Genomic DNA, 115343 nt, shown 5'->3' on the forward strand with positions numbered 1-115343 from the left:
TGCCCCCGCGCTGCGCGCCGTCGCCCGGCGGCTCGGCCGCCAGATGATGCGCGCAGCCCGTGCCACCTTCCCGTCCGAGCGCCTTGAGCGTCTGGCCGCCGAGCGTCCCCAGGGCGCCCACCAGCCGCTCGTACTGGGCCTGGCCGCCCGCGCCGCCGGGCTCACCCCGCTGGACGCGGCCCGTGCCGCCGCGTACGAGAGCGTCGGCGGCCCGGCCACCGCGGCGGTGCGACTGCTCAGCCTCGACCCGCTCGACGCCTCCGGACTGCTGGCGCGCCTCGGTAGCGACATCGACGCCGTCGCCGAAGCGGCCGCCCGGGCCGCGGACCGCGTCGCGGTCGAGGGCCCGGACGCCCTGCCGTCGGCGTCCTCACCGCTGCTGGACATCACCGGTGAACAACACGCCACCTGGGCCGTCCGGCTCTTCGCCTCCTGACACCCTCCCCTGCCCACCCGGAGTTCCTCGTGCACCTCGACCACCCCGAGACCATGCCGCAGCGCCACACTCACAGCGCCGGTCCGCTCCGCACCGACGGCGGCCGCCGGGCCCTCCGCGTCGGCCTGGGCGGCCCCGTCGGCTCCGGCAAGACCGCCAGCGTGGCCGCGCTCTGCCGCACCCTTCGCGAGACCTGGTCCATCGCCGTCGTCACCAACGACATCTACACCCGCGAGGACGCCGAGTACCTGCTGCGCGAAGCGGTGCTGCCGCCGGAGCGGATCACCGCGGTGGAGACCGGCGCCTGCCCGCACACCGCGATCCGCGACGACATCTCCGCCAACCTCGAAGCCGTCGAACACCTGGAGGAAACCCTCGACCCGCTCGACCTCGTGCTCGTCGAGTCCGGTGGCGACAACCTGACCGCGACCTTCTCCAAGGGCCTCGTCGACGTGCAGATCTTCGTCATCGACGTGTCCAGCGGCGATGACATTCCCCGCAAGGGCGGCCCCGGCATCACCACCGCCGATCTCCTCCTGGTCAACAAGACCGACCTCGCCCCGTATGTGGGGGCCGACCTCGCCGCCATGGCCGCCGACGCCGAGCGGCAGCGCGGCGGACTCCCCGTCGTCTTCACCAGCCTCACCCGCGACGACGGCATCAACGAGGTCGCCGACTGGGTCACCGCCCACCTCACCGGGTGGCACACCAAGGCCGCCGTGTGAGCCCCGCCGTACGACCCGGCCCGGACCGGGCGGCAGTGGCCGAAGCCCCCGCAGGCCCCGAGCAGCCTGCCGGGCACCCGCACGGGGTCCGGGCGGCGGCCCGCGTCCACGCCGCGTACAACGGACGCACCACCGTCCTTCCGCAACTCCGCAGCGACGGCCCGTTCCACCTCCGGCGCATGCGCACCGACGGTAGGTCCGCCAAGGTCGGGATCATCGGCGCGATGAGCGCTCCCCTGGGCGGCGACCGGCTCGCCATCGACGTCACCGTCGGGGACCGGGCCGCCCTGACGGTCACCACGGCAGCCGCCACACTCGCCCTGCGCGGCCCCACCTCCGCACCAGCCCACTACGACGTACGGATCACCGCCGGCGAGCACTCCGGCTTGCGCTGGCTCCCCCAGCCGCTGATCAGCTCGGCCGGCAGCAACCTCCGGCAGACCTACACCGTCGAACTCGCCGCGACCTCGCGGCTGTTGCTGAGGGAGGAGCAGCTCCTGGGCCGGGCCGACGAGGAACCGGGCCACCTCGTCAGCCGGCTCCTGGTCCACCGCGCCGGAAGACCGCTGCTCGACCAGCAGACGGCGTACGGGGACCCGGAGCCCGGCTGGGACGGCCCAGCGGTGCTGCACGAGCACCGCGCCGTCGGCCAACTCCTGCTCGTCAGGCCGAATACGGACCCCCACCGCGGCCCCGTCCTCCTCCGCGGAGGCTCCCGACGCGGGCATGCCGTCCTCGCACCGCTGGCCAACGGCCCGGCGCTGCTCGCCACCGCCGTCGCCCCGACCTCCTCGGCCCTGCGGGAGCTACTCGACGAAGCCCTCGCACACGCCCTCCGGACGTAGCGCCGGCGCCCGCCGCCCCTCGCGGACGGCGGGCCGTCTCGTCCTCACCGCGGCGCCGGCCCCGCCCGCGGCCTGCGCCGCGGCCCTTCGCACGGTGCACCGGACTGTGTGAGGGGAAGCGGCCGGGGGACGGAAACGCCGTGTCCCTCGAACGCGAGGGGCGGATCCGGGGCACCACCTCGGATGCGGACATTCCGATTCCGGTCCCGCGGACGCGGTCCGGCGGACGCGGCACACGCGAACCGGCGGACGCACCTCGCCGTGCCGCGGACGCGGCACACGCGGACCGGCGGGCGGACCGCCGGCGGAAGTCCCGCCCGGCCGGCACCCGGCCCGGCACCCGGTCGGCCAAGACCTCGCCCACCCCCGGGGACCGCGTCGGCTACGCCCCGTAGAACAGCCGCTCCACCACCGCGCGGGCCCGCCGCGTCGCCCGGCGGTACCCGTCCACCATCTCGCCCACATGCCCCTGCCCGTACCCCAGATAGCGGCCCACCGCGGCCAGTTCCTTCGCATCGGAGGGGAAGGTGTCGCCCGCGCGGCCCCGCACCAGCATGACGCCGTTGCGGACCCGCGTCGCCAGCACCCAGGCGTCGTCCAGGATCTCGGCGTCCTCCGCCGACAGCAGGCCCGCGTCCCGGGCGGCGGCGAGCGCCGTACGGGTGCGTGTGGTGCGCAGCGCCGGCTCGGCCCGGCCGTGGCGCATCTGAAGCAACTGCACCGTCCACTCCACGTCGCTGAGGCCGCCGCGCCCCAACTTGGCGTGCAGGGTCGGGTCGGCGCCGCGCGGCAGCCGCTCCGTCTCCATCCGCGCCTTGAGACGGCGGATCTCCCGGACCTCCTCCTCGCCCAGGCCGTCGGCGGGGTAGCGCAGTGGGTCGACCAGTTCGACGAAGCGGGCGCCCAGCTCCTCGTCTCCCGCCATCGGCTCGGCGCGCAGCAGGGCCTGGCTCTCCCAGACCAGCGACCAGCGGCGGTAGTAGGCCGCGTAGGAGGCGAGGGTGCGCACCAGCGGCCCGTTGCGGCCCTCGGGGCGCAGATCGGCGTCGATGAGCAGCGGCGGGTCGGAGCTCGGGAGCTGGAGCAGGCGCCGCGTCTCCGCCACGACGGCGCCGGCCGCCCGGGTGGCCTCGTGCTCGTCGACGCCCTCGCGGGGCTCGTGGACGAACAGCACATCGGCGTCGGAACCGTACGACAGCTCGTGTCCGCCGAAGCGCCCCATGCCGATGACCGCGAAGCGGGTGGGGAGTTCGTCCCCCCAGCGCTCGCGGACGACGGCCCGCAGCGCACCGGCGATGGTGGCCGCGTTGAGGTCGGTGACGGCTTCGCCCACCCGGTCGACGAGCGTGCCCGGGTCGTGCTCGGCCGGGTTCTCCTCGGTGCCGTACGAGCCGATCAGATCCGCCGCCGCGGTACGGAACAGCTCCCGCCGCCGCACGGCGCGGGCCGAGGCGACCCCCGCCTCCGCGCCGTCCGCGCGCCCCGCCGCCGCGAGCACCTCCTGCTCCAGATGGTCGCGGCCGCGCGGCCTCAGCCCCCCGGGGTCGCCGAGCAGCGCCACCGCCTCGGGGGCTCGCAGCAGCAGGTCGGGGGCGAGCCGGCCGGCCGACAGCACCCGGGCGAGGTTCTCCGCGGCCGCGCCCTCGTCCCGCAGCAGCCGCAGGTACCAGGGCGTCTTGCCCAGCGCGTCCGACACCTGGCGGAAGCCCAGCAGGCCCGCGTCCGGGTCGGCGGAGTCCGCGAACCAGCCCAGCAGCACCGGCAGCAGCGTCCGCTGGATCGCCGCCTTGCGCGAGACCCCGGACGACAGCGCCTCCAGATGCCGCAGGGCGGCGGCCGGATCGGCGTAGCCGAGCGCCTCCAGGCGCTGCCGGGCGGCCTGGGCGCTGAGCCGGGTCTCCCCCGGCGCGAGCTGGGCGACCGCGTCCAGCAGGGGCCGGTAGAAGAGCTTCTCGTGCAGCCGGCGCACGACGGAGCCGTGCCGCCGCCACTCCTTGTCGAGTTCGGCCACCGGGTCGGCGCGCAGCCCCAGGGACCGCCCGAGGCGCCGCAGGTCCTCCTCGCCCTCCGGCACCAGGTGCGTACGGCGCAGCCGGTACAGCTGGATCCGGTGCTCCATCGAGCGCAGGAAGCGATACGCCTCTTCGAGCTGTGCCGCGTCCGCCCGGCCCACGTAACCGCCGGCCGCGAGCTGTCCGAGCGCCTCCAGGGTGGAGCCGCTGCGCAGTGCGGGGTCGGTGCGGCCGTGCACCAACTGGAGCAGCTGTACGGCGAACTCGACGTCCCGCAGTCCGCCCGGCCCCAGCTTCAGCTCGCGGTCTATGTGCGCGGCGGGGATGTTGTCGACGACGCGGCGGCGCATCTTCTGCACGTCCGGCACGAAGTTCTCCCGCTCGGCCGCCTGCCAGACCAGCGGCGACACCGCGTCGACGTAGTCGGCACCGAGTTCCGGGTCGCCTGCCACCGGCCGCGCCTTGAGCAGTGCCTGGAACTCCCAGGTCTTCGCCCAGCGCTGGTAGTAGGCGAGATGGCTGGCGAGGGTGCGTACCAGCGGCCCGTTGCGGCCCTCCGGCCGCAGATTGGCGTCGACGGGCCAGATGGCGCCCTCGACGGTGGTCTCCGAGCAGATCCGCATCAGGTGCGAGGCGAGCCGGGTCGCGGCCTTCAGCGCGGTGGCCTCGTCCACGGCATCGGCCCCGGCATCGGCCCCGGGCACGGACGCGGCATCGGACCCGGACCCGGACGCGGGCCCGGACGCGGGCCCGGACGCGGGCCCGGACGCGGGCTCCCCGACGAATATCACGTCGACGTCGGAGACGTAGTTCAGCTCATGGCCGCCGCACTTGCCCATGGCGATGACCGCGAGCCGGCAGGCGGCGGCGTCCTCGGGGGCGTCGGCACGGGCGATGGCGAGGGCCGCGCGCAGCGTCGCCGTCGCCAGGTCGGCCAGTTCGGCGGCGGTCTGCGCCACGTCGGTGGTGCCGCACACGTCGCGGGCGGCGATCGACAGCAGACAGCGGCGGTAGGCGACGCGCAGCGACACCGGGTCGGTCGCCTCGGCGAGTCCCCGTTCGAAGTCGTCCACCCCGGGGTGCAGATCGGACGCCTCGTACATCACCAGCGCCTGCCAGTCGTGCGGGTGCCGGGCCAGATGGTCGCCGAGCGCGTCGGACGCGCCGAGCACCCCGAGCAGCCGGTCGCGCAGCGGCTTCGCGGAGATCAGCGTGTCGAGCAGCATCTGCCGCTCGTCCGGCTGCTGTGCCTCGACCAGGCGCACGAGTCCGCGCAGGGCCAGGTCGGGGTCGGCGGTGGCGCCGAGGGCGTCGAGGAGGACGGAGTCGGTGCGCACGGGCGCCATCTCGGGCAGGTCCAGGAGCCGCTCGGCCGCGGCGGGGTGGGTGAAGCCGTGTCGCAGCAGACGGGTGAAGGTGCTGCTTCTGCGCCCCGGCACCGATGTCATCCCGCCGCCTCCGATCAAGGTCCGGATCCGGGTCCGAGCGTAGTCGCAGCGGTACGGGGGACGCCCCCCGGAGGGCGTCCGGGCGAGGCGGCGCCCCTCGTAGGACGCGAACGAGCGTGGCCGGCACCATCGCCGGCACGCGCCTACAGCACCGGCAGGTTCTTCCGCAGCTCGAACGCGGTGACCTCGCTGCGGTACTCCTCCCACTCGCTCTTCTTGTTGCGGAGGAAGAAGTCGAAGACATGCTCACCGAGTGTCTCCGCGACCAGTTCGCTGCGCTCCATCAGCGTGATCGCCTCGCCGAGGTTCTGCGGGAGGGGCTCGATGCCCATCGCGCGGCGCTCGGCGTCCGACAGGGCCCAGACGTCGTCGTCGGCACCGGCGGGGAGTTCGTAGCCCTCCTCGATGCCCCTGAGGCCGGCGGCGAGCAGGACCGCGTAGGCGAGATAGGGGTTGGCGCCGGCGTCGAGGGAGCGGACCTCGATGCGGGAGGAGCCGGTCTTGCCCGGCTTGTACATCGGGACGCGGATGAGGGCCGAGCGGTTGTTGTGGCCCCAGCAGATGTACGAGGGGGCCTCGCCGCCGGACCCCGCGGTGCGGGCCGAGCCGCCCCAGATGCGCTTGTAGGAGTTGACCCACTGGTTGGTGACGGCCGAGATCTCGGCGGCGTGCCTGAGCAGGCCGGCGATGAAGGAGCGTCCCACCTTGGAGAGCTGGTACTCGGCACCCGACTCGTAGAACGCGTTCCGGTCGCCCTCGAAGAGGGAGAGGTGCGTGTGCATGCCGGAGCCGGGGTACTCGGAGAAGGGCTTCGGCATGAACGTCGCCTGCACCCCCTGCTCCAGCGCGACCTGCTTCATGACCAGGCGGAACGTCATGATGTTGTCCGCGGTGGACAGCGCGTCCGCGTACCGCAGGTCGATCTCCTGCTGGCCCGGCGCACCCTCGTGGTGGCTGAACTCCACCGAGATGCCCATGGACTCGAGCATGGTGATGGCCTGGCGGCGGAAGTCCATCCCCACGTTCTGCGGGGTGTGGTCGAAGTACCCCGAGTTGTCGGCGGGCGTCGGGCGGGAGCCGTCCAGCGGCCGGTCCCTCAGCAGGAAGAACTCGATCTCGGGGTGGGTGTAGAACGTGAAGCCCAGGTCCGAGGTCTTGGCCAGGATCCGCTTGAGGACGAAGCGCGGGTCGGCGAAGGACGGCGAGCCGTCGGGCATGAGGATGTCGCAGAACATCCGGGCCGTACCGGGGGCCTCCGCACGCCACGGCAGGATCTGGAAGGTGCCCGGGTCCGGCTTCGCGATCATGTCCGACTCGTAGACACGCGCGAAGCCCTCGATCGCGGAGCCGTCGAAGCCGATGCCCTCGTCGAAGGCCTGCTCCAGCTCCGCGGGCGCCACCGCGACCGACTTCAGGAAGCCGAGCACATCGGTGAACCACAGGCGTACGAACCGGATGTCGCGCTCCTCGAGCGTGCGGAGCACGAATTCCTGCTGCTTGTCCATAGCCACATCCTTGCAGTTCAGACGGCCTGTGCACCACCGCCAGGGCGTAGAGGGGAGCTTCAGTATCACGACCCGGGGTTTCGCCCAGATTACGCACCCCGTATGACGTGGAGCACGTACCCGCCGTTACCATCTGCCCCCATGGGGGGCATGCGGAGCGCCCGCACCGCGCGCACGGCGCGTCCCACGGCTCTGCTGAGTGCCGTGGCGACGCTCCTCGCCGCGCTCTTCTTCTGTCTGGGACAGGCCGGCCCGGGCTCCGGAGCGGCACTCGAGCACACCGCCCACCGGGCGGAGGGCGGGTTCGCGGCCTCCTCGTCTCCGGCCGCCGGGACCACCCGGACGGACGCGCCGGCCGTCGGGCTCGCCGCCGGGACCACCCGGACGGACGCGCCGGCCGTCGGGCTCGCCGCCGGGACCGCCCGGACGGACGCGCCGGCCGACCCGGCCACCGCGTACAGCTGCCCGTACGACCGCGGCGACTGCGGGATCTACCCGCATCTCGGGCCCGCCGTCCTCACCGCCCAGCCCCAGGACGCGCCGCCGGCCGCGGCCGGGCTCCCGCGGGGTTCCGCGGCGGACCGCCTCGCGGGCGGACCGCCGCACACCGGTGCGCTCCCACGGGCCCCGGACCTGCACGCCCTTCAGGTGCAGCGGACCTAGGCGTGCGCCGAGAGTCCCTCCCGGCCCCGCGGGCCGAGGGGGCCGCTTCTGGATCCCACCCCCCGGGAGGACCGTTCCGGCGCCGTCCGTGACGTCACACGTCGCCCGGCGCCCGGCGCCCGGCGCGGTGAAGCACGTGCACACCCCGCACCCCCGACTCAGAAGAAGGACGAAGCAGAGTGTCGAGCAAAACGAACAAGACGAACGACCGCCGCGCCCGTATAGAGGAGATGCGCCGCGCCGAACAGGCCCGTGAACGCCGCAACCGGATCATCACCATCTCGGTCAGCACCGTCCTGGTGGCAGGGCTCGTCGGCTTCGGCGCGTACGTACTGAACGAGAAGTCCGAGGAGAAGGCGCAGGCCGAGGCCGCCGCCAAGGCCCCGATCAAGGACGAGAAGTCCTGGGACGCCAAGGAACTCGGGCGCAACCACGTCACGACGGCCGTGAAGTACCCCATGAAGCCGCCGGTCGGCGGTGACCACCACCAGGCGTGGATGAACTGCGACCGCGACGTCTACGACAAGCCGATCCCCGAGGTGAACGCCGTGCACTCACTGGAGCACGGCGCCGTGTGGGTCACGTACAGCGACCAGGCCCCGGCCGCGGAGGTGCAGAAGCTCGAGGACAAGGTCGGCAGCACCTCGTACTCGATGATGAGCCCGGTGAAGGACCAGGCCGGGGCCATCATGCTCAGCGCCTGGGGCAAGCAGGTCACCGTCGACAGCGCGGACGACCCGCGGGTGGACCAGTTCTTCACCAAGTACGTGCAGGGACCGCAGACGCCCGAGCCGGGTGCCGCGTGCACGGGCGGGCTGGGCGCGTGACGCTCACTCTGACGCGTACGCACTGGTTCTCGATCGCGGCGGTGGTGCCGGCGCTGGTGTTCGCGGGTGCGGCGACGGTCGCGTCCGCCGGCGGCGACGGGCATACCGGCGGGCACGGGGGTGGCGCGGGGACGCCGGCCGCCCCCGCGGCGGACTCGGCCGACGCGGGGTTCGCCCGCGACATGGCCGTCCACCACCAGCAGGCGGTGGAGATGTCCTTCATCGTCCGGGACCGCACCGGGGACGAGGAGGTGCGGCGGCTCGCCTACGACATCGCCAACACCCAGGCCAACCAGCGGGGCATGCTGCTGGGCTGGCTGGATCTGTGGGAGCTGCCGAAGGTGGACTCCGCGGCCGCGCCGATGGACTGGATGGAGCGGGGCCACGGGAAGGACGGTCACGGAGACGGCGGGCACGGCGGCGACGCGCCGGGGAACGGGGGCGGGGGCGACGCGCCCGGGAACGGCGACGGCGACGGCGACGGCGACGGCAACGGCGACGGCAACGGCGACGGCGACGGCGACGGCAACGGCGACGGCAACGGCGACGGCAACGGCGACGGCAACGGCGACGGCGACGGCGACAAGCAGGATGCCGGCGGCGCGGCGGCGAGCCCGTCCGCGCAGCGGCCCGGCACCGGGGCGTTGATGCCGGGTATGGCCACCCGGGCGGAGCTGGACCTGCTGGCGAAGGCGGACGGCAGGGCGGCGGAGGTGCTGTTCCTTCAGCTGATGACCGACCACCACAAGGGCGGCGTCACCATGGCCGAGGGCTGCGCTGATCTGTGCACCGTGCCTCAGGAGAAGGCCCTGGCCCAGGGCATGGTCGACGCCCAGCAGTCCGAGATCGGCCTGATGGCCGACCTCCTGGAGAAGCGGGGGGCAGCGCCCCGGGCCTGAAACCGCCTCGCGGGCCGGACAGAGCGGGTAGAGCAGGCCGCGCGGGCCGGGTGGACCGGGTGGACCGGGTGGAGAGCCCGTCCCGCGCGGCGGGTCACGCTCCCCACGCGGAGGTTCACCCCGGGAACGGGAGTGCCCGAACCGCGGCACGGGCCGCTCCCGCATCCCCTGTCCCGGTTTCCTCCCGGTCTCCTCCCGGTCTCCTCCCGCCGTCCCCGACCGCCGCTTCCCGATCCGTGCCGCACCGCCCGAGGCGGGAGGAGCCGCGCGCGAACGGGAGGCGGCGGCCATGGCGGTAGGCGGCGGCCGCCGGTCCGGGCCACGGCGGTCCGGCACTCCCCGGCCCCGGCCCTGCGGTGGCCCGCCGGACGGCAGGGCACCGGGGGCGAGCCCGGTACGGTGACGCGCGAGCGTGCCACCCGCCGTCGGTCCGCCCCGGCGCCAGGGGGTTCGGAGGGGCCAGGGGGTTCGGAGGGGCCGGAGGGCTGCTGTGGCCTGTGCCCGGCGAGGGTGCGGCGCCCTCCCCGGAGCCGGTCGCCCCGTCGGGCGCTGCCACGGCGTCGGCGGTAAGGTCGAAGACGGCTTCCTCGGCGTCCGCCGGGACCGCCGGCCGGGCTCGCCGCCGCGCTGCGCGCCCACGTCGCGCCGAAGAAGCCCCCGCAGTCCCGGCCGGGGCGATCCCGGCCCGTGGTGCGCGGCGCCGGCTGGACCGCCGGCCGGTCCTCCTCCACCCGCGCGGGACGGCGGGCGCGAGATCGGGTGACAACGGATGTGGGCCACGCCCAGGAGGTAGAGACCCCATGACCACCGCCAAGGACATCATGCATTCCGGGGCCCAGTGGATCCCGGCACACGAAACTCTGGACCGCGCCGCGCAGTTGATGCGCGAGCTGAACGTGGGCGCGCTGCCCATCGCCGACACCGACGAACGGCTGTGCGGCATTTTGACCGACCGCGACATCGTGGTCGGCTGCGTGGCCATGGGCCACGACCCGTCGAGGATCACGGCGGGCGACATGGCCCGCGGAACCCCGCGCTGGATCGACTCCGGCGCTGACGTGGGCGACGTCCTGCACGAGATGCAGGAGCACCAGATCCGCCGGCTTCCCGTCATCGAGAACAAGCGCCTCGTGGGCATGATCAGCGAAGCCGATCTGGCGCAGCACCTGTCGGAGGACCAACTCGCCCAGTGGGTCGAGCAGGTGTACGCACGTAGCTGATCGGGCGTCAGCCCCCTCCCGTCGCGCGCCCAGCGGCCGGCGCCCGACGTGCCCGCACGACATGTGCCGCCACGACATGCACCCGCACGAAGTGTTGACACATGTCGTGGCGGCATACGGGAGCGTGGCACACGTCGTGCGGGCCATCACGACATGCGTCGCAACGGCGTTGGGCGCGGGCCCCTCCGACTCCCCCTGCCCGAGCGCCAGCCGTACGCCGGTGGACCGCCGGTGGTACGCCGGGAGAGGCACCGATGGTACGCAGGTGGACCGGCGGGAGGTTGCGGGGAGGCCGCCGGTCGTGGAACCGGCGCGCGGCCCCACGACCGGCCGTCCCGGGACCGGCGACCGCGTAACCGGAGGCCCCGGGACCGGCTCCCCGGACTGGCGCCGTCCGTCGGCCGAGTGCCCCACGGACCGGCCGTCGCACTCCCGTCAGTGCCTCATGACCGCCCGTGCCACCGCGTCCGGGCGGTCCTTCCCGCCCGTCCCCCGCCCGGGCGGGCCGGCACTCCCCCGCGCCACGGACAGCGCGAGTACGGCGAGCCACCCTGTCGCGGTCAGCACCTGGAGCCGCTGCCCTGCGCCGAGCCACCAGACGCCGCGGCCGGCCTCGAAGGCGGCGACGGCGGTCAGCGTCCAGACGGTGGCGGCGAGTTGTACCGCGAGGAGCACCGGCCCGCCCCGGCCAAGTGCGGGCCACCGGTGGTAGCGGCGCGCGGCGACCGTGAGCGCGGCCGGGCCGGCCGGCGCGCCGGCCATGGCGAGGGTGGAGCTGTAGGCGTGCGCGGTGTGCGTGGCCGGGACGAGGCCCGCGGTCTCCGGGGCCGCGCACTCCGGGTCGCCGGTGGGCGCGCAGCTGAGCGGCAGTCGCGAGTCGACCGCGGTCGCCGGGCCGAAGGCCGCGAGGGCTGCCCGGTCGGCGACGCACCACGGCCGCCTCGGGAGCGTCGGCAGTGCGGTGGCCGACCCGGCGAGGACGAGCAGTCCGGCGGCGAGGTCCGTGGACCGGAAGAGGCGGCCGAAGGGCCGGTCCGCTGCCGAGAGTTCACTTGCGTACGCCCGGACCGGGTCGAGGCCGGTGGCCAGGAGCAGTTCGAGTACCCGGGCGGTGTACAGCAGGGCGCCGAGCGCGATGAGCATCGCGACAGCTCTGGATGTACCGGATGTTTCGGGCATCGTGCCCCATGCTAGGTCGTGCTGCGTTCAGCCCCGCCCGGGGCCCGTCCCCAGCGGGGGCGGTGCGCGCATGTTCGACCAACCGGAGGGCCATGTCCAGTCAGGAGCACACCCGTCAGACCTCCCCCACCCGCCGCGCCGTGCTCGGCGCCGGGATCGCCGCCGCCGGGTCGGGGCTGCTCGCCGCCTGCTCCGGCGGAGGGTCGGACGACCGCGGCCGCGGCGCCGCGGGCGCTCCCGCCCGGGCTTCCTCCCCCGCCGACGGCCGGAAGGTCGGCGGCCCGGCGGCGGAGGGCAGTGTGGGGCCGCTCCGCACGAGTACGTTCACCGCCACGCCCGGCACGATCGACATCGGCCGCGGGCGCACGTTCAGGACCTGGACGTACGACGGCCGGCTACCGGGCAAGGAGGTGCGGATCAACGAGGGGGACACCCTCGCACTCACCCTGTCCAACCATCTGCCGGCGCCCACCACCGTGCACTGGCACGGCATCGCCATCGAGAACAGGATGGACGGCGTACCGGGCGTGACGCAGACGGCGATCAAGCCGGGTGGGACGTTCGCCTACCGCTTCACCGTGCCGCACGCCGGAACCCACTGGTTCCACCCCCACTACGGCGTGCAGATCGACCGCGGCATGTACGCGCCGCTGATCGTGGAAGACCCGAAGGAGCCGCTGGTCTACGACCATGAGTGGATCATCGTCCTGGACGACTGGGTCGACGGCGTGGACGGCTCCACTCCCGACGACGTGCTGGCGCAGCTCCTCAAGGGCAAACCCGCCATGGGACACGGCAACGCGCACGACCGCGGCCACGGCCACGGCGGCGGGGACGAGGTGCGGGACCGGAACCCCGGCGACGGCGACGGCGACGGCGACAGCAGTGACGGCGACGACGGCGAGCGCGGCGGAAGTCCGCGGCCCCGCCCCTCCGGCGGGGTCGACGCCGGGTACGGTCCGGCCCGTGATCACGAGCCGGACGCGGGCCGTGGATCGCCCGGACAGCCCGGCGGCAGGGGACCGCGGCGGCTGACGACCGACGCCACGAGCAAACTGCTGGGCGGTCACGCGGGCGATGTCGCCTACCCGTACTACCTGATCAACGGCCGTACGGCGGACCATCCGACGGAGTTCAAGGCGAAGCCGGGCGACCGGATCCGGGTGCGCATCATCAACGCCGGGGCCGAGACGGCGTTCCGGGTGGCGCTGGGCGGCCACGAGATGACCGTCGTCCACTCGGACGGCTTCCCCGTACACCCGTACAAGACCGACGCGCTGCTGCTGGGCATGGCCGAGCGGTACGACGTGCTGGTCACCGCCAAGGACGGGGTGTTCCCGTTCACGGCACTCGCGGAGGGCAAGAGGGGCTCGGCGATGGCCGTGCTGCGCACGGGTGGCGGGCCGACGCCCAAGCCGTCCACCCGCCCGTCGGAGCTGGACCGCCGAGTGCTGCAGTCGTCCGCGCACCTGCGCCCGGTGGAGTCGGTGGCCCTGGACCGGCGCCGCCCGGACCGTCTGATCCGGTTCACGCTGACCGGCGGCATGAAGCGCTACGACTGGGCGTTCGACCGGCGGCCGTACGACCCGGAGACGCTCCACCGGATCGAGTACGGCGAGCGGGTGCGGCTGGTGGTCGTCAACGCCACGGACATGTGGCACCCCATGCACCTGCACGGCCACACCTTCGCCCTGGCCGGCATCGACTCCCTCGGCGCCCGCAAGGACACGGCGATCCTGCTGCCGCACCGCAAGCTGGTGGCGGACTTCGACGCGGACAATCCGGGCCTGTGGATGTTCCACTGCCACAACATCTACCACTCGGAGACCGGGATGATGACGACGCTGGCCTACAAGGACTGACCCTCCGGACCCACCCGGGGCGGGGGTGCGGGGGTTCTCCCACCGAGGGGGCGGGCCGGGCGAGGAAGCGGGCGGCGGACCGGGAGCGCGGGGTTGCCGGTGCTCACGACCAACCGGGCGAGCAGCCGGGGCAGGGTTCTCCCACCGAGGGGCAGGCCGGGCGAGGAACCGGGCGGCGGACCGGGAGCGCGAGGTTGCCGGTGCTCACGACCAACCGGGCGAGCAGCCGGGGCAGGGTTCTCCCACCGAGGGGGCAGGCCGGGCGAGGAACCGGGCGACGGACCGGGGCTGGGGTCTTCCACCGAGGGCACGGACCGGGCGACGGACCGGGCCCGGTGCCGCGGCCCGGTGCCGCGGCCCCCGGGAGTGGCGCGGCCGCACCGCCAGGACATCGCGTCAGAGAGACGATTACACTGGGCACGTGCCTCAACTTCGCCTCGCCATGAATCAGATCGACTCGACCGTCGGCGATCTCGCCGGCAACGCCGAGTCGATCCTGCGCTGGACCCGGCACGCCGCCGCACAGGGCGCGCACCTCGTCGCGTTCCCCGAGATGGCGCTGACCGGCTACCCCGTCGAGGACCTGGCCCTGCGGCAGTCCTTCGTCGAGGCGTCGCGGGCCGCCCTGCGGGCGCTCGCCACCCGTCTCGCCGACGAGGGCTTCGGGGAGATCCCGGTGGTCGTCGGCTATCTCGACCGCTCCGAGAAGGCCCAGCCCCGCTACGGCCAGCCGGCCGGCGCCCCGCAGAACGCGGGTGCCGTGCTGCACGGCGGCCGGGTGGCGCTGACGTTCGCCAAGCACCACCTGCCCAACTACGGCGTCTTCGACGAGTTCCGGTACTTCGTGCCGGGCGGCACCATGCCCGTGGTCCGCGTGCACGGCGTCGACGTCGCGCTGGCCATCTGCGAGGACCTCTGGCAGGACGGCGGCCGCGTCCCCGCCGCGCGCTCCGCGGGGGCCGGGCTGCTGCTCTCGATCAACGCCTCGCCGTACGAGCAGGACAAGGACGACACCCGCCTGGAGCTGGTCCGCAAGCGCGCCCAGGAGGCGGGCTGCACCACCGCGTACCTCGCGATGATCGGCGGCCAGGACGAACTCGTCTTCGACGGCGACTCGATCGTCGTCGACCGCGACGGCGAGGTCGTGGCGCGCGCACCGCAGTTCGCCGAGGGCAGCGTGATCCTGGACCTGGACCTCCCGGCCGCTTCCGCCGACGCCCCGACGGGCCTGGTGGACGACGGGTTGGCCATCGACCGGGTCGTCCTCTGCGCGGAGCCGCTCCCGGCGTACGAGCGGCAGCTGACGGGCGGCTGCGCACAGCGGCTCGACGACGCGGAGGAGGTGTACTCGGCGCTGGTCGTGGGCCTGCGCGCGTACGTCGCCAAGAACGGCTTCCGCTCGGTCGTCATCGGCCTCTCCGGGGGGATCGATTCCGCGCTGGTCGCCGCGATCGCCTGCGACGCGCTGGGCGCGGAGAACGTCTACGGCATCTCCATGCCGTCCAGGTACTCCTCGGAACACTCCCGGGAGGACGCCGCCGAACTCGCCCGCCGCACCGGGCTGAACCTCCGCACCGTGCCGATCGAGCCGATGTTCGACGCCTTCCTGGGGTCGCTCTCGCTGACCGGCCTGGCGGAGGAGAACCTCCAGTCGCGGCTGCGCGGCACCACCCTGATGGCCGTCTCCAACCAGGAGGGGCACCTCGTACTCGCGCCGGGCAACAAGAGCGAGCTGGCGGTCGGCTACTCGACGCTGTACGGCGACTCCGTCGGGGCCTACGGACCGATCAAGGACGTCTACAAGTCCGCGGTCTTCCGGCTGGCGAGGTGGCGCAACCGGGCCGCCGAGGAGCGCGGCCGGATCGCGCCGATCCCGGAGAACTCGATCGCCAAGCCGCCGAGCGCCGAGCTGCGGCCGGGTCAGGTGGACACCGACTCCCTCCCCGACTACGACGTGCTCGACCGGATCCTTGCGCTGTACGTCGACCGCGACCAGGGCAAGGACGCGATCGTGGCGGCGGGCCACGACGAGGAACTGGTGGCGAGGGTGCTGCGGCTCGTCGACACCGCCGAGTACAAGCGGCGCCAGTACCCGCCGGGTACGAAGATCTCCGCCAAGGGCTTCGGCAAGGACCGGCGGCTGCCGATCACTAACCGCTGGCGCGAGACGACGACCCGCTGACGCCTGGCTGTGCCGCCCGACTGCGCCGCCTGACCGTGCCGCCTGACCGTGCCGCCTGACCGTGCCGCCTGACCGTGCCGCCCGGCAGGATTACCCGATGCCTGTTGCTTCCCGTCGAGCGCACTCGGCAGGTATGCCGGTGTCGCTCGGGCGGCGCCCGGCAAGCGCTCGCCGGTCGGCCGGCCCCGCTCCGGAGGCCGTCGCGAACGACGGAGGCGGGCGGGGACGACGGGGCGGGCGGGGGCGACGGGGGCGGGTCGCCCGGCCCGACGGGCCGCTTCGATGCGGTATCCCTCAACGCCGTGCCCGCGTGGGCAGGGTGAGGATTTCGGCTCCGTCGTCGGTGATGGCGATGGTGTGCTCGCTGTGCGCGGTCCGGCAGCCCGTGGCGCTGCGCAGTGTCCACCCGTCGGCGTCGGTGACGAGTGTGGCGGTGTCGGCCATGACCCAGGGTTCCAGGGCGAGCAGCAGTCCGGGCCGCAGTGTGTATCCGCGGCCTGGCCGCCCGGTGTTCGCGATGTGGGGGTCCTGGTGCATGGTCGAGCCGATGCCGTGGCCTCCGAACTCGGTGCTGATCGGGTAGCCCGCCTCATCGAGGACCGTGCCGATGGCGTGGGAGAGGTCACCGATGCGCGCCCCGGGCCTGGCGGCGGCGATGCCGGCGGCGAGTGCCCGTTCGGTCGCCTCGATCATCGCGACGCTCTCCGCAGGCCTGGCTTCGCCCACCAGAAAGCTGACCGCGGCGTCCGAGGCCACCCCGCCCTTGGCGACGGCGAGGTCGAGAGTCAGCAGATCCCCGTCTGCCAGCGGGTAGTTGTGGGGCAGCCCGTGAAGCACCGCGTCGTTGACGGCCGTGCAGACGTAGTGCCCGAACGGGCCGCGTCCGAAGGAGGGTGCGTAGTCGACGTAGCAGGACTGCGCTCCCGCCTCGCTGATCATCTCTTTGGCCCACTGGTCGATGTCCAGCAGGTTCGTCCCGACCGTGCTGCGCTGCTTCAGAGTGTGCAGGATGTCTCCGACCAGAGCGCCGGTGCCCCTCGCCCGCTCGAGCCGGGCGGAGTTCAGGATCTCGATCATGGGTAGGCCTCTCACGCGCTTCCAATAACTATCCCGGTATAACTGTACCGGGATTAGAATCGGGTCATGGTCAGGCTGCCGCTCACCCCCGCCGAGGTAGAACGCGGAGAGCGCCTCGGCGCCCTGCTCCGCCAGGCCCGGGGCTGCCGCTCGATGCTCGATGTGGCGCTCGCCTCGCGTATCTCGCCGGAAACCCTGCGCAAGATCGAATCCGGCCGTGTGGCCACCCCCGCCTTCCCGACCATCGCGGCGATCGCCGACACCCTCGGCCTGTCCCTGGACGCCGTCTGGACCGAGATCAACCGGGCGGAGCGAACCGTCGACGATCAGCCGGCCCCGTCTGCCGCGCGGCATGCATCACTGGCTTCCTGACGCTCTCCCCCCGTGAACGGGGCGGGGATTCCCACCGTGCCGCCGCTGTTTCCGGCAGGTGCGTGGTGGTTTCGCCTGCAAGCACTTCCCCGGGCCCCACTGCACGGAACTGAGGTGGCTCCGGGCGACAGCAGTCGATCCGGCTCCGCCCTGCGCTCATGGCGCCGCGGATGTCGGCGTCTTCTACCGGGTTCGTCAGCCCGGCGACGGCAGGAGCGGGCGTCGACCACGGTCATGCCGGAGGCCGCGTCGGTTGACCACGGCCCGGTCGGAGGCCACGTCGGTTGACCACGGCCCGGTCGGAGGCCACGTCGGTTGACCACGGCCCGATCGGAGGGGCCTGGACGGGCCTGTCGCGGCGAGAGCCGTTCGCCGCCGCCCGGAGGGAGGAGCGTCCCGATCCGGGATGGTGACAGCTCGATCCGGGATGGTGACAGCGGGCGCTGGCGGCGGAGTACGGGAAGGCCGGTCAGAGGCGGACGCTTGCCGCTATGGGCAGATGGTCGCTGGCCGTGCGCGGCAGCGTCCAGGACGAGACCGGCTCGACCCCCTTCACCATGATCTGGTCGATTCTGGCCATCGGGAACGACGCCGGCCAGCTGAAGCCGAAGCCGTCGCCCACGGCGCCCTGCGTGGAGCGCATCTGCGAGGTGACCGAGTTCAGGGAGCGGTCGTTCATCGTGCCGTTGAGGTCGCCGAGGAGCACGACCTTCCCCACCGGATCGCGGACGATCGCCTCGCCCAGCGCGTCGGCGCTGGTGTCCCGCTGGCTCGCGGTGAAGCCCGCGTTCAACTTGACCCGCACCGAGGGCAGGTGTGCCACGTACACCGCGACGTCGCCGGACGGCGTGGCGACGGTGGAGCGCATGGCGCGGACCCAACCGAGCCGGATGTCGACGGGCCGGGTGTCGCTCATCGGGTACTTGCTCCACAGGCCGACCGTGCCCTGGACGGAGTGGTAGCGGTACTCGGGCGCGAGCGCCTTCTCGTACGCCGGGACCGCGTCGCCGGTCAGCTCCTGCAGGGCGACGATCGCGGCACCCGAGGACGCGACTTCGCGGGCGGTGCCCTCGGGGTCGGTGTTCTCGGCGTTCACGTTGTGCGTGGCGACGGTGAGGTTCCCGCCGCCGGCCGCCTTGTCCGAGAGCAGCCCGCCGAAGAGGTTCAGCCAGACGACCGCCGGGACGAGCAGCGCGAGCAGCGCCGTCGCGGACCGGCGCAGGAGGGCGAGGACCAGGAGCACCGGCACCAGAAGCCCCAGCCAGGGCAGGAACGTCTCGGTGAGGCTGCCCACGTTGCCGATCCGGTTGGGGATCTGCGCGTGCAGGATCATCAGCAGGCCGGTGGCGACCGCGACGGCGGCGACGACGACGCCGCGCCGCCAGATGCCGGGATCGCCCCGCCAGGTACCGAGCAGGGCCCGGATCCGGGAACCGGAGCGGGGGGCCTCCGCGCTGCCGTGTTCCGTCTCCGTCTCCGTCTCGTACGCCTGCCGCATCTGCGTAGTCCTCACTGCCTTGCCGTGCACACCCTGCCCGCCACGACCCTAGGCGATGCGGGGCGAGCGTTTCCGCCGTTCGAGTGCGAGGACGACCGGACTCCGCGACGAGTTCCGATCAAGACCCGTGGCGGCGCGGCTGTGACAGAACGCGCACATTGGCCGCCGGTGCGGACGGCGCGCCGCAGGCGGCACGGGACGGCACCGGCGCAGCCGGGAGGCCCGGCGCCGACGGGCGGGCGGCGGGCGGGCGAGGGCGGCTGGCGGGCGGGCGGCGGACAAGCGGGCGAGGGTGGCACCCGGGACTGCGGGCGGGAAGGCGGGACTGCGGGCGGGAAGGCCGGTGGGAAGGTCTGAGGGCGGCCCTCAGGGTGACGGTCAGGACGGCGCTCCGGGCGAGGGCGGTCCCAGGCCCTCCAGCACGGCCGTGACCATGCGCTCCGCGAGATCGCCGGGCAGCGGGGCGTCCGGCCGCATCACCGCGCGTACCAGCATCGGGCCGACGAGCAGGTCGTTGAGCAGGTCGATGTCCAGGTCGCCGCGGATCTCCCCGAGGGCGACACCGCGGCGCAGGATCTCCAGTACGGTCGCCCGGCGCGGGTCGATCACGGTCGCCACGTACGCGTCCCACAGTCTGGGGTGGCTCTTCATCTGCGCGCGGACGTTGTACAGCAGCGCCGACGAGCGCTGGGCGAGGCCGCGGAGGCGGACCGACTCCAGCATCACGACGAGGTCGTCACGGGCGGAGGTGCCGGGCAGGTCGGGGTCCGGCGGCTCGATGTCCCGCAGGACGTCGACGAAGAGCTCCTCCTTGTCGGCCCAGCGCCGGTAGATGGTGGCCTTGCCGACCCCCGCGGTGCGGGCGATGCGCTCGATGGAGATGTCGCCCAGCGGCACCCCCTGCTCGAGCAGGACCGCCACCGCCCCGCGGATTGCCCTCTCCGCCGCCTCGCTCCGGGGCCTGCCGCGACGCGCGGCACCGCCACCACCGCCACCGGCACCGCCACCACCACCGGCACCGGCACCGGGGACGGCCACGGCCTCCGGTTGCCCTTGTCGTCCCGCGCCTCGTGATCCCGCGCCTCGTGGTCCCGCGCCTCGTGATCCCGCCCCTTGTGATCCCGCCCCTTGTGATCCGGTACTCCCTGTCACTCCGGCCCCGCTCGTCACAGCCGCCTCCACTCCGCCCCGCACTCCGTCCCGAACTCCCCCCGTGTCCCCCGTTTCCCCTGGGTCAACTGGGTTTCCAGTGTCCCCAAGGTCACCTGGGTCCCTTGCCTGCCGCACGACCTGCGTACCCCCTGGGTCCCGGGTGCCCCGCAAGTCCCGGGTGTCATGCAAGTCCCGGGTGCCCCGCAAGTCCCGGGTGTCATGCAAGTCCCGGGTGCCCTGCAAGTCCCGGGTGTCCCGTGCGTCCCGCACGTCCCGGTTGCCCGCCCGACGGACCCCGGGCCCGGCGGGCGCCCGGCCGCCCGGCGGGTCTCCCGCGCCGGCCCCCGGCGGGTGCCCCGATTCTCGCGGACCCCGGTCATCCGCGGGTCACCCCCGCCGCCGGGCGTTCGTCCGGCACCGGCGGCGATCCCGTACCGGGCTTGCGGCGGCCGGGAAGGTACGTCGCCACCACCACGGCGCCGACCAGCGTCACCGTCGCGGCGCACAGCGCGGCCAGGTGCATGGCGACGAGGAACGCCTCGTGGGCGGGTGCGATCAGGACCTGTCCGGCCGGGCCGAGGCGTTCGGCGACGGCCAACGTCGCCTCCAGCGACTCGCCCGCCGCGTGCCTGGCCTCGTCCGGGACGCCGGGGGCGCGCTCAAGGGTGCTCTCGATCCCGCCCCGGTAGGCGGCGGACAGCAGCGAGCCGAGCACGGCCACGCCCAGCGCGCCGCCGATCTGGCGGAAGGTGTTGTTGATCGCGGAGGCCACGCCCGCCTTCTCCCTCGGCAGGGCCTGCATGACGGTGACCGTGACGGGCGACATGACGTGCCCCATCCCGGCGCCCTGGACGAAGAAGGCGAGTTCCAGCGCCCACAACGGGGTCGAGGCGTCGAAGAAGGCGAAGCAGGCGAGCCCGGTCGCGATCATCACCATTCCGGCCGTACAGGTCGCCTTGGCCCCGAACCGGGCCACGGCCAGCCGGGCACGGGGTGCGAACAGCGACTGGGCGACCGCGAGCGGCAGCACCAGCAGACCCGCCTGGAGCGGGCTGTGGCCGAGCACGCTCTGGAGGTAGAACACCGAGAAGAACGCCACGCCCATCATCGAGAGGAAGGCGAGCGCGGTCGCGGTGATGGCCGCGGAGAACGCGGGGTTCCTGAAGTACGAGAAGTCCAGTGCGGGATGGTCGACGCGGTGCTCGTAGACCACGAACACCGCCAGCACCGCCAGTCCGCCGACCAGGGGCAGCAGCACGGACCGGTCGGAGAGCGAGGCGAGCTCACCTCCGTGGATGATCCCGTAGACCAGGAGGACGAGGCCGACGACGGACAGCAGCACGCCGACGGGGTCGATCCGGCCGGGGTCGGGGTCCCGGGAGTCGGGGATCAGCAGGGCCATCGCGGCAAAGCCCACGATGACCACCGGCACGTTGACCAGGAAGATCGAGCCCCACCAGAAGTGCTCGAGCAGCAGCCCGCCCGTGAGCGGCCCGAGGGCGATGGCGATACCCACCCCACCCGCCCAGATGCCGATGGCCTTGGGCTGCTCGTCCCGTTCGAAGACGTTCATCAGCACGGCGAGGGTCGCCGGCATCACGAACGCCGCTCCCAGGCCCATCACCGCGCGGTAGGCGATCAGCTCGGTGGACGAGCCGGAGAACGCGGCGAGCGCCGAGCCGGCGCCGAACACCGCCATGCCGAAGAGCAGGGTCTTCCGGCGGCCCGCGCGGTCACCGATCAGCCCGGCCGTGAAGAGCAGGGCGGCGAAGACCAGGGTGTAGGAGTTGATGGCCCACTCCAGCTCCCCCTGCGTGGCACCGATACCCACGGGTGCGGGGGAGGCGATGGTCTTGACGGCGACGTTGAGGACCGAGTGGTCCAGCACCATGATGAGCACGGTGAACATCAGCACGGCCAGAATGAGCCAGCGGCGCCGGTGAACGGCTTCCGGAACCCGGGGTGGGGCGGCGGGTGCGCCAGGAGGTGTGGACATGATCGCAGCGTATTTCTATACGGCACCGTCTCGTATAGAAAAGCTGGGCCGTTGGTGTCGGACCGGCCAACCTTGCGGGAGTGTGCACGGGGCCACTTCACGCGGCGGGGGCGGGGATGTCACCATGGACGCGGTCCGGGGACGCCGTGAGGGCGCCTCGAGATGACGAAGGAGCCGATCCACCATGACGCTTCAGGCTGCCCAGACACAGCCGGCCGACAGCGGCGGCAAGGCGCTGTACGGCGGCAAGGGCACGCGCCGCATCTCCGTCCACGACATCGCCGCCGCCAAGGAGCGCGGCGAGAAGTGGCCCATGCTCACCGCCTACGACGCCATGACGGCGTCCGTCTTCGACGAGGCCGGCATCCCGGTGATGCTGGTAGGCGACTCGATGGGCAACTGCCACCTCGGCTACGACACCACCGTTCCCGTCACCCTGGACGAGATGGCGATCCTGTCCGCGGCCGTCGTACGGGGCACCAGGCGCGCCCTGATCGTCGGCGACCTCCCCTTCGGCTCGTACCAGGAAGGGCCCGTCCAGGCGCTGCGGTCGGCGACCCGGCTGGTGAAGGAGGCCGGGGTCGGGGCGGTCAAGCTGGAGGGCGGGGAGCGCTCCCTGCCGCAGACCGGGATGCTGGCGCAGGCGGGCATCCCGGTCATGTCCCACCTGGGCCTGACCCCGCAGTCGGTCAACACGATGGGCTACCGGGTGCAGGGCCGCGGCGACGAGGCGGCACACCGGCTGGTGCGCGACGCCAAGGCGGCACAGGACGCGGGCGCCTTCGCCGTGGTCCTCGAACTCGTACCGGCGGAGCTGGCGGCCGAGGTCACCCGTTCGCTGCACATCCCGACCATCGGTATCGGCGCCGGCCCCGCCACGGACGCCCAGGTCCTCGTCTGGACCGACATGGCAGGTCTGACGGGCGGCAAGGTCCCCCGCTTCACCAGGCAGTACGCGAATCTGCGGCAGACGCTCGGCGACGCGGCGAAGGCGTTCGCCACGGATGTCGCCGGCGGCGCTTTCCCGGCCGAGGAGCACACCTTCCACTGACCACGCCAGGCGCCGGCACCCGCGCACCGCGCACCGCGCACCCGCACGATGCGGGCGCCGGCCCCGTACCAGGCACCACACGCGCCCCATGAGCCACTGCGGCACCACGGCAGCCCGCCGATCTTCCCCCGTCGGCGGGCTGCCGCCTTTCCGGGCCCGGGCGCGCGTCCGGGAGGCCGGCCCCGGGGCGGCTGCCGACCGTGCCGGACGGTCCTCGGGGCGTCGCCGGCCGACACATCGACCCCTGGACGACCCCTGGACGACCCCTGGACGACCCCTGGACGACCCCTGGACGACCCCTGGGCCCGCGAGGCCCGCGCCGGCCTTCGGAGGAGGTAGGCCGCCGGTGGCCTGCCTCCTCCGAAGTAGGCCAGAGGTAGGCCGCCGGTGGCCGACCGGCACAGCCGAGGCCGGACCGTCCGGCAACGGAACAGGCCGGGAGAACTCACACGGAGGTTGACTCCGCTTCGCCGCGCACCCGTGCACCTCTGCACCCCTGCACCCCCGCACCGCACACCCGCACACCCTGCCGGACCCCGGAACGGCGGGGCCGCAGAGAGGTCGGCGGGGCCGTGGCAGGGGCAGCGGGGCCGCCGTGAGAGGTGCGGAGGGGCCGCCGTCGTTCGGGAGGGCCCGGGAGGGGGCCGGGAGGGGGCCGTACGCGCATGGCGCAGCCGTCCGCGTACCCCTGTGCCGGCTGCGTCCTCCCGCCGGGGTCCGGCCGCGTGGTGGGACTCCCGCCCCGCCCGGTACGTTCCGGCCGCACCGGCTGTACGGTCGGCAGCGGATCCCGGCGGTCGCGGACGGCCGGTCCCGAACCAGCCATGGGGTACCTGAAGCGCCTGAAGTGCCTGAAGTGCCCATCGACCCCGCCCAGGGAGCACCCTCGATGACCTCGGCCACCACCCGTACCGGCGAGCGGAGGATCTCGCCCGTCTTCCTCGGTATCGCCGCGATCACCGCGGTGACGGGCTGGGCGGTCTGGACGGGCTTCGCGAACAGCCCCGGCATCGCGGTGTTCCTGTTCGTGACGGCGGCATGGATCGTGTCGCTCTGCCTCCACGAGTACGCGCACGCGCGCACCGCGCTGCACGGCGGCGACCTCACGGTGGGCGCGAAGGGCTATCTGACCCTCAACCCGCTGAAGTACACGCACGCGGTGCTGAGCATCGTGCTGCCCGTCCTCTTCGTGATCATGGGTGGTATCGGCCTGCCCGGCGGCGCGGTCTTCATCGAGCGGCACCGGATCAGGGGCCGCTGGAAGCACAGCCTGATCTCCGCTGCCGGCCCGCTGACGAACGTCCTGTTCGCGGTCGTCTGCACGGCACCGTTCTGGCTCGGCGCACTCGAGGGCGTCCCCTTCGGGTTCCGCTTCGCCCTGGCCTTCCTGGCACTGCTCCAGGTCACGGCCGCGATCCTGAACTTCCTGCCCGTGCCCGGCCTGGACGGGTACGGGGTCATCGAGCCCTGGCTGTCGAACGGCGTCCGCCGCCAGGTGGAGCCGTTCGCGCCGTTCGGGCTGCTGGCGGTCTTCGCCGTTCTCTGGATTCCCGGGGTGAACCACGCGTTCTTCGACACGGTCTTCATGCTGATGGACGGGCTCGGGGTGTCGCGGGCGGAGATCGCCTGCGGCCAGGACCTCTACCGTTTCTGGACCGAGCAGTACCCGGAGTGCACGGCGATGCTCGACCGGTGACCGGTGACCGGTGACCGGTGACCGGTGACCGGTGTCTGTTCACCCGGTGGCCGGCAGCCGCTGCCGCGGCCCGGCGGCCGGTACCGGGCAACCGCCCCGCCTCCCGCACACCCGACGGGGCGGTCCCGGGGGCTCAGGAGGTCGGTGTCGTCCGCGCCCTGCCGCGGCGGAAGTAGTAGATCGCCATGTTCGACGACACGCCGGCCATCAGCACCCAGACGATCCCCAGCCAGCTGCCTTCGACGAACGAGACGACCGCCGCGGCGACGGCGAGCACACAGATGATCACGGCGTAGAGGGCGAGGCGGGGCATGGGGGTCGGCTCCTGTCCGGTCACGGATGTCGCGGACCAGTGTCCCCCATACCGGAACGGCGCCGGATACCCGGCACCCGCCCCGGCCCCACGAGGACGGCGCGGTGGTCGGTCCGCCCCGCCGCGCCGCGGCCGCGGGGCCCCTCTCACCCCACCACGCGAACGGCCCCGCACCCCACCGCGCGGACGGTTCCCGCACTTCCCGCCCGCCACCGCATGCCAGTCTCCCACCACCGCATGCCCGTCTCCCGCCACCGCATGCCAGTCTCCCGCCGCCGCATGCGCGTCCCCCGGGGGCGCGTGCCCGTCCCCCTGGGGCGCCACGTCCCCGCGGGGGCCGGCGGGGCCGTGACACCCCTCAGACGTCGGTGACGCGCAGTCCGGCGTGCGCCTTGTAGCGGCGGTTCGTCGAGATCAGGTTGGCGACCAGCGACTCGACCTGGTGGGCGTTGCGCAGCCGGCCGGAGAAGACCCCGCGCATACCCGGGATACGGGCCGCGAGAGCCTGCACCAGATCCGTGTCGGCCCGGTCCTCGCCCAGCACCATCACATCCGTGTCGATCTCCTCGATCGACTCGTCCTGGAGCAGCACCGCGGACAGGTGGTGGAACGCGGCGGTGACCCGGGACTCCGGCAGCAGGGCGGCGGCCTGCTCGGCGGCGCTGCCCTCGGCCGGCTTCAGCGCGTAGGCGCCCTTCCTGTCGAAGCCGAGCGGGTTCACGCAGTCGACGACCAGCTTCCCGGCGAGTTCGGAGCGCAGCGCCTCCAGGGTCCTGGCGTGCCCGTCCCAGGGCACGGCCACGATCACGACATCGCTGCGCCGCGCGCACTCGGCGTTCTCGGCGCCCTCGATGCCGAGGCCCAGCTCGGCGGCGGCACTCTCGGCGCGCTCGGCGGCCCGGGAACCGATGACCACCTTCTGCCCCGCGCGGGCGAGCCGGTAGGCGAGGCCGCGCCCCTGGTCCCCCGTACCGCCGAGGACGCCGACGACCAGCCCGGAGACGTCGGGGAGGTCCCATGGGTCCCTGGCGGCGGGCTTCGGGGCGCTGGCGTTGTCTTGAGAAGTCATGATCCGACCTTACTCGCAGGTAGGAGGGCCGACGGCCCCGTTCGGGTGAACCGCGGCGGAACCGCTGCCCACGGCCGCGCACCAGGAGACAGGATGCCCGGCCATGGATGCCGTACGCGTCGCACTGCTCCGAGAGGTCCTCGCCGGCACCGAGTGGCCCGCGGCGGCCCGCGGGTTCGCGGGGACGCTGCGCTCCTCCGTCGTCCCGCACGGCGGCGGACTGCTGCTGGTCGGAACGGCCGAGTACGAGCCGTGGCACCTCGCCGCGCACCTGGTGGACGAGGCTGCCTGGTCCGGGAAGCCCGAGCTGGCCCCCACCCTCGTACGGCACCGGGTGCGGTCCGGGGACCCGGCGCACCTCTCCGTGGGCCTCGGCCGGGTGGCGGCCGCCGGGCGGGGGGAGACGCTGCTCGTGGTGGCGCCGCGGCGGCCGGACACCGCGCTGCTGGAGCGCGTCCACCAGGCCCGGCGCGCCGGGGCGACGGTGCTCTCGCTGGACGCCGGCGACCCGGAGGTGCTGGGCCTCGCGCACGAGACGCTGACGGTGCCGGGGACGGCGGAGGTCGACCTGGACACGGTGCAGCACCTGGTGAGCGCGGCCGCGGGCGAGAACGTCCCGCCGCCACCCGGCTCCCGCGGCCGCAGGCGCTTCCGCGACCGCCTCCACCGGCTGGCCGACCGGCTGACGGCACCGCCGCCCGCGCGGTGGTGAAATTCGCTTGCCGCGCCGCGCCCCGCCCGCCGACCATGGCCGGTCGTGGCATCACGACTGCGCGGGGCGCTGCTCCCCGACCTCTCCCCCTGGCGCTCCTCGCGGGACTTCCGCCTGCTGTGGGTGCAGGGGCTGATCACGTTCTTCAGCAGCTTCATGGCGATGGTGGCCCTGCCGCTGCAGATCAAGGACCTGACGGGCTCGCCGCTCGCGGTCGGGGTCATGGGCGCCGTGGAACTCGTGCCGCTGGTCGTGTTCGGGCTGTACGGAGGGGCCCTGGCCGACGCGGTGGACCGGCGCGGGATGCTGGTGGTCACCGAGGTCGGCATGGCCGTGATGGCCGTGATCCTGCTGCTCAACGCCTTGCGGCCGACGCCGGCACTGTGGCCGCTGTATGTCGTCGCGGCCGGCGTCTCCGCCCTCGCGGGACTCCAGCGGCCCGCTCTCGACTCGCTGATGGCCCGGATCGTGCCGCACGACCAGCAGACCGCGGCGGCCGCGCTCAACGCGCTGCGCTGGCAGCTCGGAGCCATCGCGGGTCCGGCGCTGGCCGGGCTGGTGGTGGCGTACGCGGGACACGCGACGGCGTACGCCACGACGGCCGCCGGTTTCCTGGTCTCGGTGCTGCTGTGCTCCCGGCTGTCCCCGGCCCCGCCCGCGCACGACGCGGAGAAGCCGTCGCTGCGGGGGATCGCGGAGGGCGCCCGGTACGCGTGGAGCCGGCCGGTGCTGCTCGGCACCTACGCCGTGGACCTGGCCGCGATGTTCTTCGCCTTCCCCAACACGATCTTCCCGTTCCTCGCCGACGAGCTCGACGCCGAGTGGTCGCTGGGGCTGATGTACGCGGCGGGCTCGGTCGGCTCACTGCTGCTCAGCCTGACCAGCGGGTGGACCTCGCGGGTGCGCCGGCACGGTCTGTTCGTGGTGTTCGGCGCCGCCGGGTGGGGTCTCGCGATCGCCGCGGCCGGCTGGTTCTCCGACATCTGGCTGGTACTGCTCTGCCTCGCCTTCGCGGGCGCCGGCGACATGCTCAGCGGACTCGGCCGCGCCACCATCTGGAACCAGACGATCCCGGAGTCCCTGCGCGGCCGCCTCGCGGGCATCGAGGTGCTGTCCTACAGCGTGGGTCCGCAACTGGGCCAGGTGCGGGCGGGCGCGGTGGCCGGCTGGACCGGGACCCGGGCGGCGTTCTGGAGCGGCGGGCTGCTGTGCGTGGCGTCGGTGGGTCTGCTGACCGCCGTGCTGCCGAAGCTCGCCACCTACGACGCGGCGACGGACGAGGACGCCCTGCGCCGCCGTGCCCAGAAGGAGGGGGCGGCGGTGACGGAGACGGAGACGGCGCCCTGACGGGGGCGGGCCCGGGTGCGGAGGCGCCCAGAGGGGGGCGGGCCCGGGTGCGGAGGCGCCCTGACGGGGGCGGGCCCGGGTGCGGAGGCGCCCTGACGGGGGCGGGCCCGGGTGCGGAGGCACCCTGACGGGGGCGGGCCCGGGTGCGGAGGCGCCCAGAGGGGGGCGGGCCCGGGTGCGGAGGCGCCCTGACGGGGGCGGGCCCGGGTGCGGCGCGGGGGACGACGGCTCGGGTTTCGGCCGCGTCTCGGCCGCGTGCGGCGCGGGGGACACCCGGGGCCGTGCGGCCCGCGGCCCCGGGACCGCCGTCCGGGCAGCGGCCCGCGGGCCCGGGACCGGCTGACGGCCCGCTCGCGGTCAGCCGGTGCCGTCCCCTGCGGCGGTGGTCCGCCGCACGGTCGGCCCGTGAGCCGGACCCCGCGGAGAAGCCACCACACGTCCTCCCCGTGAGCCCGCTCCGTCCGCGCCGCCGGACCGTCAGCCCGCCGCCGGACCGTCAGCCCGCCGCCGGACGGTCAGCTCGCGCCGTCCCCACCACGCGGCGCGTCGTGCCACCGCGGATCGTTCTCCCACTCCAGGTTCCGCTCCCGCGCGAGTTCCATGGCGTGCGTGGCCTCCTCGCGGGTGGCGTACGGGCCGAACCGGTCCTTCGCGGGGCACTCCGGCCCCTCCTCGACCTTCTTGTGCTCCAGGCAGTAGTACCACTCGCCCGGCTTGCCCACCGTGCGCTTCTTGAACAGGGCCATCGTCGGCTCCTTCCTGTGACCCATGCTGCCCCTGGGCCTTCCCCTCCGCCCGGGGACGACTCCCTTCCCGGTGCCCGGGCGGCTCGCTGCGCCCGGGGGCCCCTCCAACCCCCGGTTAGACTCGCTGGCATGTCTGGCCAGTCGCTGCTCGTACCGGGGAAGCTCTCTCCCACCCGTTCCGTACCCGGAAACATCCGGCGTCCCGAGTACGTCGGGAGGCCCGCGCCCAAGCCCTACGACGGGCCGGAGGTCCAGGACGCCGAGACGATCGAGAGGATGCGCGCCGCGGGCCGTATCGCCGCGCAGGCGATGGCGGAGGCGGCGAAGCTGATCGCCCCCGGGGTGACCACGGACGAACTCGACCGGGTCGCGCACGAGTTCATGTGCGACCACGGGGCCTACCCCTCGACGCTCGGCTACCGGGGCTACCCGAAGTCGTTGTGCTCCTCGGTCAACGAGGTGATCTGCCACGGCATCCCCGACTCCACGGTCCTGCGGGACGGCGACATCGTGAACCTCGACGTCACCGCGTACGTCGGCGGTGTCCACGGCGACAACAACGCCACCTATCCGTGCGGCGACGTGGACGAGGAGTCGCGGCTGCTGGTCGAGCGGACGCGGGAGTCGCTCAACCGCGCGATCAAGGCGGTCCGGCCCGGCCGCCAGATCAACGTCATCGGGCGGGTCATCGAGTCGTACGCGAAGCGGTTCGGCTACGGCGTCGTGCGGGACTTCACCGGCCACGGCATCAACTCCTCGTTCCACTCCGGGCTGATCATCCCGCACTACGACAGCCCGCACGCGACGACGGTGATGCAGCCCGGCATGACCTTCACCATCGAGCCGATGCTCACGCTGGGCACACACGAGTACGACATGTGGGACGACGGCTGGACCGTGGTGACGAAGGACCGGAAGCGGACCGCGCAGTTCGAGCACACGCTGGTGGTGACGGACACCGGGGCGGACATCCTGACGTTGCCCTGAGCGGATTCCGGGGTAGCGTTCTTACCGACAGACCGTCGGGAACCAGTTGACTTAGGCAAGCCTAAGTAAGAGGATCCCAGTGGTTCCCGTACCCAACGGTCCCCGGAGGCCCGCCTTGGACACGCTGGACACACTGGACACGCCCTTCTCGACCATGATCCGTGTCGCGTCGCACGAACAGCACACCGAGGCGGAGACCTCCACCTTCATGAGCGATCTGCTCGGCGGCCGGCTGACGGTCGAGGCCTACGCGCGCTATACGGAGCAGTTGTGGTTCGTGTACCGGGCGCTGGAGGGCTCGGCGGGCGCACTCCGGGGCGACCCGGTAGCCGGGCCCTTCATCCGGCCGGAGCTGTTCCGCACCGCCGAGCTGGAGCGGGACCTCGCGCACCTGCGCGGTCCGCGGTGGCGCGACGACCTCCGCCCGCTGCCCGCCACCGCCGGGTACGCGGCACGGGTCGAGGAGTGCGCACACACCTGGCCCGCGGGCTATGTGGCCCACCACTACACCCGCTACCTCGGGGACCTCTCCGGCGGCCAGATCATCCGCGACAAGGCCGAACGCAACTGGGGCTTCGCGCGCAAGGGCGACGGCGTCCGCTTCTACGTCTTCGAGCAGATCACCAACCCGGCGGCATTCAAACGGGGCTACCGGGAACTGCTGGACGCGGTGAACGCGGACGACCTCGAACGGCAGCGCATCATCGGGGAGTGCAGGCGCGCCTTCGACTTCAACGGTGCGGTGTTCCGCGAGCTGGGCCGGGAGTTCCCGCTCAGCGCGGTGTGACCCGTGCGACGACACGGGACGGCACGCGAGGTGACGACAGGACGAGGTGACGGCAGGGCGGGGAGACGGCAGGGCGGGGAGACGGCAGGACGGGGAGACGGCAGGACGGCACGCGCCGCAGGGCCGGCGAGCGGCACCGGACGGGCGGGCTGCGCCGGGCGACGCGGGAAGGGCGGGCGGCGTGACCCGTGCGACGACGCGGGAGGGGCGGGCGGCCAGGCGGGCCGCGGTCCGTCAGCGGCCCTCGAGCAGTACCCGGCCACCGAGTTCGATCAGGCCGTCGGGGCCTGGAGCCGTCAGGAGCTGGGAGCCGCGGCCCTGGATGATGTTCAGCGCGCGGCCGAGTCGTTCGGTGAGCAGCAGTGCCGCCGCGCCGGTGGCCTCGTCCTCGTCGATGCCGTCGCCCCTGCCCGGGAAGGCGCGGGCCCGGACACGGCCGGCGGCCTCGTCCTCCCAGGCCCACGCGTACGTCCACTCGCCGGGCGGCGGGACCTCGAGCGCCTCGACCTCGGCGGCCGAGCCGTACCGCCGCAGGGTGCGCGGCGGCGCCCACTCGGCGCGGGCGGTGATCCAGGTGAACTCGCCGTCCGAGCGCACCCACACCTCTCCCGCGGGTGGGTTGACCGTTTCGAGGTCGAGCAGCCAGGCCACTCCGACGAGCGGGTGCCCGGCGAACGGCAGACGCACCCCGGGGGTGTGGATGTCGACGACACCGCGCTCCGGATCGTCCACGAACACGGTCTCGCTGAAGCCCAGTCGGGCCGCCAGCTCCCGGCGGGACCGCTGGTCGGGGTAGGGCCTGCCGTCGCGCACGACTCCGAGGGGGTTGCCGTGACGGCCGTCGCCGGAACAGAAGACGCGCAGTACGTCGACGCCGTGCAGTACGTCGAGGCCGCGGGGTCGTTCGTGTGTCACCCGGGCATTCAAGCATCCCGGTACGACACGGACCGGCGGGGCCGCTTCCACTCTCGTAACGGGTCCCGGCACTCGCGGTGTTCCCGCCCCGGTAGGGTTCTGACGGTCAGTGCGGGGCGGCGAGGAACAGAAGGCAACCCATGGGCAGGCTGGGTCGGACGGCGGCGGCGCTCGCGGCGGTGGCGGTGCTGTCGCCGACAGCGGGCGGGTGTGTGACGGTGCACGGCGAGCTTGAGGTCGTACCCTCCGCGACGAGGGCGGAGGCCGAGCAGGCCCTCCGGGACTTCACCGACGCCTACAACGCCGCCGACAAGGCCTACGACCCGGCCCTCGACGCCGGGCGGGTCACCGGCGCCCTGGGAGCGATCAACCAGGCCGGGCTGAAGGCCCGCAGCATCACCGTGCCCGGAGGCAATCCCCGGCATCGTCCGCTGGAACTCAGCGACACCACCTACCACATCCCCAGGAAGGCGGGCTGGCCGCGCTTCTTCATGGTCGACGCCGACAGCAACCGGGACGTCGACTCGGGCGACCGGGACAGCCGGTGGCTGATGGTGTTCGTCAAGAACGGCAGCAAGCAGCTGTGGGAGGCCGCCTATCTGGCGATCCTCTCGCCGTCGGAGGTTCCGAAGCTCCGCACCGACCGGGAGGGTTGGGCGGAACCGGTGGCCCCGGACTCCGGCAGGACGGCGGTCGCCCCGCAGGATCTCAGCGAGGAGTACGCCTCGTATCTGCGGACCGGCAGGCCGCAGCACTTCGCCGACGGCGCGCACACGAGCGGATGGCGGCAGACGCGCGAGGAGAACGGCAGACGGGCGGGACTCAGCACTCAGTACGTCGACCAGGCCCTGGACACCGGGGACTTCGCGCCCCTCGGACTGGCCACGGAGGACGGCGGGGCGCTGGTGTTCTTCGCGCTGCGCTACTTCGACCGGCAGACGGCCGCGGCGGGCTACCGGCCCAAGGTGAGCCAGGACGTGAAGGCGCTCATGACCGGTGAGGTGAGGAACACGCTCACCAAGGAGTGGATCTCCAGCCAGACGGTCTCGGTGGCCCCGAAGGGGGCGGCCGGGCCACCGGTGCGGATCCTGAGCCGGCTGCAGGGCGTGACGGCGGCGCGCGGGTCGTAGCCGGGGCGGCGGACGCGGCAGCGTGCCGTCCCGGCCGTGAACTCGGCGGCGCTCAGCGGCCGAAGGACCGCGGTACACGGCTCGGCGGGTCCACGGCCCAGAGGATCCGGGGCTCAGCGGCCAGGGGTTCGGGGACTCACCGGACCGACTGCCCGACGGCCGAGGGCCCCGACGCCGCCACGACCCGCGCACCAACGGTGCCCCGGGTCAACAGGTCAACCGGCCAACCGGCCAGGTGTGCTGGGGCGCAGGGGGGCTCAACTCGGTTCACCCGTTCACCCGTTCACCCGTTCACCGATTCACCGATTCACCGATTCACCGGCCAGGACACCGAGTGGTGGTCCGCGTCGTGCGTACCGGTCTCCTCGGCGTACCTGGTGCAGGCGTCCGCCAGTACCTCCAGCAGGGTCAGCGGGTCCGGCAGCGGATGCTCGGGCCCCCGTACCCAGAAGACTCCCAGATCACCGGGGAGCCGCGAGGGCGGTACGAGGACGTAGCTGCCACGACTGTGCCAGCGCAGGCCGGGGTGTTCGTCCATCGTGCCGGGGTGGCAGTCGAGTTCGCAGGGCCACCACTCGTCCTCGTCCTCGGGGGTGCCCCGGGTGGCGGTGAAGAACAGCATCCGCCCCTCTTCGGACTCGGCCAGCGGGCCGACCTCGACGCCGTCCGCGAGCAACCGCTCCAGCGCGGCCCGGCCGGCGCCCAGCGGCACGTCGAGAACGTCGTGGACCATGCCGGTGGCGGTGATGAAGTTCGCCTCGGGGTGGTCGTCCGCCCAACGCTCCACGGCGGCGGGGTCGTGTGTGGACTGGGTCTGCCACGCGAACGAGACGGGATGCCGGGCGGGAGTCGGGCAGCCGATGCGCTCACAGGAGCAGCTGAAGCCCGAGGGATGCGCGGCGGGAGCGAGGGGCAGTCCCGCGGCGGCGGTGGCCAGGAGCTGGTCGATGCGGTCCCGGGCCCGGCCGGACTCGGCGCCGTCCTCCCGGGAGCGGCGGCGCAGCCACTGCGGCAACCGGTTCTCCCAGGACAGCCTGCTCTCCGTGCCGCGGTAGCGGCCGTTACCGTCGCCCATCTATCCCCTCACATCTCCCTGCTCGCCCCGGCTCGCGCGGGTGCGGCCGCGCGTCGGCACTCCCGCCATCGTCCCACCATCGGACGTGCCGGGTGGCCGCACCCCCCGATCGGGTAGCCGAATCGACGGTCGGGGGCGGGGAGAGAAACCGGTTGGGGGACGGGGAGTCGGCCGGTCAGGTGGGGCGAGACAGCCCGGGACGCGGCCGGGGGAGGGACGGCGAGGCGGCCCGGGAGGGCGGTGGCTCCTGTTCGCGCTCGGCGGCCTCACGGCGACGGCCAGGAGGGAGGCCGAGAGAAGAAGAGAGAAGAGAGAAGAGAGAAGGGTGAAAGGTGAAGGGTGAAGGGAGAAAGGCGAGCCGGGACGCGGCGCGCCGTCTCACATCAGGCGTACGTCAGATGAATCACCCGAACGGATCACTGCGCGAACGCGCTGAAGGCCGCACCATGGCCTCACGCACAACCGTGCGCCCCGTCGTCCGTGAGGAGCCCGCATTGCCTCGTGACGCCAGACCCCGCCGCTACCTCATGTGCCCACCCACGCACTTCGAGGTGACGTACTCCATCAACCCGTGGATGGACCCGGGGAAGCCCGTCGACCTGTCGCTGGTGATGACCCAGTGGGAGGTCCTGCGCGACCGCTACCGCGCGCTCGGCCACACCGTCGAAGTGCTGGAACCCCGCGAGGACCTGCCGGACATGGTCTTCGCCGCGAACGGCGCCACCGTCGTCGACGGCCGGGTGCTCGGCGCGCGCTTCGCCTTCACCGAGCGGGCCGCGGAGGCGGACGCCCACCTCGAGTGGTTCCGCGCCCACGGCTTCACCGAGATCCACGAACCCGCCCACATCAACGAGGGCGAGGGCGACTTCGCGGTGACCTCGACGTATCTCCTGGCGGGACGGGGCTTCCGTTCGAGCCCGCTGTCGCACGACGAGGCGCAGGAGTTCTTCGGGCGGCCGGTGATCGGGCTCGATCTGGTGGATCCGCGGTACTACCACCTGGACACCGCTCTTTCGGTCCTCGACGACGAGGCGGACGAGATCATGTACTACCCCGGCGCGTTCTCCCCCGGCAGCCGCGCCGTCCTCGCCCGCCTCTTCCCCGACGCCCTCATCGCCCGCGAGGCGGACGCGGCGGCCTTCGGTCTCAACGCGGTCAGCGACGGCCGCCACGTCCTGCTGCCGCAAGCGGCCCTGGGCCTCTTCGAGCCCCTGCGGGCCCGGGGCTTCGAACCGATCGCGATGGACACGGGAGAACTGCTGAAGGGAGGCGGCAGCGTGAAGTGCTGCACCCAGGAGCTGCGCGCCTGACTCCCGGCCGCGGGGGCGGCACCGTTCGCCGCCCTCACCGCCCGTGCCATGCCCTGGTGCGCTCTGACGGGTGGCCGGGGACGGCGGTGAGGGCGGTGAGGGGCGGCGTTCGGTGAGGGGCCGGGGCCGGGGCGAGTTCGGTGCGGGGCGGGGGCCGCGGCGTTCGGTGAGCGGCGGGGCGGGGCGGGCGTCGTGCACGGCACGAGGCACGGGCCAGGTGGTGCGGAGACACGGGATGCCCGGACTGCGCGTCACGGGCTGCGGGAGGGCCTCCAGGCCGAGGGGCACCGGACGCAGCACGCGGGGCACCGGACGCGGGACACCGGACGCACCCCGAGGGCGGGACACCGGACGCACCCCCGAGGGCGGGACGCCGGGCCGGGCCAGCGGCCCGGCGTCAGGCGTCGTCGCCGTCTGACGGAGGCCAGGCCGCGCCCCAGGACGTGTCACGGGCCGCCCGGTAGAGGGGGCCTTGGCGCTTGGTGACCGTTGCCCGGTGGAGGGTGCCGTCGGAGGAGCACAGGTCCAGCAGGACCTGGCCCTTGCGGATCTGCGGCTTGCGCGTCACCCGCGAGGACGCCGGGGACACGGGTGCCCGGGTCGCGGCGACATAGCTGAACTTCTCGTCCTCGTAGGGCAGCGACCCGCCCTTCACCCGCCGGTGGAGAGACGACCGGCTGACCCGCGCGGCGAAATGGCACCAGTCCGCGCCGGGCGCGATGGGGCACGTTCCGCTGTGCGGGCACGGCGCCGCCACCCGCAGCCCCGCGCCCACCAGCAGGTCCCGCGCCGCGATGACCCGTTCGTAGCCGTCCGGCGTACCCGGCTCCACGACGAGGACCGTCTGCCCTGCCGCCGCGGCCTGGCGCACCACCGCCGCCCGGGTCCGCTCGTCCAGCTCCTTCAGCACGTACGAGACCGTGACCAGGTCCGCCGCTTCCAGCCCCATCGACTCGCCGATCCGCGCCCGCCGCCATCGCGCGCCCCTCAGCGCGGGCGAGTCCGCGGACGCCGCCAGCTCACGGCCGAGTCCCAGCGCCGGCTCCGCCCAGTCCAGGACCGTGGTCCGATGCTCCCCCTGCGGCCAGGCATCGGCGACCGCCCAGCTCGCCGCGCCGGTACCGCCGCCGATGTCGGTGTGCGTGGCGGGCGTCCACCCGGGCGCGGCCGCCCGGAACGCGCCGAGCGCGGACCGCACCGCCTCGAAGGTCGCGGGCATCCGGTACGCGGCGTACGCGGCCACGTCCGCGCGGTCGCGCAGGACCGGCGCGTCGGTCGGAGTGTCCCCTCGGTAGCTGGCGATCAGGCGTTCCACCGCCTGGGCTGCGCGGCCCTGCGGCAGTCCGTCGAGGAGACCGGCGAGGGCGTCGGGGAGGGTCGTGTTCACCGGGGAATTCTAGGGCGTGTCGCGAAGGCGGCTCCGTACGCCGGCAGGGCGGGGCCCGCGGCGCCCGGGGCGTGCGACGGCAAGGCGGAGGTCCCCGACCGGCGGCCGTCACAGCCCGTGCCTACGACGACGGCCGCTCCGCCTCGGCCCGCCCGCGCCGTTGCCGTCGAGTGGTGCGCCGCCTACGACGAGGGGCCCCCGTGGCGCTCTATGACGCCGACCCCGAGGGGGCCGACGGGTGAGCCGTGCCGATACCGAGCGGCTGCTACGCCCGGATGGGTCGGTGATCGTGCCCGCCACCGTCGCGGGTGACGTGCTGCGCGCCCTGGTACGCGATCTCACGGCCCGTGTGCGCGCCGACGGGGGCGAGGGGCCCCGCGGGCCGTCCGACGGCTGCTGTACGCGCTGCACACGGCCGCACAGCACGCAGACGCGTTCGATTCCGTCACCGCGCCGTACTCATCCGCGCCCACCCGCTCCGCTACCGGAACCGCGCCCGCACGGTCGGGCACCGTGTGCGTAGCCGAGGCCGCCGCCCTCATGGGCTGCACACCCCGCCACATCCGCGCCCTGATCGCCGACGGCCGCCTGTCCGCCGAGCGCGTCGGGGCGCGCGTGTGGGCCATCGCCCCGACCGCCCTCGACCACTACCGCCGCCACCGAGGAGAGACCGCGGCATGACCACCGCCACGACCACAACGACCGACCGGCCCGGGACCGCGCCCGCCGTCGCGCAGGCCGAGCAGGAAGCGAACGAGGCCGAGCAGTTGCTCGCCGCACTGGAAGAACGCGTACGCGACGGAGACGAACACGTCACCGCGCAGCAGCTCGCCGACGCGCGCGAACTCGGCCGGTTCGCCAAGCTGCGCGCCGAGGCCGCCCGCCGCAAGGCCGACCGCGCCGCCGCCAGGGAAGCCGAGCGGCAGCGTGCCGACCGGCTCGCCCAGGCCGCCGCCACGGCCGCGCCCGGCGGACCGCTCGACGCCGACACCCTCGCCGCCGACACCCTCGCCGCCGCCTACGCGACCGCGCGCGACGCGGTGCGCGCGTTCGTCACCGCATCCGAGGCGTACAACGCCGCCATCGGGGAGGCCGCGCGGCTGCTCGCCGCCGCCGACGTGCCCGACAGCAGCGGGGGCGAGCACCCCGCCCCGGGCACCATGGCCCGTTGGGGTACGCGCACGCTCCGCCTCGCCGACGGAACCGCGCTCACCGCCACCGGGACCGGTCTGCGCCTCGCCGTCCTGCTCGACGACCTCGACCGCGAATCCGGCGGCATCCCGACCGGCGACTTTCAACCGCCGTTCGCCCGTACACCGCTCACCGAGCAGGCCGCCCGCGGACGCAACGCGAGCCCGAACCTTCCCGCCCTCGCCGAGCAGCGGGCAGGGGCCGCCAAGTGACCGGACGCGAGCACATCACCGACGACAACCACCACCAGGCCGCCCCGCGCCCGCGCGCCGAGCCGAGCGGCTACGTGTCGCCCGCCTACCGCCGATGGGCCGAGCAGGTCGAGCAGGCCGCCCGCCCGCCGGCCGACACGTTCACCCTGCCGACCACCCCGGCGGAGCCGGACGCCATGAGCTACGCCGACCGCGTACGCGTCTACACCACCGACCGCGCCCTGTACGACCGCCTCACCGACCGCACCCCGGCATGACGACGCCCGCACACCGTCACCGCGCCCCGACCACCGAGGAGACACCCGAGGATGACGACCGCCACCGTTCACCATGACCAGTGGGACGACGACACTCCCGCCGCCGTCCGTATCCCGTGGCGCAAGGTCACCGCGCCCGACACCCGATCCGGCCCGCTCAGCACACACCCCGTACTCGGCGAGCGCGGCATCGTGCACACCGCCCCGTGGTGGGTCGACGGAACCCTGTACACCGACAACGCCCGATGGCTCGCCCACATCCGAGACACGGCCCGCAAGACCGGCGTCCGGTTCGCCGAGGAGGACGCTCCCGACGGGCCGCCCGCCGACCACCTCGCCGAGGTCGACGCCATGCGCCGCTACGCAGAGACACACGGGATGCGCCCCGCCACCATCCCCGCCCCAGACACCAGCGGCACCGCGCCCCGCGTCCGCCCTTACTGAACTCCCCCCGCCCCGAAGGAACTTGACCGCGCATGTTCACCCTCACCGGCCCGAACCACATCGACGCCAACACGGCCGTTCACCGGCTCACCGAGACCCGCAAGACCGATCTTGCCGCGCTGCGCCGCCGCCTGTCCGACGCCCTCGCCGCCGCCCACACCTTCCGTGACCCCGACCTGACCGACGAGGCCAACAACCGGCGCCGCGCCGACATGGCCCGCGCCGCCCGCGAGCAGGCCGCCGCCGACCTCGACCGCATCGAGGCACAGGCCAGCCAGGCCGCCTCCCTGGTGCGCACCGTCGCAAACAAGGCCACCGCCCCGGCCGGGGGCACGGCCGAGCAGCTGCTCGCCGAGACCAGGCAGGGCCGCGCATGGGACCGCGCCCGCGCCCTGCTCGACGCCGGCCGCACCGCTCAGGACGTGATCGAGGGCGCCGACCTCGACACCCTGTCCGCGCTGCGCACGGAACTGCCGTCCTACCTCGCCGCCCGGCACACCAAGCCGCAGGGCCTCGCGGGCGCTGAGTTCACCGAGCCCGACCCGGCGCGCGTCGTGCACACGGTCGAGCGCGCCCTCGCCGACCGCCTGCCCGCCGAGCAGGGCGCCGCACTGCGCGCCCGCCTCAACCTCGACGCCCTCGAACCCGGCCTACGCGAAACCCTCGCCGGACTCCGACGCGAGGTCGACGGCACCGGCGACGCAGGCAACGCCCTGCGCTCCGCCGTCGCCGCCCGCCTCGCCGACCGGCAGGCCGCCCCGCTCCCCACCGAGTAGGCACCGACCATGCCCGCCGCGCCCTGGGGACGACGAAGCCCCGCCCGGAACGTGTCCGGACGGGGCAAAGGGTCGGCAGAGAGTCAGCCGCGCCGTGGCGAGGCGACCTCCGCGGGCAGGGGACCGGGGCGATGCGGGGCGCGCAGTCGGGGCAGGCGTAGAGCGTCCACCCGGGGCCGCTCGCCCGTCGACGTAGCGCACCGCGACGGGGGCGAGGGTCAGCCGCTCGCAGCGGCAGCAGACAGCAGCGCTCACGCTCCCACCGCCACCCGCACCGTGCGGCGGCCAGGGACGTACCGCCCATGGATCACACTCGGCCCAACGTCGATACCGCGTTCCGCCATCTCCAGAGCCCAACGCCGTTCCGCCTGCGCCCGCCGCTCGGGATCGTCCGGCCGCCTGCGAGGTTCGGCGAGCACGTACGGGCGCACGGGACTGATCGTGTCCACGAAGGGGCGCCGTTCGGCCGCCTCGCGGGCGTACGGGCTCTTGTGCTCTGGCAGCGACCGCCGGGAACGCGAAGACGCCGCGGGCGCCGCCGGTTCCGGCGTAGGGGCAGGGGTGGCGCGGTGCTTCCCCTGAGAGGGCAACAGCAGCGAACACAGGCACGCGAGGACGCGCGCGATAAGGTCGGCCACGTTCGTCAGCTCCTTACAGCTGATGGGCTCCGCCCCGGTGACGACCTAGCCCGTCGTTGCCGGGGCTTTCTTGTGGGCCGACCCTGGACAAAGGGCTGCATGAGCCTGTCAGGAGGTGTCAGGGGGCGGTCGGCCGGATACCGTCGGCCCATGGAGTACGGGCCGGATGACCAGGTGGAGCGCGACGCGCCAGAGGCGCCGTTTCAGCAGCTCGCGGGGATCTTGCGCGCACGCGTGAAGCGAGGCGACTGGAAACCCAACCGCGCCATGCCAAGCGAGAACGCCCTCGCCGACGGGTACGGCCTATCCCGCCCGACCGTCCGCCGGGCGATTGCCGTGCTCACCGAGGAAGGTCTCGTATACGCGGTGTCGGGGCGCGGTACGTACGTGGCCGAACAGAAGCCGGACGGGGCCACCCCGAGCGCGTAAGGAAGCCCCGCCCGTCCGCCACGGGGGAACGACGGACGGACGGGGCGGTATGGAGGCTGTCAGCCCGCGGTTAAGCCCAGGTGAGGCGTTGCCCGTCGGGGCCGACGTGCAGCCGCATACGGTCGGCAGGCGGGCGCCCGTCCGCCTGCCACTGCGTGACACGCTCGGTGATCTCGTCCCACAGACGCGCCGTGCCGCCCTGCCGGACCATCCACCGGCCGCCGTCTTGGAAGACGACCGCCCACGCCTCGGCGTCCACGTCGATCACGACGTGTTCGGTCCGGCCGTCGCGTTCCAGCGTGAGCCGCTGCGCGCGCGGCGCGGCGAACTGCGCGACGAACCGGGCGGTCCAGTCGTCGAGCACATCCGCGCCCAGCTCCACGGGCACCGCGTCGCCCTCGCTGAGGTTCGGCAGGATGCCCAGCGGGGGCGGAAGGTGGGGACGGGCCAGCATGAACGAGACCTGTCCGCCGAGAACCGGGCCGCTGGCCGTGCCGTCGTCAGCGACCATGAGCCGTACGAGTTCGGATGCGTGCATCCATCCGCCGACCGTGACCAGGACCTCACCGCCGGGCCTGGTCTGCGCGAGCCAGTCAGCCGGCACGGTGTGCACGCCGCACGTGGCGATCACGCGGTCATACGGGCTGCCCTCCTTGTAGCCCGCCAGTCCGTCACCGACCACGCGGGCAGGCCAGTACCCGGCGCCCGCGAGCGCGATCCCTGCGCGGGCGGACACCTCGGCGTCGACCTCGGCCGTGGTCACGTTGTCCTCGCCGACGACATGGCACACCAGCGCGGTTGAGTAGCCCGTGCCCGTGCCGATCTCCAGAACGCGCGTCCCCTCGGTCGCCCGCAGGTCTTCGAGCATCCGCACGACCAGACTCGGCAGGGTGGACGACGACGAGGGGGCCGCCGCGATGCGCCCCTCGACCTGGTCGGGGAAGACGCCCCCGGCCACCTGCGTCACGAGGGTGTCGTCTTCGTAGATCCGCGCGAGTCCTTCCGCGGAGTCTCCGGCCGCGGGTCGGTACCAGCCGCCGTCTTCGTACTCGAACCAACCGCGCGAGAGGAACGCCTCGCGGGGCACCGACATGACGGCCGCTTCCCATTCCGGGCTGTGCAGGGCGCCAGCCTTGGACAGGCGCCGCGCGAGGTCGGACCGTAGGTGTTCCGACGGCAGGGGGTCACTCATGCTGACTCGCTCCGTTCTCCAACAGGTCTGCGATTGCGTGTGTGATCGGCAGTCCGGCCGCGTCTTCCAGCCACGCCCATTGGCCGTTGGGGTTGCATTCCAGAAACCACCATGCGCCGTCCGTGGTCACGGCGAAGTCGAAGGCGCCGAAGTTCAGCCCGAAGTCTGCGAGGAACCGCAGCAGCGCCCCGCGTATCTCCTCCGGGCAGGCGACCGGCTCATAGGTGAGGCTCTGGTACTCGGCTCTCCAGTCCACGACCCCCGGCGGCGCGGTGATCCGGGCGCTGAACACCTGCTCGCCGACGACGACCGCGCGCACGTCCGCCACCTTGGGTACCTGCGCTTGGAACAGGTGCGCACTGTGGCTCACAGCGCCGTCGACTTCGCCCGCCTCGACCGGGGCTGCCCAGATTCCGGCGGGCTCGCCCTCGACCTCGTACGCCCCCGCGTGCAACGGCTTGTAGATGGTCGGCTGTGCGGCGCAGAACGTCTTGGCCTGCCCCGGGTCGTTCGTGATCAGGGTGGCCGGGACCGTGAGCCCGGCCCGCAGCGCCGCGGACAACTGCGCGGGCTTGTACTCCGCCCGCGCGATGGCCTGCGGGTGGCTCAGGTACAGGCACCCCGGCAGCGCACCCAGCACGCCGCCCAGGCCGCGCCGGTTCTCCTGCGCGGCGAACCGGACCGCCTGCTCACCGCTGTTCGTCGGGTAGGGACTCGGCCGACGGTGGTACAGGGCGCGCACGGCGGACAGGTCGGCCGTACGCTCCCCGACCGTCAGCCGCCCGCCCCAGCCTCCCCCAGACTTCGTCCGGGAGGTGCCCCCAGCCCCGACGCGCGCGGCGAGCACCACCGGCGCCGGGAAGTCGCGCCCCGGGTCGAACCGGAGGACGGGCACCCGGCGCCGGTTCAGTTCCGCGATGACCAGATCAGCGGTTGCGTCCTCGAACTCCGTGCAGACCAGCACCGGGCGTCCGTCCATGGCGCTGCCCCCTAGTCCTGTGTCGCGTCGTGGCCGGAGTCGCTGTCCACCTTGCCGTCCTTCCCGACCTGCGTGGGCGGGTAGGTGTTCACGCTCGTACCGTGCTTGCCGAGTTCGGCCGGCGTCATCGCTCCGTCCTCCCCAACCCATCGGCCGGTCTGCGTGGCCGGGTCGATGCCCGCGTACCGCCAGGGCGAGGGGGAACCGTTGCGCAGCGGAGCCATTCGGCGCAGCCCCCACGGGGCCGGTGCGGTGGTCTCCGTGCCTGCGAGGCTCGTTTGCAAGTCTCCTCCTTGGTCGCTTCCTACGGTGGTGTCGTGCAGGACCCGCCCCGGTCGGCGCTCGACCTGTCCAAGGGTTGCGGGCGGATGATCCAACCGGGGTGAGGTGGTGCCCGCCCCCCTGCCGGGGGTGGTGTGGGAGAACCGTGAGCAGGTCATCCCCGGCAGGGGGCGGAGTCTTCACAGGTAGATCTGCCGTGCTCGGGGTGCTCACGCATGTGGTCGAACACCCACGTCTGCGGCTCGGTCGGGTCCTCGCTCGCGGGTGACGTTGCGGCACACTCGGCGTCGTCCTCGGTGAGCGCGAGGCACCGGAACGCGTAGGTGGTGGGCGGGGCGTCGTCGTCCCGATCGGGCCGTAACGTCCAGTCCACGAAGACGAATCTGCGCCGGGCTGTAGTGGTCACAGCCGTTCACCCCGGCTCCGGGCGTTCACACGGGCGGTCTCCGCGCGCAGACGCTCTTTCGGATCCGCGGGGCGCACGTGCTCGGGCTCGGCGTCCCACTCGGTTCCACCGCCAAGGGGGCGCAGTGACCAGTACGGGCCGGCGACCCCGCGGAACTCCCCGAGCTGGTCAACCCGTGTGTCTACGACCAGCGCGCCAACGGCAGGGGCCGCGCTCATCGCGCTTCCCCCGACTTGGGCTCGCACCCCTTCGGCGCCCCGTCGGGGCGGGGCTCGGGGGCGGGGTACGCGTAGCGGAAGGGCCAGAGACCTGACGCGGCGTCCAAGAGCGCGCGTCGGCGGGCACTGTCGGCGGGGGGGTCGTCGGGTCATGCGGTGACGCTAGAACCCACGGGGCAACGCTGTCTGTGGCACTTCCATTACTGACAGCGCCGAACTACCCCTTTCAGATGGCCAGTTGCAGCGTGCCGGCCATGGTTCGCATCTCGGGAGTCAACTTGCGTCGCCCGTCAACCACCGACCGGAGTACGTCCCGCGCAGGGGATTGGTTGGGGAACCACTCGGGCGACGACGCCTGTACCTCGGACAGCTTGCCGAACGCTTCGGTGTACTGCCCAAGACGGGCGTATGCATCGGCTACCGAGAGTCCATGCCGAGCCCGCACGCTCGCGGACGGAAGCACCGCGGACCGTGGTGCCGTCTTACCAAGCGTCCCCGCGAGTCGTAGTGCGTGGTCGGGCTTGTTCCGGACCAAGGCGTCTTCCACGGTCTTCATGCGGACGGAGATCGGACCGAAGGTGCGCATCTGTTCGTGAGCCGGCCGCACCTCCCTGCCGAGCGCTGTTGCAGCGCTGGAAGCGAACTTCAACGCATCTGCGGCGACCCCCGGTTGGTTGTTGCGGATAGCAGCGGCAGAGACGTTGAGCAGGAGCAAGCCCCAAGCCGACAGCTCGTCGGGGGTGGCTCGGCTGATCCGAGGCTCTAGTTCGTCTGCCCAGCGCGAGGCAGTGTGTAGCGCTTCGTCCAATCGCCCTTGCCGCATGAGCAGCCAGCACAGGGTGTTGACGGTGGCCGCCGTAACCATGCGGTCCGTTGCATCGTCCATTGCCCGACGCAACACGATCTCGGCAAGGTCGAACTGTCGCGTGTGAGTCAGCGCCCCGGCGACCAGTTGGAGCACCCGCAGCCGCTCGGCGCGTCCCTCGCACCCGAGTGCTTCGGCATCGTTGATCAGATGCGGCAGGATCGCCGCAAGTTCGGTGAAGCGGTGCGCGCGGTAGTAGGGAACGGCCGTGGCAACAGCATCGGCAACGCCGTGCGTGGTTGGGGCTTCATCGCTACTGCCGCCATGTGGCCGAACCAGGGCCGCGCGTACAGGGCTCCACAGCTCGGGTGTCCCCGGCGTGGGACCGTCCTCGGAAGGCTCGGCGACCAGGGACATGGTGGGGACGCGGAGCACCAGGGCGAGGGCCCGCAGCGTCTCCATTCGCGCCGCGTCCCGCTCCCCTTGCTCCAGCTTCCGAATGGTGGAGATAGAGACACCGGACGATTCGGCCAACTCGGTTTGCGTAAGCCCACTTAGCTTGCGGGCTTGCTTGACTTTCTTGCCCACGGCAGTCATAGAGCCAGGGTACGGCTACCGGCAGCGTGGCGTAACGGAGAGCGAAAACGGAACAAGCCCCGCCGTACCCCCGGATCGGGAAGCATGGCGGGGCTTTGGTCACGCTGCCCGGAGTCGGGGGCGCGGCGCACAGGGGTAGCGAACCGCAGACCCTCGGGCGGGTCCTGGTCGGGGGTGCGATCCGTGCCCCCACACCTGACCCTGCCTCGTGACTCCGCACGCGGCCAGAGGGTGCCGCGCGCCACGTGTCCGGCTGACCTGCGACGACTCACGCTCCGCAACGTCGGTCCTGACGAAGCCTGACAGACGCCCCGTACGGTCCTAACTCCCCTGACCTCCCGTACGCCCCGTACGGTCCTGACTCCCCTGGCCTCCCGTACGGTCCTGGCTCCCCGTACGCCACGGCCGGCACAGGGCCAGGAAGCAGCCCAGCGCGCCCAGCGCGCAGACCAGTTGGACGACGGCCATCGGCACCGCCGTCGTCTCGCCCGCGATGCCGACCAGCGGGGAGGCGATCGCCCCGATCAGGAAGGAGGATGCGCCGAGCAGCGCGGACGCCGATCCGGCGGCGTGCGGGGCACGCGTCAGGGCCTGGGCGTTGGTGTTGGGCAGGGTGACGCCCATCGCCGACATCAGGACGAAGAGTCCGGCCGCCACCGGCAGGAGCCCGGTCTCGCCGAAGACACCGGCCGTGATCAGCAGCAGCGCCAGTGCCGCCAGCGCGATCACCGCGAGGCCGGCACCCAGGACCTTGTCCAGGCTGACCCGGCCCACCAGCAGCTTTCCGTTGATCTGGCCCACCGCGACCAGGCCGATCGAGTTGACGGCGAAGAGCAGGCCGAACGTCTGGGGCGAGGCACCGAAAAGAGTCTGCACCACGAACGGGGAGGCGGCGATGTAGGCGAAGAGCGCGGCGAACGCGAGACCGCCCGCCAGCGTGTACCCGGTGAACACCCGGTCGGCGGCCAGGGCGCGCATGGTGCGCAGGGCGTGGCCGACACCGCCGCCGTGTCGCCGCTCCGGGGGCAGCGTCTCGTGCAGCCACTTCGCCACGACGAGGGTGAGGAGCAGTCCGACGACGGCGAGGACGTGGAAGATTCCGCGCCAGTCGGTGACCCGGAGGACCTGGGCGCCGATGAGTGGCGCGACGATCGGTGCCACTCCGGAGACCAGCATCAGGGTCGAGAAGAAGCGGGCCATCTCCACGCCGTCGTAGAGGTCGCGCACCACGGCCCGGGCGATGACGATCCCGGCCGCCCCGGCCAGGCCCTGAAGCAGCCGGAAGGCGATCAGCGTCTCGGCGCCGGTCGCGAAGGCGCAGGCCGCGGTGGCCGCCACGTACACCGCCATGCCCGCGAGGAGCGGCCGGCGGCGGCCCCACTTGTCGCTCATCGGGCCGACGGCGAGCTGGCCGAGGGCCATTCCGGCGAGGCAGGCGGTGAGGGTGAGCTGGATGGTGGCGGCCGGGGCGCCGAGGTCGCCGGTGACCTCCGGGAGGGCGGGGAGGTACATGTCCATCGAGAGCGGCGGGAGCGCGGTCAGGCCGCCGAGGACCAGGGTGACGAGCAGGCCGGCCCGGCGGGCGGCCGCGACGGCGGCGGCGGGCGGCGCGGCCTCCAGCGGAGCGCGGGCCGGTGCCGGGACCCCTCCGGATGCGGACGCCGGGACCTGTCCGGATGCGGAGGGGGATATGTGTTCTGGGGTGGTGGGGCCGCTCTCCGGCATCGACAGCTCCTGTCCTGGTCGTCGCCCCATATGCTCTCAGCTCGTCCGCAGACCGCGAGACCCTCCCCGGCCCCCGGCCCCCGAAGCCCGGCCCGGCCCCCGGCCCCCGGCCCCCGGCCCCCGGCACCGACATCCGACACCGACCCCGAACCGCGGCACGACCCACCGCCGGCCGCTCTGCCGTACGCTGCGGCGCCATGAACGCTGAACGGAGAAGTGCGGTGGTCACGGGCGCCGGATCGGGCATCGGGCGCAGCGTCGCGCTGGCATTCGCGGGCGCGGGCTGGTCGCTGGCCCTGGCGGGCCGGCGGGCGGAGGCACTGGAGGAGACGGCTTCGCTGACCGCCGGGGCGGACGTCCTCTGCGTCCCGACGGACATCACGTCACCGGACGCCGTCACCGACCTCTTCACCGCGGCACGGGAACGGTTCGGGCGGGTGGACCTGCTGTTCAACAACGCGGGCACGTTCGGGCCCGGCGGAGTGCACCTGGAGGACCTCTCCCACGAGGCGTGGCGCCATGTCGTGGACGTCAATCTGACGGGGTCGTTCCTTTGCGCCCAGGCCGCGTTCCGGGTGATGAAGGACCAGGACCCGCAGGGCGGCCGCATCATCAACAACGGCTCCGTCTCCGCGCACGCGCCGCGTCCGCACTCGGTGGCGTACACGGCGACGAAGCACGCCGTCACCGGTCTCACCAAGTCGCTGTCCCTGGACGGCCGCCCCTACCGCATCGCCTGCGGCCAGATCGACATCGGCAACGCGGCCACGCGGATGACGACCCGCATGGAGACGGGCGTCCTCCAGGCCGACGGCCGCACCGCCCCCGAGCCGGTGATGGACGCGGACGACGTGGCCCGGACGGTGCTCCACATGTCACAGCTGCCCCTGGAGGCGAACGTGCAGTTCGCGACGGTGATGGCCACGGCGATGCCGTACATCGGCCGGGGCTGACGAGGACTGCGCGCCCGGCCCCGTCCGGGATCCGCGGAACGGGTGGCCGGGTGACCGGGTGGCCGGCCTCCCTTCTCCGGGGTTCGCGGAACGGGGGGGCCGGGTGGCCGGCCTCCCTCCCCCGGCAGTCGTGGAGCCGGGTGGCCGGACGCGGGCAGCCGTGGTGCCATGGAGGGGCCTGGGGGCCGTGGAACCGTGGGACCTTGGAGCCGTGGAGCCGTGGAGGGACCGGGCAGCCGGGCGGGTCGGACGCGGGGAGCCCGGGACGGTGGCGTGCCGTGGAGGCCGCAAGCCCGCGGGCCGGGAGGCCGGACGCGACGCCGCCCTCCCGCACCGCTCACGGCCGGAGGCGGCGACGGCTTCCCGCGCCGGGCGGCGGCCGTCCCTCACCGACGGCGGATCAGCCCACGGCGCCCCGGAGTCCTCGACGGCTGCGGGCGGGTACCGGAAGGGGCCGGAAGAGGTCCGGGGTCCGGGGGGCCGGAAGGAGCCCGGGCCGGAAGGAGCCCGGGCCGGAAGGAGTCCGGGCCGGTGTCCTCGTCTCTCCCGGAGGCTGGAACTGACCCCTACATGTAAACGATCTGCGTCTACGCGCTTGCTTTCTACGGGAGTTGCTGAACCAATGGCAACCGTCTCTGACGGCCCATCAGTTTCCGTGAGCCGGAGCCTTCCGTGAGCCGGAGGACGGTGCCCGCGCGGGCAGCGGCGGTCGGCGACGCCATCCCGTGACCCCCACACACGAAGGCGGGACCCAGATGAAGCACCGCAGACTCGGCACAGGCACAGCCCTGCTCACCGCGGCGGCCCTCGGCTCGCTCGCCCTGGCCCCGGCGGCCACGGCGGTCGAACCCACGACGGCGACCATGTCGTTCGAATGCAGCTCGTTCGGATCCGGCACGGCCACTCTCACGGCAACGCAGGACGGCACCGCGGCCACGATCAACCTGTCCACCTCGGCCATCAAGTCGCCCTTCCCCCTCTCCGCCAACTCCATCAGCTCGACCCTCACCCTGACGAAGAACGGATCCGGCACGGCCACGTTCACCGGCAGCGCCAACCCGGCGATCCCGGCCGGCGCCACGGTCTCCACCGGACCGCTGAACGGCACGGTCGCCGCGGGCGACAGCCTTGAGGCCGAGTCCCTCACGATCGTGGTGTTCGGCATCAGCGTGACCTGTAGCGCCACCTCTCCGCAGGCCCCGGGCCCGTTCGTGTTCTGACGCACGTGCCGCCCCGCCGGGCCGGGCCGGCCTCCGGCTCACGCCACGGTGCCGCCGCCACTCCACCGACGGTGGCACCGCCCGGGGCCGGAGGCCCCGCACCGCGGCGCCCCTCCCGCCGCCCCTCCCGGCTTTCGCCGGGCCGCCAGTGCTCCCGGCGCTCCCGGCACCCCGCAGCCCCCGCCTATCCGGCTCTCTCCGGCCGACCCGGTCGACCCGGCCGACCCGGCCGACCCGGCCGTTTCCAGTCCTCTCCCCGCCCCCGACACCCCGGCGCCCCACCCCCGAGGCGGCCCGCAGCGGCCCGCAGCGGCGCATGGCGACCCGCGTGGGGCCCGTGGCCTCCGCGACCACGCGCCCCGCCCGGGCATCCGCGCTCTCCCCCGTCCCATCCACCCCACCCGGGCATCCACGCCCTCCCCTCTCCGCCCTCCCCTCTCCGCCCTCCCTCCCCGCTCTCCCCGCTCTCCCCGCTCTCCCCGCTCTCCCCGCTCTCCGGGCCCTCCTCAGCCAGGCGGCCTAGTATGAAATGCGAGGTACGGGCGCATTTGCCGAGAGGCAGGGAGGACGACCCGTGGCTGCTGATTCTCCGACGCACCAAGCCGCCGGTGGAGCGAGCGCTCCCGGAGGCGCCGGCACCCCCCGGTACCTGCCGATCTCCGAACACGGGCTGATCGGCGACCTGCGCAGCGCCGCCCTCGTCGGGACGAACGGAACCATCGACTGGTACTGCTGCGGCCGATTCGACGCGCCCAGCGTCTTCGCGTCGATCCTCGACACCGAGAAGGGCGGCCGCTTCGAGCTGGCGCCGGACGTCCCGGCCCGGACGAAGCAGTTCTACTTCCCCGACACCAATGTGCTGATCACACGCTTCTTCGCGGAGGACGGCGTCGGCGAGATCCAGGACTTCATGCCGATCACCGACGACTCGCGCGAGGCCGACCGGCACCGGCTGATCCGCCGCGTGGTCTGCGTCCGCGGCTCGCTGCCCTTCCGGGCCCTGGTCGCGCCGCGCTTCGACTACGGGGCCGAGCCGCACACCATCCGGTGGGAGGGCGGGTACCCGGTCTTCGAGTCGACCGCGGCGAGTCTCTCGCTCACCTCCAGCGTGCCGGTCGAGACCGACGGCCGCGACGTGTGGTCGCTGTTCAAGCTGCACGAGGGGGAGACCGCCGTCTTCGCGCTCGACCGGCTCGGCGGCGGCGTGGTTCCGCAGGCGTGTCCCACCGCCACGGCCGAGGAGTTGTTCGCGGCGACGGTGGACTACTGGCGGCGCTGGCTGTCCAGGTCGCGCTACCGCGGGCGCTGGCGCGAGATGGTGCACCGCTCCGCACTGACCCTGAAACTGCTCACCTACGCCCCCACCGGCGCGATCGTGGCCGCGCCCACCACCAGCCTGCCCGAGCAGATCGGCGGCGAGCGCAACTGGGACTACCGCTACGTCTGGGTGCGCGACGCGGCCTTCTGCGTCTACGCCCTGCTCCGGCTCGGCTTCACCGGCGAGGCGCAGGCGTTCATGCGGTTCCTCACCGAGTACGTCTGCGTCTCGGACGGCGACGGGGGCCCCCTTCAGATCATGTACGGCATCGACGGCCGACGTGAACTGGCCGAGCGCGAACTGAGCCACCTCGAGGGATACCTGGGCTCCAGCCCCGTCCGGGTCGGAAACGACGCGGTGGACCAGCTCCAGCTGGACATCTACGGCGCGCTCATCGACTCGGTCTACCTCTACGACAAGTGGGGCGAACCGATCTCCAGCGACCAATGGGACCGCGTCTGCGGCATCGTCGAGTGGGTCTGCGCGCACTGGGACCAGCCCGACGAGGGCATCTGGGAGACGCGCGGCGGACGCAAGAACTTCCTGTACTCCCGGCTGATGTGCTGGGTGGCGATCGAACGCGCCATGCGTATCGCCCGGCGCCGCGGACTGCCCGCCGACATGGTGCGCTGGGGCGGCGTGCGCGACGGCATCTACCGGCGGATCATGGATCGCGGCTGGTCGGCGGAGCGCCACGCCTTCGTGCAGCACGAGGACGACAGCGTCCTCGACGCCGCCGTGCTGATGATGCCGCTGGCGAAGTTCATCTCCCCGACCGACCCGAAGTGGCTCGCGACCCTGGACGCCCTCGGCGAGGAACTGGTCTCGGACTCCCTGGTCTACCGCTACGACCCGCAGGCCAGCCCGGACGGCGTACGCGGCGCCGAGGGCACGTTCTCCATCTGCTCCTTCTGGTACGTCGAGGCCCTGGTCCGCGCCGGACGCCCGGACGAGGCGCGGCTGGCGTTCGAGAAGATGCTCACCTACGCCAACCACCTCGGCCTGTACGCGGAGGAGATCGGCCGCACGGGCGAGCAGAACGGCAACTTCCCGCAGGCGTTCACCCATCTCTCGCTGATCAGCGCGGCGTTCAACCTCGACCGGGCGCTGGGCTGAGCCCGCACTCCCCCGGGCTGGAACCGTCCGCAGCGGCCGTTCCCGCCCGGCGCGCGAGCGGCAACCGGACCGGGGCGCGAGCGGCAACCGGGCACGACGCTCCGCGATCCGTGCGGCGCTCCGCGATCCGTGCGCCGTGCGCCGTGCTCCGTGCTCCGTGCTCCGCACGGTCCGCCGGGGAAGGCTCCGGCGCACGGTGCGCGATCCGTCCGATGCGCGATCCGTCCGATGCGCGACCAGTCCGGTGCGCGATCCGTCCGGTGCCCGACCAGGCCGGTGCGCCTTCCCGTGCGCGCGATCAGCCGTCGTACTGAAAGCGCACCCGCTCGCCGAGCACCGAGCGGGCGCCGTCGAAGTCGGCCAGGCGGGCCGCCACCGTGGCCACGGCGAGGCGTTCGGGGAGGGCGGCGGAGAACTTCAGGCCGCGTACCGCCCGGCGGTCCACGTCGGGCAGGACGAGGTTCCCGCCGACGTTCCCACGGGCCGCCCGCCATTCGGCCGGGGTGAGGTCCTCGCGCAGGCGCAGCCAGCCGTCGGCGGGCCGCTGCAGGGGGTCGGCGACCGGCCGGAGGGTGGCCGCCAGGGTGGCGTTGGCGCGGTAGCCGGCCCAGGTCCACCAGCGGACGTCGGAGCCCACGCGCGTGATCAACGTGCCGTCCGGGTGGACGGTGCCGGGTGCGTCGAGGTCGCGCTGTCCGGCCAGGCAGGCCTGCGCACGCCGGGTGAGGGAGACCGGCGGGTCGGCGCCCAGCAGCACCTCCCGCATGGCGCGCGTCAGGGTGTACGAGAGCCCCGCCACGCCGCCGCTCATCCACTTGGCGATGCCGCCGCCGTCGGCCGGTTCGACGAAGACGCGTTTGCGCAGCCAGTCGATGTAGGTGACCTGCCAGCTGCGTCCGCCGAGCAGAAGTCGCCTGGGACCGGGGCGTTCCTCCGTGAGCACGCTCGGGTCGGTGCGGCCGATCTCCGTGCGTCCGGACAGGACGGTGAACTGCGGAGGTGCGGTGAAGGAGGCGGTGAGTGCGATGAAGTGCCGTTTGCCGAAGCGGCGTTCCGCCTCGGGGCCGACGAACAGCAGCCCGCCGTCGCTGTCGAGGAAGCCCTCCTCGGTGAGGAAGCGCAGGATGGGGGCGGCTGTCGTGTCGAAGGGGGCGAGGCCGTTCCACTGCCGGTCCCACAACCGGTCGCCGAGCTTGTGCTGTTGCAGGGTGACGGCGAGCAGTTGCTGGGCCACCAGGTGGCGCGGCTCGGGCGGGGGGACGACGGGTTCCACCCAGCCCCGCGACCACAGCAGCAGCAGTCCCGCCGCCTGAAGCAGTGTCTCCTTGCGGGTGGCGAGGATAAGGCAGTTCCGCACGGTGCCGGGCCGCCGTCCGGTGCGGCCGACGCGCTGCAGGAACGAGGCGACGGAGGCCGGCGAGTCGATCTGGATCACGCGGTCCAGGTCACCGACGTCGATGCCGAGTTCGAGGGTGGACGTGGAGACGATGACGCAGTCGCGGGCGTCGGCGAACGCCTGCTCGGAACGGGTGCGTTCATCGACGGAGAGTGAGGCGTGGGACAGGAAGACGGTCACCTCGCGCGCGCGGAGCGCAGCGCCCAGCTCCTCGACCCGGCGGCGCGAGTCGCAGAAGACGAGCCGTTTCTCTCCCCGGTGCAGTGCCGCGACGAGTCTGGCCGCGTTGTCGAGGGAGCCGACGTAGTCGAGTTCCACATCGACCGGGGGTCCTCCGGCCGGCCCGGGACTCGCCGTGCCACCGTGTCCGCTGCCGTCGGTGGCCGGCAGCCGCACGCCGGGGGCGACCACCTGCCCGGCGCGGCTGCCCGCGGAGGCGCCTTGCAGCCAGTGCAGCAACTCGGCCGGGTTGCCGACGGTGGCCGAGAGTCCGACGCGCTGGACGGGCCGCCCGGTGACCCGTTCCAGCCGTTCGAGCACGGCGAGCAGATGCCACCCCCGGTCGTCCCCGGCGAACGCGTGCACTTCGTCGACGACGACGGCCCGGACGCTTCCCAGCAGGCGGGCGTGGTCGGTCCTGACGCCGATGAGCATCGCTTCGAGCGACTCGGGCGTGGTCAGCAGGATGTCCGGCGCCTCGGCCCGGATGCGCTGCCGGGTCGACTCCCTGGTGTCGCCGTGCCAGAGCGCCGCTCGCCGCCCCAGCCACCGGGCGTAGGTGTCGACGCGACCGGCCAGGTTGTTGAGGAGTGCCTTGAGCGGGCACAGGTACAGCACGGAAGTGCCGGTCCACTTACGCTCGGTCATGGCCGACAGCAGGGGGAAGCAGGCCGCCTCCGTCTTGCCGCCCGCCGTCGGGGCCAGGAGTACCGCGTCCCGCCCCTCCATGAGCGGCGTGATCGCGGCCCGTTGCAGCGGACGCAGATCGGGCCATCCGAGGGTGTTGACGATGTGGTGCAGGACGACGGGGTCGAGCCGGTCCAGTACGTCGGCCTGCCCGTCACCCGGCCCCTTCCCGGCCGGGAGTCCCGCCGCCGCCATCACAGCTCCAGGTCGATGTCATCGGCCGACGAGGAACGCGCGGGGACCGCGGCGGCCAGGTTCCTCTCGACGTCGGTGAGTTCGCTGCCGGCGACGGTGAGCCGGTAGTGCCGGCGGGGGTCGAAGTCGTCGAACTGGTCCACGCGGTCGAGCACGTCCCCGACGAGCTTCTTCAGGAACAGCCGGGGAGCCACTCCGGCCTTCCCGCCCAGCGCCCCTCCGACGGCTGCCGCGAGGTCGGCCACATAGGCGTCGTCGACGACCTTCCGTGTGCGCTCGGGCATGTCCGCGGCGTCGGCGTACAGGTCGCGGATGGTGAGGCCGAGTCCGACGAGGGACCGCTGGTCGAAGCCGGGAAGCCTGATCTGCACGGCGCGAGGGTTGTCGAAGCGCGGGTCGGTGGTGAAGTCGGTGGCCAGCCGCTGGGCGAGCGGCGCCAGCCGCTGCACCCCCTGCTGACCGTCGTAGAAGGCCGGAGTGCCCGTGATGACCAGGTAGAGGCCGGGGAAGCGGCCCGAGTGCACCTCGTCGATGAGCTGCCGCAGCGCGTTGAGGGCCTTGTCGCGGGCGTCCGAGCGGACCCGCTGCAGCGTCTCGACCTCGTCGAGGACGACGAACAGCCCGGTGTGCCCGGAGTCGCGCAGGACGGTGAGGAGCCCTTGCAGGAACCCGAGCGCGCCGAAGTGGTCGAGGTCTCCGCGCACCCCGGCGGACCGGCGGGCGGAGGCGGCGACGTGCGGCTGGCCGCCGAGCCAGGCCAGGACCGCCGCGGCGGTCGCCTCGTCGCCGCCGGCGAGGGCGGTCCGGTAGCCGCGCAGGGCGGTGGCGAACGACGGGGCGTGCCGGGAGACTTCGGCGAGCCGTGCGAGGAGCAGCTTCTCCACCTCGTCGGCAAGCTCCTCCTCGGTGGCGCCGGCCGCGAGGGCGTCCTCCTCCAGGGCGTAGAACCAGGCGTCGACGACGGGCCGCAGTGCGCTCGGCGGGAAACTGGAGGTGGTGAGCCGTTCGGTGAGCCGCCGGTAGACCGTCTCGAGCCGGTGCAGCGGGGTCTCGTTCTCCGAGACCTGGATCTCGGCGACGGCGAAGTTGCGGCGCCTGGCCCGCTCCCCCAGCCAGCGGGTGAAGAACGTCTTGCCGGACCCGTACTCGCCCCGCACGGCCTTGAACACGGAGCCGCCGGACGCCACGGCGCTCAGTTCGGCGTCCAGGGCCGCCTCGAACCGGTCGAGTCCGGTGGCCAGCAGGTCGAGTCCGCTGTCGGGTACGGCACCGCGCCGCAGCGCGTCGATGACGGTTCGGCGGCGGGCGGCGCTCACCCGTGCGGGGCGCTGGGATCCGGTGGTGCTCACGGGCAGCAGTCTTCCATCTGCCCGGGGGCGCCCGTCCACGGGCGGGAGGACTGCGGTCGGCCGGTCGGTCGGCCGGTCGGGCGGTCAGCCGGGCGAAGTGGCGGTACGGCGAAGGGGCGAAATGGCGGTGCGGCGAGGGGGCCCCGCCTCGTGGGTCGGACCGAGGCGCGGCGCCGACTCCGCCCCGAACCGGCGAGATCACCCGGGGACGCCCGCTCGGGGGCACTGCCGGTGCCGTCCTCCTCCGGCCCGGGACGGCGGGAGCGGAGGTGGGGCACCGGCGGCGCCCCGGCTGCCGTCAGCCCGCCCCGAGGGCGAACTGCTCGCGCAGCAGCGCCTCGTGGAGCCGTAGCGTGCGCCCGTCCGGGAGGGTCTCCAGCACCTGAACGCCGTCGAAGTCGAGGAGCTGTCTGAGGACCGCGGCGAAGCCGTCGCCCCGGGTGGTGGGCATGCCCGCTCGCTGGGCGAGCGCGGTCACGGGCAGGGTGCCGCCCGCGTCGAGCAGGGCGGCGAGTGCCCTGTGGACCTGCTCCCGCTGCGGCTTGCGCGCCAGACCGTCGAGTTGCACCCGGTACGTCTCCGAGTCGAGCAGCGCCGTGACGAGCACCTCGGTCCGGGAGACGACGGTCGGGGTGAGGAGGGCGTCGTCTCCCCCGGCCGTCAGCGCCACGTCGAACAGCGCGTCGTGCAGCGATTCGGGGTCGGGCTGCTTCTTGCGGGGTCTCGCCGTCCCCTTCTTCGGATTCTTCGGATTCTGCGGACTCTGCGGACTCTGCGGACTCTGCGGATTCCTCGGATTCCTCGGATTCCTCGGATTGTTCGGAACCACGCCGGCCGACTGAGCCGAGCGCTCGTCCGGCACCGGCTTCCCCGCCTCCTCCGGAGTCCACCAGGGCGGCCGCTGATCCCCCAGCTCCCGCCACCCCGCCGGTGGTTCCGCCCCGAACGGCAGAAAGGCGAGCACCGGGACGGTGAACTCGGCGAGGGAGGCACCGCCGTGGTAGCCGGCCTTGAGGGCGGTGTAGCGGGAGTCCGCGTCCCAGAGCGCGACGATGGACGCGCCGGGCTCCGGCCAGACCACGCGAGGGCCGGTGAGGGCGATCTCCCGTTCGCCGAGCCGGCCGCCGGGCAGGCGGTGCCGCGCGGACGCGGGTTCGGTGGCCGCGTCGGCCTTCGTGCCGTGCCGGTCGACGACATGGCCGTGGTCGCTGGTGACGATGACCGCCATGCCCTGGGCCGCCGCCACCCGGAGCGTTTCGCGTAGGCCGGGTACGTCATCGACCCGCCAGGTGCCGTCGCCGAGCTTCTGTTCCCCGGCGAGGCGGTCGTCGATGGCGTTGAGGACGACGGCGACGTGCGTCCTGCCGTCGCAGAGCGCTTCGGTGAGGGCCGGGCCGAAGGTGCCGCCCGCGGTCTCGGTGCGCAGGTCGTCCTTGTGGAAGACGGCGGCCGGGGCCCCGCCCCACAGCTTCAGCGCGGGGAAGAGCCGCTTCTCGTCGGCCTGGGTGCCCTTGCTCAGGGTGCCGGCGAAGAGCGAGGTCCGGGACACGGCCGTCACGGTGGGGAGGGCGGCGGCCATCGCCCGCCGACGGGGTGTGTCCTGCGCCAGCGGGTCGAACTCCGCCCAGGAGCGGCGCAGTTCCTCGCCTAGTTCGTTGGCGATGGCCGCGCTCATGCCGTCGAGCACGAGCAGCAGCACCCGCCGCCCGTCCCCGTGCCGCACCACGGGCCCGACCACCCGGTCGAGGAAGGTCTCGACGGTGAGCATGCGGCCCGGGTGGGTGCCGTCCTGTGTCCAGCCGGCCAGTGTGCGCGCGAAGGACGCGTCGATCCGCCGCCGCCGGTCCCTGACGCGGGTGCCCAGGGTGTCGTACGCGACCTTGAGCACGGGGTCCGGGTCGCCGCCGGCCTCGATGTGCTCCAGGGCGAGGTCGGCCCAGCCGGTCTCGGTGACGTGCCGCTGTACGGCGTGGCCGACGCTGGGTGCGTCGGTGGACGGGTCGGTGGCCAGCCAGTGGGCGAGGCGCTGCCCCATGCGGGCGCGTTCCACACGGGCGGACTCGTCCGGGCCGGCGGCGAGCCGGTGGTCCGCGAGCCGTCGCAGGGCCTCGGCGGCCGCGGCCGTGTCGGCCGCCGCGAGGGCCCGGCCGACGGCGGTGAACCGGGCTTCCAGTCCTGCGCGCAGCACGGGGCTCGCGGCGGCGGCCGCCTCCGCGCCGAACCGGCGGGCCAGCACGGCGGCCCGGTCGAGCACGATGCCGCCGGTGCGGCGGGCCGCGCGGGCCTGGTCGGCGTCGGTGCCGCCGCCCCGGTGCCCGGCCGCCAGCAGCGTGCTCAGGTACTCCTCGGCGGACCGCCCGAAACCCCGCAGCAGGGCGTCGAGTTGTTCGCCGGCGGCAGGGGGCTGGTCGCCCAGGTAGCGTTCGGCACGCCCCCGGGCCTGATACGTCTCGGGGGCGGGTTCGGCGTGCTGCCACAGGGCCGCGCACACGAGGCCGTAGGCGGCGGCGTCCGCGCCTCGCTCGGCGTCGACGAGAGCGAGCAGGGCGCGTCCGGCGGGACCGGCCTGGTCCTCCTCGCCGAGGAAGCCGGTCAGCCCGGCGCGCTCGGGACCGCGCAGGCCGGGCAGCCGCTCGGGGGCTCCGGGCCGGGTCGACCAGTGCAGCAGGGTCTGGGCGTCGAGCCGGTCCTCACCACCGCGTCGCGGGCCGCTCTCGGTGTCGTGGCGGCCGAGGCGCAGCCGGCGCTGGGCGAGCGCGGTGAGGGCGTACTGCCGGGACAGCCAGCCGCCGGGCACCGGGGGCCAGCCGCCGGGGGGCGTGGCGTCGAGCAGGGCTTCGGCGGCCCAGTCGGCGTCCTTCAGGCGCGGGTCGATCTGCCGGGCGCCGAACGCCTCCCGCACGACGTCCCAGCCGTCGACCGTGCCGATGCGCTGCTTGTGGACGCGGGCGGTGATCGCCGGGTCGAGTTCGTTCTGCTCGCGGTCGGTGAGGACCACGAGGACGGCGGGGCCGGGGCGGCGGCCCGAGAGATGGTCGAGGACGAGTTCGTGGACGGCCAGCGGTGAGGGCGCCGGCGCGACCGCGGCCGTCCGGCCCTCGCCCCAGGCCGGTTCGGCGGGCCCGTCCCACTGCGGGGCGGACCGCAGCAGCACGACCCGGCGCCTGCCCGCGCCGTCCGCGGTCAGGGCGGGGGCGAGGGAGGTCTGCGAGGACAGGTACTGGGTGACGGTGGCGGTGTTCAGCCGGACGGCGCCCGGGGCCGCCGCGGCGGTGTCCGGGGCGGCCCCGGCGGCGCCCGGTGCTGCGGCGGCGCCCGTCATTCGACGACCTTCCAGGTGATCTCGATGGTCGCGTCGGGGTGGCGGGCGGCCAGTTCGGACAGTTCCGCCCGGAGGTCGGCGGCGGCGCGTGCCGCGGTCGTCCGGCGGCCGCCGGCCTTCCGCGCGGTGCCGCCGCCGGAGGAGGCCGGCACGGCGGGCTCCTGGCGGGTGCAGGCGATGCGCGGGTCGCTGGTCGCCGTGTTCAGGGACAGGTCGTCGGCCGTGGGCTGGGGCGCTGCGGGCACGGGCGGCGGGGTGGCGGCGGCCTGGCTGCGCTTCACCAGGGCGACGACCTCGCGCTGGGTGCGGGCCAGGGCGTCGCACAGGTCCGCGGTGCGCTGGTCGTCGCGGGCGACGTTGCGCAGCGAGTCGAGCAGCGCCGCGCCCTCGGGGCCGAGTCCGGCGGCGAGTTCGAGGGTGCTCCAGGGCGCGGAGGCGACGGCCTCGGCGACGCCGCGGGCCTGTTTGACGGAGGTGCCGTACCGGTCGGCGCCGGTCTCGCCCAGGTCGAAGGAGGCGAGGGCCTCCACGGTCTTCTTCGCCCCGGCCGCGCCCTTGCCCGCCTCCGCCGTGAGCGCGTCCAGCAGTTGCAGGGAGCGGCGGGCGAGGGCGAGCCGTCCGGTGTCGGCGGTCTGGTCGAGGCCGAGGAAGGAGGCGTGGGCCTCCAGTTGGTGGACCAGGTCGGCCGCGTGGTCCCGGTGGGCGCGGGCGGCCTCGGCGAGCTGCCGTGCGAACTGGTTGACCATCCGGCCGCGCCGGAGGGCGGGAGCCTTCTGCCCGAAGATCGTCTCGAAGCGCTGCCGTGCGGTGTCCCAGTCGGGCTCGGGGGGCAGCGGCTGGCTGCGCAGCGCGTCATGGTCCTTGACCGCGGGCAGTTCGGGCGCGGGGTCGAGTACGGTGCCGCCGCGCACCCACACCCGGTCGTCCATCTCGGCGAAGGACGCGACCACGAGCCGGGCGAGGAAGTCGGGCAGGCCGCGCGGGTCGGGCTTGTCCGTCCAGTCGGTCAGGGTGATCAGCGACAGGTCGCCGGTGACGCCCTGGGCGCTGGCGAGCTGCCGGAAGTGGTCGGCCCAGTAGCGGGACAGCTCGAAGTAGGCCTCCTTCTGCTGCCCGAGGCGCAGGGGCCCGGCGATCCGCTGCATGAGCCTGCGGTCGGCGGCGGGGACCTCCACCCGCCCGTCCCGCGCCTCGGCGGCGGCCCGTACGTGGGTGAACACCTTGCGGCTGTCGGCGGACTTGACGGCGATGCCGGTGCCGTCGGGGTCGAGGTCGGGGTGCGCCGGGTACTGGTGGGCGAGCAGCCTGCCCGCGATGTGCCGGATGCCGTCGTGCAGGCTCTGCCCGAAGGACAGGGTGAGGCCGTCCACGTCGGGCAGCGGGACGAGGTGGTCGTCGAAGTCGGGCACGACGTCGGCGGCCTGCTTCCGGGCGAGCCCGTACGCCTGCTTGAAGGCGCCCTTGACCTGCCTGAGCAGAGCCTCGCGCTGGGTTTCGAGGAGGCCCTTGGCGCGGGTGCGGTTGTCGGCGTTGAGGTGGCCGGCGTACTGGGTGTCGAAGCGGTGCTCGTCGGCGAGGGCCTTGTCGATGACGACGAGCCGCCGGAAGTCGGCGAAGCGCTGCGCGGACAGGTGGGCGGGCAGCCAGGCGACGATACGGGACCGCTCGCCCTGCTGGCGCTCACGCAGGCGCCGGACGCGGTTGACGTCCTCGACGGGGCCCCACTCGCCCTCGTCGAAGGGGAGGTCGATCGCGATCCGCCAGCGGCCGTCCTCCTGCGGCATCAGGTCGTGGTCGGGCAGCTCGTCCTCGTCGGCGACGTTGCCGAACACGATCTCGGCGGTGCGGGCGGTCCCGCGCCACACGAAGCCGAGCTGGTCGCTCAACCGGCCGTGTTCGACGCCCAGTTCCCGGGACAGCAGGCGCCGGGCGAGGGCGACCCGGTTGCCCGGGTTGTCGTTGACCTGGGCGTTGGCGATGACGGAGTCCACGTCGACGCCGGACAGCTCCAGCCGCACACCGGGGTTGGCGTCGGTGCCGGTCTCCTTGATCTCGGGGAACCGGGCCGCCCACTCGGCGATCTTGTTCTTGATGATGCCGACCTCGGCGCCCGGGATGGGCGCGAGGACCGACCCGTGGTTGAGGGCGCCGAGCCGCCGGACGGTCAGCTCGGCCAGTGCGGGCACGCTGGGCGCGAGCGCCGACAGCAGCAGGGTGCACACGAGCCGGTTGTCACCGGCGAACATGCGGCAGCGGTTGGCGCGCTGCGGGTCGGTGACGGCCTCGGGACGGTTGCGGTACTGCTCGACGTCGTCCTCGGTGATGTCGTGCGAGGTGAGGAGGTAGGGCCGCAGCTTGGTCCTGTAGAGCTTGTCGGCGGCCTCGAAGACGACCTTCAGACTGTCGGTGAACGGCTTGTCGCCGCCCTCCGCGATCACCGGGTAGAGGTCGCCGACCGGGACGAGCTGCCCGAGCCGGATCTCGCCCCGGTGGTCGGCGAGCAGCTGGCCCATCAGCTTCAGACCGGTACGGGAGCGCTGCAGCGCGGACGAGATGTGGACGAGGGTGTCCATGAACGCCGGCGAGAACGGGTACGTCAGCCGGAACGAGTCCGCGTCCGCGCCGGTCGTGCCCTTCTCCGAGCCGAGGAGGGTGTCCCAGACCTGGTGGCCGAGCCGCCTGGTCTGCTCGAAGGCCGCGTCGACGAGGCGTTCCGCCTCGGCGTCCCTCGGCCTGAGGAGGCGGGCGTGGGCGATCTGCGGGAGGTTGCGGTCCTCCAGCGTGATCTTGTCGAACCTGCCCGAGGCGAGGTTCAGGGTGTCCTGGATGGACGACTCGGCGGCACCGGAGACCTCTTCGCCGACGAGTTCCCTCAGGTCGCGCTGGCGGGCGATGAAGGACACGACGGGGATGGCGCGGCGGGCGTCGCCGCCCTCCACGAAGTTCGTGATCTTGCTGGCCTCGCGGGCGACGAACTTCTGGTCGTGGATCAGGGTCGCGAGCCAGAGGATCAGCTCGTCCATGAACAGGATGAGGCCGTCGTAACCGAGCGACTCGGCGTGCTCGGCGATGACGGAGAGACCGGCGTCCAGGGAGACGAAGCCGTGCTCGTCCTCGGCGGCGCTCCTGGCGAAGCCGGGGAAGAGGTTGGTGCCGGCGTCGTTGACCAGCTTGGCGCGCAGCTCGGCCGGGGTGGAGGGGTTGCGGAGGTCGAGCGGGGTGCCCGCCTCGTGGTTCTCCTCGGCGGCGAGCGCTGTGTCCAGGAGTTTCGGGGTCCAGGCGAAGCCCTCGCCCCACTCGTCCTCCTCGCCGTCGTCCGCGTCACTCCCGCCGCCCAGGCCGCGGATGACCGCCTCGTCGCCGTAGGTGGCGCGGTTGGCCCGGATGTCGTCGAAGAGGCCGTCGGTCCGGTACACCTGCGGGGTCGGGGCGTCCGGGTGCAGCTTCCTGACGTGCGTGACGTACCCGCCGAGCACCCGCTGTTCGAGGGCCTTGGCGCCGAGCATGTGGTACGGCACGAGCAGGAACCTCCTGCCGTCCGTGGTCAGCCATTCGTGCCTGTTCAGCACCGGGTCGAACTCGGTACGGGCGCGGGCGGCGGGGTCGCCGCCGAGCAGCGCGTACAGCACGGCCATGAAGTGCGACTTGCCGGAACCGAAGGAGCCGTGCAGATAGGCCGCCTTGGAGCGGTGCCCGTCGAGCGCGGACCTGATCAAAGCCAGCGCCTCGTCGAAGTTCTCCAGCAGCCGCTCGGTGACGACGTAGTCCTTGAGCGCGTTCCGCGCGCCCTCGGGGGTCGTCGCCTCGGCGAGGGACAGCACGAAGTCCGAGGTGGATATGGACTCCTTGATGTCGATGACGTCGCGGAGGAGGGGCGGATGGGCCATGGCGGGTCTCGCTCTCCCTGACGGTGGTCGGCGGTGCTGCCGGCACGCGGACGGGCGGAGCCCACCGCCGGGCCCGAGGCCGGTCCGACTCGTCCTGAACCCCCCGCACGGCCTGCGCACAGCACCCTACATCCGTACTCCCCTCGCCCACCGGCCAGTTGGGGCCATGCATCTGACAGTTGACCGTGTCCGCCGGCCAGTTGACGCCGTTCATCCGACAGTTGCCCGCGTACGCCTGCCAGTTGGCGCCATCCATTCAACAGTTGCCCGCGTGCGCCTGCCAGTTGGCTCCATCCATGCGACAGTTCACCGCGTAGGCCTGCCAGTCGGGGCCGCGTGCGGGGAAGTGGTCCTCGCCCACCGTCCGTGCTGCCGTCCCGCCCCGTCGCAAGCGCCCCGGACGCCATTCACCCCGGACGCCATCACCCCGGCCGGTAGGAGTCCAGCAGCCGGCGGCTCGCGACGGTGAAGGGGTGGCCGGGACCCAGGCCGCGCTCCCTCCGTTCGACGACATCGGTCATCAGCGCGGTCGCCTCGGCCATGTGCCCGAGGGCGGCCCGGGTCCGGGAGAGGAGCTGCCTGGCGGCGAGCACGACGGGGTACTCGGGCCCGAACCGCCGCACATACGCTTCGGCGACCTGCCGGATCCCACGGTCCGCCTCCTCGAAGCGGCCCAGGAGGTACAGCGCCCACGCGTGGTTGTGCCGGGCGCCCAGGGTCACCGTGTGGTCGGGGCCGAGGAGGCGCTCGCACTCGGACGGCAGCGCGAGCAGCGCCCCGCCTTCCTCCGTGACCACGTCGGCGGCGGGCAGCATCTCCAGCAGCCCGGCGCGGGCGCGCAGGGTCAGCGGGTGCGCAGGGCCGAGCGCGGAGCGCCGTCCGGCGACGGTGTCACGGAGCAGCGCGACGGCTTCCTCGCGTCTCCCGAGGTTAGCCAGCACCAGTTGGAGCCCGTAGCAGCTGTCGGCGGTGTCGGGGTCGCCGGCGCCGAACAGACGCTCCTGGATGTCCCGGACCGCGCGTAGCTCCGCTTCGGCCTCGGCGTACCTGCCCAGCCGGAACAGTGCCCGCCCGGCCCTGGAGCGCGCGGCGAGGACCATGCGGTGGTCCGCGCCGAGGTGCCGCCGGGCGAGGTCCGCCGCGGTGCGGGCGGTCTCCCGGGCGGAGAGGTAGTCACCGGTCCGGTGCAGCGCGACCGCCAGCCGCGTCGCGACGGCCAGTGCCTCGGCGGCGGACGCCATGCCGATGTGCCGCAGCACGGCCGGCGCGTGAGGGACCAGCAGGCGCAGCCGCGGATCGTGCGGCCCCGCGTCGGGTGCGGCGGGCACGGCCGCGTCGAGCAGCCGGACGGCTGTGGTGTCGAGGGCGGGCACCAGATCCGCAGGGGTGGCCGCCGAGACGCTGTCGAGCAGGATGCCGTGACTCTGCACGCAGCGCGTGCCCTCGGCGTCGACCAGCTCGGACAGCGACTGGTCGAGGAGAGCCCTCAGGGCCGTCTCGGTGCGGGCACGGGGCAGCACGGCCCCGATACCCGCGTGGTTGAGCACGGCCAGCGGCAACGGCTCGGCGGCGAACCGGGCCAGCAGCCGGAGCAGGGCCGCCGCTTCGGGCAGCCCCCGCTCCTCGAACGCGTCGAGGGTGAGCTGCCAGGTCAGGCCGACCAGATGGCGGGGATCGGCTTGGGACAGCGCCTCGGCTCCCCGGTCGATCAGCCGGACCCCTTCGTCTCCGTCGAGCTGGTCCCCGTAGGCGTCCATCGTCCAGGGGTCGATGACCTGGTGGGAGAGGAAGCCGCCAGCCAGCGTGAGGGCGAGGGGCAGCCGCCCGAGCCGGTCCGCGACCCTTGCCGCCTGTTCCGGAGTCCCGCTGTGCGGTGCGAGATCGCGCAGGACGAGCGCGGCGTCCTCACGGGGCAGGACGCCGATGTGCTGCAACTCGGCGCCGGGCCACCACCGGGCCGCAGCGCGCCGTGTGGTCACCAGGACGGTGCCGCGCGGGCTGGTGCGCAGCCAGTTGCCGTCCCGCAGGATCTCCGGTTCGTCGGTGTTGTCGAGGACCAGCAGCCATGGTTCGGCGGAACGGTCGAGGTATCGCCAGACGAGATCGGCGGCAGGTCTGAGGCCGTTGCGCGCGGCGAGCAGTTCGCCGTCGGCCGCACCTCGGTCGGCGGCGACGGCGAGCATGCCGGCGCGCAGGCTCGCGCGGTCGGCTGCGTTGACCCACAGGCCCACCCGGCCCTGATCCCCGGTGACCTCGTCGAACAGTGCGCAGGCGACCGCCGTCTTGCCCGAGCCGCCCATGCCGTACAGCACGTAGACCCGGCCGCCGCGCTCCGCCCCGACGCTCTCCCGCAGGCGTTCCATCACCTCACCGCGGTCGCGCAGCGCGACGGGGCACCGGCCGACCGCCGGGCGTCGCACCGAGTCCGGTCCGCCGTGCTCCGCACCCTCGCTGCGGTAGTGGTGGTGCTCGGTGATGTGCTGGTCGCCCCGCGACTGGTAGACCCGCCCGTGGTCCTCAGCGTGGCCGTCCGTGCCACCCGTCATCGCTCGGTGATGTGCTGGTCACGTCCCGCCTGGTAGACCCTGCCCTGGCCGGACGCGGTGGCGCGCTGGGTGATCTGCCGGGCGGCCGAGCCGTCGGGGTCGAGTCGGTCCAGGAGCGCGCGCAGCTCCTCGACGGCGGCGGGCCGGGCGACGAGCAGCCGCCGGACCGAGCCCCGCCATTGGAGGCGCAGCTCGTCCAGGGTTTCCCGGTCGTCCGTCGCGATGGCGGCCAGGACGTCCTCGCGTCCGGCCTCCAACTCGGCGGCGACGGTGTCGGCGCGCTCGGGTTGCGTCCGGCGCCAGAGCCGTGTGATCCCGTCACGCATGTGCTGCCAGGCGTCGGTCGCCATCAACGCGACCAGGGTGGTCGCCGCGCTTTGCGCGAGCAAGGCCACTTCCGCGTCCACAGCCGCCCCTCCGTTCACCCGATTCCCCGACAGCGGAACTGAAAGGTGTCACTCGTCAGACGGTGACGTGATCGTCATTGCGGTCGATATCATTCCCGCCCTGAGCGCCATGGAACAAGGAGGAATCAGTCCTCGACAACACCCCTGGGGGCAGGTCATGACACCTGGCCAGGTCGTCGCGCTGCAGGCTACAGTGATGCATCCCGACCGATCGAGGGGGCGATGGGGATGTCCAGGCCGTGGGAAGCGGATCCGGCCACGCGTTTCAAGCGACGGCTGGGAAAATCGCCCCAGGAGCTCGGAAACACCACCGGAACTCCCGACTGCCCTGACATCTGGGAGCTCGCCAACGGCGACATCGCCGTCATCGGCCGGGACCTCACGCAGTCACTCGGCAAGAACCTGCCCGACGGGGTCTCGATCGGATCGGACGAACGACTGGTGGTCATCCCGAGGAACATGCTCATCGCGGCGAAGCCGGACATCCCCGGTGTTTGACTCCTTCCCCGGCGGCGCCTCCGAACGCCTGGACCGCCCCACGTACCACGCCGACCTCGGCCGGATCTACTCCGGCGCCGGGATCGGCTTCCTCAACAAGCTGGAGCGCGGCCAGCACTTCCGGGAGCGTGGCTTCCCGAGTTGGGAGGCCTTCGCCTCAGGCGACTGGGAGAGAGCGCTGACACTGGCCGACGAGAGGCGTGAGGACTACGCGCAGGAGCTGCACAAGGCGTCGCGATCGGGCGTCAGGCACCGTCGGCTCCGCGTCGTGGAATTCCCGGTCACGCCGTATGTGCAGTGGGAATTGCACGTCCTGAGGGTACGTGTGGACGTGGGCGACGACATCAAGGTTCTCGATGCCCGCGATATCGCGGGCATCGAGCGGATTCGGCCCGTTCCGGAGGTCGTCGTTCTCGGTGATGCGGTGATGTACGAGGTCGTGTACGACGATGAGGGAAACGCGGACGGGGCGAATCGCTACACCGATCGGTCACTGATCCGGGAGACGAACGCCGGATTCGACGCGCTGTACGAGCGCGGCGAGGAATTCCGCGAATTCTTCGACCGGGAGATCGCCCCTTTGGAACCGCCGCAGGTGACCGGGATGCCGGGAAGGTCTCGCGGCTCGCGGTGACCAACGGGGCGGGAAGGCGGGCGAGTCCTCCCGCCGGGAGATCACCGCGCCCGGCGATGACGAGACCACCCGCCGTCTCGGGCCGCCACTTCGGCCCTCAGCCGGCCACGCGGGATGCCTCGGCCGCCGACGGGACGTCTCAGCACGGCGAGCGCGTGCGGGACCAGCAGGCGCAGCCGCGGATCGTGCGGCCCCGCGTCGGGTGCGACGGGCACGGCCGCGTCGAGCAGCCGGACGGCGGTCGTGTCGAGGGCGGGTACCAGATCCGCGGCGGTGGCCGCCGAGACGCTGTCGAGAAGGAAGGCCGAGCGGGTCCGTCACGGAGCGACCGCGCGTACCAGGAGCGTCCCGATGTGCCCGGGGTGAGGCGCGTCGAGGACCCGCGCTTCGGCCGTGGCGAACCCGGCCCGGGTGAGCAGGCGCTCCCAGACGGCCGGGCGGTAGCTGTAGCGGTAGGTGAACATCGCCCTCCCGGCGAAGCCCCCCTTGTACATGCCCTGCGGCCCGTACGCGCCGGGGATGGCCGGCGGCTGCGAGAACGCGAAGACGCCGCCGGACCCGAGCCGCCGGCAGACGAGGGGAAACAGGCGGCTCGGGTCGGTGAACCAGGCGGCACCGAAGACCGAGTAGACCGCGTCGTACACCTGCTCGTGCTCGCTCAGGTACTCCAGCACCTCGGAGCACACGAACTCCGCGCCGGTGCCGCCCCAGTGCGCGGTGGTCTTCTCGACCATGACGGGAGACAGGTCGACACCCCGGGCATCGATGCCTCGCCCGGCGAGGTAGGCGAGAGCACGGCCGGTGCCACAGCCGATCTCCAGCACCGAGCGCGGGCCGCCCAGTAGCTCCGGGCCGGGTCCGTGACCGGCGTACTGGGTCCAGCAGAAGCCCGGCTCCGCGTCTTCCTTGAAGGCGGAAGCAGCGAAGGCGTCCCACAGCTCCGTCTCGGCTGCGATGTCGTGGTGTACGGGCAAGGCGATTCCTCTTCGCAGGGGCCGGCCCCTGTCCTTTGGGGGCCGAGGACGGGGGCCGGCGCAGGACCGATCAGTGGCTGTCTGGGACCTTGTTGTCACATGGCGAGCAGTCCGTGCCGTCGATCGCCCACAGCTCCTCGTCGATGTCGAAGCCGATGGACTTCAGGAAGTCCGCCGTGCGCAGGCACAGCCCGTCGCGGCGGCGCTCGATGAACGGGGCGTGGTGCTTGTAGCGGCCCTGGTTGTACGCGTCGCAGAGCGCCCACCATACGGGCGTGTCAAGGATGAGCTGGTGAACGCCGATGTCGACGAGCTTGCCGACACCCAGGTGGACCTCCGGATGCTCCATGCAGCCGACGGTGTACATGACGGCGTTGCCGAGGATGCGTTCGGCCATGTCGCGGACCATCGTGTGGTCGCGCAGCAGCAGGGCCACCTCGCGGTCCCAGAGGGTCATGCCGCCGTCCAGCACGTTGATCGTGAGGTGCTGGATACGGGGCTGGACGGCGTTGAGGAGTTCCTTCGGGTCCCGCGTGCGGGTGGTCACGGGGCGGTCGAGTGTGGTGGTCATGGACTGCTCCTTCGGGGAATGGTCGTGACGTTCGGGTTCGAGCCCGTACCGCCCGCCGGCCTGTCCGGGGCGGGACGGGCGGCACGGGCACCTTGTGGACCCCGCCCTGGCCAGGGCGGCCGGGTGCCCTGGCGGTCGTATCCGTGGCACAGGCAGGTGCAGCGGTGAACGAGCAGGAGTCCGGTGGCGTAGGGCAGGGGAACATCCCCCGTCTGACGGCACTGTCCGTGCACGTCCTGGTATCCGGGACGTGAGGCGACGGCGCACTCCGGGGACAGGGCGGGTGAGGCGGTGCCGGGGCCCGGCGACGGGATCACGACGCCTGCAGGGGAGAGTGGCGCCGTGAGGCCCCTGCGGCTGCGAAGGGAGCGTCGTCCTGCATCTGTTGTACTGCAACCATGAACGGAACGGTAGGGAAGGAGAGCGGCCGATGGACAGGGAAGTTCCCCGAAGTTGCTTGACTTCCGGGGAGAGTTCCCCGAAGTTCCTCATATGGCTCGGCTGAACAGCGCGCACAGACCACCATCCATGGGGAGGCTTGCTGCATCGACCCCCGGCGAAGGGAACAACTCATGGTGCGACGCCTGCGCTTCAACGGGACGGGCAGCGGCGACGACGGATGCCCCTCGGTGCACGAGGACCTCGATTCGGGCGAGGTCATCGTGCACGGCCCGCCCCTCACCGACCCCGAGGACGTCGCCCGGCTCCGACACCTGGGCGAGGGGGAAGTGCCGATCGTGGTGCCGCGAGCACTCCTCGTGGACTGGGGGCCCAAGGACATGACTCGCGAGGCGAAGATCATCGATTTGGACGGCTTCGGTCGGCTCTTTACGCAGTTCGAGCACACAGCCTGGCGGCTGGAGACCCGACGGCGCTACGCATCCGACGAAACCACTGAAACATACGCCCAGTTCACGCGCGGCGAGTCCGTCGACTGGAACGAAAGGGACTCGGAGTGGTGTGCCAACCGTCGCGAGCAGGCTGCACTCGGCAAGCGCATCGAGCGTGTCCGAATCGTCGACAGCCCGCCTACGAACGGTCAGTTGTACCTGCTCGACAACGCACGTCGTAACAGCGCCGTGGGCGAGCGGATCATGAACCTCCGGCGCGCGGAAGCCGACCAGCTCAACCTGCCCTCCGAGGACTTCTGGCTTTTCGATTCGCGCATGGTCGCGCTGCTCATGTTCGACGACGCCGACAACCTGACAGGCGTCGAACTGATCACGGAGCCCGCAGAGGTGGTGCGGTACTCCATGGTGCGCGACGCGGCCATGCATCACGCCGTCCCGTACGAGGAGTTCGCGGCCGGCCTGGCCGTGAAGGAGTAGCAGAGCAGGCGTGTACCGGTGAGCACGGACTACCAGAAGGCGCGCGAAGCCCTCGGCATGCGTCTGCGGGAGCTTCGGCTGTCAGCCCCTGGCGGCAGACTCACCGGTACCGAACTCGCCGACAGGTGCGGATGGCACAAGTCGAAGGTCAGCAAGCTGGAGAACGGCCGGACGACGCCCACGCCAGAGGACCTGCTGAAGTGGGCCGAAAGCACTGGTCGGCCAGAAACGCACGAAGAACTGCTGGCCAGGCTCCGAGGCTTCGAGTCGCACATCCGATCATGGCGTCGGCAACTCGCCGGCGGGCACACGCCCGTACAAGACGCGCGCAACGCCGAGCATGCAAGGACACGCACCTTTCACGCCTGGCAGGGCTCCATGATCGTCGGCGTTCTTCAGACACCGGACTACGCCCGGTCGATCTTCACGCACTTCACGGAGTTGCATCAGGCGCCGAGCGACATCGAAGAGGCAGTCGCGTCGCGTATAAGACGGCAAGAAGCCCTATACGACTCGACGAAGCGGTACCACGTCCTCATGTGGGAAGCCGCCCTCCACGCCAGGATCTGCCCTCCGTCGGTGCTCGCCGCCCAGCTCGACCGCCTCACGGGAGTCATCGGCCTCACCACGGTCGAACTGGGCATCGTTCCGCTTTCCGCCCCCCTCAAGATCCCTCCGGCGACCGCCTTCTGGATCTACGACGACCGCCAGGTGATCGTCGAGAACTGGCACGCGGAGTTGTGGATCGACGACGCGGCAAGCGTCGACACCTACGCGCGGACCTGGAGAACACTCCGCGAGTCCGCCGTGTACGGCGCGGACGCGCGCAACCTCATCAGCGCGGCACGACGGGCGTTGCGCTGACCGCTCGGGCCGGGGAATCACGCTTCGACGGAAGCGTGCGCGGGGATTGCTCTCCGCTTCTCATCCTGGGCGGCCTACGAGGGCTGAGGGCGGTCCGCCGTGGCGGCGGTGCCGTCGGAGGCGGAGCCCTCGGCGGGTTTCGGGACGAAGGTCTCGCGGACCTCCCCACCCTCCACGACCACGACGCGGTGCGCCGGCTTCGCCAAGACCGACTCGGAGAGGTGCTTCTTCAGCCGCCTGGCCATGGGCCGGTAGGTCGTGTAGGTGAGGGTGCCGGACACAGCGGCCCCGAGGACCGGGATGGCCTTCGAGACGCTCTTGGCGAAGGTCTGCTTCGTCATCTGCACACCGATGTAGGCCGCGACCTTCTTCACCACGGGGTAGACGACACCCTGGGTGAGCGCCCTCTGCGGCAGCTTCTTGGCGACCTGCTCCGCCATCATCCCCGCGACCTTCCCCACGGCGGCGTTCGCCGACTGGGTACCGAACATCACGCCGAAGAACAGCGTGAGCATCCCCATGGTGGCGTCGTCGACGTCATCGCCGTCGTCGGAGAACAGGTCGGGCCAGCTGTAGAGGTAGGCGAGCTTCTGCGAGATGCGCAGCATGTGGCCGAAGTACTGGGCCAGGTCGGCCGGCACGGTGGCGGGGAGGGCGAACAGGCCCGGAAGCCCGGCAGCGGCCGAGAGAGCGCTGACCTTGGCGGTCTCGTAGCGGATGGAATCGTCGGCCGCCCGGTTCAGAACGTCGGCGGCGATACCCGCCGCCGCGGGGCTCTCCTCGACCGCCCTGCGGATCTCCTCCTCGGAGCAGTAGCGCGCCAGCGCCTTCCGGAGGTACGCCTCCCGGTGGATCCGCACGCCCGGAAGCCTGGCCGAACCCACCAGCACCGCGGAGAAGCGCGACTCGGGGTTCTCGCTCACCTTGCCCTGATTCATGGCAGGAACCTACAGTAACTCCGCCTTAGAATGGGCTGGTTCGACTCATCTGGTCCGGACCGCCGGGTAGGCGCGGCGGCGGGCCGGTGGGAATGGCCGACGGGGCGGGCCGGTCGCAGCGCGCGGCCCGTGCGGCGCGGTCAGGCGGTCGGCGTTGCCCTGCCCACCGTGGCTGCGGACCGGTCACCGGGCGCACCAGCGGCACCGAAGGTGCGGCGCAAGACAGGAACGCTCACGGGCCTCGGCAGGCGCGTGCCCGCCGAGGCCCCTGCGACGGCCGCCTCTCCCGTCAGACTGCCGCGAAGTGGACGAACGCGGTCCACGCCGCGGGTGCCACGGTCAGTGCGGCTCGGGCCGTGTCCTTCGAGTCGCGGACGTGGACGGCGCCTGGTCCTGAGGCGACCTCGACGCACTCCCCGCCTTCCTCGCTGCTGTAGCTGCTCGTGCGCCATACCAACTGGTCTATGTGCGTCTGACTTACGTGCACGCTCATGGCTCTCCCAGCAACTTCTCTACATACGTTGATGATTCCCGGGGTGTCAGGGCCTGCGCGCTGATGATCCCGTACTTGGCCTCCAGCGCACGGACGCGGTCCCGCTCCGTCTGCAGGCGGCTCACGTTCTGTACCTCAACGTACGCGATCCTCCGCCCTTCCCTCGTCTCGATCAAGGTGAAGGGACCAGCCATGCCGGCGTTCTCCTCACGGTCGAGCGGCATCACCTGGACCTCGATGTTCCGCCGCTCCCTCATCAGGAGGATGTGCTCAAGCTGGCCACGCAGGATGCCTCGGCCGCCGACGGGACGTCTCAGCACGGCTTCATCGATGACAAAGCCGGCAAGCGGGGCATCACTGCCGGACAAGATCTCCTGCCGAGCCAGGCGGGCTCCCACGCGTTGCTCGATCAGTTCGTCGTCCATGGGTGGCCGCATCATCATGAAGACGGCTCGCGCGTACTCCTCGGTCTGCAGGAGTCCTGGCACAGCCTGGTTTGCGTAGACGTGCAGCTCGACGGCCTCGGACTCCAGCTTCGCCGCGTCCCGGAAGAACGTCGGGTACTGGGACCGAGCCACCTCCTCCTTGCCTGCGAGCAGCACCCCGCCCGCCCCGAGCAGGTCATCCGCCTGGTCGATGAACCTCGACGGCGGGATGCGTCTCCCCTGCTCGAACGCCGCGATGGTCGAAGCCGAGTACCCGGTCAGCGACCCGAAACCCACCCGATCCAGTTCCGCCCGTTCCCGAAACAGCTTCAACTGCCGCCCGAACACCGACAGGATGCCCGCCCCGACCTCGCTCTCCGGCTGACGAACCTCGTCGTTCACGCCGCAGCTCCTCCCGTACGACCACCACAGCCACCGATCCTGAGACCAACGCGCCGTCACGGACCCCGGTCACGCCACACCCCGCACACAAGCACACCGCCCACACACACAACCCGTACCCGTCAGCGCATCAACCCTGGTCAACGCTACGCAGACTCCGCCACCGTCGACCCCATGGAGTCGCGCTGGGACGTGCGCAGGCCCCCGGCAGGCATGTGTCTGCCGGGGGCCCACCTGGATGCCACCCCTGTCAGCGCGCCGCGAAGTGCACGAACGCGGTCCACGCCGCGGGTGCAACATCCAGTGCGGCTCGGGCTGTGTCCTTCGAGTCGCGGACGTGGACGGCGCCTGGCCCTGAGGCGACCTCGACGCACTCCCCGCCGTCACCAGCGCTGTAGGTGCTCTTGAGCCATACCAGTCCGTCCCGGCCAGGGCCGACCGTTACTCCGCTCATCTCTCTCCCAACAGCTTCTCGATCAACGCGCGGGACTCTTCCGGAGTGTGAGCCTGTGCGCGCAGGGACCCGTACGTACGCTCAAGCTCCCGGACCCTCTGGCGCTCCGTGTGGACACGGCTGTCGCCCTGCACTTCCATGTAAGCGATCCTGCGCCCATCATGTGTCTCCATCAAGGTGAACGGGCCAGCAAGGTCGGCATGTTCCTGACGAGACAATGGCATCGCCTGGATCACCACATTGCGCTTCTCCGCAATCAGCAGGAGCTGCTCCAACTGCCCCCGCCATAACGCCTCACCACCGAGTGGCCGAAGCAGGACAGCCTCCTCGATCACAAAACTCAGATGCGGCACCGGGCGTCGGGAGAAGACCTCCTGCCGTGCCAGGCGTGCTGCTACTCGCTGTTCCATGAGCGCTTCGTCCAGCAGTGGTTGCCACATGGCGAACACCGCTCGCGAGACCAACGCGCCGTCACGGACCCCGGTCACGCCACGCCCCGCACACAAGCACACCGCCCACACACAGCCCAGATCCGAGAGGGCATCAACCCTGGCCACCGCTACACAGAGTTCGCCACCGTCGACCCCATGGAGTCGCGCTGGGACGTGCGCAGGCCCCCGGCAGGCATGTGTCTGCCGGGGGCCTGCCTGGGTGCCACCCCTGTCAGCGCGCCGCGAAGTGCACGAACGCGGTCCACGCCGCGGGGTCTACCGTCAGCGCGGCTCGGGCCGTGTCCTTCGAGTCACGGACGTGGACCGTGGCGGGGCGGACGGAGACCTCGACGCATTCGCCGCCCGCGCCACTGCTGTAGGTGCTCTTGAACCAAGCCGACTCGGGTACAGGCTGTTCGACGTTCATCTCTCTCCAAGCAACTTCTCGACGAAGGCCAGCGACTCGCGCGGAGTGAGCGCTTGAGCCCGAAGGAGTCCGTACTGCTCCTCAATCTCCCGAACTGGCTTCCGCGCCGTGTAGAGGCGGCTGTCCTGCTGAGCCTCCACGTACGCGATCCTCCGCCCTTCCTTCGTCTCGATCAAGGTGAACGGACCAGCCAGTCCGGCGTGCTCGTCCCGCTCGGTCGGCAGCACCTGGATCTCCACGTTACGCCGGTGGCCGTGGAGCAGAAACTGCTCCAACTGGCCACGCATGATGCCCCACCCGCCCAGTGGCCGACGCAGGACCGACTCCTCGATGACGAAGCTGATGGTGGGCAACTGCGTGCGGCAGAAGATCTCCTGCCGGGCCAGACGTGCCGTCACCCTCTGCTCGACCACGTCCTCGTGCAGGAGAGGCCGCCAGTTGATGAACACCGACCGCGCATACTCTTCGGTCTGCAGGAGTCCTGGCACAGCCTGGTTTGCGTAGACGTGCAGCTCGACGGCCTCGGACTCCAGCTTCGCCGCGTCCCGGAAGAACGTCGGGTACTGGGACCGAGCCACCTCCTCCCTGCCTGCGAGCAGCACCCCGCCCGCCCCGAGCAGGTCATCCGCCTGGTCGATGAACCTCGACGGCGGGATGCGTCTCCCCTGCTCGAACGCGGCAATGGTCGAGGCCGAGTACCCGGTCAGCGACCCGAAGCCCACCCGATCCAGTTCCGCCCGTTCCCGAAACAGCTTCAACTGCTTCCCGAACACGGACAGGATGCCCGCCCCGACCTCGTTCTCCGGCTGACGAACCTCGTCGTTCACGCCGCAGCTCCTCCCGTACGACCACCACAGCCACCGATCCTGAGACCAACGCGCCGTCACGGACCCCGGTCACGCCACACCCCGCACACAAGCACACCGCCCACACACACAGCGCGTACCCGTCAGCGCATCACCCCTGGCCAACGCTCCGCAGACTCCGCCACCGTCAACCCCATGGAGTCTCGCTGGGACGTGCGCAGGCCCCCGGCAGGCATGTGTCTGCCGGGGGCCCACCTGGATGCCACCCCTGTCAGCGCGCCGCGAAGTGCACGAACGCGGTCCACGCCGCGGGTGCAACATCCAGTGCGGCTCGGGCTGTGTCCTTCGAGTCGCGGACGTGGACGGCGCCTGGCCCTGAGGCGACCTCGACGCACTGGCCCCCGTCACCTGCGCTGTAACTGCTCGTGAACCACACCGGGCCAGTGGTGTCCGGCCTGCCCTTGTCCCCGCTCATCTCTCTCCCAACAGCCTCTCGATCAAAGCCAGCGATTCTGCCGGCGTGTGGGCCTGCGCGCGAAGGATTCCGTACGTACGCTCAAGTTCGCGCACCTTGCGACGTTCCGTGTGGACACGGCTGTCGCCCTGCACTTCCGTGTAAGCGATCCTGCGCCCATCACGTGTCTCCATCAAGGTGAACGGGCCAGCAAGGCCAGCATGTTCCTGACGGGACAATGGCATCGCCTGGATCACCACATTGCGCTTCTCCGAAATCAGCATGAGGTGCTCCAGCTGGCCACGCCAGACAGCCTCCCCACCGAGTGGCCGAAGCAGGACAGCCTCCTCGATCACAAAACTCAGATGCGGCACCGGGCGTCGGGAGAAGACCTCCTGCCGTGCCAGGCGTGCTGCTACTCGCTGTTCCATGAGCGCTTCGTCCAGCAGTGGTTGCCACATGGCGAATACCGCTCGCGCGTACTCCTCGGTCTGCAACAGGCCGTTGACCAGCTGAGTGTCATAAACATGCAGTTCAACGGCCTCAGCCTCCAGCTTGGCCGCGTCCCGGAAGAACGTCGGGTACTGGGACCGAGCCACCTCCTCCTTGCCTGCGAGCAGCACCCCGCCCGCCCCGAGCAGGTCATCCGCCTGGTCGATGAACCTCGACGGCGGGATGCGTCTCCCCTACTCGAACGCCGCGATGGTCGAGGCCGAGTACCCGGTCAGCGACCCGAAGCCCACCCGATCCAGTTCCGCCCGTTCCCGAAACAGCTTCAACTGCCGCCCGAACACCGACAGGATGCCCGCCCCGACCTCGTTCTCCGGCTGACGAACCTCGTCGTTCACGCCGCAGCTCCTCCCGTACGACCACCACAACCACCGATCCTGAGACCAACGCGCCGTCACGGACCCCGGTCACGCCACACCCCGCACACAAGCACACCGCCCACGCACACAGCCCGGATCCGAGTGGGCATCAACCCTGGTCAACACTCCGCAGACTCCGCCACCGTCGACCCCATGAAGTCAGCAACTCCCCCGAACGGGCACAACCCGCAGCGCCCACCGTCTGAACGCGAGTTCACCATGCGCTTCACCTCGACGCCTCGCGGTGCCCGCCTCGCCCGCCGGCTCGTCTCACACCGCATGGACGACTGGGGGCACCCCTACACGACCCCGGTCAACGAGACACTCACTCTCATCACGGCAGAACTCACCGCCAACGCCGTGCGGCACGGCCACGTCCCCGGGCGGGACTTCCGCGTTCGACTCACCCTGGCTGAGGGCACCTTCCGCATCGAGGTGACCGACACCCGAGCCGAGAAGCAGCCCCCGTCGACTCCCCCGACCCCCGACCCATCATCCGAGTCCGGCCGGGGCCTCCACCTCGTCGCCGCTCTCGCGGACGACTGGGGTGTCAGCCCGCGTCTGGCGGCCCCGGGGAAGACCGTGTGGGCGGAGCTGCGCGCACGGCAACACGGCCACCCGGTCACGCAGCGGGTGGCCCCTGATCCGACGGACGTCGATCTCCTGCTGGCTACTGCTTCACTGCTGCGCGACGGCCCCGGGGCGCGGCCGGAGGACGCCAGCCACGGAGATCGTTGTCGGTGAGTCCGTGCTCGCCCTGCTTCTGGTGGCGGTAACCGGCGAAGAAGTCCGCCGGGGAACCGCTGTAGAGCATGTCGAACTCGTCGTGCCACTGGCCCAGCCACGGCTGGAGTTCCAGCAGGCCGGCGAGGAACGGCGTGATCTCCTCGGTGGACAGCACGGTGTTGGTGAAGTACGTGGCGAGCGCCTGCGCCTGCTCCCGGTGGTCCCAGCCGGCCCACCCGCACAGCTCGGGGGTGGCGGCGTTGGTCTGCCCGTAGGAGATGAACCGCTCCTTGGGCACGTCGAGCTTGCCGCGCGCCTTCCAGTAGGAGGGGCGGAGGAAGTCGGCCGAGGTGTACTTGGGCGGCACGGGGATGGAGTCCCGGATCTTCTGCTTGGAAGACTCGTCGGGGGCGGCGTCCTCCTTGCGCTGGAGGTCCCACACCTCTTCCCAGTCAGCGCGCTTCTTGAGGCCGGAGGGCTTGTAGCGCAGGGCGGAGAGGAACGGCACATGCTCGTCGGTGATCAGCTCGGCGACGACCTTCGCGAGTTCCTTGCGGGGCGCGTAGAGCTTGGCGACGGAGACGAAGTCCTCGTCACGGGAGAGGGCGTCGGTGAGCCTGGCCAGGGTGAGGATGCTGGGCTGACCGTTCTCGTCGAACCAGTAGTCGCGGTTCTCCATCCGGTCGAGCAGCCAGGACCGCAGGGCCTTCTCCTGGAGCGCGTCCCAACCCTCGGTAGCCCAACGGCGCTTGTACTCGGGGCGCTCGACCATGCCGATGGCTCGGTTCGACTCGATGGCGTCGATCCGCTTCTGGACGACTTCGCGGTAGGAAGCGGGCCAGTGGGCCGGGATTTCGGTGATGGGCTCAAACTTGTGGTTGTGATGCCCAAACCATGAGGTACTGACCTCACCACGTTCCCATTTGCGGGCAAGCACGATCGCGAATGCTCGTTCGGCAGGGGAAACCAAAGGAACATCCTCGGCGGACGCAATGATCTCCTGCTCAAGAAGACCGTAGAGAGCGTAGACCTGCCAATCCAGTTCCTCTTGTGTTGCAATCATGCGGCCGCGGATAGTCTCCCACTTCTCGCGCCCCTCGCGTAGCGAACTCGCAGTAGGCGCATTCTTGCGGGAAGCGACAGAGGAGGGGCTAGTCATGACTAGCTCCTGTGCAAGACCGTCAAGAGCAGTTCCTAGCCTCGACGGAAACTCGGAAGGAATCGGGAATTCCTCCAGCTTGGTTCCCGTGAACTCGAAGCGGTGCTCCCACGGTTCATCGGCTCCTGCCCCGTCCGCACCAGGCCGCCCCTTATCATGGCTGACCTGCCGGAGCCAGAACCCAGCCGTAGAGCTGTTGAGCAGCCCAAGCAATTGCAGATGCTCCTCCTCGCTCGCCCCCTCCCGTAACTTGATCACTGGCGCGGATTGCTTGAACACCTTCCCACCTCGGTCCAGCACGAAGTGGTTATGCGTGGCGACAAACGAAAAGGTGATTGTCCAAGGATGGGCGCCGGGGCTTGGAGTGGTCTGATGCCATTCGTACCATCGGCGACCATCTGTGAAATATGTTCCCTTAGAGAAGGTGGCGCGATTCCCCATAGCAGTTCGTCCCGGCCACAACCACATGTATGCCCGCGACCCCTGGGGCAGCTCGCGAAGTATCAAGTTGTCGGTGTATGGAAAGAAGCTGTACGTATCGCCATCCCGCCTCCAGTCCCGTAATTCGTCACCAAGCACCAAGTCCTTACCGAAGTCTTCCTCTCCCCCACGCCGCACCCAGGCTGCCCGAGTTGTCAACATGATGTCGTCAGCATTTGTCATGCCGAAGACTCCAAGTCGACTGGCCAAGGACGAAAGCTCGGCTATGCAAGCTACGTTGAGCCGCTCGACCATCTCGAGTCCGCCATCAGCCAGAATCCACGGCTGACGCCCGAAGTGCTTAACCCTCTCGAGGTCATCCACTGATACCCACTGACTCACCGAACCGGGCCTGTCAATCTGCTCGACGATCGCCCGCCAGACCAGCCCCTCCTCTGCGTTGTCCGGCGCGGACGGCTCACCCTGCACACTGCGAACAGTTCGGATTACCGGCGTTCGCCCGTCGCCGCCTCGCTGCCTGCCCACGAGAATGACGGTCGGAGTCCCGTGCCCTGGAATGTAGGCTCCCGAGGTGTCTATGACCTCAGTCAGTTCAACGGCATGCCCGAAGTACCCCTCGATGAGCTTCGTCCCGAACTCCCTTTTCATGAAGGAGTTCGCGGTGATCTGCCCGACCAAGCCGTAGCCGCGCCCCTCAGCATCTCCACGCTGGGCCAGCTCAAAGAACCGCTGCGCGAAGGGCACCGACAGCGCGTACTTACCCGCACACGCCGGATACAGCTCTCGGTACAGCTCGTTGAGCTTCTTGTCCTTCACCGTGATGTAGGGCGGGTTACCCACCACCACGTGATACCGCCCCGGACGCAAGATCTCCGGATACTCGTGCACGTCCTCTGTGGCGTATTTGAACTCGGTCAACTCGTCAGCCAAGTCCTCTTCCGCCTCACCGAAGAGGTTGCCCTGCTGCGAGCCCCGAGCCTTGATGAGCGAGTCCCCCACCGCCAGATGAACCGGCCACTCGTACCTCGCCGCCTCCCCCAGCGTCCGCACCCCACTCGCCGCCATAGCCGCCACCAACAACCGGAACCGCGCAATAGCCACCGCGAACGGGTTGATATCCACCCCGTGCACCGAGTCCAGCGCAGCCGCTACCCGCTCATGCACGTCCTTCCCCGGCTGCCCCTCCCCCCACAGCCGCACCAGCCGCCGGAACGCCCCCAGCACGAAGTGCCCCGACCCACACGTAGGGTCGATCATCTTCAGTTCCTCGTACCCGAACTCCCGCACCGCCGGGTTCATCGTCCGGTCGAGGATGAACTCCTCCACGAACTCCGGCGTCTGGAGCAGCGCATACGTCTTCCGGGCGGCCTCGCTCAGGTCCTGGTACAGGTCCCCCAGGAACCGCGTGTCCCAGCCCTCCGTACCGTCCTCGTTCAGCGGGTCGGTGAAGTCGTGGACGAGGACGCCCGTCTCGTCCCTCCCCCGCCAGAACTCGACCAGGTCCCGTGCGCCGTCGTGCGAGAGCGGCACCTGGTACAGCGGGTTGTGCCGCTTGTCGAAGAGCAGCCGGCCCGCCTGCCCCTGCCCCAGTTCCTCGAACGCCTGCTCCAGCCAGCCCCGGTACGTCGGGTCCTCGTCGGTCTCCACATACGCGTCGTACCGGGACTCCGCCAGCTCCCGCCGGTCGCCGTCCGGGCCCGTCAGGTACGGCTCCGGGATGAGCCGGTTGTCCTCGCAGAACCGCACGAAGACGCTTCCCAGCACCCACGCCACCGCGACCTGTGTGACCCGCTCGTCCAGCCACGAGGTCCATGTCGCCGCCGTGCGACCCAGCTTGCGCGCCCGGTCGTACTCGGCGCGCAGCCTCGCGCCGACATCGGACAGTGCCCCCACCTGGCGCCCGAGGTCTGCCTCAACCGTCTTGACCTGCTGCTTCAGGTCGCCTAACAGAGCCTTGCGGTCGATCACTCGACGTCTCCCCCGCCCACACCGGCACCAGCACCAGCACCAGCACCAGCACTCGTCACAACCTCGCCGGATCCGCGATGGGCGTTGCCCACCCAGGTGTCCGGAAGCTGAATCCACTCCCCCAGGCCGGCCTGGTACGGCACGGCCACCTGCCCGAGGCGGGGCTCGCGCGCGGGGTCGGGCTGGGGGACGAGGAGCCACAGGCCCCGCCCGCCGCGCCGGGCCGCCGACGCCAGGCGGTGCAGGACGCCCATCGCGTCGTAGCGGGCGAACACCCCGGCCTCCGTCAGCAGTACGGGGCCCACGGGGCCCGTCCCGGGACCGGTCCCGCGCCCACCGCCGTCGCCCAGCAGCTCCGCGATCCGGGGCTCCACCGCGCCCCATGCCGTGCGCGCGTACTCCGCGAACCGCACCGCGCCCTTGGAGCCCGGCTCGGCGGCGTCCGCCCTGAGCAGGGTCTCCCAGGTGGGCTTGGTGCCCGGCGTGATCTGCGCGTGCAGGGCCTGAAGGAACAGGGCGGTGACCGAGACCGCTTCCGCGCCCAGCCGTTCGCCGGCCAGCCCGGCCACCGCCTCCCGCACCGAGCGCTGCCCGACCGTCAGCACCCGGTAGCCGTCCCGCCGGGCCGAGGCGAGGAGCCGTTCCTCCGCGCGGACCGCGCCCGCGAGTTGCGGGTCGTCGGCGTACCGCGTCACCGCGCCCGTACGCGTCGACTGCCGCCACGCACCCGTCGTCAGACAGCTGGACGCGTCGTCCACCCGCGTCGGGAGATAGCGCAGCACGCCCTCGCGTTCGTGCATGCTGAGCGACAGTTCGAAGCCGGCGTCGCGTAACGCCTTGGTGAGCGGGCCGCCCGTCGGCAGGTCCTGGGTCGTGCCGCCGCGCCCGTCGGGGACGATCATCTCCGGGAAGCGGGCGCGGACCCGCTCGTGGACGGCCTCGGCGGTCAGGCCCGGTTGCAGGCCCTCAGGCATGCCCGGGATCCAGCGGACGAGCCCCGCCTGGGTGAGGCGCAGGGCCCGTACCAGCGGCAGGTCGCGCGGGTATATCTCCAGTCGGGGTGTGGCGGCGGCGTTCACGGAGGCGGCGGCCGCCAGCTCCACCATGCGCCGCTCGTCCCAGTCGACCGCGCCCGGGGGCACCGTCAGCGCGCCCAGCTCGGCGAGGACGGTCGCCGCCGTCGGCAGGGTGTCCAGCCTGGCGAGCCGGTCGGCGGTCCTGCCGAGGCGGGTCGCGTACTCCAGCAGGCCCGGCGCGGTGGGGGTGTCCGGGCCGTCGTTCTCGCGGACGTCGAGGGCGAGCAGGCCGGCGCCGAGGGACTCGTCGGTCGCCCTGCGGTTGGGCTGGTGCTGGAACTCGGCTTCCTGCGGCAGCAGTTGCTCGACCTCGACCACGGCGCGTACGGCCGCCAGCGCCATCGCGCGCCGCTGCTCGCGCCCCGCGAGGTGGGTGCCGCGCCGGACCGCCAGGGCGTCCGCGATCTCCACCGCGGAGGCGACCCGGCCCATGCCCAGCAGCAGGTCGACTATCTCCTCGCGCAGTGCCCGGACGGCGGGCTCCGCCTTCCAGCGCTTGCGCTCGTCCTTGAGCAGCTGCGGGATACGGCCGTGGCTCAGCCCGAGGCCCTCAGCGACGTCCTTCTGCTTCGGCCAGACCCCGATGCCGGGCAGCGCGCCGTGCTCGTCGGGCAGGCGCAGCAGCAGCCGCACCATCTCCGCCTTGTTGCGGTTGGAACCGTTGTTGTTGACGGCGGGTACGAAGACGGTGGCGAGGGTGTCGAGGCTGACGGAGCGGAGCATGCGGGGCGACAGCGCGCCCGCCGAGGCGCCAGAGGCGAGTTCCCCGACGAGGGCCGACTCTGCCGCGGTGAGCTGCTCCAGCTCCTCCCTGGCCTCCGCCCGGCCTTTCGGTGTCAGCGGCGAGACGGGGATCCCGCGCAGCCGCTCGCCCCACTCGCGCTGCCGCTGCTGGACCTCGTTGCGGGTCCTGGCGCCCAGCCCGGGGGCGTTGACGAGCTTGCGGCGGCTGTAGTCGAGCAGCTCGCCGACCGTGGTGATGCCCAGTGCGTAGAGGAAGGACTGGGCGGCGGGCGTCAGACCGGAGACGCTCAGCGGGGTGTCACGGGTGACCTCGGCGGCGAGGCGGTCGCGCTGCTGCTCGGCGGTCTCCGGCTCGGCGTCGGCGATCGCGGCGGCGGCGCCCTCGGCCGGTGTCCCCTCCTCCGCGGCCGTAGCGGCCGGGGGGCGGGAACGGTGGCTGGACGGGACGGTCCGCGAGGCGTCGAGGAAGACCTTGCGCCAGGCGTCCCGCATCGGCTTCAGCTCGGGGAACCGCCTGCCGGCGTCGCGGTGCAGGGCCTTCTGGAAGAAGGCGACCAGCCCGTCCCGTACGGCCGGGTCGAAGGCCTCGGCCGCGATGGTCGGGTACGGCCACTCCTTCGCGTCGGTCATGCGCGGCGGGACACTGCCGTCGCCCCACCTGGGCAGCTCGCCGGAGGCCATCTGGTGCAGGGTCACGGCGACGGCGTACCGCTCGGCGTGCGAGTCGTACGAGCCGCGGGTGATGACGTCCACGAAGGGGTCGAGGTAGCCGTCGGTACCCGCGCTGGTGCTCCTCGCCGGGTAGCCGGCGAGGGAGAAGTCGATGAGGACGAGTTCGCGGGTGCGGTTGGGGCGGATGCGGATGGCGATGTTGTCGGGCTTGATGTCGCGGTGCCAGACGCCCTCGCCCTCCAGGAAGTCGACGGCTCCGAAGAGGTAGTCGCCGTACGCCTCCAGCTGGTCCACCTGGAGGCGGCCGTTCTCGCGGAGCTGGCGGGCGACGGTCTCCTCGCGGCGGCGCGGACGTCCGCCGCCCTCGGTGCCCTCTCCGGGCCGGCCGTCGTCGTCGCGCTCGTCGCCGACGTACTCCAGCGCCAGGACGGTACGGCCGCCGATGTGCAGCGGCTCGGGTTCGACGAGGCGGATGATGCCGGAGTGGGGGCGCAGGCGCCCCATGGCCTCGGCCTCGCGAGCCAGGATCTCGCTGCGGCTGTCGGAGAGGGCGACCTTCAGCACGGCCAGCGGGCGGGTCCTGCGGGTCTCGGCCCGCAGGTCGCGGACGAGGAAGGCGCGGCTGGTGGAGCCGGTGCCGAGGCGGCGGCGGATCTCCCACCGGTCGGCGAGCACATCACCGGCGACGGCCTCCAGCGGGTCCCTGCCGGCGGCGGTGTCGTCGTCCTCGTCGCCCGGCCCTTCCGTACCGGTGGCCGCCGGGGCCGGGGCGGTGAGGGAGTCCTCGACGACTTCCAGCAGCTCCAGGAACTCGTCGACACTCGACAGCCGCTGGCCGGGGCGGTAGGCGGTGGCGGCCTGCACCAGGAAGTCCACATCCTCCGACAGGCCGTCCACCAGGGAGCTGGGGCGCAGGCCCTCTCCCGCCTCGAGCCGCGCCAGCAGCTCGGCCTGGCCGGCGGCCGGCGCCTTGCCGGTGACCAGCAGATAGGTGAGGACGCCGAGCCCGTACACGTCGAGGTGGACCGGGTCGGGCCTGACGGCGGTCAGTTCCGGGGCGAGGTAGGCGTCGGCGTCGTCGGCCAGGTGCTGGGCCGACAGCGCGGTCGGCGCCAAGCGGGTCATGCCCTGGCCCTGGCTGAGGCCCTGGGAGGAGTCGCCGCCGCGCCGGGTGGCGATCTGCCAGTCGGAGATCTGGAGCTGCGGGGTGAGCCAGGCGGCCTCCTCCCCCACCGCCCTGCCCTTCCGGCCTCGCGGCCGGGGGACGACGAGCACGGAGCGGGCGGCGAGCGCCCGGTGGTGGATACGGCTGGAGTGGGCGGAACGCATGGTCTCGGCGAGCTGGCGGACCAGCGCCATCCGGCCGAGGATGTCCAGCTTCCCGCCGTACTGGACCAGGTACTCGTCAAGCTTCAGGGTGTCCGGGTGGTAGTCGAAGATCAGCGCGGGGCCGGCGGCGTGCCCGGAGGGGAAGTACTGCTTGAGCTCGACCACGCCCGGGTGCTTGAACCGGCCCAGCACCGCGGCTTCGCGCCGGGCGGCGTTCTCGACGGACTGGCGCAGGGAGGCGTCGGAGCCGCGCTCGCTGAGGTAGATGCGGACGCGGGCGGCCTCGGGTAGGTCGCTGTGGCGGGCGAGGTAGTCCGCCCAGGTGGGCCCGGAGTCGAAGGACTTCCGCTCCAGCTCGTACGGGCCGACCTTGTACTGCGCGTCGCTCTTGCGGATGCCGATGCTCTTGAGGGCCGCCTCGATCTCGCGCGAGCCGATCGCGGTGATGCGGCGCCGCTCGTCACGCGGAGGCTGCCCCAGCATCTCGACCAGCTGGTGGACGGTGTGGACGCCGTTCCGGTCGTGGGCGGGCAGCCGTATCCGGAGGCCGCTGTCCGTGAAGCAGACGGCCTCGGCGACCCAGACCCGCTTGCCGCCGGGCAGCGCGAGCAGGCCGGCCAGCTCCTTGGCCTTGCGGTTGACCAGGTGCAGCGGGTTGCCGTGCGTACGGCGGCGGCCACCGGGAGTCGTCTGCACCCAGGTGCCGTTCTCGGACGTGACCGAGCCGTGCCAGTCCTTCAGTTCGACCATGCAGACGCCGCCGGGAGCGACGACCAGCAGGTCCACCTCACGCACATGACCGGTGTTGGCGGTGAAGGTGAAGTTCGACCAGGCCCGCCAGGGGTCGGAGTCCGGCAGCTTCTCCCGGATCGCGTCCAGGCCACGGCGTTCGTGATCGAACTCGGATTCGGTGACCGTGACCCACCGGCCTTCCCGCATGCCTGTCCCCGCTCCTCGCGCCCCGCAAGGGCCGCCGTTCCCCATGGCCGGACCCAGAGTTCAGATCCTAGTCAGTGTCCGCGGGCGGAGAGGGGGTTATCGAGAGGGACGGATCGGCTCCGGACGGCACACGACCGCGTGGAACCGCCCCGTCGGACCGGGACGGCCTCCCGTGCCGGTCCGCCCGCCGGCTCTCGCAGCGATGGCGTCCCGCCGAGTGGTGTAGCCGATCAAGCTGGCGGAATCCGCAGGTCGCGGCCCGAATCGCCGTCGCCGGCGGCCCTGTTGGGGCTCGCCGAGCCGGGACCAGCGGTGATCGCACGACGGACCGCAGCGGCACGTACCGGACGGCTCCGAAGCGGAGCCGACGGACCGTGATCGGCTACACCACGACGCGGGACACGACCCTCGCAGCCTCTCGCAGCCTCTCCCGCGTCTCCTGGCCCGTCGGGTAGACGACCGCGCCCACCCTGCCCCGGTTCGCGGCACCTTGGAGGTGTCGCGGATCAGGCGGTCCCCGTCCGCGTCGGCAGTGGAGCGCTCGAAGACCGGGCCGGTACGGTGCTCGGCGCGCGTACGGCGGTCGGCCCGGGTCTCCCGGATGCGTTACGCCTCGTCGCGGATCAGGGCGCCCGGGCTGCCCTTCTCGGCTGCCGTGAAGCTGCTGAAGTACGCGAACCGGTCCTGGACTTGCCGCTTGTGGGCTCCGTGCGGCGGGGCTTCGGCGGGCCGCTGCGCCGCTCGCGGAGTTCGCGGAGTTCGCGGAGTTCGCGGAGTTCGCGGAGTTCGCGGAGTTCGCGGAGTTCGCGGAGTTCGGCACGGCACGGTGCGGCGCGGCCGGTGTGCCACCGCCGGTGCGGCGGGACAGCCGGCCGGCGCCGCACCGGACCCGCGTCCCCGGCGCTCCGGCCCCGGCCGGACCCGCGTCCCCGGTGAGGGGCCCGGCGAGAGGCGCGGTCAGCGCAGGGCGTCGTTGGTGCGGGCGGTCCAGATCGCCAGGGCGGCGAGCAGGGCGCAGGCGCCGCCGAGCCACAGCACGCCCTGGAGGGTGAGCGTGTCGACGATGACGCCGCCGACCAGCGCGCCGAGGCCGATGGAGAGGTTGAACACCGCCACCCACAGCGAGGAGGCCGCTTCCACCGCCTTCGGGGCGGACTTGATCATCCAGGTCTGGAGGCCCACGGAGGCACCGCCGTAGGCCAGGCCCCAGACGATCAGCAGGACGACGCCGCCGACCACGGTCCGGCCCAGCAGCAGGAACAGCGGCATCGCGACCGCGAGAGCGATGGAGATGGTCAGCACGCTGCGGTGCACCCGGCGGGAGAGCGCGGCGCCGGCGACGAAGTTGCCGATCATGCCGGCCACACCGAACCCGAACAGCAGCGGACCGACGTAGCGCTCGTCGATCCCCGACAGCCTCTGCAGTGCGGGGCTCACGAACGTGTAGGCGGCGAAGTGGCCGAACACGATGAGCACCGTCGCGATGATGCCGATGCGCACACCCGGGTTGCGGAGCTGCTCCATCAGCAGCTTCGGCCGGATGGCCTGCGAGGCGGCCAGGCCCGGCAGCACGGCGAGCAGGGCGATGAGCGTGACCAGCGCCAGGGCGCTCAGCGAGGAGAAGGCGACGCGCCAGCCGGTGAGGTCGCCGACCAGGGTGCCGATCGGGACGCCGAAGACGTTCGCGGCTCCGACGCCGCCGAAGATGACCGCGGTGGCTCGCGGCACGTCCGCGGGGGCGACGAGCCGGACGGCCAGGCCGCTGGCGACGGCCCAGAAGCCGCCGATCGCGATACCGACCAGGACCCGGGAGCCCACCAGGACGGCGAAGTTCGGTGCCATGGCCGTGGCCAGGTTGGAGATGGTCATCAGGGCCATCAGCAGGAGCAGCAGGATGCGCCGGTCCATCGCTCCGACGAGCATCGGAACCAGGGGTGCCGCGAACGCGGCGACGATGCTGGGCACCGTCACCATCAGCCCCGCCGTCCCCTCGGAGACCGACAGCGCGGAACCCACCGAGGTCAGCAGACCGATCGGCAGCTGCTCGGCGGTCACCAGCAGGAAGGTTCCCAGGGCCACCGCGGAGACCGCCATCCAGCGGCTTCTCTCCGGGACCTCTGGTTCCAGTGCCTGGGCGGGGTTCTGTTCTGCGGTCGTCAAGGGAGCCTCCCCAATAATTTGGGAGCGATCGCTCCCATACGGTCGACACTAGTATGGGAGCGATCGCTCCGCAAGTCGGGTAAGGTGAACTCATGGCACGCCCTCGACAGTTCGACGAAACGGAAGCGGTCACGTCGGCGACCGAGCTGTTCTGGCGACGCGGTTACCACGCCACCTCGGTGCGCGACCTGGGAGACGAGCTGAAGCTCACGCCCAGCAGCCTCTACCGGACGTTCACGGACAAGCACACGCTGTTCCTGCGCGCCCTCGACCACTACCGGGCCACCGAGTCGGCCGAGGCCCGGCAGCATCTGAACGCGGCGGACCGCCCCGTGCGGGAGGCACTGCGGGAATGGATGCTGTGGCTGGTCGGCTGCCCGGCCGGCGGCAAGCCCGGCAGCGGGTGCTTCGTGGTCAACACCGCCACCGAACTCGGCACCGCCGACGAGAAGGTCAGCCGGCGGACCGAGGCCGCCTTCGAGGTCACCCGGCAGGACCTGCGCTCCGCACTGGCCGGGGGCCGCGACCGCGGCGAGCTGTCCGCCGACCTCGACATCGACGCCGCGGTGGAGCTGCTGTTCACCACGGTCCTCGGCCTGCGGGTGAGGGAGCGCGCCGGCCACGACATCGAGCGTCTGACCGCCGCGATCGACGCCGCGATCCGCGCCCTGGGGCCCGCACCCGCGGAGCCCGCCTGACGGCACCGGGCAGGCGGGCGGCGGACGGCGCTGCGCACCCCGTCGCAGCCGACCACCCACCGTGCGGTGACGTGGCTGCGGGTCCCGTCCGCGCTCCGGAGGTCCACGCGGACGCGCTCGTCGTGGACGGCGGTGCACTCCTGGCCGCGCAGGATCCTCGCGCCCAGTCCGCCGGCCCGCTCGGCGAAGACGTGCTCGGCGTAGGCCTGGGGGCTGCCGGCGATGACGGGGCCCTCCGCGCTCACCTCGGCGAGGTCGAGGTCGAACATCCCCGCGAAGTGGAAGGGGACGCTGGTCCGTCCCCCGCGCGCCGGTCGCGGCTGCACCGCCTCGCGCAGCCCGCGGCGGTGCACAGGCTGCCGTCGTCCTCGCGCAGGCCGATGCACGCGAGGTCCGCGTTGACGATCCGTTTGACCCGCCGGGTGATGACGTACAGCAGCTCGTCCGGGCCGTACGGGCGGATCATGTCGCTGGCGGTGTCCACGAGTTCGGCGAGCGCGTCCTCGCGCTGGCGGTGCCGGTCCTGGGAGGCGTGTATGACGTAGGCCAGTCTGACGGCCTGTTCGAGGCGGAGCCGCTCGGCGGCGGAGCATTCCTGGCCGGCGCGCAGCAGGAGTTCCTCGTAGCTCTCCAGCGGCGCCTCCTCGGCGAGGAGTCTGAGCACGGTGAGCAGGTCGAGGCGATGTGTGTCCGCTCCGTCCACCATGCCCTGCCCCCCGTCGGCTGCGCGGCTCCGTCGAAACTAGGCAGAGCCGGATTCGCCAGTCAAACCCCTCTTCCGGGCGTGCGCCGAGCGCCCGTTCGGCCGCCGCGGGCCCGGCGTGCGGCGGTGCCCGGGACCGTGCCGTCACCGCTTCCGCAGGCGGCACCGGCCGGTCCGTCACGTCGCGCGGGCGGGGCCGGCGCGGAGGGCCCACCCGCCGGTCAGATCCTCTGGAGTCGCGGGAGTCCGGGTGGGGGCGCGGCGCTGCGGGCCAGGTCGCCGCCGCGCGGGGTCCGCGGTGCCACCCTGTCCGGCACGCCCCGGCGGGCGGTGAGCGCCGGGGAGCCGCGGCGTCGACGCAGATACCGCCTGATCACCTCGGGGTCCTGGCCGTCGTGGTCCAGATCCGCCTTCAGCTGGGTGTAGAGCGGCGCCGGTGAGTGGAACCGGGCGAGCACCCCGGCGAGGTCCGCGCAGAGTTCGCGCCGGCGTCCGAGCCGGAAGTCCGCCTCGATCCACCGGTCGACGGCGCGCTGCCAGGAGTGGGGGAGCAGCACCGCGTGGGAGCGCAGGTGCGGTCCCTTGGCGACTCCGTGAACGGGGCCGCCGTCCACAGGTCCACCGCCTCACGCAGCCGGCGGCCCGCCAGGTGCAGGTCTCCTGCCTCCAGCGCCCGGTAGCCCGCTCCGGCCGTCCGCTCGAACGCCCTGGCGTCGCTGGAGCCGCCGCCGGTGTCCAGCCGGTACGCACCGGGCACCCGGACCAGCACGTCCTCGGCCGACCGGTCGCTGCCGGCCGCCTGCAACGCCGCGCCGATGTCGGCACGCAGCTGACGGGTATGGGATTCCATCGCCTGTTCGGCGTGCGCGGGCGCCCCCTGCGGCCACAGTTCCTCGGCGATGGCGCACGTGGGTACGACGCGGTCGGCGGATGCCGCCAGCAGGGCGAGCACCTGCCTGGGCAGGACCGCGGACGGCGAGATCGGCACTCCCCCCTCGTGCGCCGCCAGTCCTCCGAGCACCCTCAGGTCCATGTCGCCGTCCCCCCCCTCAGCCGGCTCGACGATTGCCGACCCGACTAACAATAACATGGTAATTTTTTTGTTTTGGAACCCTCCGGAGTTCACGAACAGGGCTAATCTGGCGGGGCGGTCACCACCAGCGGCATTGCGTCTGCGAAGCTCCGGGGAGAGGGGACGATGAGGCAGGAGAGAGCCAGTCGCACCCGTCGCGCCCTGCTGAGGGCTGCCGCGGAGGAGTTCGACCGCCTCGGTTACGCGGGAGCGTCACTCGCCGGCATCGCGCGGGCCGCGGGAATCTCCCTCGGGGCGCTGACTTTCCACTTCTCCTCCAAGCAGGAGTTGTCGACGGCCGTCAGCGAACAGGGGTGCGCCGCGACCCGCGCCCTCGTGGCCCGCACCGGTGCGCGCGGGGAACCTCCGGTGCAGTGCGCCGTGTCGCTCACGCTCGGCCTGGTGGAACTCCTGGAGAAGGACGCATCGGTGCGGGCCGCGGCGCGGTTGGACCGCGAGGCCGCCGATGCCGGGCACGGGTGGCAGGGTGTCTGGGCACCGGTGATCCACGAGTGCCTGCGGGCGGCGGCCGACGCGGAGGGGAGCCCGGTCGGGGACTCGGCCGCGCTCGCGGCCCTGGCGGTGCTGCTGGTCTGCGGGACCGAGGCGACCCTCCCCCGCCCCGCCGGCCCCGGCAGCCCTGCCGGCCCTGCCGGCCACGGCGGCCAGCAGGGCAACTCGGCCCTGCTGGCCCGCATCTGGCGGCAGATCCTGCCTCAGACGGCCCAGGCCGGGTGCGGCCCCGGGCGGCCGCCCCAGCCCCGCGGTTCTCACACGGCGCTGCATCCTCCGTCCACGGGCACCCCGGCCCCCGTGACGAACGAGGCGTGATCGCTGCAGAGCCAGAGCGCCGCCTCGGCCACTTCCCCCGGGTCGGCGAGACGGTGCTGGACGGCCCGCGCGACGGCCGCCTGCTCCAGCCGGGGAACCTGCTCCATCGCCGTCTCCATCAACTCGGTGCGCGTGCTGCCGACCATCAGCGCGTTGACGCGGATGCCGCGGTCGCCGTACTCGGCGGCCGCGGCCCTGGTGAGACCGAGCACCGCGTGCTTGGCCGCCACGTACGGGGCGATGGCACCGGTCGCGAACGACCCCGCCGTGCTCGACGTGTTGACGATCGACCCCGCCCCCTGCCGCAGCATGACCGGGACCTGCTCCTTGAGGCAGTTCCACACACCCCGCACGTTCACGTCCATGATCTGCTCGAAGACGGCGTCGTCCGTCTCGTGCAGCGGTGAACCGACACTCCCCCAACCCGCGTTGTTGAAGGCCGCATCGAGCCGGCCGTACATCGCGACCGCCGCGGTCACGGCCCGCCGCACGTCCGCCGGCGACGTCACGTCCCCGGCCGTCACCAGGGCACTGCCGCCGGCGGCCGAGATGTCCTCCGCCAGCGCGTGCAGCCTGTCCTCGCGCCGCGCCATCACGGTCACCGCCGCCCCCTGGGCCGCGAACAGCCGAGCCGCGGCCTCACCTATGCCACTGGACGCTCCGGTGACCATGACGGTCTTGCCCCGGAGCAGGCCCCGCGCGGACTCCACCACGGTGTTCCCCTCTCGCCTTGACGATCACATGACGTCCAGACCGTAAGGGTGCCGCCGGGCGGAGCCCAAGACGGAGCCCAAGGCCGAGCCCAAGGCGGTGCCCGGTCCGTCACACGCCCTTCGCCCGGGACGCGCCGAACCGCAGTCCCTTCACGGCGCTCGGCACCGCGATCGCCGGAAGCAGGCACCGCCACATCTCCTCCACCCGGCCCGGCAGGTCCCGGCGCCGGGTCTCCAGATGGGAATGCATCTGCGCCCCCGTGCACGCGTTGACCACCAGCCGGGCCAGCGCCTCCACATCGACTCCCGCCCGCAGCTCCCGCCGCCGCTTCGCCTCGTGCAGGTCCTCGGAGACCAAACGCGTCCACTGCTGGTGGGAGTTCTGCGAGGGCCCGGCGAAGTGCTCCTGTTCCATCACCAGCCGCGCCCCGGCGAGCAGCAGCGGGTCGTCGAGCAGCTGGTACGCCCAGGTGAGGGTCACGTCGACGGCGTGCTGCAGTCCACGGCAGGGGTGCGGGGGCACCACGAGGTCCGGCTGGGAGAGCACGATCTCGCGGGCGAGCTGCCCCTTGTTGCGGAAGTGGAAGTACAGGGCGCCCAGCGTGAGGCCGGCCCGTTCCGCGATCGCCGACACGTTCGCTCCGGCATAGCCGGACTCCGCGAACACCTCGGCTGCGGCTCGCAGCAGCGCGGCCCTCGTCTGTACGGCCCGCTCCTGCCTGATCACTCGACCTGCCATGACTCCACCCATCCCTCAATAAAGAAAATTGCAACCTTTATCTTTACCCAGGGCTCACTGGAACACCTGATCGACTCCGGATCTCGTGGTGACAGGCCCCTCTGCTCGCCGACGTCCCAAGGGGGAGGACGCAATGCACAGCAGCGCACACACCGACTTACGCACCAGCGATCTTCAGCGGCTCGCCCGCAAGGCGAGCCCCGGAGAGGTCTTCGTCCGGGACTGGCGCGAGGAGTCCCCGCAGACCCATGTCGTCGCTCTCGGCTGGCCGCGTTCCCACACCTTCTACACGCTCCGCAGCGGAGCCACCAGCCCGCTGCTCTTCGTCGAGGCCGTCCGGCAGGCACTCGCGGTCCTGTCGCACACGGCCCAGGAGATACCCCTCGACCACCGCCTCGGACGGGACTCCGCCCGCTGCACCTTCGCCCCGGCGGCCTTCCGGGAGCGCCGGGCGCCCACCGATGTGGAACTGCGCGTCAGGCACAGCGGCGTCACCCGGCGCCGGCTCGGCTCGGTCCGGCTCACCGCCCGCATCGAGGCCACCTGCGGCGGCGAGGTCCTGGGCTGCGCCGAGATCGGGTACGCCACCCACCCGCCCGTCATCTACGACCGCCTGCGCGGGACGTACGCCGACGCACAGCAGTCCTTCGCCGCAGCGCTCCCGCCGGCACGGCCCGTCACTCCGGCGCTGGTCGACCGCACCCACCCGGGGGACGTCGTCATCGCGTGCACCTCCAAGGCGCACCACTACCAACTGCGCACGGACACCTCCAACTCCGTGCTCTTCGACCACCCGCACGACCACGTGCCGGGCATAGTGCTGCTCGAAGCAGTGGTCCAGGCCGTGCACGCCTCGGCACCGGGACACGCGCGACTCGCCTCCCTCGACACCGCCTTCCTGCGGTACGTCGAGTTCGACATGCCCTGCTGGGTCGACGTCGCGCCCGGGCCGCCGGACGCGCAGGGCGGTTCCCGGCTCCTGGTGACCGGCACCCAGAACGGCCGGAAGGCCTTCTCCGCGACCTTGGCCTTCGACTCCCCGACCACCTCCCTCGAGCCCGCGGTGCCCGCCGGCCCGGAACGCCTCGGCACCGGGCCCACTCCGGCGGCCTGCCCGGCCGGGTAGAACGCCCGGCGGCGCCCGGCCGGCGAGCCACCGCACGATCTCCCGGAGTCCACCCGACCCCGGAGATCACGCGGTGGCCTCACCCCGTTCCGGCAGTGCCCGCCGCACGATCGGGAGGCGGGGCCGGGGCGTCAGTTGTAGCGGCCGAAGACCTGGGTGCGGGTGAACCAGCCACCGGCGGGGGAATGCCATCCGGCTGCCGGCTCGTTGAAGGTGCCGTCCGGTTTCACGGTCCAGGTGAACATCTTGACGGTGCTGTCCGCGTAGCCGTACACGGTGGCCAGGTCGTCGCGGCCGTCGCCGTCGAAGTCACCGGCCAGGAGCTTCATCGACGAGCGCGTGAAGCGTCCGGCGACCGCGTTCCAGGCGGTCCTGGGGGCCTGGAAGGTTCCGTCCTCCGTACTGGCGCCGGCGAAGACATGGATGGCGTCGCTGCCGTCGGCGTAGTCGTACCAGGTGGCGACGTCGTCGCGGCCGTCGCCGTCGAAGTCACCCGCGTGGAAGTCGGTGCGGGCCCAGTCTCCCCAGGAGGTGCTGGTCCACGACTCCACGGGGTTGCCGAAGCCGCCGGCGGCACTGGCCGGGAAGCTCCAGATCTTGACGCTGCCGTCCGAGTACCGGTACAGCACGGCGAGATCGTCGCGACCGTCGGCGTCGAAGTCACCGACGGCGAACTTGCAGTTGGTCACGTCCCAGCTGGAAGTGCTCCAGGAGACGGACGGGGCGGTGAAGCCACCCTGGGCGTCGGCCGGGAACGTCCACAGTTTGTTGCCCTCGGTGTAGCGGTACCAGGCGGCGATGTCGTCCCGGCCGTCGCCGTCGAAGTCGCCGCTGTGCAGGGTCATACGGTCCAGCTGCCAGTCGCCCTCCCATGACGAGAAGGGGGCGTTGAAGCGGCCGTCGCTCGTGGCGGTCCACGTCCACAGCTTGACCCCCGCGGTGTACTGGTAGGCGACGGCGAGGTCACCTCGCCCGTCACCGTTGTAGTCACCGGTGGTGATCTTCATGAGCGAGGGGTCCCAGCCCGGGACGGTCCGGCTCCACGCGGTGAACGGCGCCTTGAGCGTCCCGTCCTGGTCGGCGAGGAAGGTGTGGACGGCGTCGTGCTGGTCGGGGTATTCGTACCAGGATGCCAGGTCGCTGCGGCCGTCGCCGTTGTAGTCGTGCCTGACGGCCGTGCCGCTGGACCACTGCGACCGGTCCTGGGCGTCGTAGACGACGAGGTTGCCGCGGTCCTGCAGGCGGACATACCCGCCGGGGGCGGTGGTGCCGGTCTGCCACAGCACGGTTCCGTCTGAGGCGACTACCTGGAGGGCACCGGTGCCGGTGAACCGGGCGGTGGCGCCCGGGTTGCCGCCCGTGCCGGTGGACCACAGCACCTTGCCCGCGCTGGAGGCGATGACGAGGTCGCCGTCGGTCTGCATGGTCAGGCGGTTGGTGGCGGAGGCGAGCATGTCGCCGGGCAGCAGTTGCTGCCCGGTGCCGAGGCGGCTGCCGAGGCTGGTGCTGTCGGCCCGCGCGGCGATCGCGTCGGTACGGGTCTCGGCCGCGTCCTGGCCGAAGCAGCCGCCCTGCCAGGAGCGGCTGGCAACGGCGACGAGTTCGGGGGTCCCGTTGTTGTCGCGCAGGAGCGGGCCGCCGGTGTCGCCCTTGCAGATCGCGTCACCGGCTGTCTTGCCAACGATGTCAAGGCCGGTGTCCGTAACCGCGCCGACGGTGAAGCCGGCGGTGTGGAGCTTGTCGGGCACCCACTCCGTCTTCGTCCGGCCGTATCCGGCCACCGTCACCGTCTCGCCCTGACCGGCCGGAGTCGCGGAGATCTTCACCGGGGTGATACCGGCAGCGGGTGCCGCCAGGCGCGCCATGACCAGGTCACGGCCCGCGCGGGGCACCAGGTCGACGATCTCGCTGACATGACCGCCGGTTGAGGTGAGATCGGCCCGGCCGATCGTCGCCACCGTCTTCTCGGCAGGCTTGCCGGGGGCGAGTTCGGCCAGCCCACCGGTGAAGCACGAAGCAGCCGTCAGCACCCAACGCGCATCGACCAGGGCACCCGAACAGGCACGCCTGTCCTCCCCCTCACCGATCTCCACCCTCGCGGTGAACGCGTAGGAGCTGCCGGCGACGGCGGGACCGGTCACCGCCTGAGCGGGTACGGCGGCCAGCGCCCATGGCGTGGCGGCGAGGGCTGTGGTGAACGCGGCGAGGCGACGGGATCTGGAGTGTCGCATGTCCCTGCTTCCTGGGGTGGTCGGCGTGTCTGGTGGCCACTGGAGCGAAGTACGGCGGAGATCGGGGCGCTGAACTGCTACTTGGTGGACCTGATCGCTACGAGCATATATTCGAGCCCCTGCTCGTCAGCGCTCTCACCCACCCCGGTCCAGGTGTTCTCGGCAGTGGCGAAAGACCCCTCCTCGGAGCCGACGGCCATACGGACCCGCGTGGTGCAGTCGTCGCCCCTGACCGCGTGGACCGCGAGGATCTCCACTCGCTCAGAGCTGCCGGCAGGGGACGAGAAGGGAGACGTTGCGGCAACGGCGTCCGTCGCCCGCGGGGCGTTCGGCTGGATGACATTCCGTTGAGAGATCGCATGCGGGCCCCGGCCCACCCAGGCGGCGTGATGTGCCCGAGGTGGACGGTGAGCGCTGCGGCCGTTGTGTCATCATGCGGAGCGCCCTGGGTGGGGAAGAGGGCCAACGCGTGTGGAGAGGCGAGGAGTTCGGTGTGAATGCGGGTGGGGAGCCCAGCGGTTCGTCAGTACCTGACGAGGAATGGGAACGGTTTCTCCGGGATTCGATGACCGGTGCGGCGAACGCTCCCAGGGAACCGTCGGCACGGGCCCGGGCCGTGGCGAGGCGGATGCGCGAGGAGCCCGCCGGCGCGGAGGGGTGGCGGACGTACTCGTTGGCCCGTCCCGGTCCCAGCCGGAAGAAGCGCTGGTACATGGTCGGGCTCTTGGCTACCACGGTGGCCCTGGTGATCCTGGCGCTGGATCCGGGACGGGTGGTCGGATGGTTCAGCGACAGCAACCGGGCCGAGAAGCCGCTCGGCCCGGAATCGCATCGCCCGATCCAGGCACCTTCCGCGGAGGGCTTCCGACAGCCCACGCTCGACGAACCGTTCAGAGACTCGCCCGCGGCTCGCTGGGCGAACGGCACGGCCGGGATCACGGTACCCGAGGCCAGGGCGACCGGCTGGATGAGTCGGGCGCAGGTGGAGCGGGCGCTGGAGCAGACCCGGGACTTCCTCGCTGCGGCGAACCTGGACCCAGGGGCGCTGCACGGCGGACATCCCGAAGAGGCGATCGCGCTGATCAACCCTCACCAACAGGACGTCCAGACCTATCTGAAGGCCGCATTCCACTCGCCGAGCGAGCAGAACGACCCGCTGCTGCTCTTCAGCCGGTTCGACGCCTCGCGCGTGCGGCTCGTCGGGGACGTGGTGAAGACCCGGGGCCGGATCACGTACCTGGAGGGCGAACGCGGCGCACTGCAGGTGACCAGCGACGTCACCTACGTGTACCCGGTCGCGCCGGCAACGGGCGGCGACGAGGTCGTGCGTACGATCGTGCGGCGCGAGGTGGTGCTGAGCTGGGACGACCCCGCGAAGGTGATCACCGAGCCGGGAACCTTCTCCCTGGTCTCGTACAAGGTCGACATGACCAACGGGGGCTGCGACAACTCCACCGGCTACCTCACCCCGCCCTTCGGCACGGAAAGGGCGGAAACCGGCGCGGGCCCCGACGTCGACCCGTACGACCGCAGCACTTCGATGAGCGAGCGGACGACCCCGGACGAAGGATGCGGCACCGCGACACGGTCGTAGGACGTCTTCCGGCCATTCCGCATCACCGCCACACCAGGCCCCTGGCGTCCGCCGGCCCCGCACGCCAGGGACTCCTCAGGGGCCTTCGGCGCTGCCCGAGGACTTCCGAGGGACCCTTCGCGGCCGGGAGTGTCCCAGATCTAGCGTCGTACCTGAATCAGCGCGTGAGTTCCACTCGTACGCCAGGCAGCCCCGGACCGTTCGAGCGTGTCCAGCGCTCCCTGCTCCAGACCGACGATGACGTCGGACTTCAGGGTCCGGAGCGCCGCGACGGCCCCCGGGAAGTATGCGGTGAGATCCGCGAAGGGCGCCGTGGGGTGCCACAGCTGGTCGCCCACCAGACGGCGGTAGTTGAGGTCGCCCTTCAGGATGGTGAGCGTGGCGCTCGCGAACCCGACACGAAGATCCTCGGGCATCTCCTCATACGGCAGAGGAGCGCAGAAGAACGAGTGGGTGCGGACCTCCAGGGTTCCGGCCGCCATGGCCTTCCAGAGTCGGCCGCCGATCCGACCGGCTTCGCCGGGCGCCTGGGTGAGGCGGCGAAGGCAGTCGACCACGTCCGCCGTCATCGCGTCGGAGACGTAGTACGGGTAGGGCTTGACGTAAAGCGCAACCCGCTCGGCATGCCCGTGTTCGAGGAGGTGGTCGATGAGAACGAGGTCGGGAATCAGCTCACGTCCCGCGTTGTCGGCCACCACGGCTACGGTGGCCGAGGTGCCGGCGGGCAGGAGCTGCCACAGCGTGGCACTGTCGTCGGCGACCAGCGCAGAGGTCGCGGCGTCACTCGTTCCCGACTCCCCTGCCGAGATGCTGAAGCCGAGGTCCGCGCGGTTGCCCCAAAGCGACGCGTGCAGCAGCGCCGTTGCCCGCTCATGGGACGGAGCGTAGGCGAGCGCGTCCAGGGCCCGCAGCTCCTCCTCCACCGCCTCGCCTCGCAGTTCGGCCCGCTTGAACGGCGCGAACGGATCCACTCCCTGCCACGGCCCGCTGCCGATGTACCCGACCGCGCTGAGCAGCCTGCGGTAGAAGTAGCTCTCCGCCCACAGGAACGGGGCGTCGTACCACGAGCGCCCGAAGTACTCCCGCCCCCAGTCCGCCCAGCGCTCGTAGTCGCGCTCCGAGGGGCCAAGCAGCTCGATCACACCGTTGGTGATCTCGTCCAGCAGGGCGTCAAGGGCCTCGTGCTGTCGGCGGCCGTACGGGAAGGCGTCTCGTACCTGTTGGATGAGCGCGGGGTGGCGCTTGGCCAGCACGCCCCAGGCGAACGAGCCGGGCTCGTTGCTCAGGATGACCGGCGCGCCAGCCACATCGCTCGAGTCGCGGGAGGTCTTCTCTGTCATGGTGTCCAAGCCCTTCGGTTCTCACTCACGTATCCATGATCCCCAGGGTCACGACGCCGGCCGCACTGCCCACCAGCACCTCGCCGGTCGTCGGCTCGAAGGCCGCGCAGTGCAGTGAGGCGTCCACTCGGACCTTGGCGATCTGCCGCTGCTCGCCGAGCGACCACACGCGCACCGTCCCGTCCGCGGCAGCCGACACGAGGCGGTCCTCGTCGTTCATGAAGCCCAGCATGAGGATGCGGCCCGTGTGGCCGGAGAGGTGGGAGGTGAACCGGTCCGTCCGCAGGTGACGTACCGCTATGTCGCCAGTTCCCGCCCCGACCGCTACGCGGTTGCCCGGACCGTCCACGGTGACGGCGCGGGCCCAGCCGCTGGGGCTGCTGAACCGGCTCCTGAATTCCCCGGTGAGGGCGTGCCACACACGTACAGAACCGTCGCCACCGCAGGCGGCCAGACGGTGTCCGCTGTCGTCGAAGGAGAGCGACCGCAACCGACCGGCGTGCACGTCCTGGCTCCACAAGGGCGTCCCGGTGGGGAGATCCCAGCACCGGATGTGTCCGTCGCCCGTGCTCGCGGCAACCCGAGGCGTCGAACGGGCCATCGACACGGCCCACGTACGCGGGGTGTCTTGGTTCAGGGTGAGCGACCAGGCCGTGTCTCGCAGCGACCAGACCCTGACGGCCCCGTCGCCACAGGCTGCGGCCACGTGCTCTTCGCCGCAGGCCAGCGACCAGACACGTCCATGGGCCGCCGGCAGCTTCCGCCTGACCGTCGCGGTCGTGGCGTCGATGACGTCGACGCCGCCGGCCCCGTCGCCGACCACGGCGGTACGTCCACTGGCCGCGAACTGCGTGGACCACACGGTGTTCGAGCCGCTGGCCAGGGTCCTGAGTCTGCTTTTCCCCACTGTCCAGACGCGGACAGCACCGTCCTCACATCCGGCGATCACAGTCCCGTCGCCCGTTCTGGCGAGGGAGCGCACCCAGTCCACGCCCTGTGGGAGCTGCGTCTCGCCCACCGGGCTCTCCGCCGAGAACGCCTGGATCCTCGGCTCCTCGGTGGCGGCAACGAGGACGTCGTCGTGCGGGGACAGAGCGACGGCCCGCACGCGCGCCTTGAGGTCCGTGATCCGGCGGGCGAGCGCGAGCTTCCCGTCGGCCGTGTCCCACACGGCTACGGAACGGTCACCGGATCCGGAGGCCAGGAGGGAGGAGCCAGAGGCGAAGGCCACGGAGCGGATCCAGTCCCGATGTGCCGCACGTTCGTCGAGGAGGCGGCCGGTGCGCAGGTCGAAGAGTCGGACGAACTCGTCCTCGCCGGCCACGGCCACGAGCGAGTCGGAGTCGCCGCCGATCGCCACGGACCAGACGGGGGTGCCGGCCGCCCGCATCGTACGCAGGAGCACAAGCCGCTCCAGGTCCCACACGCATACAGCTCCGTCCTCGGCACCGGAGACCAGGACGGGGTCGGCTGAGGAGAAGGCGAGGCTGCGGATGCGGCGGTTGTGCCCGGGCAGCACCCCGACAGGTTCGCCGGTGTCCGTGCGCCACAGGCGGATCGCTCCGTCGTCCCCCGCTGAGGCGAGGACCATCCCGTCCGCGGAGAGCGCGGTGGCGAACACCCACCCGGTATGGGCCTCGTGGGCTCGGCGGAGTCGGCCCGTGTTCAGGTTCCAGAGCCTGACCACCCCGTCCTCGCCGCCCGACGCCACGAGGTCGCGGACGGCGGACACGCTGACGACCGCACCGATGTGACCACGTGCCGTTGCCGCCGCGGAGTTCTCCTCCGGGGGCAGCAGCCACCTAGGCGTGAGCACCGTCCCCTCCCCCGCCGCGTTCTCCAGAAGGCGGGTGGCCTCCGGCAAGGGTGTGCGGCGCAGCACGATCGAGAGGGTCGAGGCGATGTCGACCGCGTTCTCCAGCCCGTTCAGCAGATACCCGGCGCCGGTCAGGGCTCGGGCGGTCGCCCACACCTGGTGCTGCGGGTGGCCGACCTCGTGCCGCCCGGGGAGGGCGTCGAGCACCGTGGCGTCCGTGGTCAGCGACTGGTGTCCGACGAGTGCGACCTTGCGCATGACGTACGTCGGCGAGGCCAGCAGGCCGACGAGCTCGGCGTCGAGGCCGGCCTCACGCAGGTGGTAGGGGAGATGACGCCACAGGTATCCCTCGCCCTCGTCGAGGGTCTCCCAGGCGCTGTCCGTGCTCTGCCGGTACGCCTCGATCAGAGACCGGTGAAGGGGCTCCCACTGATCGCCGATCAGATGGCGCAGGTAGGACCGGAACACGTCGTGCAACACGATGGCATTCCGGTCGGCCAGGTAGGCGCTGATCAGGGACCGGTCGGAAAGCACCCGGCAGAACTGGCGCACCACGTGGGGAGCCCATCCGTTCGCGGTGCCCCACCAGTGGGTGAGGACGGACATGGGAATCGGCACCGACGGAGGGAACACGGCCAGGGAGAGGTACCGGTCTCGCAGGTCCGTGCGACCGGCGATCGAGACACTCTCCGCGAGGCTGCGGAGGCTGGATTCGAGCGCCTGCCCGATGGCGTGCTTGCGCTGGTCGGAGTCCCAGACGTCGAAAGCCTGAGGACCGTACGCGCGGATCGTCGCGTTCGTCTCCGTGACGGCGCGACCGGCCAGGGCGCCGAAGCCGACCTCCTGCGAGACGTTCGCACCGACGATCGACGCGAGCAGCGGCCATCCCCCGCACACACCCGCGAGGCGTGCGGCCTCGGCGTCGTCCAAGGCCCCGACGTTACGGACGAGCAGCTCGCGGATCTCCCCCGGCGCCATGGGCCCCAGGCGCACGACTCGCGCGGAGCTGGGGCACACACGCACGTTCCTCGTGGTCACGAGCCGTACGCAGTCCTCACCGCCGAGCAGAAAGGGGCCGAGGTCGGTGGCGGACCAGACGTTGTCGACGACGAGGAGCGCACGTCGTCTCTGCAGCAGACGGGCGAGGTGGAAGCCGGCCTGCTCCGGATCGGCAAGGGACGGACGGTTGCCGTCGAGGTGAACGCACAGGTCGGAGATCAGCTCGACGACCCTGGCGGCCGTGCACCCCTCTCCGGTCTCCACCCAGAGGATCTCCGAGAAGGAGTCCCGGACGCGCGGGTCGTGGCACACCTGCGTGGCCAGCGTCGTCTTCCCGAACCCACCAGGGCCGCACAGAGCGACCGTGGCGACGGTGTCGTCCTGCGTCGCCTCCCGGAGTACGGAGACGAGCCCTTCGAGATCTTCGGACCTGTGCACCAAGCCGGGCTCCGGAACGGGTATCGGGAGGTAGTCGTCCGGCGCCGGCGCGACCTCGGGCGTCGGAACACCGACGGAGTCCCAGAAGCGCTGCCGCACCTCCGCGTCGCTCCGTTCCAACGCCGTGTCGAGTAACGCCTGGGAGTCCGGTGCGACGACGATCTCCTCGCCCCGGGCCTCCCAGTTGGACACCGTCCGGTCGCTGACGCCGAGGTAGGACGCAAAGCCACGCACGCTTCGACGCGTCGCGAGCCGCAGAGCGCGCGCCTCCCGTCCGGTCCAGCGCTGCACTGTGGCCACCTGAGCTCCTTCGACCGACACCGACGACGGTAACAGGGTAGGGCGGGCTGACCAGCGGCGTAGGGCCTTCGCTGCGACAGGAGTTCAGCACGGATGCAGCACCCGGGCCATTCCGGCCAGGTCCGACCGAGGCGCACCCGTCGCCCTGGACAGCGGCGGTGCTGCACCGCGAGTGCGACACCACGACAGCCCGCTGACCAGCGCCGCTCGGCAGTCTTCTCGGCACGGAGCACCACCGCTCCGTAACGAGTCGAGAGGAGTGGTCACAGCGTGACCGGAACGAAGGAGCGACAGGGCGGTCCGGGCGACTGGTCCGGAGGCCAGATCGCCTACTACCAGGCGCGAGCCGACGAGTACGACGCCACGTACAGCACCCGCATGGACATGCCGCGACTCGCGAAGGCACTGGACTCGCTGCCGGTCGGCGGTGACGTCCTGGAGATCGCCTGCGGCACGGGCCAGTGGACGCGGCTGCTGTCCCACCGGGCCCTCAGCCTGACCGCGCTGGACGCGGCGCCGGAGATGCTCCGCCGGGCCCGCGACCGCATGCGAGGCACCGAGACCCGGTTCATCGAGGCGGACGTCTTCGACTGGGAGCCGGACCGCCAGTACGACACGGTCTTCTTCGCGTTCTGGCTCAGCCACGTGCCGCCGGTGGAGATGGAACCGTTCTGGGACCTGCTCAGGTGGGCCTTGGTGCCCGGCGGTCGCGTGGTGTTCCTCGACGACTCCCCGGCGAAGGCGGAGATCGAGGACCGGGTGGAAGCGGCGCCCGTGCCGGCCGTCCATCGCACCCTCGCCGACGGCTCCCGCCACGTCGCCGTGAAGGTGCTCCGAGACCCCACCGAGCTCACCTCCCAGCTGAGCGACCTGGGTTGGGACGCCCGCGTCGAGGCGATCGACCCCTTCCACCTCGCCGGCGTGGCCCGTCCCAAGGAGGGCGCGTGACCACCGTCAACGGCTACGCGGCCCGGCCGAGCGTCCGAGCCGGAGAGGTGGCCCGCCTGCACATCGCCACCACCGCCCCCCGCTTCCACGTCGACTTCTACCGCTGGGGAGCCGAGCCGCAGCACGCGGGGCACGTCGAATGGCCCGGCCGTGCCTCGTCTCCTGGACGTTTCGACGCGGACTGGCAGTGGCCCGCGTACGAGTTCCTCGTACCCCCGGAGTGGCGGTCCGGTGTCTACATCGCGGTGTTGGGCACGGAGCGCGCGTCCGGCACGCCGACGCTGGATGCCAGGGAAGGGCGCATCCTCCTGGTCGTCACCCCTTCCCCGCCTTCCGGCCGCGGGATCCTGTACAAGGTCCCGACGTTCACCTACCAGGCGTACAACATGGCGGGCGGCGGCTGCCTCTACAGCGCTTCCCAGGTCACGACGTGCCGTCCCGGGGGCGGTGTGGGCGGACCGGTGAAGGGTCTGCCGGACGCGTACGACCTGTCGTCTCCCCGGCAGACGTTCGCGCACTGGGACGCCCCCTTCACCGCCTGGATGGAACGGAACCGGATCGAGGCCGACTACTGCACCGATCTGGACCTCCACGAGGGGCTGTTCCTGCACGACGGATACCGGCTCCTAGTCGCCGCCGGCCACGACGAGTACTGGAGCGCCGACCTCCGACGCCACGTGACCGCCTTCCGGGACGCCGGCGGCCACATCGCCAACTTCGGTGCCAACACCTGCTGGTGGCGCGTCGATGTCGCCCCGGACGGGACGGGGCTGTCCTGTGACAAGTTCCCGCCCGGAGCCCCCGCCGACACCGACCCGGACAGCTCGTACGGATGCCCGGACCACTGGTGGGAGTCGGAGCCGGAGAACGCCCTCCTGGGCGTGAGCTACCGCAACGGCGGTGGCCACTGGGACGGCACCCGGGCTTCCCAGGGCTTCATCGTCACCGACGCCGGCCACTGGGCGTTCTCCGGCACAGAGCTCAGGACCGGCGACAGCCTGGGACACGGCGGGGCGCTGATCGGCTACGAGTGCGACGGCGCGGCCTACGAGTACGACACCGCCGGCCGCCCACGCCCCACCGGCCAGGACGGAACCCCGAAGGACTTCGAGATCCTCGGCATCGCCGAACTCCCCCCGGACTGGAACTTCGCCGCCCGTGAGCCGATGCCCAGCCCCCAGGCTGCCACCCTCGGCGTCTTCACCGCAGGCGGCACGGTCTTCACCGCCGCCACCACCGACTGGGCCCGCCTCCTGGCCACTGATCCCCAGGTCGCCGCAGTCACCCGCAACGTCATCACCCGGCTCTCCTGACCAGAAGGAACGGAATCGTCGTGTCCAGAAACGGAAACTTACGGCCGCTCAACGTGATCATCGGTGTCAACGGCATCGGCATGGGACACACCGTCCGCCAGAGCGTGATCGCCCAGTTCCTCCGCGACCGCGGGCACCGCGTCCGGATCGTCACCAACGGCGCCAGCCGGGCCGAGTATTTCCGAGACCTCGGATTCCCCGCCTGGGACGGCTGGATGCCGACGCTGCTCGCGCGCGACGACCGGATCCACGCGCGCGACGCCGTACGCGCGAACATCCGGCAGGCGCCCGGAGGTCTCCTCCGGCACCTCCATCTGCGCCGGGCCGTCCGGAACAGCGGCGTCCCGGACGTGTTCGTCACCGACTACGAGCCCAACACCCCGCGCCTCGCCTACCACTTCGGCCGACCCCTGATCTCCATCGACCAGCAGAGCAAGTACCGGCACCTGGACCTCCCCGCCGTCGGCCGGTACGCCCGCACGGCCGACGAGCAGCGGCTGCGGTACTTCGCACCCCGTGTGGACCGGTCCTTTATCTGCTCCTTTGTCCCGCTCGCCGCCGACGATCGGAGGGTGGAGTTCATCTCCCCGGTCGTTCCCGACCTCGTCAGGTCGGCACCGGTCACCACCGAGCGCCTCGTCACGGCCTACTTCTCCCGGTACTTCGACCACGGCCCGGAGAAGTCCGTCCGCGAACTGGCTTCGGTCTTCCGCCAGTCCGTACCGGACCGCACGCTGCGGATCTACGCGCAGCCGACTGAGATGGGGTCGCTGCGCGGGTACGCCGACAGCCGGGTCGAGATCCGCGCCTTCGACCGCGAGGCGTTCATCGCGGACATGGCCCGTTCTGAGGTCGTGTTCTCCAACGCCGGCTTCAACCTGATCAGCGAGGCCCTCGTCCTCGGTAAGCCAGTTCATCTCATCCCGTTGCCCACCTACGACCAGCACTGGTGCGCCAAGGTCGTCGACGAGGCGGGACTGGGCACGGCGGCCCCACGCGTCGAACGGCGAGCCGTCGTCGACTTCCTCGCGCGTAGTCAGGCGCTCCGCGACAACGTCGTACGTCACCGGGATAAGTACCTCTCCGCCGACCCGCGGGAGGGGATCGCCTCGTACCTGGAGAGTCTGCCGGCGGTCGGTCGGCCGATGCCCGCGCCGATCGCGGGGTAGCCGGGAATGTCGACTCCCGCGCTTCCGTCGTACGTGGCGACCGCGGCGGTCGTGGCCGCGGTCGTGACCTGCTACCGCTTCGGCGTCTCGCCTGTGGTACGCGCTCTCGCCCAGCACCCCACGCCCTTGGCCGTGATCGCGGCTGTCATCGTCATCGCACCTCTGTCCCTCCGGCCGTCGTCCCTGCCCGGGCCGCTGCACTGGTTCGTCGTCTCCGTGATCGCCTTGCTGACCTGGCGTGGTGCGACGAGCGACTACGACGTCACGCTGCCCATCGGTCCGCAGCGTCGGGACAAGCTACTCCTCTTGTTCCTCGCCGTAGCCTCGATCCTCTGGGCTCCCGCCCTGCTGGCGTGGATCGCCGTGTTCTGCGGCAAGCTGCGCGGGTGGCAGCACCACGCGATGATGCCGGTACGCCTGCTGAAGGCGTACGTCGCCTGGTTCGTCGTGACCGCGGTGCTCGCCCCGTCTTCTTCCGACTCCACGGCGGGTCTGGTGCTGGTACTCGGCTGTGTCTCGCTGTCGCACTACGTCAAGCCGGCCTGGAGCAAGGTCCGTCTGGGGCCGCGCCCCTGGTCGTGGGCCTGGCACAACCGCACGCACTACCTCATGGCCTCGGCGTACTCGTGGGGTTGGGCGCGCTTCCTCCCGTCCGGGAAGGTGTCTCGTCTTCTGCGCCGGGCGAGGGTCGTGGACCGCCCCGTCAACATCCTCACGATGGTCGTGGAGGCCGCCGGACTGGTCGCCTTCCTCGACCGTCGGCTGCTGATCGCGATCCTGGTGACGACCGCGCTCTTCAACCTCGCCGTCGCCCTCGCCTCCGGCATCCTCTTCTGGGAGAACATCGCCGCCAACACCGGACTCGCGACGGCCTTCGGGCTGCTTCCCGAGACGGGGTACGACACGGCCTTCGGGTGGCCCGCCGCACTGGTCGCGCTCACCGTGATCCTGCTCAGCGCCGCCGACCTTCTGTGGCAGCCCTGGCATCTGGGGTGGTGGGACTCGCCTTTCACCGCCCGGGTCCACTGGCAGGTGGAGACCGTGTCCGGCGCGGCGCGGGGGCTCTACAACGACTACATGTGCCCGTACGAGCGCGAGTTCGGCCGCGTAGAGGGCTACTTCCTGACGGACGAGCCCGTCCTCCACGGCCACCTCGGAATCGTCTGGGACCGGCGGCTTCGCGATCTGCTCGTCCAGGCCGGCGGGGACCCGAGCCAGCTGCACCAGCTTAAGCAGACCTACGGCCGAACACACAGGAACGAGGAACGCTCGGCCGTGCACGTCGCCTTCCTGACCGCCATGTTCACCCGGCTCAATGCCGGTACTCGGAAGAGCCCCCTGTCCCGGTGGCTACGTCGCCTCAAGGCGCCCGGGGGCCAGCTCTACCGGTGGGGCGATCTGCCCGCCTACCACGGAGAGGAACCCGTCCGCCGCATCACCATCCGCTACGAGGAGTGCTGCTACCTCCCCGAGGCCGGCGACTTCGTCCTGCTCGCCGATGGCGTCGTACGGGAGATCGACCTCAGCGCTCCGATGACCGACCTGAAGGACTGACTCTCATGCGCAAGATCTTCGTCGACTGCGGCGCCAACCTCGGAATCGTGCTGAGGCGCTTCATGCACGAGCTCCCGGACCACGACTTCTACGCCTTCGAGCCCAACGCGACCCTGCTCTCCTCCATCAGCGCGAACGTGGAGCAGGCCCAGCACGCCGGCCTGGTCGAGGTCGCCCCCAGTGCGGTGTGGACCGAGGACGGGACGATCGACCTCTTCCTCGGCCACCACGAGAGCTCCACCGTGATGCCCGGCAAGCGGGTGCCGCCCGTGTACGACCAGCAGATCGACTACAGCTCCCCCGTCGCCGTACCGGCGGTGGACTTCAGCGCCTGGCTCCGCCGGACCGCCACGCCGGAGGACCACGTCGTCGTGAAGATGGACATCGAGGGCGCCGAGTACCCCGTGCTCAGGAAGCTGCTCGCCGACGGGACGATCGACCTCGTCTCCGTCCTCTACGTCGAGTGGCACCACGACCGCTTCCCCGCCATGAGCCGGGCCGAGCACGACGAGGTCGCCGCCGCCGTCTCCGCACGCGTCGACGTCCGCCACTGGGACTGACCGGAGTGAGGGGACACCACACCATGGACACCCAACGCATCTACCTGATCAAGCACGGCGAGACGGAGGAGAACCTCCAGGGCATCCACCAGGGCCGCGCGGTCGGCGGCCGGCTCAGCGAGCGCGGACGCGCCGACATGGGGCGGGTCGGCGCCTGCCTCGCGGCGGCCGGGGTAGCCGTGGACCAGATGCTCGTCAGCCCGATGTCCCGTTGCCGGGAGTCGGCCGGGATTCTCACCGCCGCGCTCGCCCCGGCCGACATCCGTGTCGACAAGCGTCTGGCCGCCAAGGACAGCGGTCACCTCGGGGGCCGCCCCAGGGAACTCGCCGCCGCCGAGGCCGCCCGCCACGGTGTGCCGATCCACCGGCTTCGCACGCCGGGCGGCGAGTCGTCGGAGGACGTGCAGGCCCGCTACGTGGACCTCTGGAACGAGGTCTCCTCCGGGGGAGGGGGATGGGGAACCACCGTCCTCGTCGGGCACGGCGGGGGCATCGCCTGCCTGCTGCTGTGGCTCACCGGGAACGGCTTCGACCGGTACCTCCAGCACGTGCCCGGGTCCGCCGGGGTCACGTGCGTGGAGACCGGCGGACCGGCTCCGCGCATGCGGCTGATGAACGTCTCACCCGCGGACCTGCCCGTCCTCCTCCACTCCCGTACCGCCCGATGAGAGTCGGGACGGTCCGGGTGCAGGGACGTCTGTCAGGCTTCCGGGGCTCCGCCGAAGCGCTCGCGGTAGGACTCCAGGTCCTCCTCCGTGATCTTCGCGAAGAGCACCGGGGGCACCGTGAACGCGGTGCCGGCCGGGACGGCGTCCAAGGACTTGGCCTGCTCCGCCGTCACCCAGGTCGCGGTGTCGTTCTCCAGGGCGAAGGCCCCGCGCATGGCGGCCGACGAGGTGGGGATGAACGGCTCGGAGACGACCGCGTACAGGCGGATCAGGTTCATCGCGGTACGGAGCGTCAGCGCGGCGCCGTCGGCGTCGGTCTTGATCTCCAGCCAGGGGGCCTTCTCCTCCAGGTAGGAGTTGCCCGCGGACCACAGCGCACGCAGGGCGGCGGCGGCCTTGCGGAACTGCAGGGCCTCCATCTGCTCCTCGTACTCGCCGAGCAGCCGTGCGACCTCCTCGCCCAGCTTGGCCTCCGCCTCGCCGGCGGCGTGCCCGGCCGGGACCTCGTCGCCGAACCGCTTGCGGGAGAACGACAGCACTCGGTTGACGAAGTTGCCGAGGGTGTCCGCCAGGTCCTTGTTCACCGTGGCGGTGAAGTGCTCCCACGTGAAGGAGGAGTCGTCCGACTCAGGGGCGTTGGCGATCAGGAAGTAGCGCCAGTAGTCGCCGGGCAGGATCTCCAGGGCCGCGTCGGTGAAGACGCCGCGCTTCTGCGAGGTGGAGAACTTGCCGCCGTAGTACGTCAGCCAGTTGAAGCCCTTGACGACGTCGACCTTCTTCCACGGCTCGCGCACGCCGAGTTCGGTAGCCGGGAACATCACCGTGTGGAAGGGGACGTTGTCCTTGGCCATGAACTGCGTGTACCGGACGGTGTCGTCGGCCTCGTACCACCACGACTTCCAGTCGCGGGTCTCACCGTCGCCGGCGGCGTCCGCCCACTCCTTCGTCGCGCCGATGTACTCGACCGGGGCGTCGAACCAGACGTAGAAGACCTTGCCCTCGGCCGCGAGCTCCGGCCAGGTATCGGCCGGTACGGGCACGCCCCAGTCGAGGTCGCGGGTGATGGCGCGGTCGTTCAGGCCCTCGGTCAGCCACTTGCGGGCGATGGACGTGGACAGGTGCGGCCACTGGTCGCTGACGGTGGCGATCCACTCCTCGACCTCGTGCTGGAGCTTCGACTGCAGCAGGAAGAGGTGCTTGGTCTCGCGGACCTCCAGGTCCGTGGAACCGCTGATCGCCGAGCGCGGGTCGATCAGGTCGGTCGGGTCGAGCACGCGGGTGCAGTTCTCGCACTGGTCGCCGCGGGCCTTGTCGTAGCCGCAGTGCGGGCAGGTGCCCTCGACGTACCGGTCCGGCAGGAAGCGGCCGTCGACCGGCGAGTACACCTGGCGGATCGCCCGCTCCTCGATGAAGCCGTTCTCGTTCAGCTTCCGCGCGAAGTGCTGGGTGATCTCGACGTTCTGCTGCGAGGAGCTGCGCCCGAAGTGGTCGAAGGCCAGCTCGAACCCGTCGTACACGGCCTTCTGCGCGTCGTGGGCCTGCGCACAGAACTCGGCGACGGAGAGGCCGGCCTCCTTGGCGGCCAGCTCAGCCGGCGTGCCGTGCTCGTCGGTAGCGCAGATGTAGAGGACGTCGTGACCACGCTGGCGGAGGTACCTGGAGTACACGTCCGCCGGAAGCATCGACCCGACCATGTTGCCCAGGTGCTTGATCCCGTTGATGTAGGGAAGCGCGCTGGTTACCAGGTGTCGAGCCATCCTCGGATGCTCCATTTCGTACGTACGGCGCCGGTGGCGCTGCCACGGCGGGCCCAGGTCGGGAGGCCGCAGTCGACGCGATCACTCCGATCGCACGTCGGCATCACGCATGGTGACGAAACGGGGCTGCAAGCCACGGCCATCGTATCGAACCGGGGGTTTGGCCAGCCCACGGGTTTTCCGGCCTCCCCGCGCTGCCCACGAAAAGCACTCGGCCGTCCGAGACAGGCGGCCAAGCGAGTCTCGTACGGCCGAGGCGCTCCCATCTTACGGCCACCGCCGACCGCGAATCCCGCACCACAAGTACGTCCCCGCTCCCCCAAGCCCAGACCTCAGCAAGGTGGACCGCATGATCAGGAATCACGAGCCCCATCGACTCCGTGTGGTCGTCGTGGGGCAGGGATACGTCGGCCTCCCGCTCGCGGTGCGAGCCGCCGAGATGGGGCACAGCGTCGTCGGCCTCGACGTTGACGCCGGCCGGATCAAGCGGCTCGTGGTCGGCGAGTCGTACGTCGAGGACGTCTCGGACAGGCGGCTGGCGCCCCTCCTCGCCGCCGGCGTCTACCAGCCGACCGTCGACTCTGCCGACTGCGCCGGGTTCGACGTGGCGGTCGTCACCGTCCCAACGCCGCTACGCGACGGCGCGCCGGACCTGTCGCACGTCGAGGACGCGGCGCGGATGCTGGGCCGCCACCTGACCCGCGGAGCGACGGTCGTCCTGGAATCGACCACGTACCCCGGGACGACCGAGGAGGTGTTCCGCCCGCTCCTCGAGCGCGGCTCGGGGCTGACCGCGGGCCGCGACTTCCACCTCGGCTACAGCCCCGAGCGCATCGACCCCGGGAACCCCAGCTGGAGGCTGGAGAACACGCCCAAGGTCGTCTCGGGCATCACCCCGTCCTCCTTGAAGTCGGTCCGCGACTTCTACGCCTCCCTCGTGGACGCGGTCGTGCCTGTGGCCAGTTGCAAGGAGGCGGAGCTGACCAAGCTCCTCGAGAACACCTTCCGGCACGTGAACATCGCGCTCGCCAACGAGCTGGCGATCTTCTCCCACGACTTGGGCATCGACGTCTGGGCGGCCATCGACGCGGCGTCCACCAAGCCGTTCGGGTTCATGCGCTTCACCCCCGGCCCCGGGGTCGGAGGCCACTGCCTGCCCGTCGACCCCTCGTACCTGTCGTGGCGGGTCGAACGAACCCTGGGGCAGAACTTCCGCTTCGTCGAGCTGGCGAACGATGTCAACAACCACATGCCCGACTACGTGGTGCGGCGTCTCGTCGCGGGTCTCAACGAGCGCGGGAAGCCGCTCAAGGGCTCCCGGATCCTCCTGCTCGGAGTGGCGTACAAGGCCAACACCGGGGACGCCCGGGAGACGCCGGCGGCCCGCATCGCCGAACTCCTCACCGGTATGGGCGCCGAGGTCCAGGCCGCCGACCCTCACGTCCTGGATGACACCCACCCCCGCGCCGCCGGCCTGGAGGGCCTCCAGCGGGTCGAGGTGACCCCCGGTCTGCTCGCGACAGCCGACGCCGTAGTCCTCCTCGCGGACCACGACGCCTTCGACTACCCCCTGATCAGCGCCCACGCCCCGTACATCCTCGACTGCCGTCGTCGGCTCACCGGCGCCCACGTCGACTCTCTCTGAAGGGAACCAACGTGAAGATCGCGATCACCGGCGGCGCCGGATTCATCGGCGGCAACCTTGCCCGTGCCCTGACCGAGCTGCCTCAAGTCACCCAGCTCCGGGTCGTCGACAACCTCTCCACCGGGGACAAGGCGAACCTCGCCGGCCTCGATGTGGACTTCTTCGAAGGAGACGTCCAGAACGCCGCACTCCTCGACCAGGCGTTCCGCGGCGCCGACGCTGTCGTCCACCTGGCCGCCCTCCCCTCCGTGCCACGCTCCCTGCGTGACCCCCTGGCCAGCCACCACGCCAACGCGACCGGCACCCTCCAAGTTCTGGAAGCCGCCCGCCGCGCCGGCGGCCCACACGTGATCGCCGCGTCCTCGTCCTCCGTCTACGGCACCAACCCCCAGCTGCCGAAGCACGAGGACCTCGTCTCCGCCCCCATGAGCCCGTACGCGGTCACCAAGCTCACGACGGAGGCGTACCTGGGCGCCTACCACCACAGCTTCGACCTTCCGGTGCTCCCCTTCCGCTTCTTCAACGTCTACGGCCCCGGCCAGCGCGCCGACCACGCCTACGCCGCCGTCATCCCGAAGTGGATCAGCGCCACCCTCGCAGGCGAGCTGGTGACCATCCACGGCGACGGCACCCAGACGCGCGACTTCACGTACGTGGGCACGGTCTGCGACGTCCTCACCGGCGCCCTGCTCCGCCGGGTCGTGGACCCCCGCCCAGTGAACCTGGCCTACGGCAGCCGTACTTCGCTTCTGGACCTGGTCCAGGAAATCGAGATGGCTACGGGACGCCGCGCGCGCCGGGAACACGTGCCTGTCCGCGTCGGCGACGTCCCCCACTCGCAGGCCGACGGCCAGCGGCTGCGAACTCTCTTCCCGGAAGTCGCCTCCGCGGCGCTTCAGGAAGGGATACCGGCCACAGTCGAGTGGTTGCGTCGGCGGCCTACCGCGTCATAGCCGTGGGCTGATTCGCAGCGTGCGAGGGAACGTGAAGCCCCGCGTGCGGCCCGGGACTTCACGTTCGCTCGGAGAGGTCAAAGGCGAAGCTGGACGACGCTGGCGATGGCGTAATGCAGCTCCTGCACGTTCTCCAACGTCCCAAGGAGAACGTCGGCGCCAGCCTCTCTCAGGGTCGTCACCTGGGTCTTCCCGGAGGCGACCGCGACGACCGCGGCACCGCCTTCGAGGCCTGTACGGACGTCCTCCAGGGAGTCGCCGATGATGACGGTGTTGGAGCGGGTGAAGATCGTCCCGTGCTTGGCCTGGGCACGCTTCTGCGCGACGGCAACGAGCGCCAGCCGATGCTGATCGTCGGAGGCGAACGCTCCGATCTCGGTGTCGACGTAGCCTCCGAGGTCGAAGACCGCCAGCTTCAGCAGGGCGTTCAGCTTGAGGTTGCCCGTGACGACGGTCAGTACGAGATCGGGACGGTCGTGGACCGATCGCAAAGCCTCCATAGCGCCAATTCCAAGGGATGCCTGCGGAGGGTGCGGGGTGGGCAGCGGCCGAAGCCACCGCGAGACAGTCAGGCGGCAGGCTGTCGGCCCTGGTTGTCGAGGTGGCAGCGGGCGATCAGGCGTCAGGGTCGACTTCGGGGTGCGTGAACCGCACGGGCTTGCCCAGCGACCGGGCGTAGGCGATTTCAGCTCGGGTGCTGTCTCCGATGTAGTCGCCGACTACGAGCACCTCATCAGCGAGCCGGATCTTCGCCCGGTGCAGATCGTCGAGTCGAACCTTCAGCGCCTCGGCCTCGACAGGATCGGACGACCAAAGTTCGTGCCGCGACTTCATGTCACAGCCCGGTTTGACGACAATCTTTCCGGCTTTGGTCTCCCGCAGATCGGCCTCGGCCATCTCGGTCATGAAGCGGGTGGAGCCGCAGATCACGACGATACCCGGGAGGCTCAGCCGCTTCTTCGCGTCAGCGAGCCTCTCCTCGGGCGTGAGCAGTTGCGGGTATGGCACCGGTTCCTCCTGATGGTGCGGTCCAAGGAGTGCCTGCGGAGACGAGCCCGTGGCCGGTCGGCCGGGACGGGCCGGCCCCAGGCTCGATCTGGCCAGGTTCAGGCCGCGAGCATGGCGGAGCGGCCTTCGACGTCACCACCACGGAGGTTCTCGATCACTGTCTTCACCATCGGGTTGGTGCACAGGACGACGCGCCGGTCCTGGCTGGTGGGGATGGTCGGCGGGAGGTGCAGGATGCCTACGCGGGCAAGCTCGGATTCGATGGTGCGGGCGACCGTGCTGCCGGTACGGCCGGCTCCAAGGATGTCCCGCAGGCGGCGGACATCGACTTGGAGCACTCCGTTCTTCGCCTCGATCGCGGCGATCAGGGAGGCGTAGACGGACGTAGTGGTTGCGCTGGTCACGGTCGAGCGCCCTCCTGCGTGCGGAGCTGGTTGTCGGGGTGGACGAAGGGGAGGCCGTCCGCGGTGTAGACGGTCTCGGTGAAGGTCTGGAAGCCGAGGATGTTGAACGCCTTCATGGCGCGCGGGGAGTCGACGTTTCCGAGGTCGTCGTTTCCGATGACGGTCCGCAGCAGGTCCTTCGGTGCCCAGAGGACGGAGCCGATGAGGACGCCATGGCGATGGGGGCGAACGTTCGGGCGAGCATCGGCGGCGGCCACAAGGACGCTCTCGCGGGTGATGGCCACCTTCTCACCGTTGATCGTGAGGGTGTGCGTGGTCAATGCGCGTTCCTTCCGAGACAACGAGGGCCTCGGCCACCGAAAGGCGACCGAGGCCGATCGTAGGACAACCTGCCGGAGTGTCAGGCCGCGAGCACGACGGAGCGGGCGGCGGTGCGGCTCTCGTCCTCGCCCCCAGACAACGGGGACGGTGGCGAGGACGGCCTTCTGTTCGCTCTCGAAGCATCGGCCGAGGCGGGGATTCCAGCGGGTCTCGGTGATCTCGACGGCGAGCGCTGCAACCTGCTGCGCCCAGCTCCCGCAGGCCGCGCGCTGAGGCCAGAGGAAACATGATCACCCCAGTCCGGAGGCGTCGTCCGCGCCTCCGCGCCAGGGATTTCTCAGGTACTTTCAGTGTTGTCCGAGGGACTTCCGAGGGACTTTCCGCCGCCTAATGCGGCAAGCCCCCGAAAGACCGGAGAGAGCCTCCGCCGCAGGTCAGAGGCCCTTTCCGAGGCAAAGCCGCAGGTGGCGGCAGACGAGTCGGGCTGTACGCCGGGTTCTGTCACCCGGCGGCCTCGCGGTCGCCGGGGAGACGGCCATCCATCTGGGACCGGTGTTGCCACCGGCCTCCTGCGGTCTACCCGCGGACTCGGGCGGGCAGCCCTCGATCGTCCGCGCAGGGCCGCCGTCCCTTTCGGGCGACGCCCCCTCTTGACCTTGCTCCGGGTGGGGTTTACCGAGCCGCCTGAGTCACCTCAGGCGCTGGTGGTCTCTTACACCACCGTTTCACCCTTACCGGGGACCGAGGTCCCCGGCGGTCTGTTCTCTGTGGCACTGTCCCGCGGGTCACCCCGGGTGGGCGTTACCCACCACCCTGCCCTGTGGAGCCCGGACGTTCCTCGGGAGGCGCCCCTGAGGGGGCCCCACGCGGCCGTCCGCCCGGCTCGTCTGCCGTGATGACCATGCTACCCGGCGCGTGCGCGTGCCGGCGCCGGGTGCCGGCGTCTTCGGTACGAGGACGCCGGGTGGCCGGCGTCCTCGTACCGAAGGGGACCCCGCGGATGTCCGCCCGGCCCTCACAGGCGACTCGTACCGCGGCGGGGCCCGCCGCCGTCCGCGCTGCGCCGTCGCGCGCTGCGCCGTCGCGTGCGCTGCCGCCCCGGATCCCGTCGCCGGCCGCCCGCGCCGCCGTCCGCCCGCGCCGCCGTCCGCCCGCGCCGCCGAGACGGAACGGCCGGCAGGCCCTTGACCCTGCCGCGGCGTCATGGTTTCCACTGAGGTCATGCGGATCGGAGAGATCGCCGCGCTCGTCGGGGTCACGCCCCGTGCCGTGCGGCACTACCACCATCAGGGCCTACTGCCCGAGCCCGTGCGCCGGGCCAACGGCTACCGGGACTACTCGGTGCGCGACGCCGTACTGCTCGCCCGAATCCGGCGGCTGACGGAGCTCGGGCTCGGCCTCGACGAGGTCGGGGACGTGCTCGCCGACGACGAGGGGAGGGAACTCGTGGAGGTACTGGCGGAACTGGACGA

The 115343-nt window shown here is 71.8% G+C and carries 97 protein-coding genes, 1 other RNA gene and 4 pseudogenes (2 of these 102 cut by a window edge); 45 read left to right on the top strand and 57 right to left on the bottom strand.

The window, feature by feature from the left end; translation table 11 throughout:
* The 3 genes in view from DDQ41_RS03890 to DDQ41_RS03900 are tightly spaced (at most 35 nt apart) and all read left to right on the top strand, a layout consistent with a single transcriptional unit that may run on beyond the window.
* Positions 1-436, top strand: partial view of an urease accessory protein UreF gene (locus DDQ41_RS03890; protein ID WP_109293208.1) — the 3' portion only. The gene continues 239 nt to the left of window position 1, outside the view; the window shows 436 of its 675 coding nt (coding positions 240-675); the start codon falls outside the window, past its left edge; its stop codon occupies positions 434-436.
* A gap of 29 nt (positions 437-465) precedes the next feature.
* Positions 466-1161, top strand: coding sequence for an urease accessory protein UreG (gene ureG / locus DDQ41_RS03895; RefSeq protein ID WP_109293209.1), 696 nt, complete (start codon positions 466-468; stop codon positions 1159-1161).
* Between the two features lie 35 nt (positions 1162-1196).
* Positions 1197-2006, top strand: a complete 810-nt coding sequence (locus DDQ41_RS03900; protein WP_109293210.1) for an urease accessory protein UreD — start codon at positions 1197-1199, stop codon at positions 2004-2006.
* Between the two features lie 382 nt (positions 2007-2388).
* Here the strand turns inward: DDQ41_RS03900 and DDQ41_RS03910 are convergent, their stop codons facing one another.
* Positions 2389-5466, bottom strand: a complete 3078-nt coding sequence (locus DDQ41_RS03910) for a bifunctional [glutamine synthetase] adenylyltransferase/[glutamine synthetase]-adenylyl-L-tyrosine phosphorylase (protein ID WP_109293212.1) — start codon at positions 5464-5466, stop codon at positions 2389-2391.
* Positions 5467-5609: 143 nt separating this feature from the next.
* Complete coding sequence (locus DDQ41_RS03915) at positions 5610-6971, bottom strand: glutamine synthetase family protein (protein WP_109293213.1); 1362 nt, start codon at positions 6969-6971, stop codon at positions 5610-5612.
* Between the two features lie 141 nt (positions 6972-7112).
* Here DDQ41_RS03915 and DDQ41_RS03920 point away from each other — a divergent pair, with 141 nt between their 5' ends.
* The 4 genes from DDQ41_RS03920 (at position 7113) to DDQ41_RS03935 (ending at position 10580) form a co-directional block, all read left to right on the top strand.
* Entirely contained in the window at positions 7113-7634 is a 522-nt protein-coding gene (locus DDQ41_RS03920) for a hypothetical protein (protein ID WP_109293214.1), read from the top strand.
* A 230-nt stretch (positions 7635-7864) separates the two neighbouring features.
* Positions 7865-8461 (top strand): DUF3105 domain-containing protein, encoded by a 597-nt coding sequence (locus DDQ41_RS03925; protein WP_109293215.1) that lies wholly within the window; start codon positions 7865-7867, stop codon positions 8459-8461.
* Positions 8458-9360 (top strand): DUF305 domain-containing protein, encoded by a 903-nt coding sequence (locus DDQ41_RS03930; RefSeq protein WP_109297519.1) that lies wholly within the window; start codon positions 8458-8460, stop codon positions 9358-9360. Before DDQ41_RS03925 ends, DDQ41_RS03930 begins: the two co-directional genes overlap by 4 nt.
* An 800-nt stretch (positions 9361-10160) precedes the next feature.
* Positions 10161-10580 carry a CBS domain-containing protein gene (locus DDQ41_RS03935; RefSeq protein ID WP_109293216.1) on the top strand — a complete coding sequence of 140 codons (420 nt, stop codon included), beginning with the start codon at positions 10161-10163 and terminating at the stop codon, positions 10578-10580.
* A gap of 435 nt (positions 10581-11015) precedes the next feature.
* Here the strand turns inward: DDQ41_RS03935 and DDQ41_RS03940 are convergent, their stop codons facing one another.
* Complete coding sequence (locus DDQ41_RS03940; protein ID WP_109293217.1) at positions 11016-11759, bottom strand: DUF998 domain-containing protein; 744 nt, start codon at positions 11757-11759, stop codon at positions 11016-11018.
* Positions 11760-11851: 92 nt separating this feature from the next.
* Between DDQ41_RS03940 and DDQ41_RS03945 the strand changes: the two genes are divergently transcribed.
* Entirely contained in the window at positions 11852-13621 is a 1770-nt protein-coding gene (locus DDQ41_RS03945; protein ID WP_109293218.1) for a multicopper oxidase family protein, read from the top strand.
* Positions 13622-14042: 421 nt separating this feature from the next.
* The gene (locus tag DDQ41_RS03950) at positions 14043-15803 is read left to right on the top strand and encodes an NAD+ synthase (protein ID WP_262508343.1); all 1761 of its coding nucleotides are present in this window, start codon (positions 14043-14045) and stop codon (positions 15801-15803) included.
* A gap of 294 nt (positions 15804-16097) precedes the next feature.
* Here DDQ41_RS03950 and map (DDQ41_RS03955) read toward each other — a convergent pair whose 3' ends face one another.
* A complete protein-coding gene (gene map / locus DDQ41_RS03955) occupies positions 16098-16880 on the bottom strand; it encodes a type I methionyl aminopeptidase (RefSeq protein ID WP_109293220.1) in 783 nt (260 codons plus the stop codon).
* 66 nt (positions 16881-16946) lie between these two features.
* Here map (DDQ41_RS03955) and DDQ41_RS03960 point away from each other — a divergent pair, with 66 nt between their 5' ends.
* The gene (locus DDQ41_RS03960) at positions 16947-17252 is read left to right on the top strand and encodes a helix-turn-helix transcriptional regulator (protein ID WP_109293221.1); all 306 of its coding nucleotides are present in this window, start codon (positions 16947-16949) and stop codon (positions 17250-17252) included.
* Positions 17253-17721: 469 nt separating this feature from the next.
* On the opposite strand, the gene DDQ41_RS03965 is transcribed toward DDQ41_RS03960, so the two are convergent.
* The 3 genes from DDQ41_RS03965 to DDQ41_RS03975 form a co-directional block, all read right to left on the bottom strand.
* Positions 17722-18750 carry an endonuclease/exonuclease/phosphatase family protein gene (locus DDQ41_RS03965; protein WP_109293222.1) on the bottom strand — a complete coding sequence of 343 codons (1029 nt, stop codon included), beginning with the start codon at positions 18748-18750 and terminating at the stop codon, positions 17722-17724.
* A 378-nt stretch (positions 18751-19128) separates the two neighbouring features.
* On the bottom strand, positions 19129-19788 hold the full coding sequence (locus DDQ41_RS03970; RefSeq protein WP_262508344.1) for a TetR/AcrR family transcriptional regulator: 660 nt from the start codon (positions 19786-19788) through the stop codon (positions 19129-19131).
* Between the two features lie 490 nt (positions 19789-20278).
* A complete protein-coding gene (locus DDQ41_RS03975; protein ID WP_174720255.1) occupies positions 20279-21898 on the bottom strand; it encodes an MFS transporter in 1620 nt (539 codons plus the stop codon).
* 184 nt (positions 21899-22082) lie between these two features.
* On the opposite strand from DDQ41_RS03975, the gene panB reads away from it, so the two are divergent.
* Positions 22083-22949, top strand: a complete 867-nt coding sequence (gene panB / locus DDQ41_RS03980) for a 3-methyl-2-oxobutanoate hydroxymethyltransferase (RefSeq protein WP_109293225.1) — start codon at positions 22083-22085, stop codon at positions 22947-22949.
* Positions 22950-23838: 889 nt separating this feature from the next.
* Positions 23839-24645 (top strand): site-2 protease family protein, encoded by an 807-nt coding sequence (locus tag DDQ41_RS03985; RefSeq protein ID WP_109293226.1) that lies wholly within the window; start codon positions 23839-23841, stop codon positions 24643-24645.
* Between the two features lie 133 nt (positions 24646-24778).
* On the opposite strand, the gene DDQ41_RS03990 is transcribed toward DDQ41_RS03985, so the two are convergent.
* Both DDQ41_RS03990 and npdG read right to left on the bottom strand, forming a co-directional pair.
* Complete coding sequence (locus DDQ41_RS03990; RefSeq protein WP_109293227.1) at positions 24779-24958, bottom strand: hypothetical protein; 180 nt, start codon at positions 24956-24958, stop codon at positions 24779-24781.
* A gap of 358 nt (positions 24959-25316) precedes the next feature.
* Positions 25317-26027: an NADPH-dependent F420 reductase gene (gene npdG, locus DDQ41_RS03995; protein WP_109293228.1), complete on the bottom strand. Its 711-nt coding sequence runs from the start codon at positions 26025-26027 to the stop codon at positions 25317-25319.
* Between the two features lie 103 nt (positions 26028-26130).
* On the opposite strand from npdG, the gene DDQ41_RS04000 reads away from it, so the two are divergent.
* Positions 26131-26739, top strand: a complete 609-nt coding sequence (locus DDQ41_RS04000; RefSeq protein WP_109293229.1) for a hypothetical protein — start codon at positions 26131-26133, stop codon at positions 26737-26739.
* Positions 26740-26784: 45 nt separating this feature from the next.
* Positions 26785-28086, top strand: a complete 1302-nt coding sequence (locus DDQ41_RS04005) for an MFS transporter (RefSeq protein ID WP_109293230.1) — start codon at positions 26785-26787, stop codon at positions 28084-28086.
* A 515-nt stretch (positions 28087-28601) separates the two neighbouring features.
* Here the strand turns inward: DDQ41_RS04005 and DDQ41_RS04010 are convergent.
* A complete protein-coding gene (locus DDQ41_RS04010; RefSeq protein WP_162602612.1) occupies positions 28602-28832 on the bottom strand; it encodes a hypothetical protein in 231 nt (76 codons plus the stop codon).
* 129 nt (positions 28833-28961) lie between these two features.
* Between DDQ41_RS04010 and map (DDQ41_RS04015) the strand changes: the two genes are divergently transcribed.
* Entirely contained in the window at positions 28962-29819 is an 858-nt protein-coding gene (gene map / locus DDQ41_RS04015; RefSeq protein WP_109293232.1) for a type I methionyl aminopeptidase, read from the top strand.
* 154 nt (positions 29820-29973) lie between these two features.
* Positions 29974-30606, top strand: a complete 633-nt coding sequence (locus DDQ41_RS04020; RefSeq protein WP_109297520.1) for a biliverdin-producing heme oxygenase — start codon at positions 29974-29976, stop codon at positions 30604-30606.
* A gap of 234 nt (positions 30607-30840) precedes the next feature.
* On the opposite strand, the gene DDQ41_RS04025 is transcribed toward DDQ41_RS04020, so the two are convergent.
* Positions 30841-31521, bottom strand: a complete 681-nt coding sequence (locus DDQ41_RS04025) for a PhzF family phenazine biosynthesis protein (protein ID WP_109293233.1) — start codon at positions 31519-31521, stop codon at positions 30841-30843.
* 140 nt (positions 31522-31661) lie between these two features.
* On the opposite strand from DDQ41_RS04025, the gene DDQ41_RS04030 reads away from it, so the two are divergent.
* Complete coding sequence (locus DDQ41_RS04030; protein ID WP_109293234.1) at positions 31662-32651, top strand: hypothetical protein; 990 nt, start codon at positions 31662-31664, stop codon at positions 32649-32651.
* 307 nt (positions 32652-32958) lie between these two features.
* Here the strand turns inward: DDQ41_RS04030 and DDQ41_RS04035 are convergent, their stop codons facing one another.
* Positions 32959-33726, bottom strand: coding sequence for a bifunctional DNA primase/polymerase (locus DDQ41_RS04035; protein ID WP_109293235.1), 768 nt, complete (start codon positions 33724-33726; stop codon positions 32959-32961).
* A gap of 446 nt (positions 33727-34172) precedes the next feature.
* Between DDQ41_RS04035 and ddaH the strand changes: the two genes are divergently transcribed.
* The gene (gene ddaH / locus DDQ41_RS04040; protein WP_361688347.1) at positions 34173-35036 is read left to right on the top strand and encodes a dimethylargininase; all 864 of its coding nucleotides are present in this window, start codon (positions 34173-34175) and stop codon (positions 35034-35036) included.
* Positions 35037-35433: 397 nt separating this feature from the next.
* Here ddaH and DDQ41_RS04045 read toward each other — a convergent pair whose 3' ends face one another.
* Positions 35434-36423, bottom strand: coding sequence for a small ribosomal subunit Rsm22 family protein (locus DDQ41_RS04045; protein WP_109293237.1), 990 nt, complete (start codon positions 36421-36423; stop codon positions 35434-35436).
* Positions 36424-36936: 513 nt separating this feature from the next.
* Between DDQ41_RS04045 and DDQ41_RS04050 the strand changes: the two genes are divergently transcribed.
* From DDQ41_RS04050 to DDQ41_RS31160, 5 genes are read left to right on the top strand one after another with little or no spacing between them, the layout of a single operon-like run.
* The gene (locus tag DDQ41_RS04050; protein ID WP_216365108.1) at positions 36937-37104 is read left to right on the top strand and encodes an excisionase family DNA-binding protein; all 168 of its coding nucleotides are present in this window, start codon (positions 36937-36939) and stop codon (positions 37102-37104) included.
* A complete protein-coding gene (locus tag DDQ41_RS04055) occupies positions 37101-37826 on the top strand; it encodes a hypothetical protein (protein WP_109293238.1) in 726 nt (241 codons plus the stop codon). The genes DDQ41_RS04050 and DDQ41_RS04055 overlap by 4 nt, the downstream gene beginning before the upstream one ends.
* Positions 37823-38083, top strand: a complete 261-nt coding sequence (locus DDQ41_RS04060) for a hypothetical protein (RefSeq protein ID WP_109293239.1) — start codon at positions 37823-37825, stop codon at positions 38081-38083. The genes DDQ41_RS04055 and DDQ41_RS04060 overlap by 4 nt, the downstream gene beginning before the upstream one ends.
* Positions 38084-38134: 51 nt before the next feature.
* Positions 38135-38527: a hypothetical protein gene (locus DDQ41_RS04065; protein WP_109293240.1), complete on the top strand. Its 393-nt coding sequence runs from the start codon at positions 38135-38137 to the stop codon at positions 38525-38527.
* A gap of 32 nt (positions 38528-38559) precedes the next feature.
* Entirely contained in the window at positions 38560-39303 is a 744-nt protein-coding gene (locus tag DDQ41_RS31160; protein ID WP_162602613.1) for a hypothetical protein, read from the top strand.
* A gap of 251 nt (positions 39304-39554) precedes the next feature.
* On the opposite strand, the gene DDQ41_RS32210 is transcribed toward DDQ41_RS31160, so the two are convergent.
* Entirely contained in the window at positions 39555-39941 is a 387-nt protein-coding gene (locus DDQ41_RS32210; protein ID WP_262508345.1) for a hypothetical protein, read from the bottom strand.
* Positions 39942-40091: 150 nt separating this feature from the next.
* On the opposite strand from DDQ41_RS32210, the gene DDQ41_RS04080 reads away from it, so the two are divergent.
* Positions 40092-40370: a GntR family transcriptional regulator gene (locus DDQ41_RS04080; RefSeq protein ID WP_109293241.1), complete on the top strand. Its 279-nt coding sequence runs from the start codon at positions 40092-40094 to the stop codon at positions 40368-40370.
* Positions 40371-40440: 70 nt separating this feature from the next.
* Here DDQ41_RS04080 and tgmC read toward each other — a convergent pair whose 3' ends face one another.
* The 7 genes from tgmC to DDQ41_RS04115 form a co-directional block, all read right to left on the bottom strand.
* Positions 40441-41562: an ATP-grasp peptide maturase system methyltransferase gene (gene tgmC, locus DDQ41_RS04085; protein ID WP_109293242.1), complete on the bottom strand. Its 1122-nt coding sequence runs from the start codon at positions 41560-41562 to the stop codon at positions 40441-40443.
* Positions 41555-42541 (bottom strand): ATP-grasp ribosomal peptide maturase, encoded by a 987-nt coding sequence (gene tgmB / locus DDQ41_RS04090; protein WP_109293243.1) that lies wholly within the window; start codon positions 42539-42541, stop codon positions 41555-41557. The genes tgmC and tgmB overlap by 8 nt, the downstream gene beginning before the upstream one ends.
* Before the next feature lie 11 nt (positions 42542-42552).
* On the bottom strand, positions 42553-42825 hold the full coding sequence (gene tgmA / locus DDQ41_RS04095; protein WP_230396635.1) for a putative ATP-grasp-modified RiPP: 273 nt from the start codon (positions 42823-42825) through the stop codon (positions 42553-42555).
* A gap of 152 nt (positions 42826-42977) precedes the next feature.
* Complete coding sequence (locus DDQ41_RS04100) at positions 42978-43229, bottom strand: DUF7848 domain-containing protein (protein ID WP_109293245.1); 252 nt, start codon at positions 43227-43229, stop codon at positions 42978-42980.
* The gene (locus DDQ41_RS32215; RefSeq protein WP_109293246.1) at positions 43226-43447 is read right to left on the bottom strand and encodes a hypothetical protein; all 222 of its coding nucleotides are present in this window, start codon (positions 43445-43447) and stop codon (positions 43226-43228) included. The genes DDQ41_RS04100 and DDQ41_RS32215 overlap by 4 nt, the downstream gene beginning before the upstream one ends.
* Before the next feature lie 226 nt (positions 43448-43673).
* Entirely contained in the window at positions 43674-44849 is a 1176-nt protein-coding gene (locus DDQ41_RS04110; RefSeq protein ID WP_109293247.1) for a helix-turn-helix domain-containing protein, read from the bottom strand.
* Positions 44850-45170: 321 nt separating this feature from the next.
* Positions 45171-46574, bottom strand: a complete 1404-nt coding sequence (locus tag DDQ41_RS04115) for a multidrug effflux MFS transporter (RefSeq protein ID WP_262508346.1) — start codon at positions 46572-46574, stop codon at positions 45171-45173.
* A 197-nt stretch (positions 46575-46771) separates the two neighbouring features.
* Between DDQ41_RS04115 and DDQ41_RS04120 the strand changes: the two genes are divergently transcribed.
* The 3 genes from DDQ41_RS04120 (at position 46772) to DDQ41_RS04135 (ending at position 51181) form a co-directional block, all read left to right on the top strand.
* On the top strand, positions 46772-47527 hold the full coding sequence (locus tag DDQ41_RS04120) for an SDR family oxidoreductase (RefSeq protein WP_174720256.1): 756 nt from the start codon (positions 46772-46774) through the stop codon (positions 47525-47527).
* Positions 47528-48282: 755 nt separating this feature from the next.
* Positions 48283-48747 (top strand): hypothetical protein, encoded by a 465-nt coding sequence (locus DDQ41_RS04125; RefSeq protein ID WP_109293249.1) that lies wholly within the window; start codon positions 48283-48285, stop codon positions 48745-48747.
* A gap of 574 nt (positions 48748-49321) precedes the next feature.
* Positions 49322-51181, top strand: coding sequence for a glycoside hydrolase family 15 protein (locus DDQ41_RS04135; protein WP_109293251.1), 1860 nt, complete (start codon positions 49322-49324; stop codon positions 51179-51181).
* A gap of 298 nt (positions 51182-51479) precedes the next feature.
* Here the strand turns inward: DDQ41_RS04135 and DDQ41_RS04140 are convergent, their stop codons facing one another.
* The 6 genes from DDQ41_RS04140 to DDQ41_RS04165 form a co-directional block, all read right to left on the bottom strand.
* The gene (locus DDQ41_RS04140) at positions 51480-53678 is read right to left on the bottom strand and encodes a DEAD/DEAH box helicase (protein ID WP_109293252.1); all 2199 of its coding nucleotides are present in this window, start codon (positions 53676-53678) and stop codon (positions 51480-51482) included.
* Positions 53678-55027, bottom strand: coding sequence for a BREX system ATP-binding protein BrxD (brxD, locus tag DDQ41_RS04145; RefSeq protein ID WP_109293253.1), 1350 nt, complete (start codon positions 55025-55027; stop codon positions 53678-53680). The genes DDQ41_RS04140 and brxD overlap by 1 nt, the downstream gene beginning before the upstream one ends.
* 298 nt (positions 55028-55325) lie before the next feature.
* The gene (pglZ, locus tag DDQ41_RS04150) at positions 55326-58349 is read right to left on the bottom strand and encodes a BREX-2 system phosphatase PglZ (RefSeq protein ID WP_162602614.1); all 3024 of its coding nucleotides are present in this window, start codon (positions 58347-58349) and stop codon (positions 55326-55328) included.
* Entirely contained in the window at positions 58346-62236 is a 3891-nt protein-coding gene (gene pglY / locus DDQ41_RS04155; RefSeq protein WP_109293254.1) for a BREX-2 system ATPase PglY, read from the bottom strand. Before pglY ends, pglZ begins: the two co-directional genes overlap by 4 nt.
* A gap of 422 nt (positions 62237-62658) precedes the next feature.
* A complete protein-coding gene (locus DDQ41_RS04160) occupies positions 62659-64782 on the bottom strand; it encodes a tetratricopeptide repeat protein (protein WP_109293255.1) in 2124 nt (707 codons plus the stop codon).
* Positions 64779-65189, bottom strand: coding sequence for a hypothetical protein (locus DDQ41_RS04165; RefSeq protein ID WP_109293256.1), 411 nt, complete (start codon positions 65187-65189; stop codon positions 64779-64781). The genes DDQ41_RS04160 and DDQ41_RS04165 overlap by 4 nt, the downstream gene beginning before the upstream one ends.
* 228 nt (positions 65190-65417) lie before the next feature.
* On the opposite strand from DDQ41_RS04165, the gene DDQ41_RS04170 reads away from it, so the two are divergent.
* Positions 65418-65687, top strand: coding sequence for a hypothetical protein (locus DDQ41_RS04170; RefSeq protein ID WP_109297525.1), 270 nt, complete (start codon positions 65418-65420; stop codon positions 65685-65687).
* On the top strand, positions 65680-66321 hold the full coding sequence (locus tag DDQ41_RS04175; RefSeq protein ID WP_109293257.1) for a DUF6879 family protein: 642 nt from the start codon (positions 65680-65682) through the stop codon (positions 66319-66321). Before DDQ41_RS04170 ends, DDQ41_RS04175 begins: the two co-directional genes overlap by 8 nt.
* A 317-nt stretch (positions 66322-66638) precedes the next feature.
* On the opposite strand, the gene DDQ41_RS04180 is transcribed toward DDQ41_RS04175, so the two are convergent.
* Together DDQ41_RS04180 and DDQ41_RS04185 are read right to left on the bottom strand one after the other, a co-directional pair.
* Positions 66639-67295, bottom strand: a complete 657-nt coding sequence (locus DDQ41_RS04180; RefSeq protein WP_109293258.1) for a class I SAM-dependent DNA methyltransferase — start codon at positions 67293-67295, stop codon at positions 66639-66641.
* Between the two features lie 70 nt (positions 67296-67365).
* Positions 67366-67866 (bottom strand): hypothetical protein, encoded by a 501-nt coding sequence (locus DDQ41_RS04185; protein ID WP_109293259.1) that lies wholly within the window; start codon positions 67864-67866, stop codon positions 67366-67368.
* Between the two features lie 572 nt (positions 67867-68438).
* Here DDQ41_RS04185 and DDQ41_RS04195 point away from each other — a divergent pair.
* Both DDQ41_RS04195 and DDQ41_RS04200 read left to right on the top strand, forming a co-directional pair.
* Positions 68439-69194 carry a DUF6879 family protein gene (locus DDQ41_RS04195; protein WP_109293261.1) on the top strand — a complete coding sequence of 252 codons (756 nt, stop codon included), beginning with the start codon at positions 68439-68441 and terminating at the stop codon, positions 69192-69194.
* 18 nt (positions 69195-69212) lie between these two features.
* Positions 69213-70058, top strand: a complete 846-nt coding sequence (locus tag DDQ41_RS04200) for a helix-turn-helix domain-containing protein (protein WP_109293262.1) — start codon at positions 69213-69215, stop codon at positions 70056-70058.
* Between the two features lie 74 nt (positions 70059-70132).
* Here DDQ41_RS04200 and DDQ41_RS04205 read toward each other — a convergent pair whose 3' ends face one another.
* The 9 genes and pseudogenes from DDQ41_RS04205 to DDQ41_RS04245 form a co-directional block, all read right to left on the bottom strand.
* The gene (locus DDQ41_RS04205) at positions 70133-70996 is read right to left on the bottom strand and encodes a hypothetical protein (RefSeq protein ID WP_262508347.1); all 864 of its coding nucleotides are present in this window, start codon (positions 70994-70996) and stop codon (positions 70133-70135) included.
* A 289-nt stretch (positions 70997-71285) separates the two neighbouring features.
* Complete coding sequence (locus DDQ41_RS04210; protein WP_109293263.1) at positions 71286-71489, bottom strand: DUF397 domain-containing protein; 204 nt, start codon at positions 71487-71489, stop codon at positions 71286-71288.
* Positions 71486-72316 (bottom strand): helix-turn-helix domain-containing protein, encoded by an 831-nt coding sequence (locus tag DDQ41_RS04215; RefSeq protein WP_109293264.1) that lies wholly within the window; start codon positions 72314-72316, stop codon positions 71486-71488. The genes DDQ41_RS04210 and DDQ41_RS04215 overlap by 4 nt, the downstream gene beginning before the upstream one ends.
* 250 nt (positions 72317-72566) lie before the next feature.
* Positions 72567-72770 (bottom strand): DUF397 domain-containing protein, encoded by a 204-nt coding sequence (locus DDQ41_RS04220; RefSeq protein ID WP_109293265.1) that lies wholly within the window; start codon positions 72768-72770, stop codon positions 72567-72569.
* A pseudogene (locus tag DDQ41_RS04225) lies at positions 72767-73228 on the bottom strand (DUF5753 domain-containing protein); the annotation flags it as partial. The gene DDQ41_RS04220 and the pseudogene DDQ41_RS04225, both read right to left, overlap by 4 nt.
* Positions 73229-73433: 205 nt before the next feature.
* On the bottom strand, positions 73434-73628 hold the full coding sequence (locus tag DDQ41_RS04230; protein WP_109293266.1) for a DUF397 domain-containing protein: 195 nt from the start codon (positions 73626-73628) through the stop codon (positions 73434-73436).
* On the bottom strand, positions 73625-74455 hold the full coding sequence (locus DDQ41_RS04235) for a helix-turn-helix domain-containing protein (RefSeq protein WP_109293267.1): 831 nt from the start codon (positions 74453-74455) through the stop codon (positions 73625-73627). Before DDQ41_RS04235 ends, DDQ41_RS04230 begins: the two co-directional genes overlap by 4 nt.
* A 250-nt stretch (positions 74456-74705) precedes the next feature.
* Positions 74706-74909 (bottom strand): DUF397 domain-containing protein, encoded by a 204-nt coding sequence (locus DDQ41_RS04240; protein WP_109293268.1) that lies wholly within the window; start codon positions 74907-74909, stop codon positions 74706-74708.
* Positions 74906-75736, bottom strand: a pseudogene (locus tag DDQ41_RS04245) (helix-turn-helix domain-containing protein). Before DDQ41_RS04245 ends, DDQ41_RS04240 begins: the two are co-directional and overlap by 4 nt.
* 174 nt (positions 75737-75910) lie before the next feature.
* On the opposite strand from DDQ41_RS04245, the gene DDQ41_RS04250 reads away from it, so the two are divergent.
* On the top strand, positions 75911-76501 hold the full coding sequence (locus tag DDQ41_RS04250) for an ATP-binding protein (RefSeq protein ID WP_109297526.1): 591 nt from the start codon (positions 75911-75913) through the stop codon (positions 76499-76501).
* On the opposite strand, the gene pglX is transcribed toward DDQ41_RS04250, so the two are convergent.
* The 3 genes from pglX to DDQ41_RS04270 all read right to left on the bottom strand — a co-directional run bounded on the left by pglX (position 76428) and on the right by DDQ41_RS04270 (position 86971).
* Positions 76428-80051 (bottom strand): BREX-2 system adenine-specific DNA-methyltransferase PglX, encoded by a 3624-nt coding sequence (pglX, locus tag DDQ41_RS04255; protein ID WP_109293269.1) that lies wholly within the window; start codon positions 80049-80051, stop codon positions 76428-76430. The two genes, DDQ41_RS04250 and pglX, sit on opposite strands and share 74 nt — an antisense overlap.
* On the bottom strand, positions 80048-84811 hold the full coding sequence (pglW, locus tag DDQ41_RS04260) for a BREX system serine/threonine kinase PglW (protein ID WP_109293270.1): 4764 nt from the start codon (positions 84809-84811) through the stop codon (positions 80048-80050). The genes pglX and pglW overlap by 4 nt, the downstream gene beginning before the upstream one ends.
* A gap of 957 nt (positions 84812-85768) precedes the next feature.
* Entirely contained in the window at positions 85769-86971 is a 1203-nt protein-coding gene (locus DDQ41_RS04270; RefSeq protein WP_109293272.1) for an MFS transporter, read from the bottom strand.
* A gap of 92 nt (positions 86972-87063) precedes the next feature.
* On the opposite strand from DDQ41_RS04270, the gene DDQ41_RS04275 reads away from it, so the two are divergent.
* Positions 87064-87669: a TetR/AcrR family transcriptional regulator gene (locus tag DDQ41_RS04275; RefSeq protein ID WP_109293273.1), complete on the top strand. Its 606-nt coding sequence runs from the start codon at positions 87064-87066 to the stop codon at positions 87667-87669.
* 77 nt (positions 87670-87746) lie between these two features.
* Here the strand turns inward: DDQ41_RS04275 and DDQ41_RS32220 are convergent.
* From DDQ41_RS32220 to DDQ41_RS32975, 4 genes and pseudogenes are all read right to left on the bottom strand, one after another.
* Positions 87747-87938, bottom strand: a pseudogene (locus tag DDQ41_RS32220) (polyketide oxidase); the annotation flags it as partial.
* Entirely contained in the window at positions 87911-88375 is a 465-nt protein-coding gene (locus DDQ41_RS32225) for a hypothetical protein (protein WP_262508348.1), read from the bottom strand. The pseudogene DDQ41_RS32220 and the gene DDQ41_RS32225, both read right to left, overlap by 28 nt.
* Before the next feature lie 218 nt (positions 88376-88593).
* The gene (locus DDQ41_RS32230; protein ID WP_262508349.1) at positions 88594-88986 is read right to left on the bottom strand and encodes a hypothetical protein; all 393 of its coding nucleotides are present in this window, start codon (positions 88984-88986) and stop codon (positions 88594-88596) included.
* 5 nt (positions 88987-88991) lie between these two features.
* Positions 88992-89462, bottom strand: a pseudogene (locus tag DDQ41_RS32975) (AfsR/SARP family transcriptional regulator); the annotation flags it as partial.
* Between the two features lie 108 nt (positions 89463-89570).
* Between DDQ41_RS32975 and DDQ41_RS04300 the strand changes: the two are divergent.
* A complete protein-coding gene (locus DDQ41_RS04300) occupies positions 89571-90275 on the top strand; it encodes a TetR/AcrR family transcriptional regulator (RefSeq protein ID WP_109293276.1) in 705 nt (234 codons plus the stop codon).
* Here DDQ41_RS04300 and DDQ41_RS04305 read toward each other — a convergent pair.
* Both DDQ41_RS04305 and DDQ41_RS04310 read right to left on the bottom strand, forming a co-directional pair.
* Positions 90215-90946, bottom strand: a complete 732-nt coding sequence (locus tag DDQ41_RS04305) for an SDR family NAD(P)-dependent oxidoreductase (protein ID WP_245991568.1) — start codon at positions 90944-90946, stop codon at positions 90215-90217. The two genes, DDQ41_RS04300 and DDQ41_RS04305, sit on opposite strands and share 61 nt — an antisense overlap.
* 151 nt (positions 90947-91097) lie before the next feature.
* Positions 91098-91727 (bottom strand): ScbR family autoregulator-binding transcription factor, encoded by a 630-nt coding sequence (locus DDQ41_RS04310; RefSeq protein WP_109293277.1) that lies wholly within the window; start codon positions 91725-91727, stop codon positions 91098-91100.
* Between the two features lie 133 nt (positions 91728-91860).
* On the opposite strand from DDQ41_RS04310, the gene DDQ41_RS04315 reads away from it, so the two are divergent.
* On the top strand, positions 91861-92853 hold the full coding sequence (locus tag DDQ41_RS04315; protein WP_109293278.1) for a ScbA/BarX family gamma-butyrolactone biosynthesis protein: 993 nt from the start codon (positions 91861-91863) through the stop codon (positions 92851-92853).
* 131 nt (positions 92854-92984) lie between these two features.
* Here the strand turns inward: DDQ41_RS04315 and DDQ41_RS04320 are convergent, their stop codons facing one another.
* Positions 92985-95084 carry an FG-GAP-like repeat-containing protein gene (locus DDQ41_RS04320; protein ID WP_162602616.1) on the bottom strand — a complete coding sequence of 700 codons (2100 nt, stop codon included), beginning with the start codon at positions 95082-95084 and terminating at the stop codon, positions 92985-92987.
* Positions 95085-95161: 77 nt separating this feature from the next.
* Positions 95162-95341, bottom strand: a complete 180-nt coding sequence (locus DDQ41_RS04325; protein WP_109293279.1) for a hypothetical protein — start codon at positions 95339-95341, stop codon at positions 95162-95164.
* Between the two features lie 467 nt (positions 95342-95808).
* On the opposite strand from DDQ41_RS04325, the gene DDQ41_RS04330 reads away from it, so the two are divergent.
* Positions 95809-96678, top strand: a complete 870-nt coding sequence (locus tag DDQ41_RS04330; protein WP_316681334.1) for a hypothetical protein — start codon at positions 95809-95811, stop codon at positions 96676-96678.
* Positions 96679-96818: 140 nt separating this feature from the next.
* On the opposite strand, the gene DDQ41_RS04335 is transcribed toward DDQ41_RS04330, so the two are convergent.
* Both DDQ41_RS04335 and DDQ41_RS04340 read right to left on the bottom strand, forming a co-directional pair.
* Positions 96819-98018, bottom strand: a complete 1200-nt coding sequence (locus DDQ41_RS04335) for a damage-control phosphatase ARMT1 family protein (RefSeq protein WP_109297529.1) — start codon at positions 98016-98018, stop codon at positions 96819-96821.
* Positions 98019-98043: 25 nt separating this feature from the next.
* Positions 98044-101571 carry an NB-ARC domain-containing protein gene (locus tag DDQ41_RS04340; RefSeq protein ID WP_109293281.1) on the bottom strand — a complete coding sequence of 1176 codons (3528 nt, stop codon included), beginning with the start codon at positions 101569-101571 and terminating at the stop codon, positions 98044-98046.
* 270 nt (positions 101572-101841) lie between these two features.
* On the opposite strand from DDQ41_RS04340, the gene DDQ41_RS04345 reads away from it, so the two are divergent.
* The 6 genes from DDQ41_RS04345 to DDQ41_RS04370 are packed head-to-tail and all read left to right on the top strand — an operon-like array spanning position 101842 to position 107783.
* On the top strand, positions 101842-102519 hold the full coding sequence (locus DDQ41_RS04345) for a class I SAM-dependent methyltransferase (RefSeq protein WP_109293282.1): 678 nt from the start codon (positions 101842-101844) through the stop codon (positions 102517-102519).
* Positions 102516-103832, top strand: coding sequence for a N,N-dimethylformamidase beta subunit family domain-containing protein (locus tag DDQ41_RS04350; RefSeq protein WP_109293283.1), 1317 nt, complete (start codon positions 102516-102518; stop codon positions 103830-103832). The genes DDQ41_RS04345 and DDQ41_RS04350 overlap by 4 nt, the downstream gene beginning before the upstream one ends.
* A 20-nt stretch (positions 103833-103852) precedes the next feature.
* The gene (locus DDQ41_RS04355; RefSeq protein WP_109293284.1) at positions 103853-105001 is read left to right on the top strand and encodes a glycosyltransferase family protein; all 1149 of its coding nucleotides are present in this window, start codon (positions 103853-103855) and stop codon (positions 104999-105001) included.
* A 6-nt stretch (positions 105002-105007) separates the two neighbouring features.
* On the top strand, positions 105008-106555 hold the full coding sequence (locus tag DDQ41_RS04360) for a hypothetical protein (RefSeq protein WP_109293285.1): 1548 nt from the start codon (positions 105008-105010) through the stop codon (positions 106553-106555).
* Between the two features lie 5 nt (positions 106556-106560).
* Positions 106561-107115, top strand: coding sequence for an FkbM family methyltransferase (locus DDQ41_RS04365; protein ID WP_109293286.1), 555 nt, complete (start codon positions 106561-106563; stop codon positions 107113-107115).
* A 23-nt stretch (positions 107116-107138) separates the two neighbouring features.
* On the top strand, positions 107139-107783 hold the full coding sequence (locus DDQ41_RS04370; protein WP_109293287.1) for a histidine phosphatase family protein: 645 nt from the start codon (positions 107139-107141) through the stop codon (positions 107781-107783).
* A gap of 32 nt (positions 107784-107815) precedes the next feature.
* Here the strand turns inward: DDQ41_RS04370 and metG are convergent, their stop codons facing one another.
* Positions 107816-109540, bottom strand: coding sequence for a methionine--tRNA ligase (metG, locus tag DDQ41_RS04375; RefSeq protein ID WP_109293288.1), 1725 nt, complete (start codon positions 109538-109540; stop codon positions 107816-107818).
* Positions 109541-109889: 349 nt separating this feature from the next.
* On the opposite strand from metG, the gene DDQ41_RS04380 reads away from it, so the two are divergent.
* Positions 109890-111185, top strand: coding sequence for a nucleotide sugar dehydrogenase (locus tag DDQ41_RS04380; protein ID WP_109293289.1), 1296 nt, complete (start codon positions 109890-109892; stop codon positions 111183-111185).
* An 11-nt stretch (positions 111186-111196) separates the two neighbouring features.
* Positions 111197-112138, top strand: a complete 942-nt coding sequence (locus DDQ41_RS04385) for an NAD-dependent epimerase/dehydratase family protein (RefSeq protein ID WP_109293290.1) — start codon at positions 111197-111199, stop codon at positions 112136-112138.
* A 77-nt stretch (positions 112139-112215) separates the two neighbouring features.
* On the opposite strand, the gene DDQ41_RS04390 is transcribed toward DDQ41_RS04385, so the two are convergent.
* The 5 genes from DDQ41_RS04390 to rnpB form a co-directional block, all read right to left on the bottom strand.
* Positions 112216-112827 carry an HAD hydrolase-like protein gene (locus DDQ41_RS04390; protein WP_394342174.1) on the bottom strand — a complete coding sequence of 204 codons (612 nt, stop codon included), beginning with the start codon at positions 112825-112827 and terminating at the stop codon, positions 112216-112218.
* Positions 112754-113146, bottom strand: a complete 393-nt coding sequence (locus DDQ41_RS04395; protein WP_109293292.1) for a hypothetical protein — start codon at positions 113144-113146, stop codon at positions 112754-112756. Before DDQ41_RS04395 ends, DDQ41_RS04390 begins: the two co-directional genes overlap by 74 nt.
* A gap of 98 nt (positions 113147-113244) precedes the next feature.
* Positions 113245-113550, bottom strand: coding sequence for a hypothetical protein (locus tag DDQ41_RS04400; protein ID WP_109293293.1), 306 nt, complete (start codon positions 113548-113550; stop codon positions 113245-113247).
* Positions 113547-113870 carry a hypothetical protein gene (locus tag DDQ41_RS04405; protein WP_109293294.1) on the bottom strand — a complete coding sequence of 108 codons (324 nt, stop codon included), beginning with the start codon at positions 113868-113870 and terminating at the stop codon, positions 113547-113549. The genes DDQ41_RS04400 and DDQ41_RS04405 overlap by 4 nt, the downstream gene beginning before the upstream one ends.
* Before the next feature lie 472 nt (positions 113871-114342).
* Positions 114343-114757, bottom strand: an RNA gene (rnpB, locus tag DDQ41_RS04410) — RNase P RNA component class A.
* A gap of 335 nt (positions 114758-115092) precedes the next feature.
* Between rnpB and DDQ41_RS04415 the strand changes: the two genes are divergently transcribed.
* Positions 115093-115343: the 5' portion of a MerR family transcriptional regulator gene (locus tag DDQ41_RS04415; protein ID WP_109297530.1), read on the top strand. It continues 544 nt past the right edge of the window; only the first 251 of its 795 coding nucleotides appear in the window; it begins with the start codon at positions 115093-115095; the stop codon falls past the right edge of the window.

The organism is Streptomyces spongiicola (genome assembly GCF_003122365.1).
In the GTDB taxonomy this organism is placed as follows: domain Bacteria; phylum Actinomycetota; class Actinomycetes; order Streptomycetales; family Streptomycetaceae; genus Streptomyces; species Streptomyces spongiicola.

Coding starts and splice junctions, on each gene's coding strand:
- tgmB (WP_109293243.1), bottom strand. CDS start 42,541: ATGGACGGACGCCCGGTGCTGGTCTGCACGGAGTTCGAGGACGCAACC.
- DDQ41_RS32225 (WP_262508348.1), bottom strand. CDS start 88,375: ATGGTGGACGGAGCGGACACACATCGCCTCGACCTGCTCACCGTGCTC.
- DDQ41_RS03910 (WP_109293212.1), bottom strand. CDS start 5,466: ATGACATCGGTGCCGGGGCGCAGAAGCAGCACCTTCACCCGTCTGCTG.
- DDQ41_RS04370 (WP_109293287.1), top strand. CDS start 107,139: ATGGACACCCAACGCATCTACCTGATCAAGCACGGCGAGACGGAGGAG.
- DDQ41_RS03915 (WP_109293213.1), bottom strand. CDS start 6,971: ATGGACAAGCAGCAGGAATTCGTGCTCCGCACGCTCGAGGAGCGCGAC.
- DDQ41_RS04065 (WP_109293240.1), top strand. CDS start 38,135: ATGACGACCGCCACCGTTCACCATGACCAGTGGGACGACGACACTCCC.
- map (WP_109293232.1), top strand. CDS start 28,962: ATGTCTGGCCAGTCGCTGCTCGTACCGGGGAAGCTCTCTCCCACCCGT.
- DDQ41_RS03935 (WP_109293216.1), top strand. CDS start 10,161: ATGACCACCGCCAAGGACATCATGCATTCCGGGGCCCAGTGGATCCCG.
- npdG (WP_109293228.1), bottom strand. CDS start 26,027: ATGACTTCTCAAGACAACGCCAGCGCCCCGAAGCCCGCCGCCAGGGAC.
- DDQ41_RS04275 (WP_109293273.1), top strand. CDS start 87,064: ATGGCACGCCCTCGACAGTTCGACGAAACGGAAGCGGTCACGTCGGCG.
- ddaH (WP_361688347.1), top strand. CDS start 34,173: ATGGCCTCACGCACAACCGTGCGCCCCGTCGTCCGTGAGGAGCCCGCA.
- DDQ41_RS04110 (WP_109293247.1), bottom strand. CDS start 44,849: ATGACTGCCGTGGGCAAGAAAGTCAAGCAAGCCCGCAAGCTAAGTGGG.
- pglW (WP_109293270.1), bottom strand. CDS start 84,811: ATGCGGGAAGGCCGGTGGGTCACGGTCACCGAATCCGAGTTCGATCAC.
- DDQ41_RS03985 (WP_109293226.1), top strand. CDS start 23,839: ATGACCTCGGCCACCACCCGTACCGGCGAGCGGAGGATCTCGCCCGTC.
- tgmC (WP_109293242.1), bottom strand. CDS start 41,562: ATGAGTGACCCCCTGCCGTCGGAACACCTACGGTCCGACCTCGCGCGG.
- DDQ41_RS04170 (WP_109297525.1), top strand. CDS start 65,418: ATGTCCAGGCCGTGGGAAGCGGATCCGGCCACGCGTTTCAAGCGACGG.
- metG (WP_109293288.1), bottom strand. CDS start 109,540: ATGGCTCGACACCTGGTAACCAGCGCGCTTCCCTACATCAACGGGATC.
- DDQ41_RS04380 (WP_109293289.1), top strand. CDS start 109,890: ATGATCAGGAATCACGAGCCCCATCGACTCCGTGTGGTCGTCGTGGGG.
- DDQ41_RS04000 (WP_109293229.1), top strand. CDS start 26,131: ATGGATGCCGTACGCGTCGCACTGCTCCGAGAGGTCCTCGCCGGCACC.
- DDQ41_RS32215 (WP_109293246.1), bottom strand. CDS start 43,447: ATGAGCGCGGCCCCTGCCGTTGGCGCGCTGGTCGTAGACACACGGGTT.
- DDQ41_RS04035 (WP_109293235.1), bottom strand. CDS start 33,726: ATGGGCGACGGTAACGGCCGCTACCGCGGCACGGAGAGCAGGCTGTCC.
- DDQ41_RS03920 (WP_109293214.1), top strand. CDS start 7,113: ATGGGGGGCATGCGGAGCGCCCGCACCGCGCGCACGGCGCGTCCCACG.
- DDQ41_RS03925 (WP_109293215.1), top strand. CDS start 7,865: ATGCGCCGCGCCGAACAGGCCCGTGAACGCCGCAACCGGATCATCACC.
- DDQ41_RS04210 (WP_109293263.1), bottom strand. CDS start 71,489: ATGAGCGTGCACGTAAGTCAGACGCACATAGACCAGTTGGTATGGCGC.
- DDQ41_RS04140 (WP_109293252.1), bottom strand. CDS start 53,678: ATGGCGGCGGCGGGACTCCCGGCCGGGAAGGGGCCGGGTGACGGGCAG.
- DDQ41_RS04195 (WP_109293261.1), top strand. CDS start 68,439: ATGGTGCGACGCCTGCGCTTCAACGGGACGGGCAGCGGCGACGACGGA.
- DDQ41_RS04080 (WP_109293241.1), top strand. CDS start 40,092: ATGGAGTACGGGCCGGATGACCAGGTGGAGCGCGACGCGCCAGAGGCG.
- pglZ (WP_162602614.1), bottom strand. CDS start 58,349: ATGACGGGCGCCGCCGCAGCACCGGGCGCCGCCGGGGCCGCCCCGGAC.
- DDQ41_RS04315 (WP_109293278.1), top strand. CDS start 91,861: ATGCACAGCAGCGCACACACCGACTTACGCACCAGCGATCTTCAGCGG.
- DDQ41_RS03945 (WP_109293218.1), top strand. CDS start 11,852: ATGTCCAGTCAGGAGCACACCCGTCAGACCTCCCCCACCCGCCGCGCC.
- DDQ41_RS04360 (WP_109293285.1), top strand. CDS start 105,008: ATGTCGACTCCCGCGCTTCCGTCGTACGTGGCGACCGCGGCGGTCGTG.
- DDQ41_RS04055 (WP_109293238.1), top strand. CDS start 37,101: ATGACCACCGCCACGACCACAACGACCGACCGGCCCGGGACCGCGCCC.
- DDQ41_RS03965 (WP_109293222.1), bottom strand. CDS start 18,750: ATGCGGCAGGCGTACGAGACGGAGACGGAGACGGAACACGGCAGCGCG.
- DDQ41_RS04240 (WP_109293268.1), bottom strand. CDS start 74,909: ATGAGCGGGGACAAGGGCAGGCCGGACACCACTGGCCCGGTGTGGTTC.
- panB (WP_109293225.1), top strand. CDS start 22,083: ATGACGCTTCAGGCTGCCCAGACACAGCCGGCCGACAGCGGCGGCAAG.
- DDQ41_RS03960 (WP_109293221.1), top strand. CDS start 16,947: ATGGTCAGGCTGCCGCTCACCCCCGCCGAGGTAGAACGCGGAGAGCGC.
- DDQ41_RS03975 (WP_174720255.1), bottom strand. CDS start 21,898: ATGTCCACACCTCCTGGCGCACCCGCCGCCCCACCCCGGGTTCCGGAA.
- DDQ41_RS04320 (WP_162602616.1), bottom strand. CDS start 95,084: ATGCGACACTCCAGATCCCGTCGCCTCGCCGCGTTCACCACAGCCCTC.
- DDQ41_RS04220 (WP_109293265.1), bottom strand. CDS start 72,770: ATGAGCGGAGTAACGGTCGGCCCTGGCCGGGACGGACTGGTATGGCTC.
- DDQ41_RS04020 (WP_109297520.1), top strand. CDS start 29,974: ATGATCCGTGTCGCGTCGCACGAACAGCACACCGAGGCGGAGACCTCC.
- DDQ41_RS04250 (WP_109297526.1), top strand. CDS start 75,911: ATGAAGTCAGCAACTCCCCCGAACGGGCACAACCCGCAGCGCCCACCG.
- DDQ41_RS04335 (WP_109297529.1), bottom strand. CDS start 98,018: ATGACAGAGAAGACCTCCCGCGACTCGAGCGATGTGGCTGGCGCGCCG.
- DDQ41_RS04120 (WP_174720256.1), top strand. CDS start 46,772: ATGAACGCTGAACGGAGAAGTGCGGTGGTCACGGGCGCCGGATCGGGC.
- DDQ41_RS04185 (WP_109293259.1), bottom strand. CDS start 67,866: ATGACCACCACACTCGACCGCCCCGTGACCACCCGCACGCGGGACCCG.
- DDQ41_RS04310 (WP_109293277.1), bottom strand. CDS start 91,727: ATGGCAGGTCGAGTGATCAGGCAGGAGCGGGCCGTACAGACGAGGGCC.
- DDQ41_RS04030 (WP_109293234.1), top strand. CDS start 31,662: ATGGGCAGGCTGGGTCGGACGGCGGCGGCGCTCGCGGCGGTGGCGGTG.
- DDQ41_RS03990 (WP_109293227.1), bottom strand. CDS start 24,958: ATGCCCCGCCTCGCCCTCTACGCCGTGATCATCTGTGTGCTCGCCGTC.
- DDQ41_RS04125 (WP_109293249.1), top strand. CDS start 48,283: ATGAAGCACCGCAGACTCGGCACAGGCACAGCCCTGCTCACCGCGGCG.
- DDQ41_RS04160 (WP_109293255.1), bottom strand. CDS start 64,782: ATGACGGGTGGCACGGACGGCCACGCTGAGGACCACGGGCGGGTCTAC.
- DDQ41_RS04010 (WP_162602612.1), bottom strand. CDS start 28,832: ATGGCCCTGTTCAAGAAGCGCACGGTGGGCAAGCCGGGCGAGTGGTAC.
- DDQ41_RS04300 (WP_109293276.1), top strand. CDS start 89,571: ATGAGGCAGGAGAGAGCCAGTCGCACCCGTCGCGCCCTGCTGAGGGCT.
- DDQ41_RS04365 (WP_109293286.1), top strand. CDS start 106,561: ATGCGCAAGATCTTCGTCGACTGCGGCGCCAACCTCGGAATCGTGCTG.
- DDQ41_RS04115 (WP_262508346.1), bottom strand. CDS start 46,574: ATGCCGGAGAGCGGCCCCACCACCCCAGAACACATATCCCCCTCCGCA.
- pglY (WP_109293254.1), bottom strand. CDS start 62,236: ATGGCCCATCCGCCCCTCCTCCGCGACGTCATCGACATCAAGGAGTCC.
- DDQ41_RS04305 (WP_245991568.1), bottom strand. CDS start 90,946: ATGGTCACCGGAGCGTCCAGTGGCATAGGTGAGGCCGCGGCTCGGCTG.
- DDQ41_RS04230 (WP_109293266.1), bottom strand. CDS start 73,628: ATGAACGTCGAACAGCCTGTACCCGAGTCGGCTTGGTTCAAGAGCACC.
- DDQ41_RS31160 (WP_162602613.1), top strand. CDS start 38,560: ATGTTCACCCTCACCGGCCCGAACCACATCGACGCCAACACGGCCGTT.
- map (WP_109293220.1), bottom strand. CDS start 16,880: ATGATCGAGATCCTGAACTCCGCCCGGCTCGAGCGGGCGAGGGGCACC.
- DDQ41_RS03940 (WP_109293217.1), bottom strand. CDS start 11,759: ATGCCCGAAACATCCGGTACATCCAGAGCTGTCGCGATGCTCATCGCG.
- DDQ41_RS04205 (WP_262508347.1), bottom strand. CDS start 70,996: ATGAATCAGGGCAAGGTGAGCGAGAACCCCGAGTCGCGCTTCTCCGCG.